This is a genomic window from Micromonospora siamensis (genome assembly GCF_900090305.1).
Classification (GTDB): Bacteria; Actinomycetota; Actinomycetes; order Mycobacteriales; family Micromonosporaceae; genus Micromonospora; species Micromonospora siamensis.
The window spans coordinates 850,524-961,153 of the sequence record NZ_LT607751.1; the positions used below are offsets into that span (position 1 = coordinate 850,524).

Genomic DNA, 110,630 nt, shown 5'->3' on the forward strand with positions numbered 1-110,630 from the left:
GGCCGGCCTGCTCGCCGCGGTCGCCGACCCGCTGCGCTGCCGCTGCGTACGCCGCCAGCAGGGCAGCGGCTTCGTGCTGCACCTCTTCGGCTTCGCCAGCGACCTGGAACGGGTCGACCTGCTCTTCACCTCACTGCTGGTGCAGGCGGCGCACGGGCTGGCCGGCACGCCCGTACCCGCCGGGGAACACCCGGGCGCCTTCCGCCGGTCCTGGCTGGCCGGCTTCGCCCAGGTGATCGGGGAACGGCTGCGGGAGTCGGAGGCGGACGCCGTCGCCGGCTCGGGTACCCCGTCCGTCGCCCTGGTGCTGGCCGACCGGTCCGGTCGGGTCGAGCGCCGGCTCGCCGAGGCGTACCCCCAGCTGCGCACCGCGGCGCCCCGCCGGCTGGCCGGTGGCGGATTCGGCTCGGGTGCGGCGGCCGGTCGACGCGCCGACCTGGGGGACCGGGGGGTCGCCCCGTCCGCCCGCCCCCGCCCACTGCCCCACTGACCACCACCCCTGGGGCGGTGGTGGGGCTCAGCCGGTGCGGGTCACCGAGGCGAGATAGCGGGACAGCAGCTCGTGCCAGCCGGCGGTGAGCGCCTGGCGGTAGCCCTCGGCGGCGGCGCCGTGCCGGTCGAAGTGCCGGTGCTCCACCGCGACCCGGGTGCGCCCGTCGCCCTCGGGTTCGAAGCGGACCTCGACCTCGCTGGCCAGCGCGGGATCGGGCAGCGGTGCGCGGTCCGGGCCGATCTGCCAGGTGAAGACGAGTCGTCGGGGCGGATCCCAGGTGAGCACCCGCCCCCAGTCGCTGCGGAACCCGTACGGGCCGATCTCGTAGAGCATGCCGCCGGCGCGCGGCTCCATCCCCAGCTCGGCCAGCGCCCGCGGCCCGGACCAGGTGTACTCGTGGACCCACCAGTCCCGCATCGCGCCGGTGAACACGGCGAACGCCCGCTCGGCGGGCGCTGGGGCCAGGAGGGTGGTCCGCAGCCAGAACCGATCGCAGTCCTGTCGGAGGTCGCCCGGCTCGGCCATCTCCTGTCCCATAGGCCCGGACCATACCGGCTCGTGCCCGCCTACGCAGCTTCGCGGCGCGACCGCTTCCGGACCGTGATCCGGCCACCTTTCCGACAGCCGTACGTCCGTCCGGCTGGACCGGGGGGTCGTGCCTGGTGAGCGCCTCGCGGTCGGTGGATGGTGAAGCGGAAAGCGGGTAACCGCCGCAGGGGTCCGTGGCGGACCCGGGATCGGCGGGGGTGAGCGGGGAGCGATGGGCGAGAGCGGAGCCGGACAGCGGGAGCCGGAGCGGACCGGACAACGGGCCGTCGGCCGGGACGTCGAACCGGACGTCCTGCTCGACATACCGGAGGTGTCGGTCGAGTCCATCCGGCTGGCGGTGGACCGCCTCGACGCCGACGTGTCGCTGCGGACCCGGCTGGCGAACCTGCTGCAACTCGACGCCGGGGTACGGGTGCACATCGAGGGCGTCGAGCTGGACATCACCGGGGTGCACGCGGAGGCGCTGCTCAAGGTGCGCCTGGAGAAGCTGGTGGACATCCTCGACCGGGCGCTGACCACGATCGACCGCAACCCGGAGATCATCCTGGCGTTGGCCCGCACCGCCGAGCTGGGCGTCACGGAGACCACCGGGGCGGCGACCCGGATCGCCGACGAGGCCGCCGCCGTGGTCGGCGAGCCGCTGGGAACTATCGAGGGGGCGGCCGACCAGGCCGGACGACAGCTCGGGTCGATCAACCGGGTGACCGACGAGGCGTTGCGTACCCAGGCCGACGTGGACGCCGGGCCGCGTTCGCCCGAGCCCCCGGGCGGCGTCCCGGCGACCGGACCGGCCGCGGGCCCCGAAGCGCCGGCCGGCCCCCGCTCGGTGCCACCGGCCGAGGGGCCAGCGGCATCAGCAGCGGAGCGGACCCGTCCCGCCGTGGGGAAGACCGGTGCCGAGCGGGCCGAGCCGGCGTTCCGGGAGTCGTCCGGTACCGGCGGACGGACTGAGCGCGGTCGGGCCGGGCGTCCGGGGGCTAGGACGGGCGGCCCCAGCGGGGTCACCGGAGGTCAGCTCACCTCCCAGGCCGGGGAGAGCCTGCGCCAGGCCGGGCGGAGCGTCTGGGAGGCGATCCAGGGCGGTATCGCCCAACGCCGCCAGGGCCAGCAGCGCCCCGACCGGTAGCGGCCTCCCGACGGTCAGGGGTGGCCCTGCCAGCCCAGGGGCTTAGCCAGCACGATGATCAGGGTGCCGACCGGCCCCCACAGGCTGGGCGCGAAGTACGGCCGATGGTCCAGGCCCTTACGGTCGACGAGCCACTGGTTCAGCCGGTAGAAGGCGAACAGCACCGCCAGGCAGACGAGGGGGACGAGGAACCTCTCCACCGGGTTCTCCTCAGCCGACCTCGTAGTCGAACCAGATGCGGTGGCTGCCGTCGGCGTCCACGGCCAGCCCGCCGGTGCCGGCGATGCCGGCGAGTTCGCCGGTGCCGCTCGACGGCACGATCGCGAAGAACTCGCCGCTGCGGTCGCTGCCGGACGTGGCCGCCGAGTGGACGAAGTTGAACGCCCCGCGCCGCCCGTTCAGCGAGCCCTCGAACGACTCCATGGCCACGTACGTGCCGACGCCCGCCACCTGGTCGTACGCGGCGGTGAACAGCGTCGCCGAACGACCCTCCACCCCTCCGGCGAAGTGCTTCTCCAGCTTGGAGACACCCACCGGCAGTCCGGTCGTCACGGCCGGCTCCGGGACCAGCTCGGTGGGGACGAACGCCGCGACGGTGAACGTGCCGTCTGCTCTCATGAGCGGGAGCGTACGGCAGGACGGCAAGAGCGGTGGGCCGGGAATTGACAGCGCTTGAATGATGGGTCGCATGAGTGTTGATGACCCCGATCCGGTGGCCCTCGCCCTGCGCCTCGTCGTCGTGGCCCTCGGTCTCGGCCTGGTCGTGCTCGGCGGGCGGGTGGCGGTGACGCGACGGTTTCCGGTGGCCTGGGCGCGGGTCGCCCACCTGACGGAGACCCAGCGGTCCGAACCGCTCCGCCGCGGCGGGTCGCTCGCCCTGATCGGGGCGAGCGTGCTCGTCCAGCAGTTGCCGTTCCTCGTGTCGGTGCCGCACGCGGTCGGACGCGCTCTGTTAGCGGTGGCGCTGCTGCTCGTGCTGGGCGCGGCGGCATGCTGGGCCCTGGTCCGGCGTTGAGGGGCGGGGCCGCGGAAAGACCGGCGGGGCCCCGGCAAAAGCAAGATCCCCACCTGCGTTTCCGCTGGTGGGGACCTCTGTAGCCCGGCGAAAGGCTATGTGGCCAGGGGCGGGGTCGAACCGCCGACCTTCCGATTTTCAGGCACGTGCATTTCCGCAGTTCAGAGCGCCGCACGGTGCCGCCGTGCGATCGTCGTGCGACTAGCTCCGCATCGTGATGTGCCGGGGCAACCGTGCGACATCCCCATGCGCGGCGAGTTCCGACAGCGCCTTTGCGATCTCGCGGTCACGCCCGTCAACGGCGTGCAGGTACCGGCGAGCGGCAGCCATAGACGAGTGCCCGAGTCGCTTCATCAGGTCAGCCAGGGTCGCACCAGTCTGCGCGGCGAGGGTCTGCCCGGTGTGCCGTAGGTCGTGGAAGGTCAGGCCATCAAGGCCCACTTGCTTCCGCGCCCGGACGAACGCCTGGTACAACGTGTTGCCGCGCAGCGGTGATCCGTCACGGCTCACGAACAGCCGGTCAGAGCCGGCGTACTCGTCCAAGTGCAGCCGGACCAGCGGCACGACGTGAGGCGGGATGGCGATGGTCCGCTTACCCGCATCCGACTTGGGATCCTTGTCGAACGCTCGGCCAGGAGCGTGCAGGGGTTCAACCCGAGCTTTCCGAACGGTGATCGTGTGCTCGGTCAGATCTACGTCGGAGACGCGCAGGCCGGCGATTTCACCGCGCCGGAGGCCGCACCAGGCGGCGATGAGAACAGCGGTGCGGTAGCGAGGGTTGATGGCATCGACCAGGGCGACGACCTGAGCGGGGGTGGCGACTGGCCGTTCACTGGCGCGGACAGTGCCGGCGCCGGGGATCTGGCACGGGCTACGGGCGATGATGCCCTCACGCACGGCGGTGTTCATGACCATGCGCAGGAAGCGGTACGACTGAGAGATAGAGGTGCGGCCACCGTTGCCACGCAGGGCGGCAGCATGCCACTCCCGAACCCGACTCGCCGTGAGGTCACGAAGCGGCACGTCGACCAGCGGCACCAAGTGCAGACGCAGGTTCCGTTCGCACGTCTCCCGCCACCGAATGCCGATCTTCGGGCTGTCCCGCAGGATGGCCCGCGCGTAGTTGCCAAACGTTTCCGATGCCGCACGGTCGTCCAACCAACTACCACGCGAGATGTCTGCCTCCACCAGCGTCAACCAGCGGTTGGCATCAGTCTTCGTCTTGAAGGTCTGCGGCGCGTTCTGCCGAGCACCACCATTAGGCGGCACGAACGAGGCATGGAAGCGACCCGAGGGGAGCTTACGGACGTACCCGAACTGACGACGCTTGCCCATCAGGCCACCGCCCTTCCATCCGACCATGCAACGGTGACCGGCTCCACCGTGCCGGCGGCGATGAACTCAGAGAGGGCAACCTCCGGGATGCGGACGTGGTGGCCGCCGAGCTTGACGTAGCGGATGCGCCGCTCAGCGATGAGCCGGCGGGGGAATCGCTCGGTGGTGCCAAGGCGAGCCGCGGCTTCCTTAACCGTCAGCAGCTTTTCCACTCGGTTGCCTCCTTCCCGGTCGGGTCCGTGGTGATGGTTGCCGAAACGTCGGGCGGGTCGGCGGCAGCACGTCTCGCGGCGTCGAGCTGGACGCGCCATTGGATGCGTTCGGAGATGGCCCGCAGCACTCGGTGCCCGAGCGGGGCGACGTCGGGGTCGGTGGGCTTGGCGAGTTCCCAGGCGTGCCGCTGTTCGCCGCCGGCCGGCGCGGTGACGGCGTCGGTGGTGACCCCAAGGAGGGCTTTGACCCAGTCGCGGCGGTCGGCCCGGTGGTCGGTGAGGGTCTTGCCGGACCACTGGCGGGAGATGAGGACGCGCCGCCCGCCGATGCCGAGGGTGTCCCGCTTGTGGACCTTGTTCTTGCAGTTGCCCGGCCGCAGCCCAGGCCGCGCCTTCTTTGGCTGGACGCCGTAGAGCAGCCAGTTGGCGCACCGCTCGGAGCACGGCGTGTGCCGCAGCTCTTGCCAGAGCCGTTCCAGGTGCGCCCGTTGCCGGCCGGAGGTCGCGTCGTGGCAGTCGGCGGCCTGCTTGGTGAGGTACTTGGTGATGTACCCGACGCACCGGTCAGCGTCCTTGCTCCCGGCGAGCACACCCTTGGCGTCGACCTGGACCCCGAAGCGGACCACGTGCACCGGGGTGGCGTCGGGGTCGGCGTCGACCAGGTCCAAGGCGTCATCCCACGACGGCAGCGACCGCCCGGTCTCCGGATCGGTGTAGCCGGCGGCGTCGGCGTCCCACGGCGGGCCCTGGCCCGGTTCGTAAACCCGCACGTCGACAGGCGGCCACCACACTTGGTGGTAGGTGGCTGCGGCGACCTGGCGGACGAGGGCGCGGGGGATGGTGCCCCGGATGGCGAAGTGCGCGTGCGGGGCCAGCCGGCGCTGTGGCTCGACGGCTCCGGCGTACTGGACGTTCCAGCCGACCGCGCGGCGCAGGTTCTGCCAGAACCGATCCAGCAGCCGAGGGAAGTGCACCGCGTCCCACGCCGCTCGGCGGTAGTCGTAGGCGTCGGGGTCGACGGGTGTGCCGTCGGAGTGGACACGGCCGTAGGAGCCGAGTGTGAGGGTGAGGAACATCGACGGCCGGAACAGCATGCCGTCACGTCCTTCGAAGGTCCGGCCGATGGTGCGGTTCTCCACCGGCAGACGGGGCAGGTCCGGCGCGTCCTGCCGCCGCTTGGTGGAGCGGACCCGCCGCTTGCCGTCGCCCTCCTGGTCGTCGTCGGTGGCGTGCGGCGGGGCGGGACGGCCGCGCATGCCTTCGGTGGTGATCTGGCCTTCCAGCTCCGCGATCGCGTCGTCTAGGTCCGCGACCTGGTCCCACTGCGAGGCCCGCGCGGCTTCGTCGCGGGCGAATTCCAGGTGAGCGCGGGCGACGATCAGCCCGCGTTGCGCGTCGGTGGCCGGCTCGGGGCCGGGGTCGGGTTCGTCGTCGCGGTGCCAGCCGTCCCGGATCTGCTGCTGGCGCAGCCGGCGGGCACGCTTCGCGCAGGCCGGGCACTTGGCTTCCTGGGTGGCACCGCAGGGCATGTCGATGACTTCGGTCTGCCCGGTGTCGAGGTCGGTGCGGCGCAGGGAGACGGGTCGGGTGCAGACGCCGTAGTCGGTGGCGAGGTCTTTGACGACGTCGACGGAGCGGGGCATGAGCATCCGGGCGGCCCGGGAGCCCGGCCTCGGCTCCACCACGGGGGCGGGGGCGGGGGCGAGGCCGGGCAGCGGGGTGACGGTCATCGGCCCACCCCGACAGTCGGGGTGAGGTCGCGGACCCGCAGGGCGGGGCGGGGGTCGGCGGTGGTGCTGGTGTGGTCGTCGCGCAGCGGGTCGAAGGCGACGACGCCGGCCCGGGTGGTCTTGGCCCGGTACATGGCGGCGTCGGCGTCGGCCAGGGCGGCGGCGAGACCGGCGGGGCTGGCGGGGGCGAGGCCGATGCTGGCGGTCACCGACACCGACACCCCGGACGGCAGAGCGACGGGGGCGGCGATGGCGGCGGCCATCTGGCGGGCAGCGGTGGCCGGGTTCGGGTCGAGGAGCAGGGCGGCGAACTCGTCCCCGCCGAGCCGGGCGGCCACACCGTGGATGGTGCGGAGCCGGGAGGCGACGGCGGTGAGGACCAGGTCCCCGGCGGCGTGGCCGTGGGTGTCGTTGACGGGCTTGAAGCCGTCCAGGTCGACCACCAGCACCCACGGCCGCAGCGCGGCGAGCTGCTCCCAGCCGGCGGCGAGGCCGGCACGGTTGGCGAGCCCGGTCAGCGGGTCGCGCAGGGTGGTCCGTTGCAGGGTGGCGAGTTCGTAGCGGGCGACGTAGAGCCGGTACTGATCCCAGGCGAAGAGGGCGAGGCAGGCGGCGAAGAGGACGCCGGAGAGCAGGTTTTCGGTCATCGGGTCACCTCTCCGATCAGCGGGACACCATTGCGGCGAGTGAAGGCAGCCGGCGACACCGGAGCCAGCGGAGCGACTGGAGCCGGGGCGACCGGGGCGGGACGGGCAGGCTCGACCGGGACCAGGGCGACCGGTTCCGGCGTAGGAACGGGCAGAGTCGGTTCGACCGCAGGGACGGGCGGGGTGATCGGGCGGGCGGGCGACGGCGCAGCCGGCGGAGCGGGTGCCGTAGTCGGGGCGGGTTCGTCGGCCGGGGCGGGGGCCGGGGCGGTGGCGAGGACGAGCTTGGACAGACCCATGAACGCCAACGCCGGGACGGCGGACAGCAGCCACCCGGACAGGCCGGGCTTGGCAACGGCGAGCTGCGCGGCCAGGGAAAGAGCGACGGCGGCGATGAGCAGGAACATCGGATACCGGATCGAGGCACCAGCGCGGCGACGGCGGCGGATGGTCAGCAAGGCGGCGACCGGGACGAGTTCGGAGATGACGGCGTTGGCCCAGCCGAACCACTCGCCCGTGCCGGCCGGGCTGTTGTCGAGGGTCCAGTCTTTGACGTGGGTGAAGGAGGCGGCCCCGGCGAAGCCGGCGACGAGCAGGAGGATGACGACGAGGACCAGGCCCTCGATCCGGTCGGCGCGGGTGGCGGTGGGGTGGGGCTTCATGCGGCACCTTCCAGGATCTCGCCGTCGATGACCCGCAGCCGGCCGTAGGTGTGTGCCATGTCGCGGATCTCGTCATCGGTGAGGTAGGAGAACCGGACCCGCATCGGCGTCGGGTCACCGTCGATCACGACGAACCCGACACCGGGCAGGCTCTGGGGGATGCGGTCACACAGCGCGCCCCGGTCCCGCATCCCTTCCCCGAGGACCAGGTCCACCTGAGCGGCTTCGGCCAGCCGGAGGCCGATGCGGGTCGGGAAGAGGTCGCGGAACGGCAGCACCTCTTTGCGTGGGTCCTGGATCGCGGCCAGGACGTGGACGCCGACCGCGCGGCCCTGGCTGAGCAGGATGGACAGGGCGGCCTTGATGCGGTCTTTGAGCTGCCGGTCGGTGAGGTAGGCGGTGAGGTTGGCCAGCTCGTCGATGACCAGGACGATCAGCGGCTCGTCCGGTGTCGGGGTGTGCTGGCGGGTACGGCCGTAGAGCTTGGCGGCTCGCCGCTTGGCCTCGGTGGCGGCTTCCTCGATCAGCTCGCACATCGCCGCGTAGTCCTTGCAGGCGAAGCGGGAGAACATCGGGGCGCCCATGCCGAGTTCCATGCCGCCCTTGGGATCGAGGCCCCAGATCTGCACGAGGCCGGAGGTGACGCCGTTGGCGAGGGAGCGGACGACGGACCAGATGACCGAGCCCTTCCCGGCTCCGGTGGCGCCCACGACGAGGACCTGTGTGCCGAACAGCCGCAGGTCGTAGCCGTCGCCGTCCTCGCGCTTCCCGACCGGCAGGGCGGTGAACTCCGGCACCGCCGGCACCGGAACCGGCCGGACCAGCTTGGCGAGAGGGTCGCCGCGGAATAGGTGCAGCAGCACCACATCGGGCCGGGGACCGGGTGCGGCTTTGACCTGCCGGACACCGAAGGTGTGGGCGAGGCGTTCCGCCACCTTGGCGAAGTCGTCGGGGATCTGCCCAGTCACCATCCGCACCGTCACCACGTCCACGCCCGAGGCGCACCGCACCTTCCGCAGCACGGGAAGGACGGTGTGCGAGTCGAAGGAGACGGCCAACTTGGCGGTGACCATGGCGGCGTGCCAGTTGCGGCGGTAGACCATGCGGCGGTAGCGGGACAGGACCGGCCACCAGCCGAACCGCAGCCACGACCCCCGATGCGCGAACGCCCACACCGTCGACACCAGCGCCACGGCTGTCACCACGGCGGTGGGGCCGAGCCACCCGAACCGGAGGTAGAGCCAGCCGAAGAAGACGGCCGGGGTGGTGACGTACCAGAAGCGGATGAGCACGAGGACCAGGCGGCCGAGGGCTTTGGCGGTCCACCAGGACAGGGCCAGCCACATCGGGATGCGGACGAACGGTGTACGGACGTTGATCGGAGCGCCCTCGATCCGGTCGCCTCGGATCACGTTGACCAGCGGCATGGCTCAGCCCTCCCGCATGGTCGCGGCGGTGGTGAACAGGGAGCCCTGCCCCGGGGTGCCGGCACGGCGGATCACCCGGCGGCGCACCGGTATCCGGGCCGGGGCGAGGGCGGTGAGGTTGACCGGGCCGGACTCCGGGGCGGGGACGTAGCGGGTCATGGTCGGCAGCCACCGGCCCCGGCCGAGGACCGCCCGCAGGTCGACGCGGTCGGCCACGTGCGGGGCGATCAGATCGGGGTCGAGGTGCCGCAGCTTCACCACCGTCCGAGCCAGAGCAGCGGCGGCGGCCGAGATCTCGACCAGGGCGGCGACGCGGACCGCGTCGGACGGGACGGTGGTGTAGACCTCGCGGACGGCCCGGATGCCGGGGCCGGCGAGGCGCATCACGGTGCGGCGGTGGGTGGTGCGGCGTGGGGCGGGGCGCGGGTTCCCGACGATGCGGGCAGCGTCAGCTAGCGTGGGCATCAGCCCAACTCCTTCCAGGGAGAACGGGTCAGGGCGCGGGGCGGGAATCGTCTTGGCGGAGGAGGCCCGCCCCGCGCGTGCAGTTCTGGTCAGGCCGCCTGCTTCGGCGCGGCGACGGTGGTGGGCTCGGTCATGGCGCCGGCGCGGATCGACCACGCCTGACGCGCCCGGCACTTCCCCGAGCCCTTGCACCGCTGCGAATCGACGTACGGGGTGAGGGTCACGTCGGTGAACTCCACCGCCGGCGGGTAACCCGGGATCTTCGACGCCGGCGGCACCGGCTGGACCGGCGCGGCGATCTTCACCTTCACTTCCTTCGACCCGCCGAACTTCCCGGCCTCCGGGTCCAGGTCCAGGACCTTGACCACCCACAGCCGCTCGCCGGTGTCCTTGTCGCGGGCCTGGTCGTCGCCCTGGCCGCGCTTGTCAAAGTCCGTCACCGGCTCCACCCCCAGGCACAGCGCACCCGCCGGGAAGACGTAGTCGAACGGAACCGGAACCTTGATCGAGTTGGGGACCATGCCCAGACCTCCTGTTGAGTCGGCCGGCCTTCCCGGCCCTTGACCGCTTCGCCGCCGGGCTTCCGGCGTAGTTCGATAATGCTCGCTGTCTGACGCATCGTCAAGCAATTGCGCGCAATTGCTCTAGACTTGGGTCTGCCAGGTTCCGTCACCCGCACCAACTCGCCCCGGTTGTGCAGTCAGCGACCGGGGCGATTGCGTGGAGATGCGCAGCAGTGCAGCATCGAGGTATCTGCGTCGCGGGGCGCAGCGATGGAAGGGGCCTGAGGATGCAGAACCTGGAGTTCCTGTGGAAGGACGTCAGCTCCGGCGGCGGCGGCTGCCCGGCGCTCTACAAGACCGAGGGCGGCTACGTCGTCCAGGGCATCAAGCTCGATGACGAGACTCGTGCGCAGCTCCGCCAGCTGGCGGACAACGAGGACGGCGTCTTCGTGCCGGCGAACGTTCTCGACCGCCTGCGCGAGATGGGCTGAACATGGGAGCACCGCTCACCGACGACGAGTTCGCCGACCAGCTCCGCACGTTCGATCACACCGCGTTCCGGTTGGAGCTCCAGCCGGCGTACCTGGAGCCCAGCGAGCACGACACGGTGGCGAGGTTCTTGGCAGGCGACCCGGAGCCCCCGACTGAGGTTCCCGGGCTTGCCGCCTGGTTCGGGCAGATCACCGAGTTGACGCAGCAGGGCAAGCGGATCGAACGCGTGCGGGTGCACGAGGACCCGCCGACCGACTACCAGCGGTGGGAACGTTGGATCGGCCGGTGGAACGTCGAAGCCGGCGAGGATATCCACTACCTGACGCGTGCGAGAGCCCATGAGATCGGCTTGCTACCCGCAGCCGGCGACGTCGACTGGTGGTTGCTGGATTCCAGCCGACTGATCATGATGCGGTTCGACAAGGTCGGCCACCGAATCGGCAACGAACTGGTGACTGACCCGACGGCCGTGGTGCAGGCGTGTGCGTGGCGGGACCTGGCAGTCCACTACGCCGCTCCGACCGACGCGCGGAGCACAGCCGCCTAGCACGAGGAAGTCATGCAATGAATCCGATCGAAGAGTGGCTGACCCAGCCCGAAGGACTGGCCGATCGCCTGCGTGCCCTGCGCACGCAGGCCGGCCTGTCCGGCAAGCAGCTCGCCGACGCGAACGGCTGGGCACCGTCGAAGGTTTCCCGACTGGAGAACGGCCGGCAGATGCCGGCGCCCGCCGATCTGTATGCGTGGGCACGCGCCTGCGGTGCCGATGAAACCGCCGCGCAGGGTCTGGTGCGGATGCTCGACGAGGTCCAGGCCGCGCACCGCAGCTTCCGCCGCCGGATGCGTCAGGGCCAAGCCGCCGTCCAGGACAGCTACAACCAGCTTGTCGCCGAATCGCGCCTGGTCCGGCACTTCGAGACCGTGTACGTACCCGGGCTACTCCAGACCGCCGACTACGCCCGCCGCGTGCTCACCGAGATGGTCGAGCTGCACAACCTCGACATCATCGACGTGGACGCCGCCGTAGCCACCCGCATGCAGCGCCAGCACCTCCTGTACGACACCAGCAAGCGGTTCGAGTTCCTACTAGCCGAGCCCGTGCTGCGGTGGCTGCTGTGCCCGCCCGACGTCATGCGCGGCCAGCTTGACCGCCTACAAACCGTCGTTGGCCTGCCCAACATCCGCTTCGGCGTACTGCCGTTCGGCGTCCAGCTCGCCACGACGCCGCAGAACTCATTCCAGATGTACGACGACGTAGCCATCGTTGAAACCTTCGTCGGCGAGACGACCCATCGAGATGACGAAGCCGCGGCGTACGCCAAGGCCATCGAACGACTCTGGAACGAGGCTGCCACCGGCGAAGACGCCCGGCGACTCATCGTTCGCGCAGCTCAAGAACTTGCGAACCAATGACGTCAGACCGAGCTGAACCCGATCGTTCAATAGGCCGCGCCTAACCTACCTGCGCCGGCCTCCAACCAGCTGAAGCACAGGCCTTGCGGGGGTGGCTTGTCCACCCCCTTCTAGCACGACTGGCACCAACCCGAAGACATGCTTGTTCAGTTCTGAGCTGTGAAGGTGCACTTCGTCCGCGAGCGAGGTGCGTCCCTTCTCCTGTCGCAATGCGGCGAAAACCTTGCTGAGTAGTTGTGAAGTCTCTCGGGAGATCCCGCCGATTTCGTTCTTCCGGTACCCCAGCTGCGATAGCTTCTGGGCCGCTACCTTGTATTTCCAATCGCTCAGCAGGCCAAGTTCGTGCAGGCGATAGGCAAAGGCAAAAGCCGAGACCTTCCATCGCCGCTTGGCGACAAGAATTTGATCGGGTGTTGATGCAATTGACTGAGCCAATAGCCCTGACCGTGGCATAAGTAAGGCGGAAGCAAATCTGTTCGCTTCGTCCTCGGCTTCTGTTCCATAGGCGGCTCTATCGCCGCCATGAAGTACAAGGTGACCCAACTCGTGAGCCGCATCAAACCGTCCGCGCTCACCAGATTTAGTGGTGTTAAGGAAGGCGAACGGCGTACCCCGTCGGAAGATCGAGAAGGCGTCCACGCTGATGCAGTCGGAGGCAAGCGAGAAGACGCGCACACCGTTCGCTTCGAGCAAATGAACCATGTTGGGTATTGGTTGTTCGCCTAGCCCCCACAGCCCTCGCAGCCTGCTCGCAGCTTGCTCGGGGTCGACCCCGGCGAGATTGGGGACCCTCATCTCGGGCAGCCTAAAGTTGCTCTCGATCCATGCATTGACGGTCATTGAAATCTGACCAGCAGCTATCGCCGACTCTCGGTCGATAGCGGTCATTTTCGACAGAGCCCGGAAGCTCACCGCCGGTAACGGGATGTCGTCAATCTGGTATTGCGAGAAAAAGCTCGTAGGGAAGTCAAGTGCCCTCGCGAGTGAATCCAGTGTCTCGATACTGGGCTGCTTATGGCCGTTCTCGAAGGCCGTAATGCTTCGTACCGAGACACCGGACACGGCGGCAAGATTGGCCAGTGTCATGCGACGCCTCCTACGACCAACCACAAGTCGTGACGGCGTCAACACTCCTGGCTCCCTTCTACATGGTTGGCTGCTCAGCCAGCGATTCTCTCAACATACACGTCCGGACCTTCGCCGTCTGGGCCGTCAGGGATGTCGAGGTCGACCTCGATCCCGCCGCCGCCCGACGGAGGAATTGGGCCGAAAACGATGTGCTCTTTCCAGCGGTTGACGGTCTTTCCGGCCATGTCGGTTGGCAACGACAGTTCGGAGACGATCCCGTCGATCGTCCACTTGTAAAGCAGGACCCAGGTGGGGATTAGCCCCGGCTCGGGTCCTTGCCCGATGTCGTCGAACAGCGGAAGCGGCACCGCGTTGCGGGGCCCGCCGAACACCGACCAGTTGTGCCGAACAAGCTGGGCAATTGCGGCACCTTTTGGGTTCTTGGTCTTCACTCCACGGCCGTGCGCGAGCCCGACGTCCCCGGTTCCACTCAGGGCGGTTACGGCGAAGGAGCCATCGGGGTGGATGGCGCGCAGCACGTTGTCTCGGTTGGTCCATGACCAGCCGCGGGGTATGACCTCCTCCCGGAGGTATCGGTTCGAGCGCGTCCAGAAGACGAAGCCCTTGGCTCCGGGCGAATCAAGATCGGTGCAGAGCAGCGCATCTGCGCTCGCCAAGTACAGGGCTTGTTCGATGTCTCGGCGCGTAAGTCCAAGGTCGGCAAGGCGGGCGTCCGCCGCTTCGCCCTCGTACCAGACCTCGCCCTCGTCAAGCTGGTGATCTTCCATGTATCCCTCCCTCAGGTTCCAAAAATCCTACCGCCAAGGAGGTCAGATTTTTGGAACCCACGCGGCGGGCGTGTCGGATTGCAAGATCTTAGAACGAGCGTTCGACGGACGCAAGCGGACCTCATGTCTCATCGCGAGGCGAGAGGCGGAGCGTGAAGACCGGCAGCAGCCTAACCGGCGTTGCCGAATTCCGCTCTATCAGATCAAGGCGGCCCGCAAGCGGGCCGCGCCGGCCGCGCTCGGCCTGCTGGCGGCGCAAGCGCCGGCATCGGCCGGCGCGCCGGCCGATAGGAGCTGTGCCTCCGGCGGGGGCCAGACGACTCCGAGATGGAGTTGCCGAACGGCTCCGGTGGGTGGGTGGTTGGGGAGCTGCCATCCCGTCTACCACCGACCCAGGCAAGCCGAGCAGGCCAGGGCCAGGGTGCCAAGGTCGTTCGTCCGGTAGGGCGCTCCACCTTGTCACCCTGGCCCTGGCCCGCTCCACGGAGTGTGGGTCGGCGGCAGACGAGATGGCACCTAGCAGGCGGGAGAAGGTCTACTTCTTCTTCAGCGCGTCATACGCTGCGGCTCCGAGCGCCCCTAGGACAATGCTGGACAGCATGGTGTACGGGACTTCTAGCATGTCTGCGACGTCTGGTCGTTCCGTCTTGAGCGTCACCCAGGCGTAGGAGACCAGGAACCAAACAAGGCCAACGGTTGACCATGCGACGACCGGCTGCCGTAGCCAAGCGCCGAACTCACGCAACGACTCTGCCCAGATCGATAGCAGAGCGACATCGGAGTTCATCTGCCGGTCGGTCTGCACGACAGCCTGTTCCAGGTCCTGCAAGGCGGTATCGATGGCCGTGGCATAAAGGCTCTGCGGGCTCGTCAGCGCGATCCGGTAGGTAGTGCTGGTGTCCAGGCTGCCCAGCACGGCGCGGAGTTGAGTCTGCTGTGCCTTTAGGAGCGCGTCAAAGCCTGTTGTGGGGATGCGGAACTGGAGCCGTTGTGCGGCGGCGATGTCCTTGAGCTGGGCGCCGATCCGGGTCTGCTGTGCCTTCAGGAGCGCGTCAAAGCCTGTTGTGGGGATGCGGAACTGGAGCCGTTGTGCGGCGGCGATGTCCTTGAGCTGGGCGCCGATCCGGGTCTGCTGTGCCTTCAGGAGCGCGTCAAAGCCTGTTGTGGGGATGCGGAACTGGAGCCGTTGTGCGGCGGCGATGTCCTTGAGCTGGGCGCCGATCCGGGTCTGCTGTGCCTTCAGGAGCGCGTCAAAGCCTGTTGTGGGGATGCGGAACTGGAGCCGTTGTGCGGCGGCGATGTCCTTGAGCTGGGCGCCGATCCGGGTCTGCTGTGCCTTCAGGAGCGCGTCAAAGCCTGTTGTAGGGATGCGGAACTGGAGCCGCTGACCGGCGAGGAAGTCCCAGGATGCGCCTTCGGACAAGTGCGCCGCTCCCCCCATCGAGATCTTGCTAGGCCTCGAACGATGCTACCGCTCCGCGCAGCACCCCAGCCGGCTGTGAGCTGGCCGGAGCAAGAGTCACTTGCTCGGCCGATGCCGAGGTCAGGCGATCATCCCCGCGATCACTAGCAGGAAGGCACCGACTAGAGCTGCTGCAAATGACTCCTGTACCCGGCGATGCTTGGTGCAGGCAATCTTGCTCATGACGACCAACTGCCGGCTGAGCATTGGCAGGGGGTCAAGATCCCGCAGCGCCTGCTCCAAGGGCTCTGGCGACCAGTGCTGAAGGTGGCCGAAGTAGATGAAGTTGGAAGGCCACTCGGTCGGGACGTTCTTGTTCCGAGTTCGTGGCATCACCACGAGCACGGAGAGGACCACTGAGACAGCCAGGAGACCTGCCCCGGCCCAAAAGATCAGGAGAGGCCATACGCCCGTGAGGTTGCCGAACCTAGAGCCTGAGTTCGACAGACCAACCGCTCCTGCCAGCACGGCCGACTCGATCGTCAGGGCAAACGAAGCCTTGGCGTCTACCTTGCCTGTCCAGTCAACGAGAGCGGCATGGATCTTCCAAGCAGTCTCGGCCGGATCAGTGGAGGTCACGGCTTCCACTGCCAGGACGAGCGGTAGACGGTGACCGACGCGCCGCCAGCATCTTGGCTGTAGGGGCCATCCCACATGATCTCCTGGTTTGGCTTCCCAGGATTCTTGTACTTCACCTCGTCCTTAAGGCGGCGGAACACGTCCGAAGTGATGTACGAGGCGTAGGGCCAAGCCCTCACGTCACTCAGCTTGGCTGCCACGTTCGGTGGGCGGCCGATTGAGACCAGGTCGTTGTCCTCGTTCCGTACCCCGCCACGCACGATCAGCGCGGTGCCGGATGCCACGCCGACGCAGTGTTGGAGCTCGAAGCCCTTGCTCTTGAGCGAGGTAAGCCTCGCTTCGAGGGCAGGCCTGACGATCTCCTTCACCACGTAGTTGATGTTCAAGGCGCACCGTGCAGCCTCGCTGTTCTTCGACCCGCCCATGAAGATCGCCATTACACGATCCCCGTCGAAGCTGCGGATCTGACCACCGCGGAACTTGATGACGCGGCATGTCGCGTCCAAGTACGCACGGATGACCTTTGCCGCTGTCCTCGGGGCAAAGTCTCTTGCAAGGCCTGAGGAGTTGGCCATATCCGCGTAGAGGTAGACCGCATCCACCTCCACGGCCCCGTTCTTCAGGGTCACCGTGTCTGTGGTCGGCACCACAGTGCCAGTGCGTACGTTCCAGTCAGCGTTGACGACCGCCCCCACAGCGGCGGTGATGTCGTCTGTCACGCCCATGCTGTCCTCAGTTCATGAAGTTGTGTGCGATCCACGTGCGATAGGGGCCGGCGCACGAGGGATCGCGAGGGGCAATCACGGTCATAGCCGACAAGATCAAGAGGCCCCCAGACAGCACAACGCCGACCGGCGTTTCCGCTGGTCGGCGTTGCTGTAGCCCGGCGAAAGGCTATGTGGCCAGGGGCGGGGTCGAACCGCCGACCTTCCGATTTTCAGTCGGACGCTCGTACCAACTGAGCTACCTGGCCGTACCGCTCGGAACATCGTACCCGCGAGGGTATCTGCTCCGATACGCAGAACGCCGCGCAAACCTCGCGCGGCGCAGCGCTTGCGGTCCTGACGGGACTTGAACCCGCGACCTCCGCCTTGACAGGGCGGCGAGCACTCCAACTGCTCCACAGGACCTTGCTCTGTTGCCTCCGGCCGAAGCCGGACCGTGCCCCCAACGGGATTCGAACCCGTGCTACCGCCTTGAAAGGGCGGCGTCCTGGGCCGCTAGACGATGAGGGCGGCCCCGCCATCATTGCACACTCGCAACTTCAAGCGGACTTGCTCCCATCCGGCCCCGCCGGAGGCATGGAAAGCATACGTGATGATCGGCTGGCCGACCAAATCGGTATGGCGCGGTGCACAGGCGGACGCATAATCGCAGGTCAGTAGGGGTTTAGCGGAGCCGGACCACGCCGTACCGGCGCTTCAGGTCGGGGATCAGGAAGCGGCAGGCGGCCATGGTCGAGGCGCGGTTTCCCCCGCCGTCGTGCATCAGGACGACCGCGCCGGGCCCGACCGTGGTGGTCACCCGCTTGGTGATCACCGGCGGTGTGGGCCTCGCCCAGTCCTGCGGGTCGACGCTCCAGTGCAGCGGCTTCATGCCCAACTGCCGGGCCACCGCGATCTCCTCGCCGGTCCAGCGGCCGCCGGGCTGCCGGAAGAAGGGCACCTTGGCGCCCGGCGCGGCGGCCTGGATGGCCCGGTTGGTGCGGACCAGGTCGGCCCGGACCTCGGCCAGCGGGCGGCGGCCGAGGTCCATGTCGTGCCGCCAGCTGTGGTTGCACAGCTGGTGACCCTCGCGGACGATCCGGGCCACCAGCTGGGGGTGCCGCTTCACCTGGACGCCCACCACGCAGAAGGTCGCGGTGACGTGCGCGGCCCGCAGCTGGTCGAGCAGCTGCGGCGTCCACGCCGGGCTGGGCCCGTCGTCGAAGGTGAGGGCCACCGCACGCACGCCGGTGCCGCGGCGCAGGCCCGCCGGGAGCTTCTTGGGCAGCGGCCGCAGCTTGGGCGGGGGCGGCGGGGTGCTCCGGACGGGGCGCGGGGGGCCGCTGGGCGTCGGCTCCGGCTTCGGCCTGGACGTCGGCTCCGGCCCGGCGGGGGCCGGTGTGCCGGAAGCCGGAGCGGCCGGGGCGGGGCCGCCGGCACCGCTGCCGACGCCGCGGCGGACGGGGTCCCCGCAGCCGCTCAGGGCGAGCAGCAGGCTGAGGCAGATCGCCGATACGGCGCGTGAAGTCATGTTCGCTCCGGAGGGGATCGGTGCGCGGACCGATCCGACGGTAATGGACGGAGCGTGACGTTTGGTAGATCCGTTCAGCCTGTCGTGGTCTGGTCCAGAGAATCCCTTACGGCCACGGCGAGCGACACCGCCTCGGCCAGGTCCACCGGCCGAACCACCCCGGCGGGCAGCATGTCGGCCCGCCAGCCGGGCCCGGCGGCCAGCACCAGCAGGGGCCGGCGCGGGGCGGCGAGCAGGGCGGCGAGCTGCCCCGGGTCGGCGGTGGCCCGGGTGTGCGACCAGACCACGACGGCCGCGGGACCGGTCCGGTCGACCGCGTCGACCAGAGCGGGAGTCGGCACCCGTGCGCCGAGCATCCGGTACGCGACGCCCACCTCGGCCAGCGCCGCGCCGAGCGCCTCCAGCGGCAGGGTGTGCTGTTCCTCGTCGGCGCAGGAGAGCAGGATCCGGGCCGGCCCGACGGCCGGGATCGACCGGGCTACCGTGGCGAACGCCTCGGAGACGCACCGGGACATCAGGTGCTCGACCTCGATCAGCCCGGCGGTGGCGGCGTGCCGCTCACCGATGCCGGTCAGCACCGGGCGGAGCAGCCCCTCCCAGGTGGCCACCACCCCGTCGGTGGCCAGCGCGTGCGCGATGGCCTCCCCGATGGCGGCCGAGTCGAGCCGCATGGCGGCCCGGGCCAGCCCGCGCGCGGCAGGCCCGGCCCGGCCCACCGGAATGGTCAGCCCACCGCCGTGCCGGGCCGGGCGCAGCCGACCGGACCCGGCCAGGTCGGCCGGGTCCACCGCGGGCGCCTGGCGGGCCCACCGGGCCGCCTCGGCCGGGGTCACCCCCTCCGCGGTGAGCTTGCGCATGATCTCCAGCCGAGCCAGGTCGGCGGGCGTGTAGCGCCGGTGGTGGCCGGGGACGTGCTGGCTGGGGCCGAGACCGTACCGCTGGTGCCAGGTGCGCAGCGTGGTGACCGCCACGCCCAGCCGCCGCGCGACGGCCCCCGCGCTCAGCGCGTCATCGGCCACCCGACCGCTCCTACGCCTCGTCGTGCGCGGAGGCGCCGACCGGCTTCGCGGCGCCGGTGCCGGTGCCGGTGCCGGTGCCGGCGGAGCGCAGCAGCCGGCTCACCACCCCACCCAGCCAGGGGGCGTGCGCGCGGGGGTCGGCGTCGATCTCCGACATCAGCCGAGCCGGGTCGACCCAGCGCAGCTCGGCCACCTCGTCGGGGTCGGGCCGTACGGTGACGTCGGCGGGCACGTCGGCGCGGAGCACGTGGTCGTACTCGAACTCCACCCGGCCGGTCGCCGGGTCCTCGGCGTAGTAGACGTACACCCCGACCTCGGTGAGGGCGACCGGCGCGGCGCCGAGCTCCTCGCCGAGGCGCCGGTTGGCGGCCTCGGCCAGCGCCTCGCCCGGCAGGGGGTGACCGCAGCACGAGTTGGCCCAGCGCAGCGGGAACCGGGTCTTCACCGCGGCCCGGCGTTGCAGCAGCACCCGCCCGTCCGGCGCGACCAGCAGCACCGAGAACGCCCGGTGCAGCCGGCCGGGTGGCCGGTGGGCGGCGGAGACGGTGGCCTCGCCGAGCGGCTGGCCGGCGTCGTCGACCAGCTCGACCAGGTGGGCCTCGCGGGCGGTCACCGGGTCACCCACGCCGCGACGGCGTTCATCGGCCCGCACCGGTGATCCGGTTGGCGGCCAGCTTGCCGGAGATCAGCACCATCGGCACGCCGACGCCCGGCTGGGTGCCGGAGCCGGTGAAGACCACGTTGTCGAAGCGACGGTGCAGGTTGGACGGGCGGAACGGCCCGGTCTGGAAGAGGCTGTGCGCGGCGGCGAACGGCGTGCCGGCGGCCATGCCCTGCTCCTCCCACTCGGCGGGGGTGATCGTGCGCAGCACCTCGACGCCGTCGCCGAAGCCGACGTAGCCGCGCTCCTCGAGGGTGCCGATCAGCTGGTCGGTGTAGCGGCGGCCGAGGTCGCCCCGCCAGTCGAACGGCGCCCGTTCGAGGTTGGGCACCGGCGCGAGCACGTAGTACGTGTGCCGGCCGGCCGGGGCGACCGAGGGGTCGGTCCGGCTCGGGTTGGTGACCAGCAGCGACGGGTCGGTCATCAGCTCGCCGCGGCGGATCACCTCGTCGAAGGTGCCCTTCCACTTGCGTCCGAAGTGGATGTTGTGGTGGGCGATCTTCTCATAGCCCTGCCTGGAGCCGACGTGCAGGACCACGCAGGAGGGCGAGTAGGTGAGCTTCCGGGCCCGCCCCTCGGGCAGCAGGTCCCGGTAGGCGACCGGCAGGTCCGGGTTGAGCACCACCACGTCCGCCGGGACGAACTCCCCGTCGGTGGTCACCACGCCGGTCGCGCGGCCGTTGGCGGTCTCCACCCGGTCGACCGTGGTGCCGTAGCGGATCTGCACGCCGTGCTTCTCGGCCGCGCCGGCCATGCCGCGGGAGACCGCGTGGATGCCGCCGCGCGGGAAGAACACCCCGGCGACCGAGTCGAGGTACGCGATGACGCTGTAGATGGCCAGCGCGTCGTGCGGCGCGAGGCCGGCGTACATGGCCTGGAAGGAGAAGATCCGCTGGGTACGCGGGTCGCGGAAGAACTGGTTGATCTTGGTTTGGAGTCGCCGGAACGCGCCGTTGGCCAGCAGCTTCACCAGGTTGGCGGTGATCAGGTCGGTCGGGGCGTCCAGGTTGCGGTCGATGAAGTCGGCCCGCTCCCACTCCCACAGGTTGCGCGCGTAGTCCACGAAGCGCAGGTAGCCGTCGGCCTCCCGCGGCCCGCAGACCCGGGAGATCTCGGCCGCCATCCGGGTCGTGTCGGTGAGCACGTCCAGCGTCGACCCGTCCGGGTAGTACGCCCGGTACGCCGGGTCGACCGGGGTAAGGTCGAGCCAGTCGTCCAGCTCCTCGCCGACCGCGCCGAGCGCCTCGGCGATCAGGTCCGGCATGGTCAGCACCGTCGGGCCGGTGTCGAACTCGTACCCGTCGACGCTGAGCCGGCCGGCCCGCCCACCGGGCACCGGCTCGCGTTCCAGGACGGTCACCTGCCGTCCGCTGCCGGCCAGGTGCAGCGCGCACGCCAGCCCACCGAGGCCCGCGCCTACGACCACCACCCGGTCCGTACGTCCGTTCACGGTCCGCACGTGACCACCTCCTTCGCAAAGTTGCCCATCATGCCCGTCGCTTGGTCGCGGCGGTGGCGAGACCGGTCAGCGCGGTGCGCGCCGTCTCGTCGATCGACGCGGACTCCAGCGCGGTCAGCGCCTCGGTCACCCGTTCGTCGATCATGCGGCCGATCCGGTGCACGGCACCGGTGTCGACCACCAGCTCGGCCAGCAGGTCCACGTCCCGGTCGGTGAGGGCGTCACCGACCCGGTCCAGGGACCGGCGCTGCGCCGGGGTGGCGAGCTGTCGGGCCACCATCAGCAGCGCGGTCGGCTTACCGGTACGCAGGTCGTCGCCGGCCGGCTTGCCGGTGGTCGCCGGGTCGCCGTACACGCCGAGGAGGTCGTCGCAGAGCTGGAACGCCTCGCCCACGGCGAGGCCGTAGCGGGTGTACGCAGCGATCAGTGGCGCGTCCGGGGCGACGCCGGCCAGGCAGGCGCCGAAGAGCAGCGGCCGCTGGACGGTGTAGCTGGCGGTCTTGTAGCGGGCCACCCGCAGCGCCCGGTCCACCGACCAGTTCGCCGCGTCGTGCTCGCCGAGCACGTCGAGGAACTGCCCGGCCACCGTCTCGACGCGCATCTGGTCGTAGCAGCGCCGCACGTCGAGCAGTCGGGCCGGGGGCAGGGCGGCGTGGCCGAGCAGCCGGTCGGCCCAGACCATGCAGAGGTCACCGATCAGCACGGCGACGGCCTCGCCGAACCGGTCCGGGTCGCCGGCGTGCCCGGCGGCGCGGTGCCGCTCGGCGGCGGCCCGGTGGGCGGTGGGCAGGCCCCGGCGGGTGTCGGAGGCGTCCATCACGTCGTCGTGGACCAGGGCGAAGGTGTGCAGCAGCTCCAGCGCGGCGAGCGCCGGCAGCACCGGTGGCAGCGGCTCGTCCCCGCCGACCACGCCCCGCCAGCCCCAGTACGCGAATGTCGGGCGGACCCGCTTGCCGCCGGCCAGCACACAGTCCCGCGCGGTTGCGGCGAATCCGCCCATCGCTGCGTCGATCTCGCCGAGCGAGGCGACCTCGGTGGCCAGGAACCCGGCGAGGGTCTCGTCGACGGCGGTGATCAGGTCCCTGGTGAACGCGGCCAGCACGCCGCGGACCGGATCGTCCCCGTCGCCGATGCCGGCCGTCGCGACACTCAGCGCATTACCCGCAACTGCGTCGTTGGCCATGTGGGCGAGCGTACCCTAGGGTTACGAGTTGCGTCGATTGGTGCGTCGATTTTTGAGGAGAGCCGGTGGAAAACGATCTCACCGCCGCCTATGACCGAAGCCGTGAGCTGCACAGACGCCACGGTCGCACCTACTATCTCGCCACCAGGCTGCTCCCCGCTTGGAAACGGCGTCATGTGCACGCTCTGTACGGTTTCACCCGGTTCGCCGACGAGATCGTCGACCGGACCGAGGACCTTCCGCCGGCCGAGCGCGCCGCCAAGCTCGACGAGTGGGCGTCCCGCTTCCTCGCCGGCCTGCACGGCGAACCGGTCGACGATCCGTTGCTCCCCGCCGTGCTGCATACCATCGCCGTCTTCGACCTGGACCGCGACGACTTCGCGTCGTTCCTGCGCAGCATGGCGATGGACCTGACGGTCACCTCGTACCGGACCTACGACGACCTGCTCGACTACATGGAGGGCTCGGCCGCGGTCATCGGCACGATGATGCTGCCGATCCTGGGCAGCCAGGACCCGGCCGCAGCCCGGGAACCGGCCCGGCAGCTCGGCTTCGCCTTCCAACTGACCAACTTCATCCGGGACGTCGCCGAGGACCTGGACCGGGGCCGGACGTACCTGCCGGACGAGGACCTGGCCAAGTTCAACGTCAGCCGCGACGACCTGCTCGCCGCCCGGGCCGCCGGCCGCACCACCGGAAAGATCCGCGAGCTGATCGAGTACGAGGTGACCCGCGCGCAGGCCCACTACGCCGCCGCCGCGCCGGGCATCCCGCTGCTCAGCCCCGCCTCGCAGGCCTGCATGCGGACCGCGTACGCGCTCTACGGCGGCATCCTCGACGAGGTGGCCGCCCAGGACTACGACGTCTTCGTCCGGCGGGCCCTGGTCCCGCAGCGGCGGCGGATGTCGGTGGCCGCCCGCGCCCTGCTCACCCGCACCGGCACGCCCGTGCTGGTCCCCGGGCCGGCCCCCGCCCCGTGAGCGGTCGTACGGCGGTCGTCCTCTTCACCCGCGACCTGCGGCTGCACGACCACCCGGCGCTCGCCACCAGCTGCGCGGCCTTCGACCGGGTGGTGCCGCTGTACGTCCTCGATCCCGCGCTGGCCGAGAAGTCCCCCAACCGCACCCGGTTCCTGCACCAGTGCCTCGCCGAGCTGCGCGACGCGCTCCGCGAGCGCGGTGGCGACCTGGTGATCCGGCGGGGTGACCCGGTGGCGGAGACGATCCGGCTGGCCGGTGAGGTGGGCGCCGAGGCGGTGGCGCTCTCCGCCGACGTCAGCCGGTACGCCGCGCGGCGCGAGCGCCGGCTGCGCGAGGAGTGCGAGCGGCACCGGCTGCACCTGAAGCTCTTCCCCGGCCTGACCGTCGTGGAGCCGGGGGCGGTACGCCCGACCGGTGGCGACCACTACCGGGTGTTCAGCCCGTACTTCCGGGTCTGGCAGGGGGTGGACCGGCGGGCGGAGCTGGCCGCCCCGAAGCGGGTCGAGCTGCCCGCCGGCGTCCAGGTCGGGCGGCTGCCGGCGCTGCCGAAGGGCGAGTCGCCGGACGCCGCGCCGGGCGGCGAGTCGCATGCCCGGCGCCGGCTGAAGCAGTGGCTGCCGACCTTGGCCCGGTACGACGACATCCACGACGACATGGCCGGCGACGAGACGTCCCGGCTCAGCCCGTACCTGCGGTTCGGCTGCGTCTCTCCGCTGGCGGTGGCGGAGCGGGCCGGCGACCGGTCCCACCCGTTCGTCCGGCAGCTCTGCTGGCGCGACTTCTACTACCAGGTCACCGCCGCCTTCCCGGAGATCTCGACGAAGGCGTACCGGCGGGGCGCGAGCGAGGACTGGCGGTACGACGACGAGGCGATGGCCGCCTGGACCGAGGGGCGGACCGGCATGCCCATCGTGGACGCCGGGATGCGGCAGATGCAGGCCGAGGGCTGGATGCACAACCGGGCCCGGCTGATCACCGCCGGCTACCTGACCAAGGTGCTCGGGCTGGACTGGCGGCCCGGGGTGGCGGTCTTCGCCCACTGGCTGCTCGACGGCGACGTGGCGAACAACTCCGGCAACTGGCAGTGGGTGGCCGGCACCGGCAACGACAGCCGCCCCTATCGCAGCCTCAACCCGGTCCGGCAGGCCGAACGGTACGACCCGGCCGGCGACTACGTCCGGCGCTGGGTGCCCGAGCTGGCCTCCGTCGCGGGCAAGGCGGTGCACCAGCCGTGGCGGCTGCCCCCGGAGGAACGCCGGACGCTGGACTACCCGGCCCCGCTGGAGGTCCCCGGCGCCGACCCGGTCTGGATGCGCTGATCCGCCCGCCGTCGCGCTGTCCGGCCAGGCTGTCCGGCCAGGCTGCCCGGCCGCGCTGCCCGGCCGGGGTGCCGGGCTGCGGTCGGGCTGGCCGCCTACGGCCGGGTTTGCCTGCTGAGTGTCACCGAGCGCGACGGCCGGCCGCCCCGCCGACCTGTCTTCACCCCCCTTTGCTCTGCTGCCACCCGCGCAACAGTCACCGAAAGTCACCCTGCAGTGGCGGTCGTGAGGTTCTCCGGACGGTTGAACCTCAGGTCAGCACCGTGTTGCGTCGATGGCAGCAGAGCAAAGCGGGGGAGGAGGGAACGTGGGCCCCGGCGGCTGGTGACGCCAAGTGATCGGCGGTGCCCGTCACGGAAGGTGAGGTGGGTGCGGGTGGGCGGCGACGCCCCGGGCCGCGGCGGAAAACTCGGGGACCGGGCCGCCGTCCTCGACGGGCTCGTCGCCGGCGACGGCGGGGCGACGGCGGGGCCGACGGCGGGGGCGACGGGCAACCCGCTCGGCTGAGGCGGCACCGGCAGGAAGCCCGTCACAGGCAGGAGTGCAGCGCCTCGACCAGGTCATCCACCCGGTTGTGGGCGGCCAGCCGGACCAGGTCGGGGGAGAGCAGGCGTACGCCGTCCAGGGTGCCGCCGGACAGCAGCCCGCCGTAGAGCCGGGCCAGCGCGGTGGCTGTCGCGTGCAGGTTCACCGCCGGGATCTCCCCGGCCCGCCACGCCACCCCGGACGGTAGGCGGTGAGGATCATTACGGGCGGGGGAATTCCGGGCGGGCACGGTGGCCGGCGGCCGGGCGGTACGCAATGCTGGCAAGGTGACGGAGCCGGAGATCGTGGACGTGGTCGTCGTCGGGCTCGGCGTGGGCGGCGAGGAGGTGGCCGGGCGACTCGCCGAGGCCGGCCTCGACGTCGTCGGCGTCGAACGGGACCTGGTCGGGGGCGAGTGCCCGTACTGGGGCTGCATCCCGAGCAAGATGATGATCCGGGCGGCGAACGCCCTGGCCGAGGCACACCGGGTCAACGAGCTGGCCGGCTCGGCGGAGGTCCGGCCGGACTGGGCCCCGGTGGCGAAGCGGATCCGCGAGGAGGCCACCGACACCTGGGACGACCAGGCGGCGGTGGACCGGTTCATCGGCAAGGGTGGCCGGTTCGTCCGCGGCGCCGGGCGGCTCGACGGCCCCGGCCGGGTACGCGTCGGTGACCAGGTGTTCCAGGCTCGGCACGCGGTCGTGCTGGGCACCGGCACCCGACCGTCGGTGCCGCCGATCGACGGGCTGGCCGACACGCCGTACTGGACCAACCACCAGGCGATCGAGGTCGAGAAGCTGCCGGCCACGCTGCTGGTGCTCGGCGGCGGCGCGATCGGGCTGGAGCTGGCGCAGGTGTTCGCCCGGTTCGGGGTGCGGGTGACGGTGATCGAGGCCGCCGACCGGGTGCTCGCCGTGGAGGAACCCGAGTCGTCGAAGGTGGCCGCGGCAGCGCTGCGCGCCGACGGCGTCACCGTCGAGACGGGCGTCAAGGCGGAACGGGTCAGCCACGACGGCTCGGCCTTCACCGTGCACGCGGGCGGCGGGTCGTACACCGGTGACCGGCTGCTGGTGGTCACCGGCCGTCGGGCCCACCTGGAGGAGCTGGGCCTGGACAGCGTCGGGGTGGACGCCAAGCAGCGCTACCTGCCGGTGGACAGCCGGATGCACGCCGCCGACGGGATCTGGGCGGTCGGCGACCTCACCGGCGAGGGCGCGTTCACCCACATCGCCATGTACCAGGCGGCGATCGTCGTGGCCGACGTGCTCGACCACGTGCGCCGTGCCCAGGGTGGGCCGGACGCCAGCGGCACCGCCAGCGTGGTCGGCGGCGCGGCCGGCGTGGTCAGCTCCGTCGGCGGGGCGATGAGCGCCGGCGGGTCGACCGTCGCGCCGGGCAGCGTCCCGGTCGCCGACTACCGGGCCCTGCCCCGGGTGACCTTCACCGACCCGGAGGTGGGCGCGGTGGGGCTCACCGAGCAGCAGGCCCGGGACCGGGGGATCAACGTGCAGATCGGCTTCGCCGAGCTGTCGTCGTCCACCCGCGGCTGGATCCACAAGACGCCCGGCGACGGCTTCATCAAGCTGGTCGCCGACGCCGACCAGGGCGTGCTGGTCGGGGCCACCTCGGTCGGTCCGGCCGGCGGCGAGGTGCTCTCCGGGCTGGTCGTGGCGGTGCACGCGTCCGTGCCGATCAGCCAGCTCCGGCACATGATCTACGCGTACCCGACGTTCCACCGGGCCATCGAGACGGCGCTGCGCGACCTCAGCTGAGCGGCGCGGGGTCGCCGTGGCGGCCGGCACCCGCGGCGAACCGGGCCGCGCCGGCCGCCGCGTCGGTGGCCAGCGAGCCCATCCCGTACGTCAGCTCGACGGCGAGCGCCTCCGGCTCCGGCCGGCCGGCGGTGGCGAGGACCGAGGCGCGGTCGTTGCGCAGGCAGGTCTGCGGGTGCCGGGCGATCTCGGCCGCGAGCCGTTCGGCCGCCGCCCGCGCCTCACCCGGCGCGACCAGCCGGTTCACCAACCCCATCGCGTACGCCTCGTCGGCGCCGACGGGCCGGCCGGTGAGGATCAGGTCCATCGCCCGGCTCTCGCCGATGAGTCTCGGCAGCCGGACCGTCCCGCCGTCGATCAGCGGCACCCCCCACCGCCGGCAGAACACCCCGAGCGTCGCGTCGGACTCGGCGACCCGCAGGTCGCACCAGAGCGCCAGCTCCAGGCCGCCGGCCACGGCGTACCCGGAGATCGCGGCGACGACCGGCTTGGACAGTGACATCCGGGTGGGTCCCATCGGGCCGTCGCCCTCCGGTTCGACCCGGTTGCCGCTGGGCGTACCGATGGCCTTGAGGTCGGCGCCCGCGCAGAACGTGCCGCCGGCCCCCCAGAGCACCGCGACCGCTGCCGTGGGGTCGGCCTCGAAGGCGCGGAACGCGTCGGCCAGCGCCCGCGCGGTCGGGCCGTCGACGGCGTTGCGGGCCGCCGGCCGGTCCAGGATCACCGTGGTCACCGGCCCGTCGCGTTCCACCCGTACACCCATCGGGACAGCATGCCCGGCGGGCGCGCCCGCCCGCCACGGCCCGATCGGACCGGGCCTGCCGGCCGGAGCGCGACCTCGGTCCGGGGCCGGCCGGGCCTGGCCCGGGTGTGCGCCGTGCCTACAGACTTGAGAGCGTGAACGACTCAGAGGCCGGGCGGAGCCGCCCGGTGCGGTTGAGTCGTCCGTGCTCTCAAGTCTGTAGCGCGGGCAGGAGGTGTCCCCGGTCCCGCCGAGCACGGGGGGACGAGCGGGCCCGGACGAGCCGGCCACCCGCTCAGAACGCCTCGTCGAGCGCCACCGTCCCCTCGACCGCCACCTGGTAGGCCGACACCCGCCGCTCGAAGAAGTTCGTCAGCTCCTGCACGTCCTGCAACTCCATGAACGGGAACGGGTTGCTCGACCCGTACGCCGGAGGAAGGCCGAGCCGGGCGAGCCGCGCGTCGGCGACGTACTCCAGGTAGCGGCGCATGTCGGTGGTGTTCATGCCCGGCAGGCCCTCCCCGCAGAGGTCGCGGGCGAACGCCAGCTCCGCCGCGACGGCCTCGTCGAGCATCCGCCGCACGTCCGCCTCCATCTCCGCGTCGAAGAGGGCCGGCTCCTCGGCGCGGACCGTGTCCACCACCGAGAAGGCGAACTCCATGTGCATCGACTCGTCGCGGAACACCCAGTTGGTGCCGGTGGCCAGCCCGGAGAGCAGGCCGCGCGAGCGCAGCCAGTAGACGTAGGCGAAGGCGCCGTAGAAGAACAGCCCCTCCACGCAGGCCGCGAAGCAGATCAGGTTGAGCAGGAACGCCCGCCGGTCGGCCCGGGTCTCCAGCCGGTGCAGGCTGCCGATCGAGTCGATCCAGCGGAAGCAGAACTCCGCCTTGTCCCGGATCGACGGGATGTGCTCGACCGCCGCGAACGCCTTCACCCGCTCCTCGTGGTCGGGCAGGTAGGTGTCCAGCAGGGTCAGGTAGAACTGGACGTGCACCGCCTCCTCGAAGAGCTGCCGCGACAGATAGAGGCGGGCCTCGGGGGCGTTGACGTGCTGATAGAGGTTGAGCACCAGGTTGTTCGCCACGATCGAGTCGCCGGTGGCGAAGAACGCCACCAGGCGGTGCACCAGGTGCCGCTCGCCGGGTGACAGCTTCGCCAGATCGGGTACGTCGGAGGCCAGGTCCACCTCCTCCACCGTCCAGGTGTTGCGGATGGCCGCCCGGAACCGCTCGTAGAACTCCGGGTAGCGCATCGGTCGCAGGGTCAGGTCCATGCCGGGATCCAGCAGCGTCGTCACTGGCAGGCCTCGCAGACGTCCGGGTTCTCCAGCGAGCAGGCGACGGCGTCGTCGTCGCTCGCCACGGGCAGGGTGAGCAGGGCCGGCCGGGACTGCGCCGGCACGGCGGCGGTCACCGTGGTCTGGGCGATCCGGGTGGCCGGGCGAGACCGCAGGTAGTAGGTCGTCTTCAGGCCGGCCCGCCAGGCGTACGCGTACATCGAGGAGAGGCGGCCGATGGTGGGGCTGGCCTGGAACAGGTTCAGCGACTGCGACTGGTCCACGTACGGCGCCCGGGCGGCGGCCAGGTCGATCAGCGCCTTCTGCGGCAGCTCCCACGCCGTACGGTGCAACGCCTTCAGCTCCGCCGGCAGGTCCAGCTCCTGCACCGACCCGTCGGCCCGCTTGATCGCCTCCCGGGTCGGCGCGTCCCACCGGCCCAGCCGCTTCAAGTCCGCCACCAGGTGCCGGTTGACCTGGAGGAACTCGCCGGAGAGCGTCTCCCGCTTGAACAGGTTCGACACCAGCGGCTCCACGCACTCGGCGCAGCCGGCGATCGACGCGATGGTCGCCGTCGGGGCGATCGCCACCAGCAGCGAGTTGCGCAGCCCGTGCCGGGCGACCTTCTCCCGCAGCACGGCCCACGCCTCCGGTCGGGTCGGTCGGGCGTCCGGCCAGTGGTCCGGGTGCAGCACCCCGCCCGCCGCCCGGGTCAGCGGGTACGCCGGGTGCGCCCCCAACGCCTCGGCCAGGTCGGCCGACGCGTCGTACGCGGCCAGGGCGATCTCCTCGGCGATCCGGGTGGACAGGGCCAGCGCCTCGGCCGAGTCGAACGGCAGCCGCAGCGCCGCGAACACGTCGGCCAGCCCCATCACGCCCAGCCCCAGCGGCCGCCAGCGCCGGTGCGCCGTCCCGGCCTCCTCGGTCGGGAACCAGTTCCGGTCGATCGCCCGGTCCAGCGCGCCCACCGCGATCCGCACCGTCTCGCCCAGCGTGGCGAAGTCGACCCCGCCGTCCACCAGGTGCGCGGCCAGGTTGATCGAGCCCAGGGTGCAGACCGCCGTCTCGTCGTCGCTGGTCACCTCCAGGATCTCGGTGCACAGGTTGGAGTGGTGCACCACCCCGCCGCCGTTGCCGACCTGGTTGCAGGTGCGGTTCGCCGCGTCGGAGAAGGTCATCCAGCCGTTGCCGGTCTGCGCCAGGGTGCGCATCATCCGGGCGTACAGGGTGCGGGCCGGCAGCGTGCGGACCGCCTTGCCGGCCGCCTCCGCCGCCCGGTACGCGGTGTCGAACTCCTCGCCCCACAGGTCGACCAGCTCCGGCACCTCCTTCGGGTCGAAGAGCGACCACTGCGCGTCCGCCTCGACCCGCCGCATGAACTCGTCCGGCACCCAGTTCGCCAGGTTCAGGTTGTGGGTCCGCCGGGCCTCGTCGCCGGTGTTGTCCTTGAGCTCCAGGAACTCCTCGACGTCGGCGTGCCAGGTGTCCAGGTAGACGCAGGCGGCACCCTTGCGCCGGCCGCCCTGGTTGACCGCGGCCACGCTGGCGTCCAGGGTCCGCAGCCACGGCACGATGCCGTTGGAGCGACCGTTGGTGCCCCGGATCAGCGACCCCCGCGAACGCACCCGGGACCAGGACACCCCGATCCCGCCGGCGAACTTCGACAGCCGGGCGATCTGCGTGTACCGCTGATAGATCGAGTCCAGCTCGTCGCGCGGCGAGTCGACCAGGAAGCAGGAGGAGAGCTGCTGGTGCCGGGCGCCCGCGTTGAACAGGGTCGGCGAGCTGGGCAGGTAGGCCAGCCGGGACATCCGCCGGTAGAGCGCGGCGGCCTCGGTGACGGTGTCCGACAGGCCGGTGGCGACCCGCAGCCAGAAGTGCTGCGGACGTTCCAGCACCGCCCGCGTGGTGGGATGCCGCAGCAGGTAGCGGTCGGTGAGCGTACGCAGGCCGAAGTATTCGAACGCGGCGTCGTGCGCGTGGTCGACCAAGCCGTCGAGGGCGTCGGCGTGCGCCGCGACGAAGCCGGCGAAGTCCGGGTCCAGCAGCCCCTCGGCGTACGCGACGGCGACGCTGTCGGAGAACCGCAGGATGCCCTGCTCCCGGGTCTCGTCGGCGGTCCGGGCGGCGAGCAGCCGGGCGGCCAGCTTCGTGTACGCGGGTTCCTCGGCGATCAGGCCGGCCGCCGCCGAGATGGCCAGCCCGGTCAGCTCCGCCGCGTCGGCCCGGGCGGTACGCCCCGACTCGACCAGGGCGAGGATCCGCTCCGGGTCGGTGTCGGGCAGGTCGTGCCGGTGCCGGTGCAGCAGTTCCCGCAGCGCGTCGACCGGGGGTGGGGCAAGGGTGGATGACGCCGTCACGTGCTCTCCTGGATGGTCGGTGTGGACCGTGGGGAGGGCACGACGGCACGCCGGAGCGCCGCCGGTCGGTGTGCCGGCGGTGTTCCGTTACGGCTCGACGGCCCTCCCACGAGGCCCCGAGGTGGTACGCGCACCCGGCGGGCACGCACTGCTGGCAGGTCTTCGGACTCGCGGGCGGGCGCGTTGGCGACGCGCTGGCCTACCGGCCGTCGCTTCCCGGGCCCCGTCGGGCCCAGTGCTCAGTTGACGGCTCTCGTTCCCGCTCACCGCTGCGGGGCAGCCCCGGATTCGCACCGGGTTCCCTGTTCGGCGCGACGCCTGGCAGGCGTCGACACCTGGCGGACCCGTCGGACGGGTCACACCAGCAACGAAAACGATCCTAGATGTAGTGGCTCGGAAAAAGCCAACACACCACATGCTGTGGGCGTGTCGGGCTCTAGAGTTTTCCGGGTTGGCATACAACCTGGACGGAGGCCGGGCCCGTCAGCGGGGTGGAATCACACACGAACGGGGTTGGGTGGATGCGGGCGGACCTGGAGCAGGAGTACGTCGAGTACGTCACCGCGCGGCTGCCGCTGCTGCGCCGGATCGCCAGCCAGCTCACCGGCGACCCGCACCGCGGTGACGACCTGGTCCAGACGGCGGTCACCCGGCTCTACGTCAACTGGCGGCGAGCCCGCGAGGCGCAGAACGTCGACGCGTACGTCCGGACGGTCCTGGTCCGGGTCTTCCTCGACGAGAAGCGCCGGCTCTGGTCCCGGGTACGCCTGACGGACGTCCCGCCGGAGCCGACGGCGAGGCCGCTCGGCGACGCGGTCGAGGACCGCGAACTGCTGCACGCCGCGCTGGCCCAGGTGCCGCCCCGGCAGCGGGCCGTGCTGGTGCTGCGCTTCCTGCACGACCGCCCGGTCGACGAGGTGGCCGCGACCCTCGGCTGCACCGCCGGCACCGTCAAGAGCCAGACCGCCCAGGGCCTGGCCCGCCTGCGCCGCCTGCTCGGTACCGCCGACTACGTGATCACGGGAGAGGCACGATGACTGACGGGAAGCTCCTCGAACCGCTGCGCGACTCACCGCTGCCCCCGTCCGGGGTGGACCTGCACCGGGCGGTACGCGACGGGCGGCGGCGGATCCGGCACCGCCGGATCGCCACCGCGGCCACCGCCGGACTCGCCGTCGTGGCGCTCGTCGCCACCGCGCCGACCCTGCTCGACCGCGGCGACCGGCCCGCGCCCCCACCCGTGGCCGCCGTGCCGACGGCGACCGGCACGCCGACCCCCGCCGCCCCGCTGCCCGACCGGGCGCCGGCCGCCTTCGACCCGGCCCGCCAGTACGCCGACCTCGGCTGGCTCCCCGCCGGTCTCACCGACCGGACCGTCGTCACCCGGTCCACGCAACTCACCCTGTACGCGGCGGCGCCCCAGCCCGGGGGGGAGGGGATGCGGCTCATGCTGCGGATGGTGCCCCGGGGCTCCGACATCGCCCTGGCCGACGACGACAACTTCGTCCGCCCCGCCGGGAGCGCCGGCACCTCCGGCCTGACCGCCGCCGAACCGGTCGCCGGCCGCCCCGCCTGGTGGAACCCGGTGGCCGTCGTCGGCCGGGGCGCCGCCCTGCGCTGGCAGTACGCCCCGGGCGCCTGGGCGGAGGTGGGCCTGATCAACGTGCCGGCGGGCACCGACCCGCAGGCCCTCGTCCGCCGGATCGCCCTCGACATCCGGTACGCCGTCGACCGCCCGATCCCCGTCCCGGTGGCCTTCCGCGCCCTGCCGTCCACACTGAAGCCGATGTCGTACCAGGTGACCACCCGACCCGGCGGCGGCTGGGACGCGCGCCTCGCCTACGGCACCGGCAAGCGCACGAAGTACGGCGACTGGCCGCTGACCGTGCAGCTGATGCCGCGTACCTCGGAGAAGGGTGACGGCTCGGTCCTCGCCGACCCCGACTCGACCATCGACGGTCACCCGGCCCGCCGCCGGACCTCTGGCGACGGCGGCGCCAGCCTCCAGGTCTACAACGTCCAGGGGCTGTACGTGGAGATCACCGCCAACGACGAGGCGACCCTGCGCGCCCTCGGCGGTGACCTGGACGGGCTGTTCCGTGGCACCACCTTCCGGCCCAGGATCAGCGACTGGCGGTGACACCCGATCGGGCGACGGATGCCCTCCGGTACCCGTCGCCCGGTTTGCGGTCGCTCCTGCCGGGAAGTCGGAGAAGGTGCGAGCGCTGATGAACAGGATCGAACAGAACTCATCCCTGGACCGGGTCGGTGACCGGCTCCAACGAGCCGTCCAGGCCACCCTGCGTCCGCAGCGGGTCCGCGACCTGCTGCACGGGGTGTGGCTGGGCCACCCGCTGCACCCGGCGATGGTGCAGGTGCCGGTCGGCGCCTGGATCAGCGCCGCGGTGGTCGACCTGCTGCCCGGCCAGCGGCGCGCGGCGACCACGCTGGTCGCCCTGGGCACCGTCAGCGCGGTGCCGGCGGCCGTGGCCGGCCTCAACGACTGGGCCGCCCTCTCCCGCGACCAGCGCCGGATCGGACTGGTGCACGCCGCCGCCAACTCCGTCGGGCTGGCGCTCTACGCCGGTTCGCTGGCCGCCCGGCTCAACGGCCGGCACGGCAGCGGGCGGGCGCTGGCGTACCTGGGGCTGAGCGCCGCCAGCCTGGGGGCGTACGTCGGCGGGCACCTGGCGTACAAGCAGGGCGCGCAGGTCAGCCAGAGCGTCTCCGAGCTGCACCGGATGAGCGACGAGTGGCAGGCCGTGGCCGACCTGGCCAGCCTGCCGCAGCGTGAACTGGTCACCCGCGAGGTGGACGACGTGTCGGTGATCCTCTACCGGCACGGCGACGAGGTCACGGTGATGCTGGAGCGGTGCCCGCACCAGAGCGGACCGCTCGGCGAGGGCGAGGTGCAGGAGATCGACGGGCACGCCTGCGTGGTCTGCCCCTGGCACGGCAGCGCCTTCCGGCTCAACGGGGGCGAGGTCGTGCAGGGTCCGGCGGCCACCGACCAGCAGCTCCTGCCGACCCGGGTGGTCGATGGCGTCCTCCAGACCCGCATCCCCTGACCGATCACGCGCCGCTCCCGGCCGGGTGATGGCACGTCTTGGGGCTTCCCGGCCGGGTGTTGGCGTGTCTTGCGGCATGCCGTGCTCCCGCCCCGAGGGCGCGGGGCAGGTCAGTCGCGGCGGTGCCGCCCGGAGATCAGTGCCCGGGCGGCCCGGACCGGGCGGCGACGCAGCCCGAGCACCGCGCCGATCTGTGCCCCGACGATGCTGGCGACGGCGAGCACCGCGCTGACGGCCAGCGGACGGTTCATCCCGTCGTCGTCGCTGGCCCGGGCCGCTCCGGCGGCCATCGCCGGTGGCGCCCCCGCCGGCTGCGCGGCCGGGGGCAGCGGCTGCTGGTTCGGCGCCGGCCGACCGGTGTTCCCGCCCTGGCTCGGGCCGGCCGCCCCACCGGGATTCGCAGGTCCGCCGGGGCCGGAGGTGTCCGGGCCGGCGTGGCCCTCGGGCGCGGGCGATCCGGGCGGGGTGGCCGCGGGTGGGTGCGGTGACGGGCGCCGGGGCGTCGAGCCGGCCTCCACCAGCCGGCCGGTGGCGTGCCGGCGGGCACCCGTGTCGTCCGCCCGCGCCGGGAGCTTGATCAGCTGCCCGGGCTGGATCCGGTCGGCGTCGGGCAGCCGGTTCAGCGCGGCCACCTCCCGGTAGCGCCCGAAGTCGTCCAGGTACCGTTCGGCCACCTCGCCCAGGTAGTCGCCCTCGGCGACCCGGTACACCGGGGTGCCGGCCGCCGGTTGCGCGCTCTGCGTCGACAGGGCAGCCGTCAGGTGCGTACCCGTCGAAGGGCCGGCGTGGGCGGTGACCGGCAGCGTCGCCACGGTCGGGTGCGGCGCGGACGCCACCGTGGCCGCGCTCGCGGCCGGGGCCGCCGCGAGGATCAACGCCACCGAACCGACCAGGGCGGCCGCCGCCCGCTGCTGGCGGCGCATCCCGGGCAGCCGGGGCGCCGGGCGGCGCAGGGTCTGCGCACCCAGTTCCACGAGTACGGAGAAGGCGAACGTGGCCCAGCCGAACCAGCCGAGCACCGCCAGCGCCCGCAGGAAGAGCTGGCCGTCGTCGCGGCTGGTCAGCGTGGTGCCGACCTCGGCGAGGGTGGGCAGGTGGTCGGGGAGCGGGTTGCCGGCGAAGGCCAGCAGCGCCACCGGCGCACCGGCGAGCACCGCGCAGAGCACGACCAGCGCGCCGAACCCGGTGAGGATCTGCCCGGCCCGCCGTACGGCGGAGCCACGGGATGCGGCCATGGCTGCCTTCCTTCCCTACGGTTCCTCGGTGATCGCCCGGGCGGTGGCCTCGCCCGAGACGGTGACGGTGTTGCCGAAGCCGAAGAGGCCGAGCAGGTAGCGGTCGTAGGTGACGGTCACCCGGACGCGGATCCGCTTCTCGCCGTCCACGACGGGGAACGTGACGGTGTGGCCGGCGACGTCGGCCGCGGCCAGGTAGCCGGCCACGGCGGCCCGGGCGGCGTCCTCGTCGATCTCCTTCGGCCCGCCCTCGATGGCCCGGGCGCGGTCGATGGCCTGCCCGCCGGAGCGGGCCGCCTCGGCGGCCAGGTTGTCGGCGCGCTGCATGGACCGCAGCTGGCCGGCGCCGTCGAACGCCAACCCGATCACCACCAGCACGCCGGTCATCGCCGCGGCCAGGAACAGGCTGACCCGGCCGGCGTCGCGGCGGCCCGGCCCGGTCATCCCCGGCTCCGGTAGCGGTCCAGCGGCGAGGTGAACCGCGCCGACACGGTGGTGCCGTCCGGCATGCCGGGGGCGGTCGACAGCTGGATGTCGGCGTACGAGACCACGCAGGTGACCCGGACCGAGACGGTGGCGACCTGCCCCGGTCCGCTGGCGAACGCCGCGTCGAAGCTGGTGGACACGCCGCCCACCGAGCCGCTGAAGCTGAGCTGCGGGGCGCCCTCGCAGTTGAGCCGCTGCCAGTCCAGTGACTCGGTCACCGCGTTCCCGGCGGCCTCCCGGGCGGCGCCGGCGGTACGCGAGATCGAGGCGGCCCGGGCCGCGTCGTGCGCCGCCGACCCGATCGCCTCCTGCGCGATCGCCGTCCGCCCCGCCACCCCGGCGAGCACCAGCAGCGCGATGAACGCCGGGGCGAGCACCGCCACCTCGACGGAGACCGAGCCCCGCTCGGCGCGCCCGGTCACGGCGCCGTCCACCGTTCGACCGTCCCGTGCGCCCGCTGCTCCACCGGGAAGCTCACGCCGGGGACGACGGAGAGGGACCTGCCGGTCACCGTGCAGGTCACGCCGCCCCCGTCGACCACGCAGGTCGGCCCCGGATCGTTCCAGCCCACCAGCCAGTCCCCGGCCGCGTTCAGGAAGGCGACCGCGCGGGCCTCGCCGGCCCCGGCCGGTGCGGCCTGGACCCGTTGCGCGGTGACCGCGCTCTGCGCCGCGTTCAGCGCGGTGGCCCGGGCGACGAACCAGGCGGCGACCTGGATCGAACCGAAGAGCAGCACGAACACCACCGGCATCACCACCGCCAACTCGACCGGGTTCGCCCCCCGGTCCCGCTGCCACCGGGGCACGGGCGCGCCGGTACGCCGGACGGCGGTGGCCGCCCGGCGGGGGCCGGCGGTGGCTGGACGGCGCATCGATCGTCCCTACGGGGCCGGGTCCGGAATGGCGTCCATCCAGCCCTGGGCCTTGGTCGCGACGATGCCGGTGACGATGACCGCCGCGGCCACCAGACCGAAGATGATCACGGCGGTGGGCACCGGGCTGTCGCCGCGTTCACCGTCGCGGCGCAACTCGGCCAGCCGCGTGCTCAACGCGGCGTGCAGGTAGGCGAAGAGGTGCATGGCGTGCTCCTTCTGTCGGGGTGTGTTCACAGGCGGGCCACGAACGGGTAGACGGCGAAGCCCAACAGGACGAAGACCAGCAGCGCGCCCGGGATGTCGAGCCGGCTGGTGACCCCCTCGGCGCGGGCCAGGTTGTCGGTGCGGATCTGATCCCGCAGCGCGTCGGCGCGGCTGCGCAACGTCTCGTGCACCTGGGCGCCCTCGCTGCCCGACGAGCGCATGATCGCGCCCACGTCGCCCAGCTCCGGGATGCCGATCCGGTCGGCCAGGTCCCGCAGCTCGTCCCAGGGGGAGTGCATCTGCATCTGGGCGATCCGCAGGGACTCCCGGATCCGGTCGAAGACCCAGCCGTCGCAGACGGTCGCCGCCCGCTCCAACGCCTGCACCGGCCCGTGCGCGGCGGACAGTTGCAGGGCCACCAGGTCCAGGTAGGTGCAGACCGCCTGGCGGAACTCGTCCCGGGCGGCGTCCGCGCGGGTCAGCACCGCCCGGTGGGCGAGCACGGCGGCGAGCACCGCCATCGCCAGGCTGCCCAGCACCGGCACGGCGACCGGAACACCGACGCCCATCAGGAACAGCCCGGCCGCGATCAGGGTCGGCGAGACCAGGCCGATCAGCGCGGAGAGCAGCAGCGAGAAGGTGTACTGCTCGGGGGTGCGGTCGATCAGGGCGAGTTGCCGGTGCGGCGGGCGCAGCCAGCGGGACAGCCCGCCCAGCCACTCCAGCCGGCGGCCGGCCGGGCCGGCGGGTGCGACACCCGGCGGCTGGTGCAGCCGGCGCAGCGCCGGACCGAGCGCCGGGGCGGCCGGGACCGCCTCCCGGACCAGCAGGAACAGGCCCAACCCGACCACCGCCCCGCCGACCACGGCGAGGGTGAGCTGCCAGTTGAGGATCATGTGCCCCGGCCTTCGGTCGGGGCGGCGGGACGCGCCGGCACGCCGTTCACGCGACGACCTCCTGCGGGTCGGGGGCCGGCAGGAAGCGGGCCGGTCGGGGCGGCTGACTCATCGACCGCACCCAGACCAGCAGGCTGATGAAGGCGACGCCGAGGAGCGTCATCACGAACTGCCCGACCGGCGTCCCGTACGGGCGGATGTACTCGGTGTTCACCAGCCCGTACGCCAGGGTGGCGAGGGTCATTCCGGTCAGGAACCGGACCGCGAACCGCGGCTGGGTGCGCTTGGCCTCGATCTCCCGCCTCGTGGTCACCTCGGCCGCGGCGGCGGAGGCGATCGACCCGAGCACGTCGCCGAGCCGCTCGCCCCGGTCGGTCAGGTGCAGGATCAGTGCGGCGACCACCTGGTCGCAGACCGGGTCCCCGATGTCGTCGGCGAACGCCAGCAGGGCGGAGCGGGCCAGCCAGCCGGCCTGGAGCCGGGCGGCGAGCAGGCGTACCTCCTCCTGGATCTCCTCCGGCACCGTGTTGATGGTGCCGACGATCGACTGCTGGAGGCCCTGCCCGGTGGCGGAGACGTCCTTGAGCCGGCGGGTCCACTCGCCGACCGCCTCGATCCGTTCGATGGCCCGCTGTTCGGCCTTGCCCACGCCGAGCAGCCACGGCGTGCCGGGCACCGCCACCGCCACCAGCAGGCCGACCACGGGCAGGCCGGTGACCAGGAAGGCGAGCGCGCCGGCCAGCAGCGCCCCGCCGAGCAGCAGCCGGCGGGACCGCTGCTCGTGCGGGCTGCCGCCGGTGAGCCCGAGGCGGTCCAGCGGGCTGCGGGCCCCGGGCCGGGGCCCGGCGGGCCGGCTGGTGCCGACCAGCGCCACCACCGCCAACACCAGCCCGGCCACGCAGGCCGCCCCGGAGACCATGGCGATCAGCTCGATGTCGCTGGTCATCGCGGGTTCCCCCGACCGGCGAGCCGGGTGTGCCGGGGCCGCCGCCAGGCACCCTGCCCGGCCTCGATGAACCGGGTCAGCAGCCGCGCGTCGTAGCCGACCCGCAGCAGCTGGTCGCGGACCCGTTCCGGCAGGTGCCGGGGTACGGCCCGACCGTCCGGCCCGGGACCGAAGACCGTGGTGGTGGTGATCCGGTTGCCCTCGCCGACCCCGATCACCTCCTCCACGTGGGAGACGAACCGGTGCTTGCGCCCGCCGATCGCGGTCTCGTCCTCCACCGTCACGTAGACGATCAGGTCGAGGGCGTTGCCGGCCATCCGGCGGGCCTGCTCGACCGTCATCTCCCGGCCGTGGGCCAGCGCCAGCTCGATGATCCGCTCGCTCACCCCGGCGGGCGTACGGGCGTGGATGGTGCACATCGACCCGCGGCTGGTGGTCATCGCCTGGAGCATCGGGACGATCTCCCGGGACCGGACCTCACCGACGATGATCCGCAGCACGCCCATCCGCAGCGACACCGGGATGAGGTCGGCGATGCTCACCTCCCCGGCGGGCCGGCCGTCGGCCCCGCGCTCGCCGTGCCCCTCCCGGGCCTCGAAGCTCATCACCGCCCGGTGCTTGATCCCGCGTCGGGTGGGCAGCAGCTCCCGGCTCTCCTCCAGCAGCACGTACGGCTCGTCGGCCGGGATCTCGTCCATCAGCGCCCGGATGACGGTGGTCTTTCCCGCCCCGGCCAGCCCGGCGACCATGATGTTCAGCCCGGCCCGCATCGCGGCGCGGAGGAAGTCCCGCAGCAGCGGGTCGATCATCTCGTCCAGGTCGGCCCGGGTGCCGCAGATGTCGTCCAGGCTCACGTCGAGGGTGTTGTGCTTGCGGATCACCGCGTACGGGCGGTGGGTGACCAGGAAGACCGCGGCGAGTCGGCTGCCGTCGGGCAGTTGCAGGTCCAGCGTCGGCTTGGAGGTGGAGAGCGAGCGTTCGGTGGCACCGGCCCGGCGGGCCGCCGCCTGGAGGATCTCCACCAGCTCGTCGTCGCTGTCGGCGATCGGCTCGGCCCAGTCGACGCCGCCGCCGTGCCGGGTGATGCGTACCTGGTCGCAGCCGAGGATGTGCACCTCCTCGATGCTCTCGTCGACCAGCAGCGTCTGGAGCCGGCCCAGGCCGACCAGTTCGGCGGTCACCTGGTCGAGCAGCAGCCGCTCCTCGCCGGCTGCCATCGGGGTGCCCGCCCGGCGCACCGAGTCCGCGTACGCCGAGACCACGGCGACCGCGAGCCGGGCCCGCTCGATGTCCTCCTCGTCCGGGTTGAACTCGCGGCCCCGCTGCCAGAGGGTGAGCCGTTCGGTCAGCTCCCGGCGCAGCTCGCGGACCACCGCGAAGTCCACCCGGGGGCGGGGCGCCTCGGGCGGGGCGGGCGGCAGCACCGCCACCGGCTGCCCGGGCATCGGCGCGGTGGCGTGCGGGTAGCGGCCGTTGACCGGCGGCACGATGGACGTGGCGCCCGGCTGCTCGCCGCGCGGGTCGTGGAAGACCGGCTCAAACCGCATCCGGCACCCCCTGGGCGACCGGCCAGCCCAGCCGCGCCCGGCGGCGTTCGAGCATCGCCCGGACCGGCACCTCCAGGGCGGCGGCCGCGCGGATCAGCGGCCGGCCGGCGCGTACGGTGCCGCCGAGGCTGAGCACCTGGGCGGTACGCGTGTCCTCCGGCAGCCGGGCGATCACCGGCACGCCGAGGGCCTTGCTGACCTCGCCGTTGCCGTGGCCGGGCCCGACCAGCAGCAGCCGCAGCGTGCCCGGCGGCACCCGGTGCTCGGCGAAGTCCCGCTCGATCGCCCGGATCATCGCCCGGGTGCCGGAGAGATCGGGCAGGTGGGCCCGGGTCACCAGCAGGACCACGGCGGCGGCGCGCAGCAGCGGCCACGGCGGGCCGGGCACCTGCAACCGCCCACAGTCGACCAGCACGTCGTACGGCGGGTGGCCCTTCTCCAGCTCGGCGAAGAAGTCGGTGAACCGCTGCCAGAGCGGGGTGACGCTGCCGGCCTGGACGGGGTCGACCACGCCGGGCAGCAGCAGCCGCTCCCGCTTCGGCGCGTCCAGGTCGACCAGCTGCGACCAGAACGCCTGCTCCAGGTTGCCGTCGCGCAGCTCGCCCACGGCCAGCTCGCCGATGCCCCGGGGCCCGTCGAGCGCTCCGCCCAGGTAGCCGGCGAGGATCGACCCGCCGGCCGGGTCGGCCTCGGCGAGCACCAGCCGGCGGTGCCAGCTCAGCGCGCAGGCCAGTGCCGAGGTGGTGACGCCCGGCGAGCCCTTGGCCGACACCAGCGCGATGATCGCCATGCTCAGGCCGCCTCGGTGAGCACGAGCGCGACCCGGTCCTGGGCGGCCAGCACCACCACGGCCGGTACGTCCCGCGTGGCCAGCGCCAGGTAGACCACGACGTCCCCGCTCTTCGGCGTGTACGTGTCGATGACGGTGGCCGTGAAGCGGGTGGTGGTGGCCGGTTTGTCGCTGCCGTCGTCGTTGCGGGCCGGGGTGCCGACCAGCTGCACCTTGTCGCCGGGATGCAGCTTGCGGGCGGGCACCCGGGCCGGGTCGAGCCCGAGCGACACCTGCTGCTGCCCGGGGCCGAGCAGCGGACCGTCGGTCAGCTGGCGCATGGTGAGCAGCGTCCCGGGGACCAGCGACACGGCGGCCCGCTTGCCGACCACGTCGGCGATCCGCTGCGCCGGCACGGGCGAGAGGCCCTGCCCGCCGGCGACCTGCACCGAGACCAGGTCGTCGGCGCCGAGGACCCGACCGACCTCGACCGGCCGGGCCACCGCGAGATAGCTGCCGGTGGCCCGGACGGAGGTGACGGCGAACGCCGCGCCCAGCCCGCCCAGGGCGATCAGCAGCACGGCCAGCCCGAGCAGCCCGGGCCGGGTACGCCGCTGGCGGACCACCTTCGGCGGGGCGACCGGCGCGTCGACCGGCCCGGGGTTGTTCTGGGTCACCAGGCTCATCGGGTCTTCTCCGTCCGCTCCGGGGCGCCGGTCATCCGGTCACCACCTGGAGTTCGTCGATCTCGATCGGCACCACGTTGCTGGTGCGGGTGAGCGGGAAGCTGTCGCTCTGCCCGCCGCCTTCCCAACTGACCGTCCAGTGGGTGGTGGCGCGGATCCGGTACGTCCTGGCCTGCGCGTAACCCTGGTCGTAGCCGCAGTCGGGCGAGGTCAGGCCGGCCCGCGGGCCGTCCACCACGTAGGGCGTGCCGGGGCCGGTGCAGGTGACGGTGTCCCCGTTGTCCATGTCCCAGACGATCCGGTCGACGGTGGCGCTGAGCGCGACGGTCAGGCCCCGGTCGGACGCGGAGGCGTGCAGCGGGCCGAAGTAGTTGGGGCCGGGACTGGCCCACATCCAGACCGGGAGGCCGACCAGGCCGGGGCCCTTGCCGCGCCGGGGGGCCACCTTCAGCCGGGGTGGCAGCAGCTCGATCGAGGCCAGCGCCTGCCGGGCCAGCTCGGCGGGGTCGGGTGGCGCCTCGAAGCCGCCCGGGGCGGCGTCCAGCAGCACCGTCTCCTGGGCGCCCAGGTCACCGCCGTTGCAGGTCTTGACGTACCACTGTTTGCCCTCGACCACGCTGGGCTGGGGCTCGGCCAGCTTGTAGTAGCAGCCGTCTGCGTTGTTGAACCAGCCGAGCAGGTCGTCGTGGCAGGGCAGCGCCCGGCCGTTCCACTGGCACTTCGCGGCGGGACCGTCGGTGGAGCCACCCCCGCCGGTGCTGCCGCCGGTGTCCCCACCGGTGCCGCCGCCGCCCGGCCCGCCGGGCAGTCCGGGATCGTCGTCCCAGATGCTGCAGTCGTTCTGGCCGGCGGGGCACTCGACGTCCGGGCCGCCGCGCAGCGCCGCCCCGGCCGGGCCGACCGCGCCGAGCACCAGCAGCAGGGCGAGCGCCGCCCCGGCCAGTCCACGCCGGGCCGCGGTCAACACGGCTGGTCCTGGTGGCTGGCGCTGGTGCTGATCAGCCAGCGGCCGTCGGGGTACCGGGTGGCGGTGGCGGTGGCCAGCCAGCGCCCACCCCGGGCACCGGGGACGGGGCGGTGGTCCTTGGCGTAGACCAGCCGCCAGCCGGTCGCGTCCAGGCAGTCCTGGATCTCGACCGTGGGTGGCGTCGACGCCAGGTCGACCGAGGTCACGGTGGGATCGGAGACCAGTTTTCCGGTACGCATCGCGCCGTGCTCCTTCGCCTCACGAATTGCCAGGCGGACTCGGGTGAGCAGGGGGTCGGCCGCATATCGGGCCAGTTCCGGATGGCGGGGATCGCCGCGCCGGCTCGCCGTTCCGGATGCCGCCAGATATCCGGAATACGCGGCCAGCGCCGCCTTTCCGGCCGCCTCCTCGGCGGCGGCGTCGGGGCGGGCCTCGGCGGCGGCCGGCGCGCCGGGAACCGGTTCCCCGCTGGGCTGCGCGGCGCCACCGCAGCCGGTGGGAATTCCGGCGGCGACGGTGACGACAAGGCATGTTGCCCAGCGGCGGGAATGCCGTACTCGCAACGCCGCGTCCTCCTCGCTGGCGGCCCGGCCACCGGTGCGGTCAGCGGCTTCCGGGCATGCGGAAGCGCGCCCGGAAGATGCCGGCCGGGCCGGAAAGGAACGCGTCCGCATTTACATCTGTGGAAGTTGTGCGTTATCGGTGAGTCGATGTCTCCTGTGGTCTCCGACGCCTGCTGTCGGGGGTTGCGTCGTACCCAAGGGGCGAGCATAGGCTGACGTCCGCCGATGCAACAGAGGCAATTCATTCGAACACGCAGAGTGATGTGAGGTGGTGGTGGTCGATGTCCAGGCTGTCCGGGGCATCCCTGCCGTTTCTCGCGCCATCCGGAACACTGCGGCGATCGTGAGGTTACTTTCCGTGTCCGCCTCGTTGGCTCCAGAGCCGCCCGTCGCCACCGCTCACCGGGGATCGGCCCTGCTCGCGGTGCTGGCCGTCGCGCCCGCCTGCCGCTACGCGGTCGCCCGGTACGCCGTACCCCAGGGCACCGCCGACCGGGCGGCGTGCGACGGCTGCGCCACCCCCATCCGGCTGGACCGGCCGTGGCCGGCGCTCGGCCCGACGGCCCGCTGCCCCGGCTGCCGCCGCCGGATCGGCGCACCACCCTGGACCGTCGAGACGGCCCTGCTGGCGGTGCTGCTGGTGGTCGCCCTCGCCGACCGCCCACCGGCCGAGGGGGGTGCGCTGGCCTGGTGGCTCGCCTGGGCGGTGCCCCTGGTCGGAGTCGACACCGCAGTGCACCGGCTGCCCGACCGGCTCACCTGGCCGGCCGCCGCGGGCACGCTGGCGCTGCTCGGGGTGGCGGCGTGGACCGGCCCCGGGAGCGGGGCATGGCTGCGCGCCGTCGCGGCGGCGGTCCTGCTCGCGCTCCTCTTCGCCGGCACCACCCTGCTGCTGGGGCGGCGCGGGTTCGGGCTCGGCGACGCCAAGCTGGCGCTGGGCGGCGGCGCGCTGCTCGGCTGGTACGGCTGGCCGCTGCTGCTGGTCGGGCCGGCGCTGGCCTGCGTGTTCTCCGCGGTGACCGGGCTGGTCCTACTGGCGGCCCGGCGGGTCCGCTGGTCCAGTCACCTGCCGTTCGGCCCGTTCCTGGTCCTCGGCACGCTGGCCGCGCTGGCCCTGACCTGGTGACCCCGCCCGGGTGGGTCAGGCCGTCGCCGTTGGGCCCGCCATCCGCTCCAGCACCGCCTCCAGATCCCCGAAGGCGTACGCCCAGTTGTGGCACTTGAAGCTGCGCAGGTCCTCCACCGGCGTGCGGCAGTCCACGCAGTACACCCCGGCGATGGCGTCCGGCACCTCGGTGTTGACGTACTTGCGGTCACCGAGGATCACGCGGGCGATCATCGCCGGGTCGTGCACCCCGGACAGGGCCGACGACACGATGTCGAGCCAGTTCACCCGCCGGCCGCACTTCGGGCAGTCCGGGGTGTCCCCGCTGACCCACAGCGGGGCGCCGATGCTGTGCGGGGGCATGTTCAGCAGCTTCTCGATCCGGCGTACGTCGTGCTCACAGGTGACCCAGCGGTGCGCGCCGGGCAGCGCGGCCGGTGAGTCGTACACGGCCTTGAACAGGACCGCGTCCACCTCCACGGTCTCCCGTTGACGGGTCATCGGCGTCCCTCCTCGACGATCGGTGCCCCCCACCGTGGGCCCGGCCGGCGACCGGTGCAGCCGGATCAACGACAGCGGACACCCGCACGGAACGGGACCGGTTCGTGACAGACGGGTCAGCGCGGCGACACGAGCGGTGCTAGACATTCAGGCGCCAGCAGTGCGGTGCCGGAGGGGAGTCGACGTGTCCAGTGAGCCGACGAGCGGGCCGGCGGATGCCGAGGTCCGGCCGAACGTGGCCCGGATGTACGACTACTACCTCGGTGGCTGCCACAACTTTGCCGCCGACCGGGCCGCCGCCGAGAAGGTCCTGGAGATCTTCCCGGACACCGGGGTGGCCGCCCAGACCAACCGGGCGTTCCTCCGCCGTGCCGTCCGGTACGCGGCGCAGCGGGGCGTCCGGCAGTTCCTCGACATCGGCGCCGGCCTGCCCACCCAGGGCAACGTGCACGAGGTGGTCCGCGCGGTGGCCCCCGACTCCCGCGTGGTCTACGTCGACTCCGACGAGGTGGCCGTCGCGTACGCCCGCCGGCTGCTGCCCGAGGACGGCCGTACGGTGGCCGTCCGGGGCGACCTGCGCCGGCCCGCGGAGATCCTGGCCGACCCGCAGGTACGCGGCCTGATCGACCTCGCCGAGCCGGTGGCGGTGCTGGTGGTCGCGGTGCTGCACTTCGTTCCCGACGCCGACGACCCGTACGCGGCGGTGGCCGGGCTGCGCGCCGCGACGGTGCCCGGCAGCCTGCTGGTGCTGTCGCACCTGACCATGGACGGCGCCCCGGCGACGGCGGCCCAACAGGGCCAGGCGGTCTACCGGCGCAGCAGCGCCCCCCTGGTGCCCCGCTCGTACGCCGAGGTCGAGCGCTTCTTCGACGGCTACGACCTGGTCGAGCCGGGGCTGGTCCGGTTGGCGCAGTGGCGGCCGGACGGGGAACCGCAGGCCGGGGTGTCGCACGGCTACGGTGCGGTCGGCGTGCGCCGCTGAGGCGGTGGCGCGGCGGTTCCGAGAAATTCCTCGACCGCGCATGTCGATCCGCGGGCACGGCGTGCGTCGTGATGTCGTACCGACAATGACCGGGACGACGGGAGACCGACCGTGAAGTACATGCTGTTGATCCAGAGCGCCGGCAACCCGGAGGAACTCGACGCCGCCACCGTGGCCGACGGGAGCACCTTCGAAGACTGGGTGAGCTTCGACAAGACGATCCGGGACTCCGGCGTCTACGTCTCCGGTGAGTCGCTGGCCGACCTGACCACCGCCACCACCGTCCGGGTCAGCCCGTCGGGGGAGCGGCTGATCACCGACGGCCCGTTCGCCGAGACCCGCGAGGTGCTCGGCGGCTACTACGTCATCGACGTACCCGACCTGGACGTCGCGCTGGACTGGGCGGCCCGCTGCCCGGGCTCGCGTGGCGGTGGCTCGGTCGTGGTGCGCCCGGTCGCGAACTTCGACGTGTGAGCGGCGAGGACGCCTCCACCGGCGTGGGCCCGACGTCGTCGGTCGCCTCGTCGGTGGAGGCCGTCTTCCGGGAGGAACGCGGCCTGCTGCTCGCCGCTCTGGTCCGCCGCTTCGGCGACCTCGACCTGGCCGAGGAGGTCACCTCGGAGGCGGTCGAGGCGGCGCTTCGGCACTGGCCGGTCGACGGCGTACCGGCCCGACCCGGGGCCTGGCTGCTGACCACCGCGCGGCGCCGGGCGGTGGACCGGCTGCGCCGGGACCGCAGCGCGGCGTTCCGCCTCGCCCTGCTCCAGGCCGAGGCGGAACGCGCGCCCGCCGTGCCGCCGCCGGACACCGCCGGTGACCTGCCCGACGAACGGCTGCAACTCTTCTTCACCTGCGCCCACCCGGCGCTGTCGGCCGAGGACCGTACCGCCCTGACGCTGCGCTGCCTGGCCGGCCTGGGCACGCCGGAGGTGGCCCGCGCGTTCCTCGTGCCACCGGCCACCATGGCGCAGCGGATCGTCCGCGCCAAGAAGAAGATCCGCGAGGCACGGATCCCCTTCCGGGTGCCCGACCCGGACGAGCTGCCTGATCGGTTGCCCGGCGTCCTCCAGGTCGTCTACTCCGTCTTCACCGAGGGCTACGCGGCCAGCGCCGGCCCCGACCTGCAACGTGCCGACCTCGCGGAGGAGGCGATCCGGCTGGCCCGGCTGCTGCGCCGGCTGCTCCCCGCGCAACGCGAGGTGGCCGGCCTGCTGGCGCTGCTGCTGCTGATCCACGCCCGGCGCGAGGCCCGCACCGGCCCGAACGGCGAGCTGGTCCTCCTCGACGACCAGGACCGCGGCCGGTGGGACCGCGCCATGATCGAGGAGGGCCGGGCCCTGGTGCGGGTCGCGCTGACCGGCGGTCCACCCGGGGTGTACGGGGTGCAGGCCGCGATCGCCGCCCTGCACGACGAGGCCGCCGACGTCGCCACCACCGACTGGCCGCAGGTGGTGGCCCTCTACGACGTGCTGTACGCGCTGACCCCGTCGCCGGTGGTGGCCCTGAACCGGGCGGTTGCGGTGGCCATGCGGGACGGCCCGGAAGCCGGGCTGCTCCTCCTCGACGAACTGGCCGGCGAGCCGCGGCTGCGCGGGCACCACCCGTACCACGTGGCCCGGGCGGAGCTGCTGCGTCGGGTGGGCCGGCTGCCGGAGGCCGCGCGGGCGTACCGGCGGGCGCTGGAGCTCGCCGGCACCGAGCCGGAGCGGGCCCACCTGCGTCGGGCGTTGGCGGCGTTGCCGTCCGACGTCGGCTGACTACCTCAGAGCGGTTCTTCGCGCTCACGCAGCAGGTTGTGGACCCGGTCGGGTACCCGCAGCCGGTCGTCGGCGCAGAGCCGACACAACTGCTCCGGACGCCGGTCGGGGTCCACGGTGAGCCGGGCCAGCTCGTCGAAGAGCGCCGCCCGTTCGTCGTCGACCGGCTCGTGTGGCCGGGGCATCGCACCCCATGCGTCCCAGGGCAGCAGCTCGGTCCCACCGAGGGCGGCGGCGTCCCGCATCAGATTGCCGGCGATCCACCACCAGCCGCCCTCACCCGCGGCGGCCAACCCGTACGCGTCCGGGTCGGCGCCGCCCGCGCGGCAGCGCAGCCACGCCTCACCGGCCACCACGAACCGGTCGCGCGGCACGTCGGTCACGTCGAAGTCGATCCCGAACAGGTCCCGCTGCCGCTCGTCGAGCTGGCCGTCGACCAGCGTCCACCGCTGTCGCCCGGCGTCCCAGCACTCGGCCACCCAGTGGTCCTCGTACCGTCCCTCGGCGAGGTAGTCGGCGAAGCCGCATCGCGCCCGAGCCGGCACGCCCCGGGCGCGCAGCACGCTGACCAGGAACAGGGTGAAGTGCCGGCAGACACCCGCCACCCGTCGCTGCGGCTCGCGTGGGACGTCCAGCGGTCGGTCGGAGCGTTCGACGATCCGGGCCAGCAGTTCGGCGACCGATCGCAGGTGGACGGTCTGCCGGTTGGTGTCCGACAGGTTCACCCCGTACCGCTGGGTGTGATGCTCGTGGATGAGTAGTCCGTGCCCGGCGCGCGCGATCCCCGCGAGGTCCGCGGGTAGCGCGTCGAGCAGCGGGGCGTACGCCCCGGCATCGGTGAAGCGGCCCGGCCGGTCGAAGTCCTCCATCGGTGCCTCCCTGGTTCGGTGGCCCGCTACGGGACGACGGGCCGCTGGGCGGGGTCGTTCAGGACGCCGTCGTCCGGTGCCTGGTGACAGCGGCGTCGGCGAGCTGGACGAGAAGTTCGTCGCCGCCGGGCTTGTTGCCCTCCTCCTGGATGGCCACCAGATCGGTGCCGACCCGGACGGGCAGGCAGTCCCACCGCATCGTGTCGGGGCCGGTCCCCGAGCTCTGGCGCCCGTGCACGCTCTCGTCGCCGAGCCGCGGTCCCGGGGCGATCGCGTAACGGGAGACGAAGCCACCGGCTCCGTCGGACACGAGGACGCTGGGGCAGCGGGCGACGAGGGTGCGCAGGTCGGCCACGGCGGTGGCCGAGCCCGTCGGAAGTGCCACGTCCGTCGCGGGGGTGGCCGAGGAACCGCAGGCGGCCACCACGACGACGGCCGCCACCGCGATCGAACGGCGTTGCACCAGATTGAGCATCGGCCGACTCCACGTCTCGGGCGTGAGGCGTCAGGCTAGCCAATATGCGGCCTCCGAGGTGTCCCTCGGTTGTGCGATCGGGGCGTCCCGACGGCCTGCTCATCGAACGAAACTTCCGAAAGTTTCGGAGACGCCGACGCTCCGCGTACTGCGGGCAATGGCCGGCCGAAGCCGGCCATATCGACATTGACCGATCACTGGCTCATCGGTATCGTCCGATGTCAGTTACCGGAACATCACCGAAAAGTTTCGGAGCCGTGGCCCGCAAGAGCGGGGCTTCGGGCCGCCCCTCAACGAGCGCAGAGGAGTGTCATGACACGTCTGACGAGACATGGCGGCCACCGGCTGGCGGTGGCCGCCGCCAGCGCCCTCGCCGTGGTCGCCGCGGCGCTGGTGGTGCCCAGCCTGGCGCAGGCGGCCAGCACGCTGGGCGCCGCCGCGGCGCAGTCCGGCCGGTACTTCGGCACCGCCATCGCCGGCGGGCGGCTGGGCGACTCGGCGTACACCACCATCGCCGCGCGCGAGTTCAACATGGTCACGGCCGAGAACGAGATGAAGCCGGACGCGACCGAGCCGCAGCAGAACGTCTTCAACTTCTCAGCCGGCGACCAGATCTACAACTGGGCCAACAGCCGCGGCATCAAGGTCCGCGGGCACACCCTCGCCTGGCACTCCCAGCAGCCGGGCTGGATGCAGAACATGTCCGGCAGCACGCTGCGCAACGCCATGATCAATCACATCAACGGCGTGATGGGCCACTACAAGGGCAAGCTCGCCGCGTGGGACGTGGTCAACGAGGCGTTCAACGAGGACGGCAGCCGCCGCCAGTCCAACCTCCAGGCCACCGGGAACGACTGGATCGAGGTGGCGTTCCGGACCGCCCGGGCCGCCGACCCCTCGGTCAAGCTCTGCTACAACGACTACAACATCGAGAACTGGAGCTACGGCAAGACGCAGGGCGTCTACCGCATGATCCAGGACTTCAAGTCCCGCGGTGTGCCCATCGACTGCGTCGGCCTCCAGACCCACTTCACCGGCGGCAGCTCGCTGCCCGGCAACTTCCAGACCACGCTGTCGAGCTTCGCCGCCCTCGGGGTCGACGTCGCGCTGACCGAGGTCGACGTCACCAACGCCTCCACCACCCAGTACGCCGGGCTCACCCAGGCCTGCGTGAACGTCCCGCGCTGCATCGGCATCACCGTCTGGGGCGTACGCGACAGCGACTCCTGGCGCTCCGGCGAGAGCCCGCTGCTCTTCGACGGCGGCGGCAACAAGAAGGCCGCGTACACCTCGGTCCTCAACGTCCTCAACGGCGCCGGTCCGGCACCCACCGGCACCGCGACGCCGACCGCGGGCCCGACCACGCCGCCGCCGAGCACCGGCGGCGCCAACAAGATCGTCGGTAGCCAGTCGGGTCGCTGCATCGACGTGCCCAACAGCTCGCGGACCAACGGCACCCGGGTCCAGCTGTACGACTGCCACGGCCAGACCAACCAGCAGTGGACCTGGACCGCCAGCAGGCAACTCACCGTGTACGGCAGCATGTGCCTCGACGCCGCCGGTTCCGGCAACAGCTCGGCGGTGCAGATCTACAGCTGCAACGGCCAGGCCAACCAGCAGTGGAACGTCAACGCCAACGGCACCATCACCGGCGTCCAGTCCGGCCGCTGCCTCGACGTCTGGGGCACCGGCAACGGACAGCAGGTCCAGATCTACGACTGCAACGGTCGGGCCAACCAGCAGTTCCGGCTCGTACCCGTCGGTTAGCGGCGGCGGCGAAGCGGAAACCGGCGGGCTCGGTGCGCAACCGGGGCCCGCCGGTTTGCCGACGGGAGCGGTCGGGCAGCAAGGGCCAGTGGCCGCCACCGATGAAACGTCCGCCGTCGTGTTCCGGTACTCGCCCCGCCGCTGGCTCGTCACCATGGGGGTGATCCTGCTCTGCGCGGTCCCCGTGGTCGTCGTCCTCAGCGCTCTGCAGGACAAGAGGTGGTGGGAGACCGTCCTGTTCTACGGTCCACTCGCCGTCGTGTCGGCGGTCATGACCCGCTGGTCCCGCAAGCGTCAGCTCCGACTGCCGCTGCGACTGACCGACACGGCGCTGGAGGTGGCCACCCCGGACGGCGGCACCCTGGCGATCGACTACTCCAACATCGCCCGGGTGCGGATGCACGGCTGGGTGGAACCGCGGCTGACCGTGGAACCGGTGGACCCCCAGCTGGTTCGGCCACCGCTCAAGGCGAACCACTGGTTCGGGCGCGGCCGGAACAAGCCGTACGACGTGATCGTCCCGCTGGACCGGGTGACCCCGGGTCGCGCCACCCTGCGCCGGGAGCTGGACCAGCGGATCTCTGTCGGAATGACGACGCCCCGACCTTCCTCGCCGCGATGAGGCGATCTTGCGCGCATATGGTGCTGTCGGCCACGTCTACAAGTTCCCGACCGACTACTGGCTGCCCGCCGGGTACGCGGCCTACGTGCACACCGGCAAGGGCACCAACGGCAACCGGCACTTCTACTGGGGCCGCTCCGCGTACGTCTGGAACAACACCGGCGACGCCGCGTACCTGCGCAACGCCTCGGGTGCGGCGATCGACTCCTGCTCGTGGGGGAGCAGCGGCAGCTACACGTACTGCTGAACCGGCTGACCATCGGCGCCGGCCTGCCCCCACGGGGTGGGCCGGCGCTCGGGTCGACGGGCGCGACAGAAATGGGCGCGCGAAGCTGATCTTCGATGGCCATACTGGTGCCCATGAAGCTCGCTGAGGCTCTGGCGCTGCGCGCGGACGCGGCCCGCCGCGCCGAACAACTCCGTGCCCGCATCACCGCCAGCGCCCGCTACCAGGAGGGCGAGGCGCCCGCCGAGGACGCGTCGGCCCTGCTCGTGGAGGCGGCCGAGGTGCTCGGTGAGCTGGAGTCGCTGATCCGGCGGATCAACCGCACCAACGCCGCCACCGAGGTGGCGGGGGCGGGCACCCTCACCGACGCGCTCGCCCGTCGGGACGTACTCCGGCTGCGGCACGGCGTGGTCACCGCCGCGGCCAATGCCGCCGCCGGTGAAGGTCAGCGCGGACACCGGCAGCTGCGCTCCGAGTTGAAGATGATCCCGGCGCTGCCGGTGGCCGAGCTGCGCCGGCAGGCCGACGACCTGGCCCGGCAGCTCCGGGAGGTCGACACGCTGATCCAGCGGTCCAACTGGGAGGTCGAGCTGCTGGACTGAGGGCTGCGGAGCAGGTAGCCGACGTGGAGGCGTGCACGACAGCGGGCCGGCTGTAATCCGGTCCAACCTCCTGGCGCGCCGAGGGCGGGCGTGGGGTTCGACTCCCCGATTCACAACGCATGCCCAGCACAGCACACAGGTGACGGCGCACGGGGCACGGCACACCACCAGGTGCAGATCCACGACGGTGAGGGCGGGACAGGGGACCTCCGCGACCCGCGTACGGTTCAGTAGCAACTCACTGCCGGCGATGTCGGATAGGCAGGCACGCCGGCTGGGCTAGGCGATCTGTCGGAGGTCGCTGCCGACCCGCTACCGCTGTACACGCCTCCCCGCCGAACCTCGGCTCGACGAAGGCCGCAGGAGTGATCGGGCCTCCGTGCCAAAGTCCCGGCGATCGGGTACGGGTAGAACCATGGTTTCTGCAAGTGGGCTGACTGCCGGCGGCACCTCGTGACGGCCGCGGGTACCTGGCCCCTCGTGCCCAGCGTGATCGCGTTGCTCGCCGCGCTGGTGGCGATTCTGTTCGCGGGTGGGGCGTTGGCCCGGACGGCAGACCAGCTGGCGGACCGGACCGGCATGGGGGAAGCGGTGGCCGGTGCGCTGCTGCTCGGCGCGGTGACCTCGCTGCCCGGCATCGCCACCACGATCATCGGTTCCGTGCGGCAGGACGCCGAGTTCGCCCTCGCCAACCCGATCGGTGGCATCGCGGTGCAGACGGTGTGGCTGGCGATCGCCGACCTGCTCTACCGCCGGTCCAACATCGAACACGCAGCGGCTTCCCTGGAGAATGTCCTGCAGGCGATCATCCTGGTGGCGTTGCTCTGCCTGCCCGTGGTGGCGTACGCGACGCCTGAACTCACCGTCCTCTGGGTGCACCCGGCGAGCCTGCTGATACCGGTGATCTATCTGTACGGTCTGGCACTGCTCCGCAGGCTCCGAAAGGAACCGATGTGGTTCGCGCGCCGCACCGCCGACACCCGTCAGGACGTGCCGGCCACGACCCCGTCTGAGGTGAGCCTCCGCCGGCTGTGGTTGCGGCTGGCCGCGCTGGCTGCCGTGGTGGCCGCCACCGGTTACCTGATCGGCCAGGGTGGGCTCGGCGTAGTCGCCGCCTCGGGCCTGCCCAGCGGTTTCGTGGGCTTCACGCTCACCACGGCGATCACCTCCCTACCGGAGTTGATCACCCTCATCGCGGCGATTCGCATCGGGGCGTTGACCCTCGGCATCGGCAACATCCTCGGTGGCAACGCCTTCGACGCCTTGATGATCTTCCTGGCCGACGCCGCATACCGGCCTGGATCGATCTATTCGGAAGCGAACCTGTCGGGTCTGCTGTTCACTGGAATGACCACTCTGATGACCGCCACGCTGGCCGCTGGGCTGATCATCCGGGAACGTCGGGGAATCGGCTTCGAAGGGGCCGCGATCCCGTTCATCTACCTGGCCACCGTGGTGCTACTGCTCATCCGACCCGGCTGAACGCCTCCGGCCGACCCGTGCCCCTCGGATCACCCGACCGGCAACTCCGCCACCATCCATGGCGATCCGCTGACGCTGCCTGCTCATGAGGCACGGACCTGGCTGCTGTCACGAACGGAGGGCAGGGCTCAACCGGCCACCCTACGGGCCGCTGGCGTGCGGAAAAGTGGGCCGCCAGGGACTCGAACCCTGAACCTATGGATTGCCGGCGAGCCGGCCTTCTGCGGTGTGGTTCGAGGTCATCCGGCCTGCTGACGTGCTTCTCGGCCGGGTTCGGCTCGCACGGTTGCTGTACTTCGCTGCTGTACTGCTGGCATCAGACCAGGCGCTGGATGCGGACTTTGGGGCGCTCGTTCCTGAGGTGGCCTTGCGTGTGCTGGCGGACCTGCTCGTCCCAGACCTCCTGGTCGTAGTCCGGGTCCGGCGGGATCCACTTGTGTGAGCCATCGCTGTAGTGGAACTTCTCGTCGCCGGGTCGCAGGATGCTCATCGGGTCCAGCCGAGGAATCGGTGGTGCAGGTGACCAGCGGGGACGTGGCCCAGGTCCTCGGCGGCGTCGACGAGCTGGGCTGCCAGGTAAAGGGCGAGTGACACCGGGGCGCGGTCGTACTCCGCTCGCAGCTCTCGACGGCGAGTGTGGCAGGGCCAGTCGGCACCGCAGCCGCCGCACGTCCAGCCCGGCGTGATCGGGAGGTGGGTCGTCATCTCGGCGCGTCCTGGCTCGGCCAGTGGCCGCGGTTGATCGGGATGGGATGACGGCTTCGGCAGGGCAGGTCGCGGCCGCAGCGGCATATGCGCCGCCAGTGCTGCCATGACCAGACGGGTCGGTGCCGGCGGGCGAGGGTCAGCGCCGCCGCCAGGACGTACTCGTCGTAAGACACGCGCCGCCGGCTGTTGTCCTGCCTCTGGTGGTAACCGGCACCCCGCACGCCACCTGCGGTCGAACCAGTTGCATCGTTCGGTCTGGTCATCACGCCTCCCGCCGACGCTGGGGATCCCGTGGGCACCCGGTCAGCCGTGTCCGGAGACAGGGCACCCACGGCAGGACGACCCGCCGCCAAGCTGGGTAGCCCCACGAGCAACTTAGGACGCAATGTGCGCAGGGTCAACAGCTACGACACATAGCGTTGTAAGTCGAGCCAGAGGTGTGGTCTGCTTGCACCAGCCGCCAAGCTGGGAGCACCACCTATGTCTGAAGCCGCCTACCTACAGGTAGCCCGGGATATCCGCGAGCAGGTCAGCTCCGGCCAGTTGAAGCCGGGCGACAAGCTGCCGTCGTTTGCCGCCCTTTGCGAGCACTACGAGGTCAGCAACACCGTGATCCGGGCCGCCATGCTGCTGCTCAAGGCCGAAGGGCTGATCGACGGCCGGCAAGGCAAGGGCGTCTACATCGCCAACCCGCTTCCCAGGTAAGCCCCGGTCGCTCTCTAAGGGCGCGACGTCTCGCTTACAAGCTCTGTGCACCGCGTCCGCGCTCGTCCGGGAACGGCCGCAAGCTCGGAGCCTCGTCGATGTCAGCCCACGTCAGCGTGCCACCGTCCGGCGCGGTTGCTGTCAGCGTTGCTGTCAACAGCCGCTCCGCCCGCCCCCGGGGGATGCGGACACAAGCTCCCGGCCGCTGCCAACTGATGGCAGCCGTCGTCAACGAGCAGGTGCCGGATGTCGTCGGTTCACGTTTCGCGTCGGCTCGCATCGAGGCTCGCGCTGCCTTCTTGCCGCCTCACTGCCTCACGACTCGGCCGTGGGATGCGCCGGCGCTCGACAGGCTCCTCCGGCTCGTCCCTCTGGTCACTGTGAGTAGAAGTGATGATGCGGCTGGCCTCCCGCAGAGCGCGCACGTTTCCCAGCACGTACCACAGCCGTTGGCGCTCAGGGTCGAGCGCTGTAGCAACCGGGACGTTCAACTCTTTGATGATCTGGGCCTTCCTCAGGCGCGTGCGACTGGAAAGCATCAGTCCGTGGACACACATGGCGTACTCCACCAGTAGCTGTCGGAGCGGGCCCCCGTAGACGGCGACGAACCGGCCCGAGTCGTCAAAGAGTTGCTGAACGATCAGGCGCAGACGCTCCTCTTGGCGCACCTGCTCAGCGCGGACACGGTCGCGCACCTCGCGGCTCATGTCCTTCGGCAGCTCTTCTGCGAGTACGCCAGCGGACAGCGACAACCCCACCATTCGGCTCATGAGCTCCCGCCGGGCTGCTCGGCGTTCTTTGTTGGCCTCCACGCGCGGCTTCACAACCTGCTCAACCACCGTCGCGGCCACCACGGAGGTTGCGACGGAAGCAGCGAAGGTCGTGGCATCGATTGGCATCGGGCTCCCCTCATGGGCGACTATCGGTCTTCATCTTGACCTTCGATGGCACACCGTCTGTCGAGCCCGGCACGGCGGGTCGCCGGACGCCGCCTTGCAAAGGCGGCTCCGGGTTGCGGTCGCGTGCCGATCGATGTCAGCGACTTGCGCTGGCGTCACGGACACGGCTGTCCTGCATCAGCTATTGGCGGCCGCAGCTTCGCATCTCGCTGACTTTCTGCTGACCGAGTCCCTGTCCTGGGTTCTCAGCCCGAACGGTTGGGCTGCCGGCGTGGTTGTGGCTCACAGCTGGTACCCGGGTCACGAGCATCAGCCCCCTCGGCTAAAGCCCCTCTCGCCACAGTGACTCTGGGTCAGGGACCAGCTCCCCGGGAGCGACATCCAGGGCTTGGGCGAGGGCCCGGACGGTCCTCATCCTCGGGGCCGTAACGCCGGCCTCAATCCTTGCAATCGTCGCGCGGCCCAGGCCGGAGCGCTCGGATAGGTCGTGCTGCGTCAGGAATCGCGCCAGCCGCATGGCTCGTAGGCGGCTAGCGAGCTGACGTCTTGCGTCCGGCATCAAGTTCTTGATGGCGGAATGATACATTAACGCGACGCGAATGATGCAGCGCGAGGGGGGCCGATGAGCCTAGCGTCCGCCGGTGCGGGGAACGTCAGTGCAGCCTGGGAGACTTCCGGCGATGACTGCTGACGTTGAGCCCTCGCGACTCCAGCCCCAGGTACTGCCGCTCTTTGCCGATCGGACCCCACGTGTTGTTGACTCGGACGAGGCCTTCGGCGACAAAGCAGCCGAGGTCCCGGGACCTGACACCGCTGGCCTACCTGCGCCCACCCAACGAGTGATCGTTGGCGACGCGCGCAAGATCGATCTGCCCGACGCTAGTGTCGATCTGATCGTCACCTCGCCGCCGTACTGGAAAAAGCGTGACTACGGTCATGCGGACCAGATTGGCCTTGAAGACACTCCCCAAGGCTTTGTCTCCTCAATCATGGACTGCTTCCAGGAATGGCGCCGGCTACTGCGGCCAACGGGTTCGATCTTCCTCAACGTCGGCGACACCTACTACAAGCGTTCGCTCATGGGTATCCCGGGTCGTATCGAGGCAGCAGCGATGGACAACGGTTGGTTAGTCCGGAATCGAATCATCTGGGCCAAGGAGAAGGGTCAGGGGATGCCGGAACCCGCCAAGAATCGCTTGGCGAACCGGCATGAGTACATCATTCATTTCAGCCCGCGCACGAACTATTACTACGACCTTTTTGGCTACTCTGCGGAGTACGGTAATGGTGCAAACCCGGGTGACGTCTGGACTATGGGACTTGATAGGAACATGGGCGCTCACCTTGCTCCCTATCCGCGAGAGTTGGTGCGCCGAGCCATCGTCCTAGCCTGCCCTCCGACGGTCTGCACGACCTGCGGCGTCCCGCCTGAGCGGGTCGTCGCAAGGACCGCGCGGCTCGACCCCAGTCGGCCTCAAGCCAAGCGAGCAATGCAGCTCGCGGTTGAGAAGGGTCTCACCGAAGCTCACATTGCAGCGATCCAGGCCACAGGAGTCTCGGATGCCGGCAAGGCACTTTCTTTTCAGACCGGCACTGGTCGCAATTCCAAGTCAGTCCAAACCCTCGCTAGGGAGGCAAAGGAAGCGCTCGGCGGGTATTTCCGAGAGTTCACGTTTGCCAAAAAGATCACGACCGGTTGGACTAGCTGCGGACACGAAGGGCGAACCCGGGGCGTAGTCCTCGACCCATTCATGGGAACCGGCACAACCCTGCAAGTTGCCTTGCAGACCGGGCGAGACGCGATCGGGGTCGATTTGAATCCAATCGCCCCTGAGGTCGGCTAATCTGAGGCGGCCGGGAAGAAGGACACCAAGCGAGGCAACAGAGCATCGTCAGATCGCAGCACAAGCCGAAAGACCTCGTTCCACTGAGGCCTTTCCATCAGCCCTTGGTGGGCCGCTTTATTGCGGTACCGGGAGCGCAGGTGGTCAAGGTCAGTAACGAGAGTCGCAAGACTTGAGAGATCCAGCCCTTCCCCGTCCATGTGTTGACGGAGCTGGCGAGCCACAATGCCATTGCCTCCGCCGAGGGCTTCCCGCAACCTCAACAGCATTGTGCCCAGGGTCCAGCGCTCGGCGTTGCAGCCAGGTTGCCCGCGAACTCCGGACAGTGCGGGCATGGCGAGCCGTTCTCGAAGCAGCCGCTCAATCGGGGCACACAGACCGAGGACCGGGCCGGCAAGATCAGCGCCGTCAGGAGCGGTGACGCCGAAATGGACGGCGGTTTTCACCATCCGCTGCACTTCCTCGCCGAGTTGGGGCCAAGCATCTTCGAGCAACGCCCGAAGGTGCGCAGACGTCGTTTCGAGTACGTGCGATGGAAACTGGCCCGCGAGGGTCTGAAGTTGGGCCACGGCCAGAGCTTGTGCTCGGGCGCCCGCCCGTTCGGCCGTGTCACCTTCCTCATCGTCATCCCTTGTGAGGACCTCCACCTGGTCCGCCGGCACACCAGTGGCCGCCACGACAAGCCGCGCGAGAACGTCAAAAGCACGGGCGCTGCCCTCAACATCACCTGGCTCGACGGCAATAACCTCGATCGTTCCAGCTCCATCGCCCAGGCCGGTCTGCAGGCGGTTGCGGTTGCCGTACGACCCAAAGCCCTTGGGTTCGTGGAAGATCAGACCACCAAGTCGTACGGGTCGCCCTGCATTCGCGAAGTAGCCCAGGAGCTTGTAGAGCTCCTGTCCGCGAGCGGTCCGCCGGCGCAGCTTCGCGTCGACCAGTATCACCTCGGCAGCGCTGTCGACGTGCCTGCACCGGATACCCAGGTCGGGGAAAGCGCGGAGCTGCCGACCTCCGGGCTGGTACCACCAACGGTTGTCAGCTTCTACAAGGACGGCGAGCGCGGGCTGAAAGAACAGCTCGACAGTATCCGCCCCGGCATCCCAGATGAAAAGCGGCGACCGCGTGTCACGCTGCAGCAAGTGGGGAGCGGCGTACCGAGGTGGACCGAGTAGTCGGCTGATCGCGGCCGTGAGCTGAGCCAGGCACCAGAGCTCAAACAACTTGTCATCAAATTGGGGCCCGTAGAACGCCGCGGCCAGCTCTCCTTCGGCTACCTCGGGCTCTCCGCTTATTGCCCTACGAACCCACGCAGCCAGCTGCTCGTAGCCTCCGGCACGGGTCACGTGGCCAGCCCGCAATCTTGCTTCCACCCTGTCAAGCAGCTCGCCAACCGTTTCCCGTTGAGCCGCTCTAGCGGCCTCGACAGCGGCTGCACGGAACGTAGGGTGCGTACCCAGCCTCACCAAATCAGCGCGAGTTTGCGCAGCTGCGCGTCCTTCCGGAGCACCAGCGGTCTGGCCGAGGAGGAGTAGGCATACATCGAGCTCGGCCACCAACCAGTGCAGTGCGAATGCTGCCAGGGTGTTCTCTGGCGTCACCCTGCTGCGCTGTAGGTCAACCACGGGGTAGTGGCGAGGTGAGCTGCGCCGTCCCCGTTGCTGCAAGTAACGGGGGACATCTAGCCGACCGTGCAAGTGGCCTACCTGTACATCACGGACCTGCTCATACCGGAAGTTGGCATTTCGGAGCACGACTACGAGAACTTCGATTAGCTGTCGCCCACTAACGAGAGCGGCGCGGAGCCGGAGAGCCGCTAGTACGGGGTCAACGGCTTGTCGGGTTTGGCCCGGCACGTTGACCGAGTGGGTGCCAACAACCGCCGCCGGCTGGAGCCGCAGCTGGTCACTTCGAACAAAGTAGGTCGCCACAAAGGGGAGGGCTGCGGACAGGGCTGCCAATCGGCTGCGGTCCGTGAAGTAACCGCTCCCCAGGTCCTCCGAGGCTTCCCCGTCCTCGTCGTCCCATGCTTCCTCTATGAGCGTCTCTGCGGGCGGCGCTCCGGTCATGCCGTAGCCGAGGTGTCGCGTAGGTGTTCCGCAGCTCGAATTGTGCGTGCCAATTCAACCGAATGCTCGGCGTGAAGCCACTCGATCAGGCCTTGAAGGACGACAGGCTTGGCCCCGCTCATCTGCGGGACGATCCGGTCGGCTAGCGCGGAGTCGAGCACCGGCATTAGGTCTCCGCTACTGTTGACGCGGAGGACAAGTCGGCGAAGTACGTCAGCGACCTGAGCAGTGCCTAGTGGCCAGCCTCCGCCCGTCGCCCCGGCTGCAGGGTAGCGGACACGAGCAATCACTTCCTTTAGCAGCCCGAGGGACCCTTGGATATCAGGGTTAGCCTGCCAGGCTTCGAGGAGTGCAACGTCATCACGGGTACCTGCCTGATCTGGGTACTCGGCGGCCAGCCAAGTCGCCGCATGTGCCAAGGCAGCGTCGACCTCGGAACCGATGTCATTCTGATGAGGAACACCCACGTAAACGAATTGGAACCGGCGGCTGAGGCCCTGTGAGAAGTCGTAGACAAAAGAGGCGTCAACGTCGTTCATCGTCGCGACGATGCGGAATCTTCGGGGAAATGGGACCACCTTTCGCCCGGGATCGCTCTCGAACCAGAGCTCCAGCGTCTGCTCACCGCTGCCGCCCAGCACGGTATAAAGGCCACCGATGGCCTTGTCGATTTGCGCACGGCTGAATTCGTCAATGATCAACCAATGTGCCTGGTTTGGCTCGTCCGCTGGGTCCTGCTCGTGAGCTCGTGCGGTCCGAGCGCAACGCAGTGCAGCACGGGGTACATGCCCCAGCCACGGGCGTAGAACCTCTTGATCTCCGTCCCCTACGCCGGGCTGGAGGCCGCCAATCACGTCGTAGGTGCTCCAGTCTGCGGTGGCAGTCTGCAACTCGCTGGTGCAATCGAAAGCCTCCGCGAGTGCACGGGCGAGTGTCGTCTTGCCGGTGCCGGGGGGGCCCTGTAGCACGAGGTGCCCGGTGAGCAGGGCAAGCACGCACTGCTCCATAAGGGAGGGATCAGGCATTAGTAGACCGCGGGCTTGCACCGCAGCTTCGACGCGACCGATCAGGGCGTCGACATCGGCACTTTCCAAAGGAAGCGTGGCATAGGCGCTGAGGCGTCGGTAGTCTTCCTCCTCGGCTTCAGGCTCGTCCCGCGGCGGCTCTAACTCAGGCATTGCTACTGGCGGCGGAGTCTTGGGAGCTGAGAGGAGTTCGGCGAGCTCTTCGGGCGGCCAAACTTCCCCCAACTCCGGGTCATCGTCCAGGAAGAGTGGCAGCTCGTCGAACACCAGCTCGGTCTCCTGGCCGGAAAGGTGGAGCTCCTCGGCCAGGGCGGCGAGCAGATCCTCCCTGTTCCCTACGTGACTAGGAACACCAAAGCGGTATCGCCAGATCGCAAGCTCCAGCGGCGGAATCCGCTTCTTGTGCGGGACAACCTTCTGCAAGGTGTTCAGATACTCCGGGCTCCGTCTCGGCTCGACAAAGAGAGCCTTCTCACCCTTGGCCGTTCTGCCCGGATCCAAGACTAGTAGGGATCTCAGTTTTTCGCTGGGCCGATTAAGTTGAGTCCAGACCGTACCTATGGGCCAGCCCCCGTTGGGTGCCCTGACATTCCAAGCCGACTGAAACGGGTCATACCACCGATACGGCTCGCTTCCTGGTACCGCGAAGAAGGCGTCACAGAACTGCACGGCAGTCGTGGTCGTCAGCTCGACCGGTTCCCCGTCGATACTCGCTCCTGCCCACTTAGCGGCAAGCCAGCGAATCACCGTTGAAGCGTCACGACCTAGCTTGACAGCGGCAAGAGCCTCCGCGGCCCGCCTGACCCGTTGCACCGACGGTTGCACTCAAGCTCCTCCGCTCGTGCTACGCGCATGGTTTCGCCGAGGTGCTGACGATATCGGAACCCATCATCGTCGAGGCGCCCCACATCGGCTACGCCATCCCTTTTGCCATCGACCCGCCCTCCTGGGGAGCGGGCCTCCACCCGGCCCGCCATGTCAAGACGGCCTTGACGCACGGTCGGGCGCTGGCGGGTCGGGTGGGGGTCTGCTCGGCTTGCCCGGGTCGATGGCAGGCGGGATGGCCTACCGCAACCACCCACGGACCGGGACCCGCCGGCGGAGCCCCGGCCATCCTGGAGCCGGAGCGCCCCCGCCGGAGGCGCAGTAGCCGCACCCCCGCGACCGCCGCCAGCTCGCCGACGCGGACGGCGTGCGCTCCCCTACGCCGCGCGGGCTCGTGGCCGCGCGGTCCGGCCGGCTGCCGGCCCACAACATTCCGGTCAACGGCCTGTCGTTCTGAGGCGGCCCCTTGGGCTCCCCGCTTCCGCGCCAGCCACCGGGCGTGTTGCGTGGCCGGAGTCGGAGCGCCAGCGGAGCGACGGACGCGCGCCCAGGCGGCGGCGCGTGCGGCCCGTAGCGGGCCGCCTTGATAGACGTACAGAGAGTCCTCCCACACCGGCCGGCAGCCGGCCGGCAGCCGGCCGTTCCACTCCGGCGCGAGGGGTCACGGCGGGTTGACGTGTCGGTACCCGGTGCTACTCTGGCGCTCGTCGAGGACGCCAGCGCGGCCTTCCTGCCGGATCGCTGGACTCGACGTCGGAGATGCCGAGCGGCCTTCCTGCCGCTGATGCGGGCCACGTCCCGCCGGCTCTCGATCGCACCGGCCGCTGTGCCGACTTCTCGAATCCGTTGAGCGGCCCAGCACGGTCTTCCCTGCCGTCCACGATGGCCCGGATTCACGCCTCTCCACGGGTGGGGGCAGCCTGCGGCAACCCGCCGGATGCCGATATCCCGGGCTCCCCACCCGTGCCGGCCTTCATCAACGAGTCCACGAGCGTGAAAGGACATGACCAATCGGCGGGACGTGGCGCGACCACGATTCCGCCCTCCGGCGTCAGCCGCCCTCTCGGCGGTGCCAGGAGACACGACGAACACCACCAGCGGACAGGCGTCCATGGCTGGTGGTGCTTCGTCTCCCGTCCCTGCCACCCCCTGATGAGGAGACAGTCGTGTCCACCACCCCGGCCCCGTGGCGACCCGCTCCCCGACGGTGGGGGAGTACGCCGGCTACTGGCTGCGCGAGGTCGTCAAGCCGAACCTCGCCCCGGGCAGCTACGTCACCTACGAGGTGGTGGTCCGGCTCTACCTCGTGCCGGGGCTCGGCCGGAAGCGACTCGACAAGCTCCGGGTCAGCGACGTCCAGACCTGGATCAACGAGGTCGGGCGGACCTGCCAGTGCTGCGCCCAGGGCAAGGACGAACGGCGCAAGCCCGCCCAGCAGCGCTGCTGTGCCCTCGGCCGCTGCTGCCGGGATCTGCCCTCGGCAACCAGCGTCGCCCACCTGCGGACCGTCCTCCGGACGCTGCTGTCCCAGGCGATCACCGAAGGACTGATCTCTCGCAACGTGGCGTCCCTGGTGAAGCTGCCCCCGGTTCGGAAGCGCAAACAGAAGGCGTGGACGAGCGACGAGGCGCGGCGCTTCCTGGAGTCGGCCCGCGCCGACGACGATCCGCTCTACGCCGCGTACGTCCTGGTCCTGGTGCTCGGTCTGCGCAAGGGCGAGATGTTGGGTCTCACCTGGGCTGACGTCGACCTCGACGCGGGGGAGTTGACCATCGACCGGCAGCTCCAACGGGTCGGTGCCGAACTGCTGCACCGGGAGACGAAGACGGCCGCCTCGGACGCCACCCTGCCGCTGCCCGACATCTGCACCGTGGCGCTCGGCCGCCGCCGCACCGCCCAGACCGCCGCCCGGGACGCCGCCGGCCCGGCCTGGCAGCCATCCGACCTGATCTTCACCACCCGCTACGGCCGGCCGGTCGAGCCGCGCAACTTCAACCGCTTCTGGGACCGCCGCTGCGACGCTGCCGGCGTCCGGCGGATCACCGTCAGGGACGCCCGGCGGACCTGCGCCTCGCTCCTGGCGGACCTGGACGTGCACCCCGGGTGGCGATGCAGATCCTCCGGCACGCGCAGTTCGCCATCACCATGGAGATCTACACGGTGGTCTCCTCGGCGGCCACCCGCGACGCCCTCAAGCGGCTCGGCAACGCACTGGACCGGTAAGGCGCTACTGCTGTACTTCGCTGCTGTACCGGCCCCGCTCACAAAGACAGCGGCCCCGTAGAGGGCCGCTGAGCTGGAACGGAGTGGGCCGCCAGGGACTCGAACCCTGAACCTATGGATTAAAAGTCCACAGCTCTGCCATTGAGCTAGCGGCCCGCCGCACCAGGCTACCGGACCGGGCCCCTCGGGGCCTTCCGGCTTCCCGTCGATGGATCGGCCGGGCCGACTCGACCCGTCGGGCCATGGCCAACAGCGCGGCGACCCGGTTGGCTGGAGCGCATGACTACCGTCGTGCTGGCCGCCGCCACCCTGGTCACCGGGTTGATGGGTGGACTCTTCTTCGCGTACGCCTGCTCGGTCATGCCGGGCCTGGCCGCCACCGACGACCGGACCTTCGTCGCGACCATGCGGTGGATCAACCGGCGGATCCTGAACGGGTGGTTCCTGTCGGCGTTCCTCGGCGCGGCGCCGCTCACCGGCCTGGCGGTGCTGCTGCACTGGGGCGGCGGCGGGCCGGTGCTGGCCTGGACGGTCGCCGCGCTGCTGCTCTACCTGGCCGCGCTGGCGGTCACCGTGCGGTGGAACGTGCCGCTCAACGACCGGCTCGACGCGGCCGGCGACCCCGACGCGGTCGCGGACCTGGCGGCGGTGCGGGCCGGCTTCGAGCGGTCCTGGGTGCGCGGGAACCTGGTGCGGACGCTGACCAGCGTCGCGTCCTTCGGCTGCCTGGTCGCCGCGCTGGCGGTCGACGCGAGCTGACCTAGGCCGTGACCGGTTCGGCGGTTGGGGTCCGGTTCAACGGGTACGACGACTGGCATGCGGATCGTGATCGTGGGGGCCAGCGGCAACGCGGGGACGGCGCTGCTGCGCCGGCTGCGCCAGGAGTCCGGGCTGGAGGTGGCCGGGGTGGTCCGCCGGCTGCCCGCCGAGGACGCCGGTGAGCCGTACGACCGGGTCCAGTGGCACTCCTGCGACATCGGCGCGCCGGGTGCGGCCGACAAGCTGGCGACGATCTTCGGCGGGGCGGCGGCGGTGGTGCACCTGGGCTGGCAGATCCAGCCCAGCCACGACCAGCGCACCCTGCACCGCACCAACGTCGGGGGCAGCCGGGCCGTCATCGACGCGGTGGTCCGCGCCGGGGTTCCGGCCCTGGTGTACGCCTCGTCGGTCGGCACGTACGCGCCCGGCCCGAAGGACCACCCGATCAGCGAGCGGTGGCCGGCGACCGGGGTGGCCGGCTCGTCGTACAGCCGGGACAAGGCGCAGGTCGAGGCGATGCTGGACTCGGTCGAGGCCGAGCACCCGTCGCTGCGGGTGGTACGCCTGCGCCCCGGCCTGATCTTCCAGCGGGACGCCGGCACCGAGATCGCCCGCTACTTCCTCGGCCCGCTCGCCCCGGTCCGGTTGCTGCGCTACGGCCGCATCCCGGTGGTCCCGGCCAACCGTCGGCTGCGGATGCAGGGCGTGCACGCCGACGACGTCGCCGACGCGTACGCCCGGGCGGTGCTGGGTGACGCGCGCGGCGCCTTCAACATCGCCGCGGACCCGGTGCTCACCCCGGAGCTGGTGGCCCGGCACTTCCACGGCTGGACGGTGCCGGTGGCCTCCCCGGTGCTGCGGGCAGCGGCGATGCTGACCTGGCGGGCCCGCCTGCAACCCGTCGACGCCGGCTGGGTGGAGCTGGGGCTCAACGCGCCACTGATGTCCAGCGACCGCGCCGAGACCGAGCTGGGCTGGCACCCGAGGGTGGACGCCCTGACCGCCCTCAAGGAACTCTTCGCCGGCATGGCCACCCGCGCCCACACCGACAGCCCACCCATGTCCGGCGACCCCGATCTGCCCGGTCGCCCCGCCGCCCTCCTCAAGGCCCGCCTCCCCGGCCACCCGAACCCCTACTGACCCCACCCCCACCCCCACCCCACCCTCCAGGCCCCGCCCCAGTCGCGTTGATCAAGAAGTTTTGGCCACGTCGAGGCCGGCGGTTTCTAGGCTTCAGTGCAACTGATCTTGGTTGGGCTGGAGGTGCTGGTGGCGAGGCCGGGTGTGTTGACGTTCGGGCATCGGCAGGTGTTGGAGCATCTGTGGGGGGTTGGTCGGACGATCTCGCAGATCGCGGGGGTTCTCGGGGTGCCGGTGTGCACGGTGTCGCGGGAGGTGGCGCGGAACAACAGTGCGCGGCACGGGACGAAGAACCCGCTGGGGCGGTCACTGCCGCATGGGCGGGGGCGCCGCCCGTATCGGTGGGGTTATCAGGCGCAGTGGGCGCAGCGGCGGGCTGACGCGGCCAGGCGGCGGCCGGCGAGGGCGAAGCTGGCGGTCGGTACGCGGCTGCGGCAGGTGGTGGCGGGGAAACTGGCCCGTAGGTGGTCTCCGAAGCAGATCGCCGCGTGGTTGCGGACCACGTTCGCCGACCGGCCGGAGTTGCAGGTGTCCCACGAGACGATCTACCAGGCGATCTACGTGCAGTCGCGAGGCAATCTGAGGGCCGAGTTGACCCGGCAGGTAGCGCTACGGTCGGGACGCACCCAGCGGCGTCCGCAGTCACGTGCCGCGGGCGCCGCTCGCCGTCGGCGGCCCTGGATCGCAGACCTGCACATCAGCACCCGGCCCGCGGAGGTCACCGACCGGGCGGTGCCCGGGCACTGGGAAGGTGACCTGGTCATCGGCAAGGCCGGCGCCTCAGCGATCGTGACCCTGGTGGAACGAGCCACCCGTTACGTGATGCTCGGCGCCCTACCCCACGGCCGCGACAGCGAAGCCGTCATCGGTGTGCTCACCAACCTGGCCACCCGCATGCCCACGCACCTGCGCCGGTCGCTGACCTGGGACCAAGGCGTGGAAATGGCCACCCACCCCGTGTTCACCGTCGCCACCGGCTGCCCGGTCTACTTCTGCGACCCCCACAGCCCCTGGCAACGCGGCACCAACGAAAACACCAACGGGCTGCTACGCCAGTACTTCCCCAAGAGCAGCTACGACTTCCGCACCATCGACCAGAACGGCTTGGACGAGGTCGCCCACGAACTCAACACCCGCCCCCGACAGACGCTGGACTGGAACACCCCAGCCCAGCGTCTGGCTCACCTCATCACCGCCTAACGATTGCACTCACCCCTTGACCCCGCCGCCCGATTTCTGACCAAAACTTCTTGATCAACGGGGAGAGCCGGGGAGAGCCGGGGAGGCTGCGGGGGGTCAGGAGATGGTGGGTGGGCGGGCGCCCAGGAAGAAGATGCCGGGGAGGCCCTTGGTTTCGAAGCCTTGGCTGGGGTTGTGGCGCAGGGTCGAGTTTTCGATGGTCAGGGTGCCGGTGCGGTCGTTGCTGACGAAGAAGATCGCGCCGCCGCCCTCGTTGGCCTCGTTGTCGCGGATGATCGAACCGGCGACGCGTACCCGGAAGGTGTTGCCGTCGCAGTAGATCGCGCCGCCGCTGCCACCGCCCGGCGTGCCGCCGCGGGCCGGGTTGGCGCCGGAGCCGATCGCCCTGTTGCCGGTGAAGACGCTGTTCAGCACCGTCCAGGAGACGCCGATGCTGCTCAGCGCCGAGCCGTTCGAGCAGACCCCGCCGGTGAAGGTGCTGCCCACGACGTACACGGGCCGGTTGTCGTACTGGCTGAGCGCCCGGATGGCCGCGCCACCCAGATCCGGGCCGGTACGGTCGCAGCGGTTGTCGACGAAGCGGGAGTTGACCACCTTCAGTCGCCCGCCGCGTACGAAGATCGCCCCGCCCCCGCCGCCCTCGGTCTTGTCGCCGGTGGAGTTGCCGCCGGTGAAGGTCAGGTTCTGCACGGTCAGCCGCGGGTGGTCCTGGTTCTGGCAGTGCGAGGTGGTCCAGCCCTGCGCGCCGTCGCAGGTGTTCATGTAGAGGATGCGCCGCGCGCCGCCCCCGGAGAGGGTGACCCTGCCGCCGCCGTCGAGCACAATCTCCGGACCGTTCGCGTTACGGATCTTGGCGGTGGCCTTCATGGTGATGGTGACCGGGTCGGGCCCGCAGTCGAAGGTGATGATCCCGCCCGCAGCGACGGCCTTCACCACCGCGTCCGAGGTGCAGCTCGCCGCCGTGCCCCGGCCGATCGTCCGGGTGGGCCGGGAGGTGTCCACCGCCCGGGCCTCGGCCGGGACCGCCGCGCCGCCGTCCGGGTTGCCGGCCCGCAGCGCCGGGGCGGTGGTGGTGGAACGGGACGGCTTCGGCGACGGGGAGGCGGAGCGGGACTTCGACGGCGGCGGGCTCGGCCGGGCCGACCTGCCCGGCGACGCGGACGCGGCCGGGGTGGCCGGGGCGGTCGGCGAGCCCGACGACCAGGCCGCCACCGGGGCGGCCGGGGAGCCGGCGGACGGCTCACCGCCCCCGCAGGCGGGCAGGGTGGCGGTGACGACACCGAGGACGAGCAGGGCGACAGCGGACTTCACACGCACTCCGCGATGCTAGGACCCCACCGGGCCCCGACACGAACCGTCACCGAACTCTTAACCCGCCGCTAAGCCGGCCGAGCCCGAGCCGGGCTACCGCCCGCGCCCGAGTCGCCGCCCGCGCCGAACCGACGCCCGGGCCGGCCGGGTGCGTCAGGCGTGGGAGAGGGCGAAGGCGGTCAGGAAGCCGGCCACCGTGATCAGCCCGACCAGCAGGTGGGCGTCCTCGAACGCCTCCGGGACCATGGTGTCGGTGATCATCGCCAGGATCGCCCCGGCGGCCAGCGCCGTGATGCTGGCCAGCACCTCCGGCGGCGCCCCGCCCAACAGCGTGTAGCCGGCCAGCGCCGCCAGGCCGCTGATCAGCGCGATGCCCGTCCAGAGCAGGAAGACGTACCGCTTCGTCCGGCCGGCGCGGCGCATGCCCGCCGCGCTCGACAACCCCTCCGGGACGTTGCTCAGGAAAACCGCCACGACGGTGACCAGGCTGACCGGACCGCCGGTCAGTAGGCTCGCCCCGATCACCACTGATTCGGGGATGCCGTCCAGCAGCGCACCCACCGCGATGGCCGACCCGGAGCCGGGCTGCTCCTGCTCGGAAGGCTGCTCCTCGCCGGACCGCTTGCGGTGCCGGGCGCCGTGCCGGGCCAGCAGCACGTTCGCCCCGGTGTACGCCACCGCGCCGACGGTCGCCCCGAGCGCGGTCGGCAGCAGGCCGCCCTGCTCGTGCGCCTCGGCGATCAGCTCGAACGAGACGGCGGAGAGCAGCACGCCCGCCCCGAACGCCATGATCGAGGCGATCATCCGGCCCGGCACCCGGGCGAAGAAACCCACCGCCGCGCCGACCAACAGGGCGGAGCCGGCCAGCAGACCCCAACCACCCGCTTGCAACCACTCAGGCATTACCGCTCGGTACCCCGGGTGTGTCGGGCCCAAAAGCGGGAAGCCCTTCGCGATCGAGGGGGCGGGAAAAATGGAAGCCAGATCCTTCGTGGTGGTCGGCGGGACGAGTGGACTCGGCCTGGCGGTGGCCCGGCTGCTCGTCGACGAGTACCGGGTCGCCGTGCTCAGCGACCAGGCCGACGAGGTCGCCACCGTCACCGACGAGCTGGGCTGCGACGGCAGCGTCTGCGACGTCTCCGACCACGGCCAGGTACGCGAGGCGTTCGCCGCGCTGGCCCAGCGGTGGGGCACCATCGACGGGGTGGCCGCCTGCGCCTCCATGTGGGCCGGCGGTGACCTCGAGGAACTCGCCCCGGAACGGATCCGCCGCGCCGTCGAGGTCAACGCCCTCGGCACCACGTACGTGCTGAAGGAGGCGCTGCACCACCTGCACCGGCAGGGCTACGGCAACGTGGTGTGGATCGGGGCGATGGCGGTGGCCAAGCCCCGGCCGGGCATCCCCGTCTACCGAGCCACCAAGAGCTACGGCGCCAGCCTGGTCGAGTCGCTGGCCGAGGCGCAGCACAGCAACCGGATCAAGGTGATGCAGGTGCACCCCGGGCCGATGCCCACCAAGCTGCAGGAACGCGTCGGCGACGAGTTCCTCGACGAGGTCTACGCCCTGCCCGAGCAGGTCGCCGCCGAGGTCGTACGCCTGCTCCTGCTGGCCCCCGACGACCTGTACGTCTCCGGCGAGCGCGTGCTCCGCGCGGACGGGCGGTTTTGACCGCCACCGGCGCCGGCGCCGAGCGGGCCGTCTCGGCGCTGGCCCCGCTGCGCACGGCCGCCTACCGCAGCCTCTGGCTGGCCCTGCTCGCCGCGAACATCGGCACCTGGATGCAGACCGTCGGCGCGCAGTGGCTGCTCATTCACCAGCCGAACGCCGCGACGCTGGTCGCCCTGGTGCAGACCGCCAGCCTGCTGCCGGTGCTGCTGCTGGCCCTGCCGGCCGGCGCGCTGGCCGACACCTTCGACCGGCGGCACCTGCTCATCTCGGTGCAGCTGTTCATGGTGGCGGTGGCCGCCGCGCTGACCCTGCTCACCGCCGCCGGCCGGATGCCACCGGCGCTGCTGCTCACCCTCACCTTCGCCTTCGGCGTCGGTCAGGCACTCACCCTGCCGGCCTGGGCTGCGATCATCCCCGAGCTGGTGCCGCGCGACCTGCTCCGCTCCGCCTCCGCGCTCGGCTCGATCAGCGTCAACGTGGCCCGGGCCGTCGGACCGGCGGTGGCCGGCGTGCTGATCGCCCGGGTCGGGGTGGCCCCGGTCTTCGCCCTCAACGCGGTCGCCTTCGCGGTCTTCGCGTTCGCGCTGATGCGGTGGCGGCCCGGCAACGCCCGTGCCGTCGAGGTGCCGGAGCGGTTCACCGCCGCCCTGCGCGCCGGCGGCCGGTACGTCCGGCACTCGCCGATCGTCCGGCGGCTGCTGCGCCGGGCCCTGGTCTTCGTCGTACCGGCCAGTGCCCTCTGGGCGCTGCTGCCGTTGGTGGCCAGCCGCCGCCTCGGCATGGACTCCAGCGGGTACGGCGTGCTGCTCGCCGCGCTCGGGGTGGGCGCCATCGCCGGCGGGCTGCTGCTGCCGTGGACCCGTACCCGGATCACCGCCAACCAGTTCCTGCTGCTCGCCGGGGTGGTCTACGGGGCGACCCTGATCGTCGTCGGCACCGTCCGGGTGGTGCCGGTGGTGCTGGTCGCCCTGCTCCCCGCCGGGGTGGCCTGGGTGACCGTGCTGGCCAACGTCAACGCCGAGATCCAGCTCTTCCTGCCCGGCTGGGTACGCGCCCGCGGCCTCGCCGTCTACCAGGTCGTGCAGGGCGGGGCGCAGGCCGTCGGCGCGTTCGCCTGGGGCCTGCTGGCCGACGTCAGCGGCCTGGTCGTCGCCTTCCTCGCCGCCGGTGCGCTGATGGTGGTCGGCGCGTTCACCTCGCAGATCTGGCCGCTGCCGGAGCTGCGCGGCGCGGGCCGGCACACCGAGACGTACCAGCCGAGGCTGAACCTGGCGCTGGAACCGGACCCCCGGGTCGGCCCGGTGCTGGTCACGGTGACCTACCGGGTGCGGGCGGAGCGGCGGGCCGCGTTCCTGACCGCGATGGAGGTGGTCCGGGGCGCGCGGCAGCGTACCGGCGCGATGCGCTGGGGAATCTTCCGCGAGGGCGAGGCCCCCGACCGGTACGTGGAGGTCTACCTCGTGCCGTCCTGGGACGAGCACCTGCGCCAGCACGGCGGCCGGCTCACCGGCGCCGACCAGGAGGCCGAGCAGCGCGCCCACGAACTCGCCGACGGGCCACCCGAGGTGCGGCACCTGATCCCGCCGGACGGCGGCGGGGAGCAGCCCGTCCCACCCACCCCCGCCGGGCCCGGCCTGCCCGGGTGAGCGGCCGGGTCCGCGGTCAGAAGTCGGCGAAGAGGTACGGCAGCGCGCGCGGGAAGATCCGGCGCAGCTCCGCCGCCGCGTCCGGCGGCACCCGGCCCAGCCCGCGTACGTCCACCTCGGCCGGGTCGAGCACCCCGTACGCGAGGGCGGAGAGCCCGGCCGCGGTCAGCGTCGCCGCCGGCGTACCCGCTCCGGCGGCCTCGCCGCACACCTCCAGGTGCCCGGTCGCCCCGTCCAGCAGGTACGTCCCGGCGAGCCACCGGTCACCGACCAGCTCCACCCGGACCCGGCCCGGACCGGCGGGCAGCCCGGCCAGCGCGTCCAGCGACAGCAGCCGGGCCATCGGGGCGGGCGAACCCGGGCCGGCCACCCGCGCCTCCACCCGGACCGCCAGGTCGGTCAGCCACAGCTCGGGCAGCTCGTCGGCGGGCACCGCGAAGCTGACCCGCTCCACCTGGTCGACGTGCCGGGCGAAGAACTGCAACAGCAGCGCCCGCGCGTACGGGTCGGTGGCGAGCAGGTCGTCGCCGACCAGCTCGCCGCCGTGGTCGTCGATCCGGTAGGTGATCGCCCCGACCGTCGTTCCGTCGACCCGGGCGGTCAGCAGCCAGCGGTCGTCGCGGTCCCGCAGCCCCACCGCCCGGAACTCGGGGAAGACCGCGAAGCCGTGCCGCTCGGCCAGGCACCGCTCGGTGAACGCCAGGTAGCCGTCCCAGCCGGCGGCGATCCGCTCCCAGCCCAGCTCGCCGGGGAGGTCGGCGCGGAGTAGCGCCCCGAGGTGCGCCGGGGAAACCGTCACCCGCCGGGGCGCGGGCAGCCCGACGTAGCCGAACCGCTCGTAGAACGACGCCCGGAACGGGTAGAGGGCGGTCAGCGCGTGCCCCTCGTCCCGCATCTCGTCGAGCAGTCGGTGCAGCAGCGCCCGTACGTGACCGCGCCGGCGAGCCAGCGGATGGGTCGCCACCCCGGCCACCCCCGCCATCGGCAGCACCCGGCCGCGCAGGTTCTGCCGCATCGGGACCGCCGACGCGGCGGCCACCGCCTGGCCGTCCTCCTCGGCGACCAGCGTCCGGTTTCCCGAGTTGTACGGCAGGTAGGCGCGGAACTCCTCCACCCGGGCCGCGGTCATCGGCGACGCCTCGAAGGCGTACCCCTGGATCGGGAAACTGTCGGTCAGGCGTTCCTCGGCGGCCAGGCGGCGGATGAGCATTCCCCCATCCCAACCCGCCCCGCTGGCCGGCGCAACCGCTATGCGCCGACGGCGCCCCCGCTCAGGCCTGCGTGACGTCGGAGACGACCACGGTGACGTTGTCCGGCGCGCCGGCCTGGTGGGCGAGCTTCACCAGCTGCTCGCCGCAGTGCTGCCGGTCGCCGTACGTGCCGAGGGTCTGCGCGATCACCTGGTCGTCGACATAGTCGGAGAGCCCGTCGGTGCAGAGCAGCAGCCGGTCGCCGACGAACGTGCTGAGCACGCCGATCGCCGGTGGCGCGTCCTGGCCCTGCACCGCCCGGGTCACCAGCGACCGCTGCGGGTGGTGGCGGGCCTGGTCGGGGGTGAGGGCGCCCTGGTCCACCAGGGCCTGGACGAAGGTGTCGTCCCGGGTGAGCTGGGTCAGCTCCCCGTCGCGGAGCAGATAGCAGCGGGAGTCGCCGACCTGGGCGAGGACCAGCTCCTGCCCGGCCAGCAGCGCGGCGGTCAGCGTGGTGCCCATGCCGTCCCGGGCCGGGTCGACCGTGATGGCGGCGCGGATGCGCTGGTTGGCCGTGCTCACCACGGCGCGCAGCGCGTCCCCGGCCTCGTCGGCGGTGGCCGGCGGGGTCAGCTCGTCCAGGATCCGGATGACGATCTCGCTCGCCACCTCACCCGCGGGCAGCCCGCCCATGCCGTCCGCCACCGCCACCAGGCGGTCACCGGCGAGGGCGGAGTCCTCGTTGTTGGTGCGGACCAGACCGACGTCGTTGAGGATGGCCGAGCGGAGGATCAGCGTCATGGGGTCAAGCTTGCCAAGAACACCCTGCATTCGTCTCTACGCACTAGTGCGTAGGGTGACAGAAATGATGCCGGTGTCGATGGTGGGCCGAGCCGGCGAGCTGGCGGAGCTCGACCGGGCGTGGTCGGCCGTGGCCCGGTCGCACCGGTCCGCGCCCGCCGTCACGGTGATCACCGGCACCGCCGGGGTGGGCAAGAGTCTGCTGGTGGCGGCGGCCCTGGAGGGGTTCGACCCGCGTCCGGCGGTGGTGCTCTCCGGCGCCGCCCGGGTGCACAGTCCCGCCCCGTACGACTGGTTGGCGGCGGTGCTCTGCGGTCGGGACACCGGCGGACTCGATCTTCCGGCGGACGCCCTGGCCTGGCTGGCTCAGCAGCCCGACACGCCGCGTGAGCGCTACGCCCCGGGCGCGCTGCTGCGGCTCGCCGTGCGGGTGGTCCGTGGCCTGGTCGGCGCCGGGCCGGCGGTGCTGGTGGTGGAGGACCTGCACGCCCTCGACCCGGCCAGCCTCAACCTGGTCGGCGAGCTGGCCGCCGCCGCGGACCTGCCGGCCCTGCTGGTGGTGGCGAGCCGGCCGCCCGCGGACGCGGTCGCGCCGGACCTCGCGGTCCGCGCGCTGGCCCGGCTCTGCGGGGTACGCGGCGCCGTCCGCCAGCACCTCGGCCCGCTCGCCGCCGGCCAGGTCGCCGAGGTGCTGACCCAGGTGTCCGGGGCCCGGCCCGCCGATCGGGTGGTGAACGCGGTGTGGCAGCGCACCGGCGGCAACCCGTACGCGCTGACCGAACTGCTCGCCGCGCACTCCGGGCAGGGCGTGGCGGCGCTGTTCCATTCGCGACCGGCGGTGCCCCGACCGGCCGCTCCGTCGGACGTCGAGCTGACCGGACGGGAGATCGAGGTGCTCGACTGCCTGGTCGCCGGGATGTCGAACAAGCAGGCCGCCCGGGCGCTCGGCATCTCCGTGCGTACGGTCACCGTGCACGTGTCGAACCTGCTGCGCAAGACCGGTTCGGCGTCCCGGACGGAGGCGGCGCTCTGGGCGGTGCGGCACCGCCGGCCGGTCTCCGCGCTCGGGATCGGGCAGCGGGAGGGGCATCGGCGCAGGTTACCGGCGGAGGATACTGACGTGCATGGGGAAAACGTACCCTCGGATCGACGGACGTCTCCGGGACTTCATCCTGACCCAGCCGATGTTCTTCACCGCGACGGCTCCGCTGAGCGGTGACGGCACGATCAACCTCTCGCCCAAGGGGCTGACCGGCTCGTTCGCCGTCCTGGACGAGTCGACGGTGGCCTACCTGGACTTCGCCGGCAGCAACGCCGAGACCATCGCGCACCTGCGGGAGAACGGCCGGATCACGTTGATGTGGTGCGCCTTCTCCGGGCCGCCGAACATCGTGCGGGTGCACGGCCGGGGCGAGCCGGTCTTCCGCGACGACCCGCGCTGGGCCGAGCTGGTCGGTCACTTCCCGGACATCGACACCAGCGTGCACGGGCTGCGGGCGATCGTCGTGGTGCGGGCCGAGCTGATCCGGGACACGTGCGGCTACGCGGTGCCGCTGATGACGTACGACCAGGACCGGGACCTGCACGCCAAGCGTTTCGCCCGGGAGGACGACGCGTCGTTGGACGCGTACTTCGCGAAGAAGGACCACGTGGCGACGAGCATCGACGGGCTGCCGGGGCTGCCCCTGCCGTTGCCCCCGACGCCGGCGGTGGCGCCGGCCGCCGGCTGACGTCTATTCCTCCGGCTGGAGGTCGGCGGCCGGGACGTCGAGGCGTACGGTGCCCTCGGTGACCGCGCCGATCTGCTCGGCCAGCACGTAGACCGCGCCGGTGCGGGCCAGGTCGCTGGAGACCTTGAGGTAGCCGCTGCGCAGCAGCCGGGCGGCCAGGTCGGCGGGGACGTCCGGTTCCTCCACGGCGGCGGACTCGATCAGCTCGTCCAGGCTGCCGCCCGGGTCGGCGGTGGGTGCCTGGACGGTCACCGCGTTCGGGTCGCCGCGCTGGACCAGGTCGACCGTGCCGACCTCCCGGCCGTTGGCGTCCACCACCAACATGCCGGTGGTCACGTGGGAGATGCCCGCCTGTGCTTCGGTGCCCTGCTGCTTCATCCTGGCGCGGTTCCCGGGCCGCCGCCGGGCTAAACGCGGGGTGGGTCGACGGGCGGGCGGGGGGAGAGCTCACGCCAGGAGTCCGGACCGTCGAGCAGTGCGCGGACGGTCTCCTCGGCCTCCTCGACACTGGAGTGCTCGTAGAACCGGGAGACCCCCTCGGCGCCGCCGGCCCGCTGCTCGACGTGCCACTGGTCGGCGTCCACCCGGAGGAAGACATCCCGCCGGGCCAGTCGTCCCCACTTGCCGTTCCACCAGTGCTTACGCTGCTCCATGGCGGCACTCTATCGAACATGTGTACGACACGCGTCCACCCCCACGGGATTCCCGTGCAGGTCGATGTGCGGGGTGCAGGTTGCCGCGATCCACGGCATCGGGGGGTGTGGTCGGGAGGTCTGGGGTGGCGGAGGGAGGCCCCTTTTTGTCGCTACGGACTTGAGAGCGCCAACGACTCACGGTGCCGGGCGTGCCGATGGGAAGTCGGGTGCGGGGCCGGGGGATCGGGCCGATCGAGGTGTGCCGGCTGGTAGGCCCGGGGCATGACCCGCGTCGCTGCCACCTTTTGGATCTCCCTGATCCACCTGCGCTCTCAAGTCTGTAGCGGCTCGCACCACCCTCCCCGGGCCGGGCCGAGGCTCAGCCCGGCCCGGTGCCGGTCGGCGCGGTGCGGGTCAGCGCGGCGCGGGCGGCTCCGTGCGGCGGCCGAGCACGTCGTCCAGTGCGCCCCGGTACTGACCGGGCACCGCCTCGCCGGGCCGGGACTGGCCGGCGGCGACCAGGGCGTCCCGGATCTCGGTGAGCAGCTTGACCTCCTCGCTCGGCGCGGCGGGCGGCGGCTCCTCGCCCCGCCGGCGCCGCTCGGCCAGCTTGTTCATCGGGAAGACGACCAGGAAGTAGAGCACCGCCGCGGTCAGCAGGAAGGTGACCAGCGCGTTGAGGAACTGGCCCCACTCGATGTAGTTCTTCTCGCCCAGCTTGATGTGCGCCCCGGGGCCAGTTGGGGTAGCGCCGACCATCTTGATCAGCGGCTGGAGGAACGAGCTGGTGAAGGCGGTGACCACGCCCGTGAACGCCGCGCCGATAACGACACCGACCGCCAGGTCGACGACGTTTCCGCGCATGATGAAGTCTTTGAAGCCCTTGAGCATCCGTACTCCCGTGCTGTCCGGTTTTCCGTCCGGGACAACCTATGCTGTTACCTCTCACTGCGCTTTGGTGAGCACCCGAGTGGTAGTCCCGCCTTGCGGTGGGACGGTTCCGGTCTGACCCGCTGGTGCGGTGCCGGGTTGACGCTTCACAGCCACCGGCCCGGCGAGCGGGGTCTTACGGTCGGCTCCACGTCCTGCCACCGGGCCACTCCCGGCGGTGTCGAACTGCGCCGCCAAGGCGGCCAGGTTGAGTGAGGCGTTGTGGTCCCGGTCGAGGGCCAGGCCGCACGCCTCGCAGAGGTATTCCCGATCGGAGAGGGTCAGCTTGGTTTTCACCGCACCGCAGCCCGAGCAGGTTTTCGAGGAGGGGTACCAGCGGTCGGCCACCAGCAACCGGCCACCGTTCCAGGTGGTTTTGTAGGCCAGTTGGCGGCGGATCTCGGCGAACCCGGCGTCGGCGACGTGCCGGGCCAGCTTGCGGTTGCGCAGCATCCCGGCGACGTTGAGGTCTTCGACCACGACCGTGCCGTGCTCGCGAGCGAGTCGGGTGGTGAGCTTGTGCAGCCCGTCGCGGCGCAGGTTCGCTACCCGGGCATGTACCCGGCTGAGCCGGGCTGCCGCCCGCTGCCACCGTTTCGACGCGTGTTGGCCGGTGCGTCGGTCCGGGCCGGTTTTGCGCGCCAGTGCCCGGCCCAGCGCCCGCATCCGCTGTTGTGCGGTCACCAGGTGCCGCGGGTTCGGGACCAGTTCACCGGTAGACAGCACCGCGAGGCGCTTCACGCCGAGGTCCACGCCGACGACCGACCCCGGCCGGCGGGGCCGGCAGTCGGCGCGTTGCACCTCGACGCAGAACGCGACGTGCCATCGGCTGCCGTCACGGCGCAGGGTGGCGGACATGATCCGGGCGGTGCCGTTGTCGAGTCGGCGGGCGAGCTTGCGGGCGGACTCGTGCAGCTTCAACCGGCCGAGCCGGGGCAGGACGACATGCTTGCGGTCCGGCTCGACGCGGATGGCGCCGGTGGTGAACCGCACCGACGGGGTGGTGCGGCGGCGGGACTTGAACCGGGGGAACCCCACGGGCCGCCCGGCGCGCTTGCCCGAGCGGCAGTCGGCCCAGTTCTTCAACGCGCGGGCGAGGGCGTCGAGGCCGGTGTTGAACGCCTCCTTCGAGCACTCCCGCCACCACGGCGCGACGTCAGCCTTGGCAGCGTTCCACGCCTTGCGCAGCGCCGGAAGTGACCACGGCAGCGACGGGGTCAGCAACTCCTCCGGCACACCGTAGGTGCGCTCCGCGGCGCGCTGGTCCATAACCGCCTTGACCCTGGCAAGCGCCCAGTTGTGGGCGACCCGAGCCGCCCCGGCGTGCGCCAGCACGCCACGTTCCTGCCCAGGAGTGAGGTCAAGGGCGAACCGATACGCCTGGATGGTCTTCACGCCGGGTCCTCCGTGGCGACCTCGACCGCACGGCGGGCGCGGTTCTCGGCGGCCTGGCGGCCGTACAGGCGGGAGCACAGTGACGTCAGGATCTCGGTGACGTCACGCACGAGGTCGTCGTCCACCCCGGCCGGGTCGACCACCAACAGACGGCGACCCTGCGCGGCGAGGGCGGCCTCGACGTACTCGGCACCAAAACGGGCGAACCGGTCCCGGTGCTCCACCACGATCGTCGTCACGGCCGGGTCGCGCAGCAGGGCGAGGAACTTCTTGCGGTGCCCGTCGAGCGCCGAACCGACCTCGGTCACCACCCGGTCCACGGCCAAACGCTGCCCCGTGGCCCAGACAGTGACCCGGGCGACCTGCCGGTCCAGATCCGGCTTCTGGTCGGCCGACGACCCACAGGCATACACCACGGTCTGCCCCGCCTCGGCGGTCACACCGGTCAACGGTTCACCGACCATAATCAGCCGGCCGAGCCGGTATGCGGGAACGGGCAGCGTCCCGGACTCGTACCGCCGCCGCGCGGTCGCATACGAGATACCGGTGGCCGCCGCCCACTCCTTCAAATTCACAACGCTAACTATAGCGAACCAATGAGCGCTACTGACGATCGAATGGCCACCGGTAGCCAGCCTTCGGAGCGGGCTCCAGAAAAGCGCCGGCTTCGATCGCCGCCCGGGCGGGATCCCCGTCGGCGATGGCGGTCACCAATCGGCTGTGGTCGACGTACCGCTCGGCGGTGAGCGCGTCCCCCATGGCCTGCGCGACCGTGCTGCGCAGCGCCGCGCCGACCGAGGCGTAGAGCTCGGCGAGCATGCCGTTGTGGGCCGCCGCGACCACCGCCGTGTGCAGGGCGGCGTCGGCCTCGACGAACTCGTCGACCCGGCCCGCGCGCCAGGCCGCCTCGCGGGCGGCGAGCGCGGCGTCGAGGGCGGCCAGGTCGGCGGGGGTACGCCTGCTGGCGGCCAGCCGGGCCGCCTCCACCTCGAAGGCCCGGCGCACCTCGACCACCTCGGTCATCCGGTCGTCGGTGAGCCGGCGGGCCACCACCGGGGCGAGTTCGTCGGTGGACACCACGTACGTGCCGGAGCCCTGCCGGGGTTCGAGCACCCCGGCGTGCACCAGGGCGCGGACCGCCTCCCGGACGGTGTTGCGCCCCACGCCCAGCGCGGCGACCAGTTGCGGCTCGGTGGGGATGCGCGTGCCGACCGGCCACTCGCCGCCGAGGATCCGCTCGCGGAGCTGGGCGATCGTCTGGCGCACCCGGTGGCCGCGCGGCGGCACGGCCGGGGAATCCACGGGTCGTGTCACCGGTTACACCTGCTGCCGAAATTCATCCCATGATTGTAGGTTCGAGGTCATGACCCCGCCAGCCACCTGCGCCGCCGAGCCCGCCACCGCCGAGCCCGCCACCGCCGAGCCCGCCACCGCCGACGTCACGCCCGGCCCGGCGCCGCAGGCGCTCCCCGCGCGCCGGATCCCACCGGTCACCGGTGGCGCGCTGGTGCTGGTCGGGATGCTGCTGGTCGCGCTGAACCTGCGGGCCGCCGTCACCAGCCTCGGGGCCCTGCTCGACGAGGTACGCACCGGCCTGGGGCTCTCCGGCACGATGGCCGGCGTCGTCACCACGCTGCCCACCGTCGCCTTCGCCGGCCTGGGGGCGCTCACCCCGTGGCTGGTCCGCCGGTTCGCCCCGGCCCGGCTGCTGGTGGCCGCCATGCTCGCCCTCGCCGTCGGGCAGGTGCTGCGGGTGCTCACCGACTCGGCCCCGGTCTTCCTGCTCACCAGCGCGCTGGCCCTGGCCGGCATCGCGGTGGCGAACATCCTGCTGCCGATGCTGGTCAAGCAGCACTTCCCGCACCGCACCGGGCTGGTCACCGGGGCGTACACTATGGCGTTGACCGCGGGCACCACGATCGCCGCCGCCTCCGCAGTGCCGATCGCGCACGCCTTCGGGTCCTGGCGGGCCGGGCTCGGCGTCTGGGCCGGGCTGGCCGCGGTGGCCGTACTCCCGTGGGTGCCGCTGGCGCTGCGGGCCCGCGCCGCCCGACGGGCCGCGCCCGCGACGGCGGCCCCGGCCGCCCGCACCCGGATTCGGCCGGCCCGCACCGGGCTCGGCTGGGCGATGGCGGTGTACTTCGGCGCCCAGTCGCTCAGCGGGTACGCGATCATGGGCTGGCTGGCCCAGCTGTTCCGCGACGCCGGCTACCAGCCGGAGAGCGCCGGGCTGCTGCTCGCCGGGGTGACCGCGCTGGGCGTACCGATCGCGCTGCTGATGCCGGCACTCGCCGGCCGGCTCCGCACGCTGCGGCCGCTGGTGCTGTCGCTGACCGCCGCGTCCACCGCCGCCTACCTCGGGTTGGCGCTCGCGCCCCAGGGCCCCGCGCTGCTCTGGGTGGCGCTGCTCGCCGTCGGCCAGGGCGCCTTCCCGCTGATCCTCACCACCATCGGCCTGCGCGCCCGCACCGCCGAGGGCACCGTGGCGCTGTCGGCCTTCGCGCAGAGCACCGGGTACGTCATCGCCGCGCTCGGACCGCTGCTCGTCGGTGTCCTCTACGAGGCGACCGGCGGCTGGGTGGCGCCGATCGGCTTCCTGCTCGGCGCGCTGGCCGTGCAGACGACCGCGGGCATGGTGATCGCCCGCCCCCGGTTCATCGAGGACGGGCGCTGAGCCGATCGGTCAGGAGGAGGCCGGTGTGGGGTCACCCGCGACGGCCTGCTCGACCGTCGGGTAGGTGTGCAGCACCTCGACGAGACCGCTCACCTCCAGGATGCGCAGCACGCCACGCTGCGGGGCGGCCAACCGCACCACGCCGCCGGCCTCGTCGCAGCTGTTCTTGGCGCGCACGAAGACGGACAACCCGGTCGAGTCACAGAACGACACGTCGGCCAGGTCGAACACCAGACGACTGCGCCCCCGGTCCAGCAGGTCCGTGATCTGGTCCTGCAGCTGAGGCGCGGTCGCCATGTCCAGCTCGCCCGCGACCGACACGACGACCACGTCGCCGCGTTGTTCCGTGTGCACCGTCAAGGACATTCGGGACCTCCTGTTATCGGTGGAACGGTAACCCACCGGGGGCGGGCTCCGCAGAACGGGAGCGGGTACCGGTGCCCGTTGTCATCCCGTTGCCACGTGGCAAGGAGTTGACAGATCTCCGGTGATAGAGTCCGGCCGGTCCAGCTCAAGGAGGAAACATGGCGCTGAGCGCGGAAGAGAGTGGTCGGCTCGCCGGTCTGCTCAGTGAGCACGGCGACCGGATCACGGCCCGGTGGACGGAATCGGTCGCGGCGTCGCTGCGCGGCCGGCTGAGCCAGGCCGAGCTGCGCCGCCAGCTCCAGGAGCTGCACGCTAGCATGATCGCCGCCGCCCAGGGCGGGCTGGCCGACCTTTCCGACGACCAGGCCGCCGAGCTGCGCGCCCTGCTCGCCGAGCTGTCCCGCGGCCGGGCCCGGCAGGGCTTCTCCGCCACCGAGACCGCGGTCAGCGTCTACGCCCTCAAGGGCGTCCTGCTGGACCTGGTCGACAGCGGCGACGCCGGCGCGCTGCGCGACTTCATCGCCTACTCCCGGCTGATCGACCAGATGGGGCTCTTCACCTTCGAGAGCTACGTCCGCACCCGGGAGAGCCTGATCGCCGACCAGGCCGAGCAGCTGCTCGAACTCTCCACCCCGGTGGTGAAGCTCTGGGAGGGCGTGGTCGCCGTGCCGCTGGTCGGCACGCTCGACTCCGCCCGCGCCCAGGTGGTGATGGAACGGCTGCTCCAGACGCTGGTCGACACCGGCTCGCCGTACGCGATCATCGACATCACCGGTGTGCCGGCGGTCGACACCCAGGTCGCCCAGCACATCCTCAAGACGGTGGTGGCCGCCCGGCTGATGGGCGCCGACTGCATCATCTCCGGCATCCGCCCGCAGATCGCCCAGACGATCGTCGCCCTCGGCATCGAGTTCGGCGACATCGCCACCAAGGCGAGCCTGGCCGACGCCCTGCGCCACGTACTGCGGCTCACCGGCGTGGAGACCGCCCGCCGGCACCCCCGCCGGGAGGCCTGATGGACCGCGTGCCGATCCTGAAGATCGGCGACGTGCTGCTGGTCTCCATCCAGGTCGACATGTCCGACCAGACCGCGCTCCAGCTCCAGGACGACCTGGCCGAGCGGATCGTGGCCACCGGCTGCCACGGCGTCATCATCGACATCACCGCGCTGGACATCGTCGACTCGTTCGTCGGCCGGATGCTCTCCACCATCGCCTCCATCTCCAAGGTGCTCGACGCCGAGACGGTGGTGGTCGGGATGCGACCCGCGGTCGCCATCACCCTGGTCGAGCTGGGCCTGTCGCTCAACGGCATCCGTACCGCGCTGAACGTCGAGCGCGGGATGGAACTGATCGCGGCGGCCCGGTACGACGAGGGCGGGTACGAGCCCGACGGCGACGACGCGGACGCCGAGACGACGGCCACGCCATGACCGCCGGCGTCGACCTGGGGACGCCGCAGACCCAGGCGATCCGCAGCGACGAGGACGTGGTGCGGGTCCGGCAGCTGGTGCGTACGGTGGCGGTCGCCGTGAAGCTGTCCCTGGTGGACCAGACCAAGCTGGTCACCGCGGCGAGCGAACTGGCCCGCAACACCCTGGTCTACGGCGGCGGGGGCACCGTCGAGGTGGCGACCGTGGACAACGGGCGGCGTCGGGGCGTACGCATCGTCTTCGCCGACTCCGGACCCGGCATCGCCGACCTGGACCTGGCCCTCACCGACGGCTACACCACCGGCGGTGGCCTGGGCCTCGGGCTCAGCGGCGCCCGCCGGCTCGTCGACGAGTTCGACATCCGGACCGGCGTGGGCGAGGGCACCACGATCACGGTCACCAAGTGGTCCCGATGAGCCGGGAGGTCGTCGCCGACGACGGTCTCTGGTTCCGGATCGAGGGCGGCAGCGCGGTCGGCGGGGTACGCCGGGCCGCCGAACGCCTCGGCATGCAGCTGGAACTGGGTGCCGAACACGTCGCCGACCTGGCCATCGTCGCGGCGGAACTCACCAGCAACCTGGTCAAGCACGCGCAGGAAGGCGCCATGCTGGTCCGGCCGGTACGCCGGGCCGGCCGGGCCGGGGTGGAACTGGTCGCCATCGACTCCGGACCCGGCATGGCCGACCTCACCCTCTCCTCCCGCGACGGCCACTCGACCACCGGCACGCTCGGCATCGGGCTCGGTGCGATCGCCCGCCAGGCGACCTGGTTCGACGGCTACTCCCGCCCCGGCCGGGGCACGGTCTTCGCCGTCCAGGTCTGGTCCGGGGAAGCGCCGCAACCGTCGTGGGCGGGCGCCCTGACCCGCCCGATCACCGGCGAGCAGGTCAGCGGGGACGGCTACGCCGTACGCGTCGCCGAGGGCCGGCGGCAGCTGCTCGCCTGCGACGGACTCGGCCACGGCCCGCTGGCCGCCTCCGCCACCGGCGCGGCGCTCGCCGCGTTCCGGGACGCGCCCGCCGGGCCGCCCGGCGTCGTGGTGCAGCACCTGCACCGCGCCATGTCGCACACCCGGGGGGCGGCGCTGGCCGTCGCCGAGATCGACCCGGAGGCGGGCGTGCTGCGCTACGCCGGGTTGGGCAACATCTCCGCCGCGGTGGTCGAGGAGGGCCAACGGCGGCGAGGGCTGGTGTCGCTGCCCGGCATCGCCGGGCACCAGCGGCCGACCGTCCGCGAGTACGACTACCCGTTCGGCCCGGACGCGACGCTGGTGATGCACAGCGACGGGGTGGTGGACCGCTGGGACCTGGCCGACTACCCGGGGCTGGCCGGACGGGCCCCGACGGTCGTCGCGGCCACCCTGCTGCGCGACGCGGGCACCCGCCGCGACGACGCCTGCGTACTGGTCGCGAGGTCCCGGCCGTGACGGGGGCCGCCGTGGAGCCGTTGCTGACGATGGCGCTGCGGGTGGAGCAGGACATCTTCCTGGTCCGCCAGCGGGGCCGGGAGGTCGCCGCCGCGGTCGGGCTGGAGCACCAGGACCAGGTCCGGCTGGCCACCGCGCTCAGCGAGGTCGCGCGGGACCTGCTGCACAGCACCGGCGGCGCGGACGTCGCCTTCGGCACCGTCTTCGCGACGGGCGACGGCCGCCACCACCTGCGGGCCGACCTGACGCCGGTACGGCCGCTGCCCCACGGCCGGTACGAGCCGCAGTCGGGTGCGGTGGCACGTCTGGTGGACACGCTGGGCGTGGTCGGCGTCGAGGGGGATACGGTCGTGAGGATGTCCCGACGGATCCCGGCCAACGCGCAGGCGCTGACCCCGGAGCGACTGGCCGAGCTCCGCGCCGAGCTCGGGCAGAGCGCCCCGGGCAGCGCCCTGGACGAGCTGGCGACGCAGAACGCCCAGCTGATCGCCGCGCTGGACGAGGTCCGCAGCCAACGGGACGAGCTGGCCGTGCTGAACGCGGAGCTGGAGGAGACCAACCGGGGCGTGATGGCCCTCTACGCCCAGCTCTCCGAGGAGCTGGAGGAGACCAACCGGGGCGTGGTGGCCCTCTACGCCGAGCTGGACGAGAAGTCGGCCCAGCTGCGGGCGGCCAGCGAGTCCAAGAGCCGGTTCCTGGCCAACGTCTCGCACGAGCTGCGCGCCCCGGTGACCGCGATCATCGGGTTGGGGCGGCTGCTGACCGACTCGGCCTCCGACCCGCTCACCGCGGCCCAGTCGGAGCAGATCGGGCTGATCCGGTCCTCGGCGACCGACCTGCTCACCCTCGTCAACGACCTGCTCGACCTGGCCAAGGCGGAGTCCGGCCGGATCGAGCCGGACTGGGCGGAGGTCGACCTGCGGGCCGTCTTCGGGCAGCTGCGGGGCACCCTGCGGGCGCTGAGCCCTCGGCCCGAGGTCGAGCTGGTGGTGGAGGAGCCGCCGGCCCCCGCGGCCGTCGTGTCGGACGAGGTGCTGCTCGCCCAGGTGCTGCGTAACCTGCTGCACAACGGGTTGAAGTTCACCGAACAGGGTGAGGTCCGGATGCGCGCGGAACGGCTCGGCGACCGCTGGCGGCTCACCGTGTCGGACACCGGCGTCGGCATCCCGGCCGAGCTCCAGGAGCGGATCTTCGAGGAGTTCTACCAGGTTCCGGGGAACACCCGGGTGCGCGGCACCGGCCTCGGCCTGCCGTACGCGCGGCGGCTGGTCACCCTGCTCGGCGGGACGCTGGAGCTGACCAGCGAGCCCGGCCGGGGCAGCACCTTCACCGTCACCCTTCCCGTGGAACGGGCATGACCGCGCCGCTCCCGGGCCCGACCGTCCTGGTCGTCGACGACAGCCGGACCAAGCGCTACCTGCTGGTCAGCTGGCTCACCCGGGCCGGCTTCGACGTGATCGAGGCGGAGAGCGGCGGGGCGGCGCTGGAGCGGGTCGCCCAGCAGGCCGTCGACCTGGTGGTGCTCGACGTCCGGCTGCCCGACCTGAGCGGCTTCGAGGTGTGCGAACGGATCAAGGAGGCGCACCCGGCCATCCCGGTCGTCCACGTCTCCGCGCACGCGGTGGACGTGAACGACCGGGCCCAGGGGCTGACCCGGGGTGCGGACGCGTACCTCGCCGAGCCGATCGAGCCGGAGGAGCTGATCGCCACCGCGCACGCGGTGCTCCGCTACTACCAGGCGCGACAGCGGGCCGAGCTGCTCGCCGAGCGGCTGACCGGGCTCGCCGACACCACCGTCGCGGTGCACGCCGCGCCGAACTTCGCCCGGCTGCTGGAGGCCGCGGCGGTCGGCGCCGCGCAGATCTTCAAGGGCCCGGCGGCGGTGGTCGCGGAGACCTTCGACGGTGACTGCATCGCCGGTGTGTCCGCCGGCCCCGGCGACGAGGGGCGGATCGTCCCGTGGGTCGTCGACGACACCGGCGTACCCACCGGTTCCACCGTGCGGTCGGACGACCCGGCCAACTGGGCGCTGGTCGACTGGCCGGCCGGCGACGCGGTCACCGTGGCCGCCGCGAAGCTGCGGGAGGACCGCGCCCCGCTCTACGTGGTGGTCCCCTCGCACACCCAGACCGCCCGGACCCCGGTGCTGGTGCAGCTCGCCCAGGCCGTCGCCGCGGCGGTGGAGGCGCAGCGCTCCTTCGACGAGGAGCACCGGATCGCGGTGACCCTGCAACGCAGCCTGCTGCCCCGGCGGATCCCGGAGATCGCCGGGCTGGACCTCGCCGTGCGCTACGAGCCGGCCAGCGCGCAGACCGAGGTCGGTGGCGACTTCTACGAGCTGGTGATGCTCGACGGGCACCTGCTGATGGCGATCGGCGACGTCGCCGGCCACTCGCTGCACGCGGCGACGGTGATGGCCGAACTGCGGCACGCCGTCCGGGCGTACGCGGTGGAGGGGCACCAGCCCGGGGCGATCCTGGAACGGGTCAACGAGCTGATGCGTACGCTGCTCCCCAACGAGCTGGCCACCATCTGCCTGCTGCTGCTGCACCCGCCGTCGGGGCGGGTCCGGTTGGCCAGCGCCGGTCACCTGCCGGCGTTGATCAGTCGCGCCGGCCGGACGGAGTACGTGCAGCACTCCGCCCCGCTGCTCGGGGTCCGCGCGCCCCGGCCGGCGGACCTCGAGTTCGTGCTGCCGGCCGGCGCCACGCTGGTGCTCTACACCGACGGGCTGATCGAGCGGCGGGACGCCACCATCGACGAGGGGTTGTCGGCGCTGGCCGCCTGCGCCGAGCGGGTCGACGACGACCTGGACCGGTTCTGCGAGCGGCTGCTGGTGGAGCTGGCCCCCGACGAGATCCACGACGACGTGGCCGTGGTGGCCCTGCGTCGCCGCTGAGCCCGCGCGGGGTCAGCCCAGCGAGCGGGCGTACGCGGCGGGGGAGACGCCGGTGACGGCGCTGAACTCGCGGACCAGGTGGGCCTGGTCGGCGTAGCCCAGGTCGGCGGCGAGGGCCGCCCAGTCGAGCGGCCCACCGGCGGCCCGCTCGATCGCCTCCTGGAGCCGGTACCGGCGGATCACCCACTTCGGACCGATCCCCACGTGGTCCAGGAAGAGCCGTTGCAGCCGTCGGGTGGTCAGGCCGTGCCGGCGGGCGAAGTCGTCCACCCGCAGCACCCCGCGGTCGACGCGGATCTCCTCGGCCAGCGCGACGACCTCGGTGGTGACCGGGTCGGGCTCCGGTGACCAGCCGGTGAGCAGGGCGTCCAGGCGTCGGCAGCGCTCGTCGTCGGTGCCGACGCCGAGCCGGCCGGCGGGGATCGGCAGGCCCAGCCCGGCCAGTGGCTGCCGGCGCCCGGTCAGCTCGGCGACCGGCCGCCGCCAGAACGGGCGGAAGCCGCCCGGACGGAACTGCGCCCCGCTGGCCCGGCCGGTGCCGTGCAGCGTGATCGAGAAGAGCCGGGTGTCCACGCCGGCCAGTTCGGCGGTCTCCGGCCCGTCGTCGTTGCCGTGGAGGACCACGTTGACCGCCGGGTGCGGAACCAGCCGCTGCTCGTACGGCTCCGGCAGCGTCCAGTCGATCAGCCAGTAGTGCTCGACGTACGGCCGCAGCGCGGGCGCGGGCAGCCGGCGCCGGAACCGGACCTGACGCCGTAGCCGCCGCGGGTCGAGGATGCCCCGGTCGTCGCCGCGGGCTCGCTGTCGCATTTCTTCAAGACCGTCCTCGTACGCTGCCCCTATGAGCACGAAGACTAGTGAGCTGCTGGCCGGGACGGCGCCTGCGACGGTGGCGGTGGTCCGGGGTGTCGCCGACGATCAGCTGGACCTGCCCACCCCGTGCCTCGAGTTCCGGGTGCGTGATCTGCTCAACCACCTGTTCGACGTGGTGGTCAACTTCCAAACGTTGGCCCGCCGCGAGGCGGTGGACTGGGCGGCCAAGGAGGACCGGCTCACCGCGGGTTGGCGGGACCGGTTCGCGGTCGAGGTGGAGCGGACGGTCGAGGCCTGGTCGGATCCGGCCGCGGTGGAGGGGGAGTCGGCGGGGATGGGGTTGCCGCAGGCCACCGTCGGGGACATGCTGCTGACCGACCTGACCGTGCACGGCTGGGACCTGGCCCGGGCCACCGGGCAGCCGATGGCGGCCCCACCGGACGCGTTGACCGCGCTGCACGGCTTCCTGGACCGGATGGGCACGATGGGGCAGCAGACGGGCGCCTTCGGCCCGCCGGTCAAGGTCGCGTCGGGGGCGACCGAGCTGGACCGGCTGGTCGCCCGTACCGGCCGCGACCCGCGCTGGGCCCCGGCCGTCTGAGTTCGGCCGCCGCGCCGCCGTCGTGGCAGGTCACGGCGGCGGCGACGGGGGTACGCGGATCGCCCGAAGCCGGACGTAACGCGGCGGATCGCCGGGACGCTGTTGCCTGCGGAAGGCCCGCCCACGGGCCCGCGTCCGGGGCGGAGCCCGCCCCGCCGAATGCGTCAGCGGGAGTTCACCAGATGCAGAACCAGCCGGGCGGCGAGCCGCCGGTGTTCGTCGATCGGACCGGCCGGCGTCGCCGGCTCACCATGGTGGCCGGGACCGTCATGGGCCTCGGTCTGCTCACCAGCGTCGGGCTGATCGCCGCCGGGCTCTTCTCCGACTCGTCCGTGTCGCTGCCCGGCTGGTCGGAGCAGGGCCGGCGGCAGGCGCCGATCGAGGCCGGCGTGCGCCAGGAGAGCCTCGACGAGGCCGGCCAGCCGGCCAGCCGGCAGCGCCCCCGCCCGACCACGGCGACCAGCACCGCCGCCCCGCTGCCGACCCGGACCGCGACCACCGGGGCCACGCCGGCCACCACGACGACCACGGCGACGGCCACGAGCGGCCCGACCGCCACCACCACGGCGACGCCCACCACCCAGCCCACCCCGTCCACCAGCCCGCCCGGACAGGGCGACGTGCGGCGGAGCACCGCCAAGCCGAGCAGGTCCCCGGGTAAGCCCTGACGATGGCCCTGCACGTAGCCCGCCGTGATCCCCGGGCGCACTGGCTCCTGCTCCTGCTCGGCCTGGCCGTCCTGCTGGCGGCGCTCAGCCTGCACGCCGTGGTGACCGGCATGGCCGGGGGTTCGGGCCCGTCCGCCGTGTACTCCTCACCCGCGCCGTCGGAGGCCACCGCCGGTGGTCCGGTCCTGCGGCTGGACCAGGCGAAGCCGGTCAGCCGCCGGCTGCCCGCCCGGACGATCGCGCTGACCTTCGACGACGGGCCGGACCCGCGCTGGACCCCGCAGGTGCTCGACGTGCTGCGCCGGCACCACGCGCACGCGACCTTCTTCGTGGTCGGCGCCCGGGTCAACGCGCACCCGGAGCTGGTCCGGCGGATCCTCGCCGAGGGTCACGAGCTCGGCTCGCACTCCTTCACCCACGCCGACCTGGGGGAGACGCCGCCCTGGCGGGCCGAGTTGGAGCTGTCGCTGACCCGCAAGGCGATCGCGGCGGCCACCGGCCGGGAGGTCACCCTGTTCCGGCCGCCGTTCTCCTCGACCGTGCCGGCGATGACCGGCCTCCAGTACGACGTGCTGCGCGCCGCCGCGCGTACCGGTCACGTGGCGGTCCTCGCCGACCTGGACAGCGACGACTGGCAGCGCCCCGGCACCCCGGCGATCGTCGAGGCGGCCACCCCGCAGGGCGGCCGGGGCGCGGTGGTGCTGATGCACGACGGCGGTGGGGACCGGAGCCAGACCGTGGCCGCGCTGGACCGGCTGCTGCCCCGGCTGACCGGCCAGGGCTACCGGTTCACCACCGTGTCGAAGGGCATCGGCGCTCCCGACTCGACCGTCGAGGCGGGGCCCGCCACCCGGTTCAGCGGTACGGCGCTGCGCCTGGCGCAGGACGGGGCGGCCGGGCTGGCCGCCGCGATGAACACCCTGCTCGCGGTGGCCCTGGTGCTCGGCCTGGCCCGGTTGGCCGTGCAGGTGCTCTGCGCCCAGTTGCACGTGCGGCGGGTCCGCCGGCCGAAGCGCCGACCACCACCGGTGGGCGTCCCGGTGTCGGTGATCGTGCCGGCGTACAACGAGGCCGCGAACATCGCCGCGACGGTGCGGTCGCTGGTCGCCAGCGCGTACCCGGCGCTGGAGGTGATCGTGGTGGACGACGGGTCCAGCGACGGCACCGCCGACATCGTGGAGCGGATGCGGCTGCGCGGGGTGCGGGTGATCCGGCAGGCCAACGCGGGCAAGCCGGCCGCCCTGAACACCGGCATCCGGGCCGCCCGAGCCGACCTGCTGGTGCTGGTGGACGGCGACACGGTGTTCCAGCCGGACACCGTCGGCCGGCTGGTGCAGGGCTTCGCCGACCCGTCGGTGGGCGCGATCTCCGGCAACACCAAGGTGGCCAACCGCCGTCGGCTGCTCGGCCGCTGGCAGCACCTGGAGTACGTGATCGGCTTCAACCTGGACCGGCGGATGTACGACGTCCTCCGGTGCATGCCGACCATCCCCGGCGCGATCGGCGCGTTCCGCCGGCAGGTGCTGATCGGCGTCGGCGGGGTCCCGTCGGACACCCTCGCCGAGGACACCGACCTGACCATGAAGGTGCTCCGGGCCGGCTGGCGGGTGACGTACGAGGAGTCGGCGATCGCCTGGACCGAGGCGCCCTCGTCGCTGCGGCAGCTCTGGCGGCAGCGGTACCGCTGGTGCTACGGCACGCTCCAGGCGATGTGGAAGCACCGCGGGTCGCTGCGCGAGTCGGGCGCCGGTGGCAGGCTGGGCCGTCGCGGCCTGCCGTACCTGACGGTGTTCCAGATCGTGTTGCCGCTGACCGCGCCGGCGGTGGACGTGTTCGCCCTCTACGGCCTGGTCTTCCTGCCCTGGACGAAGCTGGCGGTGGCCTGGCTGGGGCTGCTCCTGCTCCAGGGCTTCACCGCCGCGTACGCCCTGCGCCTGGACCGGGAGCGGCTCGGTCCGCTCTGGACGCTGCCGTTCCAGCAGCTGGTCTACCGGCAGGTGATGTACCTGGTGGTGGTGCAGTCGGTGGTGACCGCGGTGGTCGGCAACCGGCTGCGCTGGCAGCGGATGGTCCGCACCGGAGAGGCCGCCGCCCTGGTCCGGACGTGAGCGGAGGCGGTCAGCCCGCGCCGAGGAGGCCGGCCCGCCAGGAGACCACCAGGCCGATCGCCGCGGAACAGCAGCAGACCAGCAGGGCGGCGGCGACCAGCGCGAGGATCACCCAGGTGGGCCCGCGCCGGGCCGCCCCCGGTTCCGCTTCTGCCTCGGGTACGCCGTCCTCGTCCACCCGCGCAGTCTAGGTGCCGAAAATGGGGGCAGCCGCCGATCCGGGCGCGCCTACGATCGTCGGATGCTCCGCCCGACGTACCCGATCCGCACCGCCCGGCTCACCCTCCGCCCGGTCACCCCGGACGACCTCGACGACGTGCACGCGTACCAGCGCCGGCCGGACGTGGTCCGCTGGATGCTCGGCGCCGAGCCGCGTACCCGGGAGCAGTCCCGGTCCTCGGTGGCCGCCATGGCGGGTGAGGACGCGTGGCGCGCGGAGGGTGACTGCCTGACCCTGGCCGTGGCGACCGACGCCGGGGTGATCGGGGTGGTCGAGCTGGTCTGGCGCAGTGAGCGCGACCGCACCGCGGAGGTCGGGTACGTCTTCCACCCCGACCACGGCGGGCGCGGGCTGGCCACCGAGGCGGTGACCGCCCTGGTGGACTGGGGGTTCACCGGATTCAGGCTGCACCGGGTCTACGGTCGGTGCCACGGCCGCAACGAGGCGTCGGCCCGGCTGATGGCCCGGCTCGGCATGCGTCGGGAGGCGCACCACCTGCGCAGCTACCGATTCCGGGGCGAGTGGGCCGACCAACTGGTCTTCGCCGTCCTGGCCGAGGAGTGGTGGGCCCGCCGCGCCGGCGGCGGGCCCACGCAGGCCTAGGCGCGGCCGAGGCGGTCCAGGGTCCAGGCGTTGACGAACGCCTCCTCCCGCCAGGCGTCGTACCGGCCACTGGGGCCGCCGTGCCCGGCGCCCATCTCGGTCTTGAGCAGGTAGTCGCCCCGCGGCGCCACCTCCCGCAGCCGGGCGACCCACTTGGCCGGCTCGTGGTAGAGCACCCGGGTGTCGTTGAGGCTGGTCACCGCCAGGATGGCCGGGTAGTCCACCGCCGACACGTTCTCGTACGGGGTGTAGCCCTTCATGTAGGCGTACACCTCCGGGTCGTCGAGCGGGTTGCCCCACTCCTCCCACTCGGTGACGGTCAGTGGCAGCGACGGGTCGAGGATGGAGGTGAGCGCGTCCACGAAGGGCACCTGCGCGACGATGCCGGCGAACGCGTCCGGGGCGAGGTTGGCCACCGCGCCCATCAGCAGACCACCGGCCGAGGCGCCCCGGGCGACCAGCCGGTCGCTCGCCGTCCAGCCGGACTTGACCAGGTGCCGGGCGCAGGCCACGAAGTCGGTGAAGGTGTTCTTCTTGGCCAGCAGCTTGCCCTCGTCGTACCAGCGGCGGCCCAGTTCGCCGCCACCGCGGATGTGCGCGATGGCGAAGATGACGCCCCGGTCGAGCAGGGAGAGCCGGGCCACCGAGAACCACGGGTCCATGCTGGCCTCGTACGAGCCGTAGCCGTAGATGACGGCCGGGGCGGAGCCGTCGCGCGGGGTGCCGGCGCGGCAGACCAGCGAGATCGGCACCCGGGTGCCGTCGTCGGCCAGGGCCCAGTCGCGGTGCTGCTCGTAGTCGGCCGGGTCGTACGGCCGCCCGTCCGGCCCGGGTCGGACCGGCTTGCGCCGGCGCAGCACCATCTCCCGGGTGACCAGGTCGTAGTCGTAGACCGAGTCGGGCGTGACCAGGGAGGTGTAGCGCATCCGGACGGCGGTGGTGCGGTATTCCGGGTTGGCGTCCAGGCCGACGCTGTAGATCGGCTCGGGGAAGTCGATGTCGTGCGGGTCGCCGCCGCCGACCGGGAGCACCCGCAGGCCGGTGAGGCCGCCGGTGCGCAGCGAGACGACGAGGTGGTTCTCGAAGGCGTCGACGGCCTCCAGCCGGGTGCCGGGGGTGTGGTCGATCAGCGGCACCCAGTCGCCGGGGTTGTCGGCCGAGGTCCAGGCGAGTGCGAAGTCCTCGGCGCCGTCGTTGTGCAGGATGAGGAAGCGGTGGCCGTGGTGTTCGACGGCGTACTCGACGCCCTGCCGGCGGGGGGCGATGACCGCCGGTTCGCCGGTGGGGTTGGCGGCCGGGACGACCCGGACCTCGCTGGTGATCTTGCTGTGGATGTCGACGACGACGAACCGCTCGGAGCGGGTCAGTTCGACGCCGACCCAGAACCGCTCGTCGTCCTCGGCGTGGACGACCACGTCCTCGCTCGACGGGGTCCCGACGGTGTGCCGCCACACCCGGTCGGGGCGCCACGCGTCGTCCACGGTGACGTAGAAGAGCACGGTGGCGTCGGCGGACCAGGCCGTGCCGTAGAAGGTGTCGGGCACCTCGTCGGCGAGCACCTCGCCGGTCTCCAGGTCCTTGATCCGCAGGGTGAACCGCTCGTCGCCGGCGAAGTCCGTCGAGTACGCCAGCCAGCGCCCGTCGGGGCTGACGTCGAACGCGCCGAGGGCGAAGAAGTCGTGCCCCTCGGCGAGCAGGTTGCCGTCGAGCAGCACCTCCTCCCCGTCGAGCGGGGTGCCGTCCTCGCTGACCGGCGGGACGGTCTCGCCGTCGCGGACGGCGCGACGGCAGTGCACGCCGTACTGCTGGCCCTCCACGGTGCGGGTGTAGTACCAGTGGCCGCCCTTGCGGGTGGGCACCGACAGGTCGGTCTCCTGGGTGCGCCGGCGGGTCTCCTCGAACAGTTCCCCGCGCAGCTTCTCCAGGTGCGCGGTGCGGGCCTCGGTGTACGCGTTCTCCGCGGTGAGGTGGGCGATCGTCTCCGGGTCGTCCTTGGCGGCGAGCCAGGCGTACTCGTCGACGAACGTGTCGCCGTGGTGGGTCCGCTCGGTGGGGACGCGCTTGGCGACGGGCGCCGGGGTCTCGGTGGTCACGCCGGTCAGGTTACCGGCCGGGGGGCCGCGGACCCGGCCATCGCGCCGCCGGGCGAACGATCACCACAGGCTTTCGAACATGTGTACGATAGCCGGCATGGCGGCAGCGAGTTCGACCGGCGCGACGGAGATCACCCGCAAGCTGACCGGGATCTGTGGCCCGCCGTTCGCCCGGTTCGCCGGGGCCGCCGACGAGGTGGCCGGTCGCTCCGCCCGCTGGGTGGCGGTGCCGGGTGGGCCCGAGGCCGCGGCCGAGGTGCTGCGGCTGGCCGCCCGGCACGACCTGACCGTGGTGCCCCGGGGCGCGGGCACGAAGATCGACTGGGGTGCCGCGCCGGCGCGGGTGGACATCCTGCTCGACACCGGCCGGCTCGCCGGGATCGGTCACCAGGCCACCGGATCGCCGGTGGCCGAGGTCGGCGCCGGTACGCCGCTGCGCGCGGTGCAGGCCACCCTGGAGCGGACCGGCCGGCGGCTCCCGCTCGACCCGCCGTCCCCGGGGGCCACCCTCGGTGGGGTGCTCGCGGCGGACGAGGCCGGCCCGTTGCGGCTGCGGCACGGCACCGCGTGTGAGCAGCTGGTCGGGTTGCGCTGGTTGCGGGCCGACGGTGAGCTGCTCAGCGCCGGGATCGGCGCGGCCGACCGGGCCACGACCAATCCGCCGGTGGGGCTGGACCTGGGCCGGCTGCTCTGCGGGTCGCAGGGTGGGTTGGGTGTGCTGGTCTCGGCCACGCTGCGCGCCCAGGCGTTGCCGGCCAGCCGGGTGTGGATCTCCCGGCCGGTGTGGACGCCGCTGGAGGTGCATGACCTGATCCGGGCCGTGCTCGCCGCCCGCCTCGACCCGGCCGCGATCGAGCTGGACCTCCCGGCGGCCGGCTCCCGGGCCCGGCGGCCGATCAGCCCGGCCCGCGCCGCGGCGCTGGCCAACCACCCCTCGATGGCCGGCCGGCGGCTCGATCCGACCGCCTCCCGGGACGGCGCCGGCACACTCGCCGTGCTCCTGGAGGGTGGCCCGGCCGAGGTGACCGAGCGCGCCGACCGGTTGGTGGCGTTGGTGGCCGGCGACGCCACCGTGGACCATTCCCCGCCGGAGTGGTGGCGGCGCTACCCGTTCGCCCCGGGCGACACCGCGCTGCGGGTGGAGGTGCCGATCAGTGACCTGCACGCCGCCGTGTACGCGCTCCGCGACGCCGCCGGCACCCCCGTCCCGGTCCGCGGCTCCGCCGGCCTGGGCGTGGTGCACGCCGCGCTGCCCGGCGCGCTGCCCGCCGAGCGGGTGGCCTCGATCCTCGCCGCCGTCCGGGGCGTGCTGCTGGCCCGGCGGGGCCGCTGCGTGGTGCTCTCCGCGCCGCCGGCGGTCCGGCAGGCCGTCGACGTCTGGGGCGAGCCGGCGGTGATCCCCCGGCTGCGCGCGGCCAAGGAGCACCTCGACCCGCACCGGCGACTCGCCCCGGGTCGCCTCCCCGGCGGCCTGTAGTCGGCGTCGCCTCCCTGCCGCCCGCCCGCCCGCCGCCCGCCGTCCGCCGTCCGCCGTCCGCCGTCCGCCGTCCGCCGCCCGCCGTCCGCCGTCCGTCCGTCGCCGCCCGCCGCCCGTCCGCCGGTCGGCGGGCGGGCGGATGGCGTTTGGAGCCCCTACAGACTTGAGAGCACAGACGACTCAACGTGATCCCGGCGGCTCGAACCGACGGGCGGTGCGAGCCCGGTCGGTAGGCATCGATGCGAGTAAGAGCAGAGGGCGGGCGGACGTCCCTGGCGCGCTTCCCGGTGAGTCGTTGACGCTCTCAAGTCTGTAGGCGGTCAGGCACGCACCTCCGGGCCGCCAGCCGTCTCAGCCCGGCGGGCCGGTCACCCACGTCAGCCAGGTGGGTCGGTCACCCACCGGGCTGCCAGGTGGGTCGGTCACCTACCTCAGCCCGGCGGGGCCGGAGCAAGCGGTCAGTCCGCCAGCCAGCGGTTCACCGGCTCCAGCAGCGGGCTGAGCCGCAGCGCGGTGAGCGTCACGGTCGCGAAGAGGGCGGCCAGCAGAAGGGACCGTCGGCCGGCCGTCAGCCGCTCCCAGTGCCTGGCCAGCACGACGACCGTCCAGGTCGCGACCACCGGCCCGAGGAACGCGGCGAAGAGATAGACCAGCAGCACCACCAGACAGAGCCAGCCGATCGGGTTGGCCCAGGTGATGCCGAACGGAACCACGTCCTTCGGGTCGTAGCCACCGGCGGCCAGCTCGTCGGGGCCGACCCCCTCGCCGGCCATCCGGGCGACCCACGCGCCGAGGATCAGCGCGAACACGGCGACGAGCAGGAGGTTCGCGGCGGTGACGAGGCGGAGCCGGGGGGCGGCCGGCGTCGCGGCGGCGCTGTCGCTCGACATACCGGCACGCTAGCGAGTCGAGGGGCGCCGCGCTGCCCCGCGCGGCTCAGAGCGCGTCGTTGCGGAGCACCAGTACGGCGATGTCGTCCCGGGGCGCCTCCACCGAGAAGTTGATCGCGGTGGCCCGGAGGCGGGCGGCCACCACGTCGGCCGAGTACCCGGCCAGCGGGGCGGCGGCGTCGCGCAGCCGTTCGGTGCCGAAGAGTTCCCGGCCGCGACGCCGCTCGGTCACGCCGTCGGTGTAGAAGATGAGCGAGTCCCCCGGGTCGAGCGGGATCTCGGCGGTCGGCGTGGTGATCGAGTCGAGCAGGCCGAGGGCGGTGCCACCGGTGCCGGTGAACGACGCTCCGCCCCCGCCGCGCAGCAGCACCGGCCGGTCGTGGCCAGCGAGGTGCAGGGAGACGTCGAGCTGGTTGCCGTCCCCGGGGCCGACCGCCGCCAGCGCGAGCGTGCAGTAGCGCCCGCCACCCCGTTCGACGAGCGTCTCGTTGAGCCGGTTGAGCACCTCCGGCAGTGGCTTGCCGTCCCCGGCGAGCACCCGGATCACGTCCCGGACCAGCCCGGTGACGGCCGCCGCCTGCACCCCCTTGCCGGAGACGTCGCCGATCACCATCAGCCAGCGCCCGTCCGGCATCGGCAGCACGTCGTAGAAGTCGCCGCCCACCTCCGCGTCGTCGCCGGTCGGGACGTACTCGGCGGCGAAGCCGATGCCCTCGATCACCGGCAGCACCGGGGGCAGCAGGGACTGCTGGAGGGTCTGCGCCACCCGCCGCCGTTCGGCGTGGATCCGGGCGTTCTCGATCGCCAGGGCGGCCCGGCGGGCCACGTCCTCCAGCACGGAGACCTCGTCCGGGTCGTGCCGGTGCCGTTGGTGCCGACCCACCGCCAGGGTGCCGAGGCGCTGGCCACGGGCGATCAGCGGCACCGCGAAGCCCTCCATCGGGGCACCCAACGGCACCTGGGCGGCGCTGCGCGAGGCTTCCCGGAGCCGCGCGTGCACCGAGTCGGGGCCGGTGGCCAGGAGCGTCTTGTGCAGCTGGGGCAGCACCGACTCGTCGGCGTGGGTGGCGGCGGCGAGCTTCAACCGCCCCCACTCGTCGGTGGTGTGCACCGCGCACCACTGACCGAGCCGGGGCACCACCAGCTGCGGGATCAACGCCATGGTCAGTTCGACGTCCAGCGACTGGGCGAGCAGCTCGCTCGCCTCGGCCAGGAAGGTCAGCCACGCCTGCCGCCGGGTGTCCGTCCGGCGCAGCCGGTCGTTCTCCAGGTGCAGGGAGAGCCGCTCCGCGGCCAGCACCGCCAGCGGCCGGGCGTACGCGCTGGGCGCCGCGTCCAGCTCCAGCTCCCCGGCGTACGGGCGGTGCACGGCGAGCGGCACCCGGAGCAGCTCGTTGTCGGGGCGGGGTTGCCGGCCGTACCGGGCGAGCACCTGGGGGCCCGGACCGTCGCCCCGGTCCAGCCGGACCACCCCGCCGGCCGCGCCCACCATCTCGGCGACCCGGGTGAGCAGGTCGGTGGCGAACTCGGGCAGCGGGTCGTCCGCGTACGGGTCGGGGGTGGTCTGCATCAGCTCGCTCATCGCGGCGGCGCTGGGCATCGAGCTCTCCACCTGCCCGCCGTTCCCGCTGGCGGCCGGGAGATGCCCGACCGGCCCGTCCGGGTCGGCGTCGTGCCGGTCGAGCCGGAACCACACCCCCTTGCCGCTGGGCTGGTACGTGGTGCCCCAGCGGCTGGCGAAGTGGTCGACCAGGAGCAGTCCGCGCCCCCGCTCGGCCACCTCGCCGATCTCGGAGGAGTCGTTGCGTACGCCGACGACCAGCTCGTCCGCGGGCCCGCCGGCGAAGTCGGTGACCGTGACGGTCAACCCGACCGTGTCCGCGAGGACCTCGATGTCCAGTTCGGTCTGCGCGTGTTCGACGGCGTTGGTGGAGAGTTCGGTGGTGAGCAGCAGGGCCTCGTTGAGCAGTTCCTCCAGCTCGGCCTCGGCGAGCACGGAGCGGACCAGCGCGCGCGCCGCCGCTGGCGTACGCCGGTCTGCGGGGAGGCGGACGCGCCGCACGTGCTCCTGCGGGCCGTCGCTCGTCGCGGGCCCCGTCTCCGCTGACACCCCGACATCCTCCACCGTTCGGCCCCGGGTGCCAACCCGGCCGGGGCGTCGCGCGGCACCGGAGTGTGCCGCCGAGCTGGGCGGACGGCGACGCGCCGGGCGCGGCGGCGGCCGGGCGGCGCGGCCTCGACGGGGGCGCGGGCACAATGATGGGATGGCCGGCAGGTCGCCACGAGCCGGAGGCCCCCGAGCTGAGTGAGGGAATGATGACGACGGCTGAAAACCCGGTTGCCGCGGATTCGTCCGCTCCCGACCACGAGGCGATGCTCGCGGAGTTGGCGCAGGCCCTGCGCCGGGTGCGTGGCGGCGACCTGAAGGTCCGGTTGCCGCGGCGGGCCGGTGCGGCCGGCGAGGTGGCCGACGCCTTCAACGACGTGGTGGCGCTCCAGGAGCGGCAGCACCTGGACCTGCGCCGGATCAGCCGGATCGTGGGCCGGGACGGCCGGCTCACCGAGCGGCTCGACGAGGAGGGCCTGGAGGGCTCGTGGGCGGAGGGTCAGCGGGCGATCAACTCGCTGATCGACGACCTGGGCCGCCCGACCACGGAGATCGCCCGGGTGATCGTGGCGGTGGCTGACGGGGACCTGTCGCAGCACATGGCCCTGGAGATCGACGGCCGCCCGCTGCGGGGCGAGTACCTGCGTATCGGCCGCACAGTGAACACCATGGTCGGCCAGCTGTCGTCGTTCTCCAACGAGGTGACCCGGGTGGCCCGCGAGGTGGGCACCGAGGGCAAGCTGGGCGGTCAGGCGGACGTCCGGGGAGTCGCCGGCACCTGGAAGGACCTCACCGACTCGGTGAACACCATGGCCTCGAACCTGACCGGCCAGGTGCGCTCGATCTCCCAGGTGGCGACGGCGGTCGCCCGGGGTGACCTGTCGCAGAAGATCACCGTCGGGGCGCGGGGCGAGGTCGCCGAGCTGGCGCACACGATGAACTCCCTCACCGACACCCTGCGGCTCTTCGCCGAGCAGGTGACCCGGGTGGCCCGCGAGGTCGGCACCGAGGGGAAGCTCGGTGGCCAGGCGGAGGTGCCGAACGTCGCCGGCACGTGGAAGGACCTGACCGACAGCGTCAACTCGATGGCGTCGAACCTGACCGCCCAGGTGCGGAACATCGCGCAGGTCTCCACCGCGGTGGCCCGGGGCGACCTGTCGCAGAAGATCACCGTGGCGGCGCAGGGCGAGATCCTGGAGCTCAAGGACACCGTCAACACGATGGTGGATCAGCTGTCGTCGTTCGCCGACGAGGTGACCCGGGTGGCCCGCGAGGTCGGCATCGAGGGCAAGCTCGGTGGCCAGGCCCAGGTGCGCGGCGTCTCCGGCACCTGGCGGGACCTGACGGAGAACGTCAACCAGCTCGCCGGCAACCTGACCAGCCAGGTCCGCAACATCTCCCAGGTCTCCACCGCCGTGGCGAAGGGCGACCTGTCGCAGAAGATCACGGTGGACGCGCAGGGCGAGATCCTGGAGCTGAAGAACACCGTCAACACGATGGTGGACCAGTTGTCGTCGTTCGCCGACGAGGTGACCCGGGTGGCCCGCGAGGTGGGGACCGAGGGCAAGCTGGGTGGTCAGGCGCAGGTCAAGGGCGTCTCGGGTACGTGGCGGGACCTGACCGACAACGTGAACTCGATGGCGTCGAACCTGACCAGCCAGGTGCGGAACATCGCCTCGGTCACCACGGCGGTGGCGAAGGGTGACCTGTCGCAGAAGATCACCGTCGACGCCCGGGGCGAGATCCTGGAGCTGAAGTCGACGGTGAACACGATGGTGGACCAGCTCAGTTCGTTCGCCGACGAGGTGACCCGGGTGGCCCGCGAGGTGGGTACCGAGGGCAAGCTCGGCGGCCAGGCCCAGGTGCGCGGCGTCGCCGGCACCTGGCGGGACCTGACCGACAACGTGAACTCGATGGCGTCGAACCTGACCGCCCAGGTGCGGAACATCGCCCAGGTCTCCACGGCCGTGGCGAAGGGTGACCTGTCGCAGAAGATCACCGTCGACGCGCAGGGCGAGATCCTGGAACTGAAGTCGACGGTGAACACGATGGTGGACCAGCTCAGTTCGTTCGCCGACGAGGTGACCCGGGTGGCCCGCGAGGTGGGTACCGAGGGCAAGCTCGGTGGTCAGGCGCAGGTCAAGGGCGTCTCGGGTACGTGGCGGGACCTGACCGACAACGTGAACTCGATGGCGTCGAACCTGACCAGCCAGGTGCGGAACATCGCCTCGGTCACCACGGCGGTGGCCAAGGGCGACCTCGGCCAGAAGATCACGGTGGACGCGCAGGGCGAGATCCTGGAGCTGAAGAACACCGTCAACACGATGGTCGACCAGCTCAGCTCGTTCGCCGACGAGGTGACCCGGGTGGCCCGCGAGGTCGGCATCGAGGGCAAGCTCGGCGGTCAGGCCCAGGTCAAGGGCGTGTCCGGGACCTGGCGGGACCTCACCGAGAACGTCAACCAGCTCGCCTCGACGCTCACCACGCAGCTGCGGGCGATCGCGCAGGTCTCCACCTCGGTGACCCGCGGCGACCTGACCCAGCGGATCGCCGTCAAGGCGCAGGGCGAGGTCGCCGAGCTGAAGGACAACATCAACCAGATGATCGTCACCCTGCGGGAGACGACGAAGAAGAACGCCGAGCAGGGCTGGCTGGACTCCAACCTGGCCCGCATCGGCGGTCTGCTCCAGGGCCAGCGGGACCTGGGCGAGGTCTGCCGCATGATCATGATGGAGGTGACCCCGCTGGTGGACGCGCAGCTCGGCGCGTTCTTCCTGGCGGACAGCTCCGACGGCAGCGTACGACTGCGGCTGACCGCCTCCTACGGGTACGTGGCCCGCGGCCACGACGTCACCTTCGGCCCCGGGGAGGGGCTGGTCGGACAGGCGGCGCTGTCCCGCCGGACGATCCGGGTCAACGCGCAGCCCGACGGGCGGCTCGTGCTCCGCTCCGGGCTGGCCGAGACCCCGCCGGCCGATCTGGTGGTGCTGCCGGTGCTCTTCGAGGGCGAACTGCTCGGGGTGATCGAGTTCGCCGGGGTCGCCACCTTCTCCGACCTGCACCTGTCGTTCCTGGAGCGGCTGGTGCTCACCATCGGCCTGGCGGTCAACACCATCCAGGCCAACCGGCGTACGGAGGAGCTGCTGGCGCAGTCGCAGCGGCTCGCCCACGAACTCCAGGAACAGTCGGCCGAGTTGCAGCGCACCAACGCCGAGCTGGAGGACAAGGCGCAGCTGCTCTCCGAGCAGAAGGCCAACATCGAGACCCAGAACCGGGAGATCGAGCTGGCCCGGCTGGGGCTGGAGGACAAGGCGCAGCAGCTCACCCGGGCGTCGGCGTACAAGTCGGAGTTCCTGGCCAACATGAGCCACGAGCTGCGTACGCCGCTGAACTCGCTGCTGCTGCTGGCCCGGCTGCTGGCCGAGAACTCGGAGCAGAACCTGAGCCGCAAGCAGATCGAGTTCGCCCGGACCATCCACAGCGCCGGCTCGGACCTGCTCTCGCTGATCGACGACATCCTCGACCTGTCCAAGATCGAGGCGGGTCGGATGGACGTGGAGCCGACCGAGGTGCGGTTCGACGAGATCCGCAGCTACGTCGAGCAGGCGTTCGCCCCGCAGGCCGAGGAGAAGGGCCTGGACTTCCAGGTACGGGTGGCCAGCACGCTGCCGCCCGCGCTGGTCACCGACGCCCAGCGGTTGCAGCAGATCCTGCGCAACCTGCTCTCCAATGCGGTGAAGTTCACCGACAACGGGGCGGTCACCCTGCGGATCGGGCCGGCGCCCGAGCACGCGGTCTTCGATGTGCCGGCGCTGACCAACGCGCAGCAGGTGATCGCGTTCACCGTGATCGACACCGGCATCGGTGTGTCGGACGACAAGCTTTCGCTGATCTTCGAGGCGTTCCAGCAGGCCGACGGCACCACCAGCCGCCGGTACGGCGGGACGGGGCTGGGGCTGTCCATCAGCCGCGACCTGGCCCGGCTGCTCGGCGGTTCGATCACGGTCAGCTCGGCGCCCGGCCAGGGCTCGACGTTCACTCTCTTCGTACCCGATGTGCTGGCGCCGGACGCGGTGGTCGCGCCGGCGCCGCCGTCTCCGCAGCGGGCCGGCCTGCCCTCGTCGCTGCTGATGCCGCCGATGGAGCTGCTGCCCCAGCCGGCGACGGCGCCGGCCACCCGGCAGCTCGACGGCGCGACCGTGTTGATCGTGGACGACGACGTCCGGAACGTGTTCGCGCTGACCTCCGCGTTGGAACTGCACGGCATGACCGTGTTGTACTCGGACAACGGGGCGGACGGCGTCCGCCTGCTGGCCGAGCATCCGGAGGTGGACATCGTGCTGATGGACGCGATGATGCCCGACCAGGACGGCTACGAGACCACCCGGCAGATCCGGCGCAACCACCGCTTCGCCGACCTGCCGATCGTCTTCCTCACCGCGAAGGCGATGCCGGGTGACCGGGAGTCCGCGCTGGCGGCCGGTGGCAGCGACTACATCACCAAGCCGGTGGACCTGGACGAGCTGATCGAGCTGATGGCGTCCTGGATCAACGGCAGCCGAGGCGAGGAGCATTCGTGACGCAGACGGCGAAGGCGCTGCTGGTGGACGACCGCCGGGAGAACCTGATGGCCCTGGAGGCGATCCTCCAGGGACTCCAGGTGCAGTCGGTGGCCGTGGAGAGCGGCGAGGCGGCGCTGAAGCAGCTGCTGGTCGACGACTTCGCGGTGATCCTGCTGGACGCCCAGATGCCCGACATGGACGGCTTCGAGACCGCCAGCCACATCAAGCGGCGGGAACGGACCCGGCACGTCCCGATCATCTTCCTCACCGCCGCCGACAAGGACGCCCAGCTGGCCCTGCGCGGGTACGCGGTGGGTGCGGTCGACTACCTCACCAAGCCGTTCGACCCGTGGGTGCTGCGGGCCAAGGTCTCGGTCTTCGTGGAGCTGTGGGTGAAGACCCGGCAGCTTGCCATGCAGTCGGACGTGGTGCGGGAGCGGGAGACCCAGTGGCGCAACCTGACCGACGCGGTGGACGAGGCTACGGCGCTGCTGCGGTCGGATTCCGCTGACGGGGTCGAGCGGGCGGTCGAGTTGTTGGAGCAGGCTCGTTGGGGGGCTTCTTCCTAGGTTTCGTCGGTAGGTGGGTGGGGCCGACCGTGCCCGGCTCCGGGCGGTCAGGCTTGATCCCTCCGCCGGGCACGGTCGGCCCCACCTCGTCGTGGGCCTGGTGATCCCGCCCCTGCCGGATGTGTGGTGGCTTGGCGGCGGGCCTGGTGTCGCGGGCCCTGCCGGATGGCTGCTCCTTCCCGGTGGCTGTTGGTCTGACGGCGCGGACGAGTTGCCGGGGCCTGGCGGGATGCGGCTGCGGGTCGGGGCGATGCCGCCTCTGTTGGCTACGGACTTGAGAGCGTGAACGACTCACCGGGGGTCTGGACCGGGTCGGACGGGTCCTGGTGGAGGGGCGTGCGGCGGAGCCCGAATGTCGGGACCTGATGCTCACGCCGCTCAGGCCACAATGTCAGGGATGTCGTGGCCTTGCGCGGGGTCGGAGCCGACAAGATCGGGGATGTCGCGGCCTTGCGCGGGTCGGAGCCGACAACGTCAGGGATGTCGTGGCCTTGCGCGGGGTCGGAGCCGACAAGATCGGGGATGTCGCGGCCTTGGGCGGGCCGGAGCCGACAACATCGGGGATGTTGCGGCCTCCAACCGGTCGGAGGCGACGATGGCGGGGATGTTCTGGTTTCGGACGGGGCCGTGCCGACTTCGTCGTGGATGACAGGTGGCCCGCTGCGGGACGGGCCGGCCGCCGGGGGTGAGTCGTTGGTGCTCTCAAGTCTGTAGGCACCCGAAGGGCAACCCTCGGCGTCCGGGATAAGGGCGGGCGGCCGCCGCGCTCGGCCGCCGTGGCCTGGTGATGGTCCTTGTTGTCGTGTACCCGTCGGCGGGGCCGGGGCGGTCAGGGGTGGCGGGCGGCGCGGCGGGCGCGCCAGCGTTCGCCGAGGGTGTCGATCTCCTCCTGTACGAAGAGGAAGAAGTCCCGCATCTCGGTGACCCGTTCGCCGGCGGGGGTGGCCCGGCCGTCCAGGGCGTCCACGCCGCCGTTGGCGATGTCGATGAAGGTCTTGTAGAGGCCGGTCTTGGTGACCGTGGCCTCGTACCAGGGGTTGTCGGGCATCCGGTAGCGGTCTCGGCGGGAGCCCTTGACGGGCTCGCGGACCAGCATGCCGAACTGGGTGAGGTAGCGGACCGCGCCGGAGACGGCGGCGGCGCTGACGTCCAGCCGTTCGCCGATCTCGGCGGCGGTGAGCGGATCGTCGGCGCTCATCACGGCGAAGAGGACCCGGGCGGCCATCCGGGGGAAGCCGACGTCGGCGAACGCCATCGCCATCCGCTCGACGAAGAGGTGGACCTCCTCCTCGTCGCGGGTCGGGCGGGCCTCGTCTGTCATCGGTGTCGTCTCCCTGGTCGCGGTCGGGAACCCGATCGTGCCTCAGGTCTCACGGTCTTCACAAGTTTGTGAAACAAGCGTAGCTTCCAAAACATGGAAACTCCCATTGAGGTGTCCGGCCTGGTGAAGACCTTCGGCCGGGTCAGGGCGCTCGACGGACTCGACCTCACCGTCCGCCCCGGGGAGGTGCACGGCTTCCTGGGCCCCAACGGCTCCGGCAAGTCCACCACCATCCGGGTGCTGCTCGGCCTGCTGCGGGCGGACGCGGGGGCCGTCCGACTGCTCGGCGGCGACCCGTGGCGGGACGCCGTCGCGCTGCACCGCCGGCTCGCGTACGTGCCGGGCGACGTCACCCTCTGGCCGAACCTCACCGGCGGCGAGGTGATCGACCTGCTCGGCCGGATGCGCGGCGGCCTCGACCCGCAGCGTCGCGCCGAGCTGCTGCACGACTTCGAGCTGGACCCGCGCAAGAAGGGCCGCACCTACTCCAAGGGCAACCGGCAGAAGGTCGGCCTGGTCGCCGCGCTCGCCTCCGACGTCGAGCTGCTGATCCTCGACGAACCCACCTCCGGGCTGGACCCGCTGATGGAGGAGGTCTTCCAGCGGTGGGTCGGCCGGGCCAAGCGGGACGGCCGGACGGTGCTGCTCTCCAGCCACATCCTGGCCGAGGTCGAGGCGCTCTGCGACCGGGTCACCATCATCCGCGCCGGCCGGGCCGTGGAGAGCGGCACCCTGACCGAGCTGCGGCACCTGCACCGCACCGCGATCGACGCCGAGATCACCGGCGCGGTCGACGGGCTGGGCCAGCTGCCAGGGGTGCACGACCTGCGGGTCGACGGGCAGCGGGTGCGCTTCGACGTGGACACAGCCGCGCTGGACGTCGCGCTGCGCCGCCTCACCGAGCTGGGCGTACGCAGCCTGGTGAGCCAGCCGCCGACGCTGGAGGAGCTGTTCCTGCGGCACTACGAGACGGCCGAGGGCGCGGAGGACACCGGGTCGCCGGCCGGGGTGACCCGATGAGCACCCTCACCGGAACCCGACACCTGGTCCGGCTGATCCTGCGCCGGGACCGGATCATCCTGCCGCTCTGGGTGCTGCCGCTCGCGGTGCTGCCGATGACGTACGCGACCAGCTTCTTCGAGCTCTTCCCGACCGCCGCCGACCGGGCCGCGTACGCCGCCGGCACCGCCCGCAACCCGTCGATCGTCGCGCTGCTCGGCCCGGTGTACGGCGAGAGCGTCGGCGCGCTCACCGCTCAGCGCGGCGGCTTCCTGCTGGTGATCGTCGCGCTGGCCACCCTGCTCACCGCCGTCCGGCACACCCGTACCGAGGAGGAGGCGGGCCGGCACGAGCTGCTCGCCGGTGGCGTCCTCGGCCGGTACGCGGCGCTCACCGCGGCGCTGGTCGTGACGTACGCGGCCAGCCTGCTGCTCGGCCTGCTCACCGCCGCCGGCCTGGTCGCCACCGGGCTGCCGGCCGCCGGCTCCCTCGCGTACGGGCTGGGCGTCGCGCTCACCGGCGCCGTCTTCGCCACCGTGGGCGGGCTCGCCGCCCAGCTCACCGAGAGCGCGGGCGGCGCCCGGGGGATCGGCATCGCCGTGCTCGGGCTCGCCTTTGCGCTCCGGCTGGCCGGTGACGCCGGCCGGCACGAGTGGCTGAGCTGGCTCTCCCCGCTCGGCTGGGCGCCGCGGGTCCGGGCGTACGAGGGGGACCGCTGGTGGGTGCTGCTCCTGCCGCTGGTCGCCGCGGTGGCCCTCGCCGCGGTCGCGTACCCGCTGTCGGTCCGTCGGGACCTGGGCGCGGGGCTGCTGCCGCCGCGACTCGGCCCGGTCGGGGCCGGTCGGGCGCTGGCCGGGCCGTTCGGGCTGGCCTGGCGGCTGCACCGGGGGCAGCTCCTCTGGTGGTCGGTCGGCTTCGGCCTGCTCGGGCTGATCCTCGGCGGGGCCGCGAAGGCGGCCGGTCGGTCGGTCGAGGGGAACCCGCAGCTGGAGGAGATCCTGGCCCGGATGGGCGGTACGGCGGCGCTCGCCGAGGCGTACCTCGGGGCGACGTTGAGCCTGGCCGGCCTCGCGGCGGCCGGGTACGCCGTGCAGGCCGCGCTGCGGATGCGGTCGGAGGAGGCCGCGGGCCGGGCCGAGCCGCTGCTGGCCACCGGCACCCACCGGTCGGCGTGGCTCGGCTCGCACCTGCTGTTCGCGCTGCTCGGACCGGTGGTGGTGCTGGCGGTGACCGGTTTCGCCACCGGCCTGACCTACGGGCTGAGCGTGCGGGACGTGCCCGGCGAGCTGCCCCGGCTGGTCGGCGCCGGCCTGGCGCAGGTCCCGGCGGCCTGGGTGCTGGCCGGTCTGGCGGTGCTCCTCTACGGCCTGCTGCCCCGGCTGGCCCCGCTGGCCTGGGCGGCGCTGGCGGTCTGTGTGCTGCTCGGCCAGCTGGGTCCGGTGCTGAAGCTGGACCAGCGGCTGCTGGACGTCTCCCCGTTCACCCACACCCCGCAGGTGCTGCGTCCGGCCTGGGACGCCACCGGGCTCTGGGCGCTCACCGTCCTGGCGGTGGCCCTGGCGGCGGTGGGGCTGAGCGGCTTCCGCCGCCGCGACCTGCCCGTGGTCTAGGGCAGGTCGCGGCGGCCGGACCGGGCAGGGCCGGTCACTTCGGGCTGAGCAGGCAGAACTCGTTGCCCTCCGGGTCGGTGAGGACCGTCCAGTGGATCCCGTCCAGCTCGACGGGGGTGGCGCCGAGGGCCCGCAGCCGGGCCACCTCGGCCTGCGGGTCGTCGCCCGGGTAGGGCCGGACGTCGAGGTGCACGCGGTTCCACCCGGTCTTCACGTCGGGCGTGCGGTGGAACCGCAGGTACGGGCCGACGCCCGTGGCGGAGCGCAGCACGGCTTCCTGGTCGGTCACCTCGCGCACGGTCCAGTCCATCGACTCGCCCCAGAAGCGGGCCATGGCGCGCGGGTCGGCGCAGTCGACCACCACGGCGGCGATCGGGCCGGTGTCGCGGTGGTCCGGGCGCGGGTCCAGCACGCAGAACTCGTTGCCCTCCGGGTCGGCCATGACCGTCCACGCGACGTCGCCCTGGCCCACGTCGGTAGGGGTCGCGCCGAGCGCGGTCAGGCGCTCGACCAGCTCCGCCCGGTGAGCCGCCGAGGTGGTGGCGAGGTCGACGTGCACCCGGTTCTTTCCCACCTTGGGGTCCGGGTAGCGGACGAGGTCGATGAAGAGGAAGGCCGGGTCGGGATAGTCGACGCCCGGGGGTTCGAGGTTGGTCACGCCGGGTGCCTCGATGGACGTCTCCCAGCCGAGGACCTTCGCCCAGAACCCGCCCAGCGCGGAGTCGTCGTGGGCCTTCATGTTGATCTGCACGAGCCGGGTAGCCATGCCGGCGATGCTAGGGCCTGCGCCGAACCGGCGGGTGCCGTGGCGGGCTCGGGCCTAGGGGGCGGTCTCGTTGCGGATCATCAGGGCGCTGCGCAGGCCGGTGATGTCCAGGACGCGGAGCAGGAAGTCGCCCACGTTGCTGAGGACCAGCAGGCACTGGGCGTGGCTGGCCTTGCGGCTGAGCACGACCAGGGTGCCGAGGCCCTGCGAGTCGCAGAAGGTGACCCCGCCCAGGTCGAGCACGATCCGCGGGGGCGGATCCGTCAACACTTCGTTGACGACGGTGCTGAGTTGGGCGGCCGTGAGCATGTCGATCTCACCGCTCAGGCGAAGCACCACTTCATCGCCTGTCCGGTGTACGGTGATGGACAGTTCGGCACGATCCACCCGGTCAGCCTATCGCGATCTCGCCCGACGAGCCCGTCGAGACGTTGGGCACCTTGATCGTGGGCGGCGAGGCGGGCGCGTGAGCCCGGTAACCCGCTGCCGGGGTGGCTGCCGCTCCGCCGTCCGGCGCTGACACAATGGCGGCATCGTGACCGATACCTTTTCCGCCGGATCCGGCCGTTACCCGGCCGACGCGCCGGCCTCCGAGGCCCTGTTCGACCGCGCCAAGGCCATCGTGCCGGGCGGGGTGAACTCCCCCGTGCGCGCGTTCCGTGCCGTCGGCGGCACCCCGCGCTTCATGGTCCGGGGGGAGGGTCCGTGGCTCTTCGACGCCGACGACCGGCGCTACGTCGACCTGGTCTGCTCCTGGGGGCCGCTGATCCTGGGCCACGCCCACCCCGAGGTGGTCGAGGCGATCCGGGACGCCGCCGGCCTGGGCACCAGCTTCGGCACCCCCACCCCGGGTGAGGTGGAGCTGGCCGCCGAGATCGTCGCGCGTACCCCGGTGGAGCAGGTCCGGCTGGTCAACTCGGGCACCGAGGCGACCATGTCGGCGATCCGGCTGGCCCGCGGCTTCACCGGCCGAACCAAGATCATCAAGTTCTCCGGCTGCTACCACGGGCACTCCGACGCCCTGCTCGCCGCCGCAGGCTCCGGCGTCGCCACCCTCGGCCTGCCCGACTCGCCCGGCGTGACCGGCGCGGCGGCCGGCGACACCATCGTGCTGCCGTACAACGACATCACCGCGGTCGAGGCGGCCTTCGCGGCCGAGGGCCCGCACATCGCCGCGATCATCACCGAGGCCGCCGCCGGCAACATGGGCGTGGTGGCCCCCCGCGACGGCTTCAACCAGCAGCTCGCGGCGATCGCCCACGCCCACGGGGCGCTGCTCATCGTCGATGAGGTGATGACCGGGTTCCGGGTCTCCCGCGCCGGCTGGCACGGCCTCGACGCCTCCGACGCCGACCTGTGGACGTACGGGAAGGTCATGGGGGGTGGGCTGCCCGCCGCGGCCTTCGGCGGGCGCGCGGAGATCATGGCGCGGCTGGCCCCGGCCGGCCCGGTCTACCAGGCCGGCACGCTCTCCGGTAACCCGTTGGCCTGCGCCGCCGGCCTGGCCACGCTGCGGCTCGCCGACGACGCGCTCTACCGCAGGCTCGACGAGACGGCCGCCGTCGTGGGCAAGCTGGCCGGCGACGCGCTGGCCGCCGC

112 protein-coding genes, 4 tRNA genes, 1 pseudogene and 1 riboswitch (2 of these 118 cut by a window edge) are annotated in these 110,630 nt (G+C 72.0%); of the genes and pseudogenes, 50 read left to right on the forward strand and 67 right to left on the reverse strand.

The genetic code is table 11. The features are described 5' to 3' along the window. On the forward strand, positions 1-490 hold the 3' portion of the coding sequence (locus tag GA0074704_RS03910; RefSeq protein ID WP_088969227.1) for a DUF2786 domain-containing protein. Its footprint begins 215 nt before the window's first position; only the last 490 of its 705 coding nucleotides appear in the window; its start codon lies beyond the left edge, outside the window; the stop codon is at positions 488-490. Between the two features lie 27 nt (positions 491-517). Here GA0074704_RS03910 and GA0074704_RS03915 read toward each other — a convergent pair whose 3' ends face one another. Beyond that, positions 518-1,030: an SRPBCC family protein gene (locus GA0074704_RS03915; RefSeq protein WP_088969228.1), complete on the reverse strand. Its 513-nt coding sequence runs from the start codon at positions 1,028-1,030 to the stop codon at positions 518-520. 223 nt (positions 1,031-1,253) lie between these two features. Here GA0074704_RS03915 and GA0074704_RS03920 point away from each other — a divergent pair, with 223 nt between their 5' ends. Then, positions 1,254-2,168, forward strand: coding sequence for a hypothetical protein (locus GA0074704_RS03920; RefSeq protein WP_088969229.1), 915 nt, complete (start codon positions 1,254-1,256; stop codon positions 2,166-2,168). 14 nt (positions 2,169-2,182) lie between these two features. Here GA0074704_RS03920 and GA0074704_RS03925 read toward each other — a convergent pair whose 3' ends face one another. Continuing rightward, on the reverse strand, positions 2,183-2,368 hold the full coding sequence (locus GA0074704_RS03925) for a hypothetical protein (protein ID WP_088969230.1): 186 nt from the start codon (positions 2,366-2,368) through the stop codon (positions 2,183-2,185). Positions 2,369-2,378: 10 nt separating this feature from the next. Continuing rightward, a complete protein-coding gene (locus tag GA0074704_RS03930; RefSeq protein WP_088969231.1) occupies positions 2,379-2,786 on the reverse strand; it encodes a DUF3224 domain-containing protein in 408 nt (135 codons plus the stop codon). 70 nt (positions 2,787-2,856) lie between these two features. On the opposite strand from GA0074704_RS03930, the gene GA0074704_RS03935 reads away from it, so the two are divergent. After that, on the forward strand, positions 2,857-3,183 hold the full coding sequence (locus GA0074704_RS03935; RefSeq protein WP_157743588.1) for a hypothetical protein: 327 nt from the start codon (positions 2,857-2,859) through the stop codon (positions 3,181-3,183). Positions 3,184-3,384: 201 nt separating this feature from the next. Here GA0074704_RS03935 and GA0074704_RS03940 read toward each other — a convergent pair whose 3' ends face one another. The 8 genes from GA0074704_RS03940 to GA0074704_RS03975 form a co-directional block, all read right to left on the reverse strand. After that, positions 3,385-4,518 (reverse strand): tyrosine-type recombinase/integrase, encoded by a 1,134-nt coding sequence (locus tag GA0074704_RS03940; protein WP_088969233.1) that lies wholly within the window; start codon positions 4,516-4,518, stop codon positions 3,385-3,387. Next, on the reverse strand, positions 4,518-4,730 hold the full coding sequence (locus GA0074704_RS03945; RefSeq protein ID WP_231926753.1) for an excisionase family DNA-binding protein: 213 nt from the start codon (positions 4,728-4,730) through the stop codon (positions 4,518-4,520). Before GA0074704_RS03945 ends, GA0074704_RS03940 begins: the two co-directional genes overlap by 1 nt. Then, complete coding sequence (locus GA0074704_RS03950) at positions 4,715-6,460, reverse strand: replication initiator (protein WP_157743589.1); 1,746 nt, start codon at positions 6,458-6,460, stop codon at positions 4,715-4,717. Before GA0074704_RS03950 ends, GA0074704_RS03945 begins: the two co-directional genes overlap by 16 nt. Continuing rightward, positions 6,457-7,107 (reverse strand): GGDEF domain-containing protein, encoded by a 651-nt coding sequence (locus GA0074704_RS03955; RefSeq protein ID WP_088969235.1) that lies wholly within the window; start codon positions 7,105-7,107, stop codon positions 6,457-6,459. The genes GA0074704_RS03950 and GA0074704_RS03955 overlap by 4 nt, the downstream gene beginning before the upstream one ends. Then, entirely contained in the window at positions 7,104-7,769 is a 666-nt protein-coding gene (locus tag GA0074704_RS03960; protein ID WP_088969236.1) for a DUF2637 domain-containing protein, read from the reverse strand. The genes GA0074704_RS03955 and GA0074704_RS03960 overlap by 4 nt, the downstream gene beginning before the upstream one ends. Beyond that, a complete protein-coding gene (locus GA0074704_RS03965) occupies positions 7,766-9,196 on the reverse strand; it encodes an FtsK/SpoIIIE domain-containing protein (RefSeq protein ID WP_088969237.1) in 1,431 nt (476 codons plus the stop codon). Before GA0074704_RS03965 ends, GA0074704_RS03960 begins: the two co-directional genes overlap by 4 nt. 3 nt (positions 9,197-9,199) lie before the next feature. Then, the gene (locus GA0074704_RS03970) at positions 9,200-9,661 is read right to left on the reverse strand and encodes a hypothetical protein (protein ID WP_157743590.1); all 462 of its coding nucleotides are present in this window, start codon (positions 9,659-9,661) and stop codon (positions 9,200-9,202) included. 89 nt (positions 9,662-9,750) lie between these two features. Beyond that, a complete protein-coding gene (locus GA0074704_RS03975) occupies positions 9,751-10,182 on the reverse strand; it encodes a hypothetical protein (protein WP_088969239.1) in 432 nt (143 codons plus the stop codon). Positions 10,183-10,451: 269 nt separating this feature from the next. Between GA0074704_RS03975 and GA0074704_RS03980 the strand changes: the two genes are divergently transcribed. From GA0074704_RS03980 to GA0074704_RS03990, 3 genes are read left to right on the forward strand one after another with little or no spacing between them, the layout of a single operon-like run. Next, positions 10,452-10,655, forward strand: coding sequence for a lipid A biosynthesis lauroyl acyltransferase (locus GA0074704_RS03980; RefSeq protein WP_088969240.1), 204 nt, complete (start codon positions 10,452-10,454; stop codon positions 10,653-10,655). A gap of 2 nt (positions 10,656-10,657) precedes the next feature. Next, positions 10,658-11,203, forward strand: a complete 546-nt coding sequence (locus GA0074704_RS03985; RefSeq protein ID WP_088969241.1) for a DUF6879 family protein — start codon at positions 10,658-10,660, stop codon at positions 11,201-11,203. Between the two features lie 17 nt (positions 11,204-11,220). Beyond that, the gene (locus GA0074704_RS03990; protein WP_088969242.1) at positions 11,221-12,069 is read left to right on the forward strand and encodes a helix-turn-helix domain-containing protein; all 849 of its coding nucleotides are present in this window, start codon (positions 11,221-11,223) and stop codon (positions 12,067-12,069) included. Positions 12,070-12,114: 45 nt separating this feature from the next. Here GA0074704_RS03990 and GA0074704_RS03995 read toward each other — a convergent pair whose 3' ends face one another. The 13 genes from GA0074704_RS03995 to GA0074704_RS04055 form a co-directional block, all read right to left on the reverse strand. Next, positions 12,115-13,200 carry a helix-turn-helix domain-containing protein gene (locus tag GA0074704_RS03995; RefSeq protein WP_088969243.1) on the reverse strand — a complete coding sequence of 362 codons (1,086 nt, stop codon included), beginning with the start codon at positions 13,198-13,200 and terminating at the stop codon, positions 12,115-12,117. A 29-nt stretch (positions 13,201-13,229) separates the two neighbouring features. Next, positions 13,230-13,925 (reverse strand): hypothetical protein, encoded by a 696-nt coding sequence (locus GA0074704_RS04000; RefSeq protein WP_088969244.1) that lies wholly within the window; start codon positions 13,923-13,925, stop codon positions 13,230-13,232. A gap of 535 nt (positions 13,926-14,460) precedes the next feature. Then, complete coding sequence (locus GA0074704_RS04005) at positions 14,461-15,366, reverse strand: hypothetical protein (protein ID WP_088969245.1); 906 nt, start codon at positions 15,364-15,366, stop codon at positions 14,461-14,463. Positions 15,367-15,468: 102 nt separating this feature from the next. Next, complete coding sequence (locus tag GA0074704_RS04010) at positions 15,469-15,966, reverse strand: Pycsar system effector family protein (protein ID WP_088973430.1); 498 nt, start codon at positions 15,964-15,966, stop codon at positions 15,469-15,471. Next, positions 15,963-16,685: an adenylate/guanylate cyclase domain-containing protein gene (locus GA0074704_RS04015; RefSeq protein WP_197697591.1), complete on the reverse strand. Its 723-nt coding sequence runs from the start codon at positions 16,683-16,685 to the stop codon at positions 15,963-15,965. The genes GA0074704_RS04010 and GA0074704_RS04015 overlap by 4 nt, the downstream gene beginning before the upstream one ends. A gap of 180 nt (positions 16,686-16,865) precedes the next feature. After that, a tRNA-Phe gene (locus tag GA0074704_RS04020) sits at positions 16,866-16,939 on the reverse strand. An 83-nt stretch (positions 16,940-17,022) separates the two neighbouring features. After that, a tRNA-Asp gene (locus GA0074704_RS04025) sits at positions 17,023-17,096 on the reverse strand. Between the two features lie 32 nt (positions 17,097-17,128). Further along, positions 17,129-17,201, reverse strand: a tRNA-Glu gene (locus GA0074704_RS04030). Between the two features lie 154 nt (positions 17,202-17,355). Continuing rightward, complete coding sequence (locus tag GA0074704_RS04035; protein WP_088969247.1) at positions 17,356-18,201, reverse strand: polysaccharide deacetylase family protein; 846 nt, start codon at positions 18,199-18,201, stop codon at positions 17,356-17,358. Between the two features lie 74 nt (positions 18,202-18,275). Continuing rightward, complete coding sequence (locus GA0074704_RS04040) at positions 18,276-19,220, reverse strand: MerR family transcriptional regulator (RefSeq protein ID WP_088969248.1); 945 nt, start codon at positions 19,218-19,220, stop codon at positions 18,276-18,278. A gap of 10 nt (positions 19,221-19,230) precedes the next feature. Then, the gene (gene idi, locus GA0074704_RS04045) at positions 19,231-19,833 is read right to left on the reverse strand and encodes an isopentenyl-diphosphate Delta-isomerase (RefSeq protein ID WP_088973431.1); all 603 of its coding nucleotides are present in this window, start codon (positions 19,831-19,833) and stop codon (positions 19,231-19,233) included. 25 nt (positions 19,834-19,858) lie between these two features. After that, a complete protein-coding gene (crtI, locus tag GA0074704_RS04050) occupies positions 19,859-21,340 on the reverse strand; it encodes a phytoene desaturase family protein (RefSeq protein ID WP_088969249.1) in 1,482 nt (493 codons plus the stop codon). Between the two features lie 28 nt (positions 21,341-21,368). Beyond that, on the reverse strand, positions 21,369-22,523 hold the full coding sequence (locus GA0074704_RS04055; RefSeq protein WP_088969250.1) for a polyprenyl synthetase family protein: 1,155 nt from the start codon (positions 22,521-22,523) through the stop codon (positions 21,369-21,371). 65 nt (positions 22,524-22,588) lie between these two features. On the opposite strand from GA0074704_RS04055, the gene GA0074704_RS04060 reads away from it, so the two are divergent. From GA0074704_RS04060 to GA0074704_RS29635, 3 genes are all read left to right on the forward strand, one after another. Then, complete coding sequence (locus tag GA0074704_RS04060) at positions 22,589-23,503, forward strand: phytoene/squalene synthase family protein (RefSeq protein WP_088969251.1); 915 nt, start codon at positions 22,589-22,591, stop codon at positions 23,501-23,503. Continuing rightward, positions 23,500-24,822, forward strand: coding sequence for a cryptochrome/photolyase family protein (locus tag GA0074704_RS04065; protein WP_088969252.1), 1,323 nt, complete (start codon positions 23,500-23,502; stop codon positions 24,820-24,822). Before GA0074704_RS04060 ends, GA0074704_RS04065 begins: the two co-directional genes overlap by 4 nt. A gap of 375 nt (positions 24,823-25,197) precedes the next feature. Then, entirely contained in the window at positions 25,198-25,329 is a 132-nt protein-coding gene (locus GA0074704_RS29635; RefSeq protein WP_269458913.1) for a hypothetical protein, read from the forward strand. 22 nt (positions 25,330-25,351) lie between these two features. Here the strand turns inward: GA0074704_RS29635 and GA0074704_RS04070 are convergent, their stop codons facing one another. Then, positions 25,352-25,543 carry a hypothetical protein gene (locus GA0074704_RS04070; RefSeq protein ID WP_231926971.1) on the reverse strand — a complete coding sequence of 64 codons (192 nt, stop codon included), beginning with the start codon at positions 25,541-25,543 and terminating at the stop codon, positions 25,352-25,354. A gap of 91 nt (positions 25,544-25,634) precedes the next feature. On the opposite strand from GA0074704_RS04070, the gene GA0074704_RS04075 reads away from it, so the two are divergent. After that, the gene (locus GA0074704_RS04075) at positions 25,635-27,119 is read left to right on the forward strand and encodes a dihydrolipoyl dehydrogenase family protein (protein WP_088973432.1); all 1,485 of its coding nucleotides are present in this window, start codon (positions 25,635-25,637) and stop codon (positions 27,117-27,119) included. On the opposite strand, the gene GA0074704_RS04080 is transcribed toward GA0074704_RS04075, so the two are convergent. The 3 genes from GA0074704_RS04080 to GA0074704_RS04090 form a co-directional block, all read right to left on the reverse strand. Next, positions 27,112-27,882 (reverse strand): crotonase/enoyl-CoA hydratase family protein, encoded by a 771-nt coding sequence (locus GA0074704_RS04080; protein WP_088969253.1) that lies wholly within the window; start codon positions 27,880-27,882, stop codon positions 27,112-27,114. The genes GA0074704_RS04075 and GA0074704_RS04080 overlap by 8 nt on opposite strands. 274 nt (positions 27,883-28,156) lie before the next feature. Next, positions 28,157-29,134 (reverse strand): ribonucleotide-diphosphate reductase subunit beta, encoded by a 978-nt coding sequence (locus tag GA0074704_RS04085; RefSeq protein ID WP_088973433.1) that lies wholly within the window; start codon positions 29,132-29,134, stop codon positions 28,157-28,159. A gap of 20 nt (positions 29,135-29,154) precedes the next feature. Then, on the reverse strand, positions 29,155-31,497 hold the full coding sequence (locus GA0074704_RS04090; protein WP_197697592.1) for a ribonucleoside-diphosphate reductase subunit alpha: 2,343 nt from the start codon (positions 31,495-31,497) through the stop codon (positions 29,155-29,157). Positions 31,498-31,633: 136 nt separating this feature from the next. After that, positions 31,634-31,834: riboswitch (cobalamin riboswitch) on the reverse strand. 184 nt (positions 31,835-32,018) lie between these two features. Between GA0074704_RS04090 and GA0074704_RS04095 the strand changes: the two genes are divergently transcribed. The 3 genes from GA0074704_RS04095 (at position 32,019) to GA0074704_RS04105 (ending at position 34,565) form a co-directional block, all read left to right on the forward strand. Further along, positions 32,019-32,534, forward strand: coding sequence for a SigE family RNA polymerase sigma factor (locus GA0074704_RS04095; protein ID WP_088969254.1), 516 nt, complete (start codon positions 32,019-32,021; stop codon positions 32,532-32,534). After that, positions 32,531-33,637, forward strand: coding sequence for a hypothetical protein (locus tag GA0074704_RS04100; protein WP_088969255.1), 1,107 nt, complete (start codon positions 32,531-32,533; stop codon positions 33,635-33,637). The genes GA0074704_RS04095 and GA0074704_RS04100 overlap by 4 nt, the downstream gene beginning before the upstream one ends. Before the next feature lie 88 nt (positions 33,638-33,725). Next, a complete protein-coding gene (locus tag GA0074704_RS04105) occupies positions 33,726-34,565 on the forward strand; it encodes a Rieske 2Fe-2S domain-containing protein (protein WP_231926754.1) in 840 nt (279 codons plus the stop codon). Positions 34,566-34,675: 110 nt separating this feature from the next. On the opposite strand, the gene GA0074704_RS04110 is transcribed toward GA0074704_RS04105, so the two are convergent. Genes GA0074704_RS04110 through GA0074704_RS04165 form a run of 12 tightly spaced genes read right to left on the reverse strand, consistent with a single transcriptional unit; the run spans position 34,676 to position 43,738 of the window. Further along, positions 34,676-35,800 carry a LysM peptidoglycan-binding domain-containing protein gene (locus GA0074704_RS04110; protein WP_088969257.1) on the reverse strand — a complete coding sequence of 375 codons (1,125 nt, stop codon included), beginning with the start codon at positions 35,798-35,800 and terminating at the stop codon, positions 34,676-34,678. A gap of 15 nt (positions 35,801-35,815) precedes the next feature. Continuing rightward, complete coding sequence (locus tag GA0074704_RS04115; RefSeq protein WP_088969258.1) at positions 35,816-36,244, reverse strand: pilus assembly protein TadG-related protein; 429 nt, start codon at positions 36,242-36,244, stop codon at positions 35,816-35,818. Beyond that, positions 36,241-36,720, reverse strand: a complete 480-nt coding sequence (locus tag GA0074704_RS04120) for a TadE/TadG family type IV pilus assembly protein (protein ID WP_088969259.1) — start codon at positions 36,718-36,720, stop codon at positions 36,241-36,243. Before GA0074704_RS04120 ends, GA0074704_RS04115 begins: the two co-directional genes overlap by 4 nt. After that, complete coding sequence (locus GA0074704_RS04125; protein WP_088969260.1) at positions 36,705-37,157, reverse strand: TadE/TadG family type IV pilus assembly protein; 453 nt, start codon at positions 37,155-37,157, stop codon at positions 36,705-36,707. Before GA0074704_RS04125 ends, GA0074704_RS04120 begins: the two co-directional genes overlap by 16 nt. A gap of 9 nt (positions 37,158-37,166) precedes the next feature. Beyond that, positions 37,167-37,364, reverse strand: a complete 198-nt coding sequence (locus GA0074704_RS04130; protein WP_088973435.1) for a hypothetical protein — start codon at positions 37,362-37,364, stop codon at positions 37,167-37,169. Between the two features lie 26 nt (positions 37,365-37,390). Next, positions 37,391-38,257: a type II secretion system F family protein gene (locus GA0074704_RS04135; RefSeq protein ID WP_088973436.1), complete on the reverse strand. Its 867-nt coding sequence runs from the start codon at positions 38,255-38,257 to the stop codon at positions 37,391-37,393. A 49-nt stretch (positions 38,258-38,306) separates the two neighbouring features. Continuing rightward, on the reverse strand, positions 38,307-39,254 hold the full coding sequence (locus GA0074704_RS04140; protein WP_377471434.1) for a type II secretion system F family protein: 948 nt from the start codon (positions 39,252-39,254) through the stop codon (positions 38,307-38,309). Then, the gene (locus GA0074704_RS04145) at positions 39,203-40,753 is read right to left on the reverse strand and encodes a CpaF family protein (protein ID WP_088969262.1); all 1,551 of its coding nucleotides are present in this window, start codon (positions 40,751-40,753) and stop codon (positions 39,203-39,205) included. The genes GA0074704_RS04140 and GA0074704_RS04145 overlap by 52 nt, the downstream gene beginning before the upstream one ends. Beyond that, entirely contained in the window at positions 40,743-41,543 is an 801-nt protein-coding gene (locus GA0074704_RS04150; protein ID WP_088969263.1) for a P-loop NTPase family protein, read from the reverse strand. Before GA0074704_RS04150 ends, GA0074704_RS04145 begins: the two co-directional genes overlap by 11 nt. A 2-nt stretch (positions 41,544-41,545) precedes the next feature. After that, positions 41,546-42,208 (reverse strand): SAF domain-containing protein, encoded by a 663-nt coding sequence (locus GA0074704_RS04155; RefSeq protein ID WP_088969264.1) that lies wholly within the window; start codon positions 42,206-42,208, stop codon positions 41,546-41,548. Positions 42,209-42,239: 31 nt separating this feature from the next. Then, complete coding sequence (locus GA0074704_RS04160; RefSeq protein WP_172880403.1) at positions 42,240-43,175, reverse strand: hypothetical protein; 936 nt, start codon at positions 43,173-43,175, stop codon at positions 42,240-42,242. Beyond that, a complete protein-coding gene (locus GA0074704_RS04165; RefSeq protein WP_088969266.1) occupies positions 43,169-43,738 on the reverse strand; it encodes a hypothetical protein in 570 nt (189 codons plus the stop codon). Before GA0074704_RS04165 ends, GA0074704_RS04160 begins: the two co-directional genes overlap by 7 nt. Before the next feature lie 358 nt (positions 43,739-44,096). On the opposite strand from GA0074704_RS04165, the gene GA0074704_RS04170 reads away from it, so the two are divergent. Next, positions 44,097-44,864, forward strand: coding sequence for a prepilin peptidase (locus GA0074704_RS04170; RefSeq protein ID WP_231926755.1), 768 nt, complete (start codon positions 44,097-44,099; stop codon positions 44,862-44,864). 15 nt (positions 44,865-44,879) lie between these two features. Here the strand turns inward: GA0074704_RS04170 and GA0074704_RS04175 are convergent, their stop codons facing one another. Then, the gene (locus tag GA0074704_RS04175) at positions 44,880-45,344 is read right to left on the reverse strand and encodes a hypothetical protein (RefSeq protein WP_088969267.1); all 465 of its coding nucleotides are present in this window, start codon (positions 45,342-45,344) and stop codon (positions 44,880-44,882) included. A 184-nt stretch (positions 45,345-45,528) separates the two neighbouring features. Between GA0074704_RS04175 and GA0074704_RS04180 the strand changes: the two genes are divergently transcribed. The 3 genes from GA0074704_RS04180 (at position 45,529) to GA0074704_RS04190 (ending at position 48,083) form a co-directional block, all read left to right on the forward strand. Further along, positions 45,529-46,326 (forward strand): SAM-dependent methyltransferase, encoded by a 798-nt coding sequence (locus GA0074704_RS04180; protein ID WP_331716644.1) that lies wholly within the window; start codon positions 45,529-45,531, stop codon positions 46,324-46,326. Positions 46,327-46,446: 120 nt separating this feature from the next. Next, positions 46,447-46,800, forward strand: coding sequence for a YciI family protein (locus tag GA0074704_RS04185; protein WP_088973439.1), 354 nt, complete (start codon positions 46,447-46,449; stop codon positions 46,798-46,800). Beyond that, on the forward strand, positions 46,797-48,083 hold the full coding sequence (locus GA0074704_RS04190; RefSeq protein ID WP_377471428.1) for an RNA polymerase sigma factor: 1,287 nt from the start codon (positions 46,797-46,799) through the stop codon (positions 48,081-48,083). The genes GA0074704_RS04185 and GA0074704_RS04190 overlap by 4 nt, the downstream gene beginning before the upstream one ends. A gap of 5 nt (positions 48,084-48,088) precedes the next feature. Here the strand turns inward: GA0074704_RS04190 and GA0074704_RS04195 are convergent, their stop codons facing one another. Together GA0074704_RS04195 and GA0074704_RS04200 are read right to left on the reverse strand one after the other, a co-directional pair. Next, on the reverse strand, positions 48,089-48,952 hold the full coding sequence (locus GA0074704_RS04195; protein WP_088969268.1) for a transglutaminase-like domain-containing protein: 864 nt from the start codon (positions 48,950-48,952) through the stop codon (positions 48,089-48,091). A gap of 58 nt (positions 48,953-49,010) precedes the next feature. Then, a complete protein-coding gene (locus tag GA0074704_RS04200) occupies positions 49,011-49,427 on the reverse strand; it encodes a hypothetical protein (RefSeq protein ID WP_088969269.1) in 417 nt (138 codons plus the stop codon). A gap of 312 nt (positions 49,428-49,739) precedes the next feature. On the opposite strand from GA0074704_RS04200, the gene GA0074704_RS04205 reads away from it, so the two are divergent. From GA0074704_RS04205 to GA0074704_RS04225, 5 genes are all read left to right on the forward strand, one after another. Then, on the forward strand, positions 49,740-51,194 hold the full coding sequence (locus tag GA0074704_RS04205) for an endo-1,4-beta-xylanase (RefSeq protein ID WP_088969270.1): 1,455 nt from the start codon (positions 49,740-49,742) through the stop codon (positions 51,192-51,194). A gap of 118 nt (positions 51,195-51,312) precedes the next feature. Then, on the forward strand, positions 51,313-51,816 hold the full coding sequence (locus tag GA0074704_RS04210) for a hypothetical protein (RefSeq protein ID WP_157743592.1): 504 nt from the start codon (positions 51,313-51,315) through the stop codon (positions 51,814-51,816). A 7-nt stretch (positions 51,817-51,823) separates the two neighbouring features. Beyond that, positions 51,824-52,063, forward strand: coding sequence for a lamin tail domain-containing protein (locus tag GA0074704_RS04215; protein ID WP_231926756.1), 240 nt, complete (start codon positions 51,824-51,826; stop codon positions 52,061-52,063). A 113-nt stretch (positions 52,064-52,176) separates the two neighbouring features. Then, positions 52,177-52,644 carry a DIP1984 family protein gene (locus tag GA0074704_RS04220; protein WP_088969273.1) on the forward strand — a complete coding sequence of 156 codons (468 nt, stop codon included), beginning with the start codon at positions 52,177-52,179 and terminating at the stop codon, positions 52,642-52,644. A gap of 489 nt (positions 52,645-53,133) precedes the next feature. After that, entirely contained in the window at positions 53,134-54,126 is a 993-nt protein-coding gene (locus GA0074704_RS04225) for a sodium:calcium antiporter (protein WP_231926871.1), read from the forward strand. A gap of 316 nt (positions 54,127-54,442) precedes the next feature. On the opposite strand, the gene GA0074704_RS29010 is transcribed toward GA0074704_RS04225, so the two are convergent. Next, positions 54,443-54,616: a hypothetical protein gene (locus GA0074704_RS29010; RefSeq protein ID WP_172880408.1), complete on the reverse strand. Its 174-nt coding sequence runs from the start codon at positions 54,614-54,616 to the stop codon at positions 54,443-54,445. A 698-nt stretch (positions 54,617-55,314) separates the two neighbouring features. Here GA0074704_RS29010 and GA0074704_RS04240 point away from each other — a divergent pair. Next, complete coding sequence (locus tag GA0074704_RS04240; RefSeq protein ID WP_088969277.1) at positions 55,315-55,539, forward strand: winged helix-turn-helix domain-containing protein; 225 nt, start codon at positions 55,315-55,317, stop codon at positions 55,537-55,539. A 257-nt stretch (positions 55,540-55,796) separates the two neighbouring features. Here GA0074704_RS04240 and GA0074704_RS04245 read toward each other — a convergent pair whose 3' ends face one another. Together GA0074704_RS04245 and GA0074704_RS29840 are read right to left on the reverse strand one after the other, a co-directional pair. Beyond that, a complete protein-coding gene (locus tag GA0074704_RS04245) occupies positions 55,797-56,438 on the reverse strand; it encodes a hypothetical protein (protein ID WP_088969278.1) in 642 nt (213 codons plus the stop codon). A gap of 322 nt (positions 56,439-56,760) precedes the next feature. Then, positions 56,761-57,024, reverse strand: coding sequence for a helix-turn-helix domain-containing protein (locus GA0074704_RS29840; protein ID WP_088969279.1), 264 nt, complete (start codon positions 57,022-57,024; stop codon positions 56,761-56,763). A 94-nt stretch (positions 57,025-57,118) separates the two neighbouring features. Here GA0074704_RS29840 and GA0074704_RS04255 point away from each other — a divergent pair, with 94 nt between their 5' ends. Both GA0074704_RS04255 and GA0074704_RS04260 read left to right on the forward strand, forming a co-directional pair. Then, the gene (locus GA0074704_RS04255) at positions 57,119-58,282 is read left to right on the forward strand and encodes a DNA-methyltransferase (protein ID WP_088969280.1); all 1,164 of its coding nucleotides are present in this window, start codon (positions 57,119-57,121) and stop codon (positions 58,280-58,282) included. A gap of 203 nt (positions 58,283-58,485) precedes the next feature. Next, positions 58,486-59,454 carry a hypothetical protein gene (locus GA0074704_RS04260; RefSeq protein ID WP_157743594.1) on the forward strand — a complete coding sequence of 323 codons (969 nt, stop codon included), beginning with the start codon at positions 58,486-58,488 and terminating at the stop codon, positions 59,452-59,454. Between the two features lie 890 nt (positions 59,455-60,344). Here the strand turns inward: GA0074704_RS04260 and GA0074704_RS04265 are convergent. Continuing rightward, on the reverse strand, positions 60,345-61,874 hold the full coding sequence (locus GA0074704_RS04265) for an AAA family ATPase (protein WP_197697594.1): 1,530 nt from the start codon (positions 61,872-61,874) through the stop codon (positions 60,345-60,347). 1,504 nt (positions 61,875-63,378) lie between these two features. Between GA0074704_RS04265 and GA0074704_RS04270 the strand changes: the two are divergent. Beyond that, positions 63,379-64,421: pseudogene (locus GA0074704_RS04270) on the forward strand (tyrosine-type recombinase/integrase); the annotation flags it as partial. Positions 64,422-64,505: 84 nt separating this feature from the next. Here GA0074704_RS04270 and GA0074704_RS04275 read toward each other — a convergent pair. Continuing rightward, positions 64,506-64,577 (reverse strand) — tRNA-Lys (locus tag GA0074704_RS04275). A 123-nt stretch (positions 64,578-64,700) separates the two neighbouring features. On the opposite strand from GA0074704_RS04275, the gene GA0074704_RS04280 reads away from it, so the two are divergent. The 3 genes from GA0074704_RS04280 to GA0074704_RS04290 all read left to right on the forward strand — a co-directional run bounded on the left by GA0074704_RS04280 (position 64,701) and on the right by GA0074704_RS04290 (position 67,520). Next, complete coding sequence (locus GA0074704_RS04280) at positions 64,701-65,180, forward strand: anthrone oxygenase family protein (RefSeq protein ID WP_088969282.1); 480 nt, start codon at positions 64,701-64,703, stop codon at positions 65,178-65,180. Positions 65,181-65,237: 57 nt separating this feature from the next. Then, positions 65,238-66,320 (forward strand): NAD-dependent epimerase/dehydratase family protein, encoded by a 1,083-nt coding sequence (locus tag GA0074704_RS04285; protein WP_088969283.1) that lies wholly within the window; start codon positions 65,238-65,240, stop codon positions 66,318-66,320. A 96-nt stretch (positions 66,321-66,416) separates the two neighbouring features. Next, positions 66,417-67,520 (forward strand): IS30 family transposase, encoded by a 1,104-nt coding sequence (locus tag GA0074704_RS04290; protein WP_088968606.1) that lies wholly within the window; start codon positions 66,417-66,419, stop codon positions 67,518-67,520. Positions 67,521-67,616: 96 nt separating this feature from the next. Here the strand turns inward: GA0074704_RS04290 and GA0074704_RS04295 are convergent, their stop codons facing one another. Beyond that, positions 67,617-68,837 carry a hypothetical protein gene (locus tag GA0074704_RS04295; RefSeq protein ID WP_172880410.1) on the reverse strand — a complete coding sequence of 407 codons (1,221 nt, stop codon included), beginning with the start codon at positions 68,835-68,837 and terminating at the stop codon, positions 67,617-67,619. Positions 68,838-68,984: 147 nt separating this feature from the next. Next, entirely contained in the window at positions 68,985-69,734 is a 750-nt protein-coding gene (locus GA0074704_RS04300) for a ZIP family metal transporter (protein ID WP_088969285.1), read from the reverse strand. 70 nt (positions 69,735-69,804) lie between these two features. Between GA0074704_RS04300 and GA0074704_RS04305 the strand changes: the two genes are divergently transcribed. Further along, positions 69,805-70,500, forward strand: a complete 696-nt coding sequence (locus GA0074704_RS04305; protein WP_088969286.1) for an SDR family NAD(P)-dependent oxidoreductase — start codon at positions 69,805-69,807, stop codon at positions 70,498-70,500. After that, positions 70,497-72,146, forward strand: coding sequence for an MFS transporter (locus GA0074704_RS04310; protein WP_088969287.1), 1,650 nt, complete (start codon positions 70,497-70,499; stop codon positions 72,144-72,146). Before GA0074704_RS04305 ends, GA0074704_RS04310 begins: the two co-directional genes overlap by 4 nt. A 16-nt stretch (positions 72,147-72,162) precedes the next feature. Here GA0074704_RS04310 and GA0074704_RS04315 read toward each other — a convergent pair whose 3' ends face one another. Both GA0074704_RS04315 and GA0074704_RS04320 read right to left on the reverse strand, forming a co-directional pair. Continuing rightward, positions 72,163-73,356 (reverse strand): GNAT family N-acetyltransferase, encoded by a 1,194-nt coding sequence (locus tag GA0074704_RS04315; protein WP_088969288.1) that lies wholly within the window; start codon positions 73,354-73,356, stop codon positions 72,163-72,165. 61 nt (positions 73,357-73,417) lie between these two features. Then, positions 73,418-74,137 carry a PP2C family protein-serine/threonine phosphatase gene (locus GA0074704_RS04320; RefSeq protein ID WP_088969289.1) on the reverse strand — a complete coding sequence of 240 codons (720 nt, stop codon included), beginning with the start codon at positions 74,135-74,137 and terminating at the stop codon, positions 73,418-73,420. 64 nt (positions 74,138-74,201) lie between these two features. Here GA0074704_RS04320 and GA0074704_RS04325 point away from each other — a divergent pair, with 64 nt between their 5' ends. Beyond that, complete coding sequence (locus GA0074704_RS04325) at positions 74,202-75,356, forward strand: AAA family ATPase (RefSeq protein WP_088969290.1); 1,155 nt, start codon at positions 74,202-74,204, stop codon at positions 75,354-75,356. Beyond that, on the forward strand, positions 75,262-75,867 hold the full coding sequence (locus tag GA0074704_RS04330; protein ID WP_088969291.1) for a pyridoxamine 5'-phosphate oxidase family protein: 606 nt from the start codon (positions 75,262-75,264) through the stop codon (positions 75,865-75,867). The genes GA0074704_RS04325 and GA0074704_RS04330 overlap by 95 nt, the downstream gene beginning before the upstream one ends. A gap of 3 nt (positions 75,868-75,870) precedes the next feature. Here the strand turns inward: GA0074704_RS04330 and GA0074704_RS04335 are convergent, their stop codons facing one another. The 6 genes from GA0074704_RS04335 to GA0074704_RS04360 form a co-directional block, all read right to left on the reverse strand. Then, positions 75,871-76,245 carry a hypothetical protein gene (locus GA0074704_RS04335; RefSeq protein WP_088969292.1) on the reverse strand — a complete coding sequence of 125 codons (375 nt, stop codon included), beginning with the start codon at positions 76,243-76,245 and terminating at the stop codon, positions 75,871-75,873. A 29-nt stretch (positions 76,246-76,274) separates the two neighbouring features. Then, positions 76,275-76,520 (reverse strand): hypothetical protein, encoded by a 246-nt coding sequence (locus tag GA0074704_RS04340; protein ID WP_088969293.1) that lies wholly within the window; start codon positions 76,518-76,520, stop codon positions 76,275-76,277. Between the two features lie 396 nt (positions 76,521-76,916). Then, entirely contained in the window at positions 76,917-77,393 is a 477-nt protein-coding gene (gene mscL / locus GA0074704_RS04345) for a large conductance mechanosensitive channel protein MscL (protein WP_088969294.1), read from the reverse strand. Positions 77,394-77,447: 54 nt separating this feature from the next. After that, positions 77,448-78,827: an IS607 family element RNA-guided endonuclease TnpB gene (gene tnpB / locus GA0074704_RS04350; RefSeq protein ID WP_088969295.1), complete on the reverse strand. Its 1,380-nt coding sequence runs from the start codon at positions 78,825-78,827 to the stop codon at positions 77,448-77,450. Further along, the gene (locus tag GA0074704_RS04355) at positions 78,824-79,402 is read right to left on the reverse strand and encodes an IS607 family transposase (protein WP_088969296.1); all 579 of its coding nucleotides are present in this window, start codon (positions 79,400-79,402) and stop codon (positions 78,824-78,826) included. The genes tnpB and GA0074704_RS04355 overlap by 4 nt, the downstream gene beginning before the upstream one ends. Before the next feature lie 28 nt (positions 79,403-79,430). Further along, positions 79,431-80,141 (reverse strand): FadR/GntR family transcriptional regulator, encoded by a 711-nt coding sequence (locus tag GA0074704_RS04360; RefSeq protein WP_088969297.1) that lies wholly within the window; start codon positions 80,139-80,141, stop codon positions 79,431-79,433. A 205-nt stretch (positions 80,142-80,346) separates the two neighbouring features. Here GA0074704_RS04360 and GA0074704_RS04365 point away from each other — a divergent pair, with 205 nt between their 5' ends. Next, positions 80,347-81,501, forward strand: a complete 1,155-nt coding sequence (locus GA0074704_RS04365) for an MFS transporter (RefSeq protein WP_231926872.1) — start codon at positions 80,347-80,349, stop codon at positions 81,499-81,501. 9 nt (positions 81,502-81,510) lie between these two features. Here the strand turns inward: GA0074704_RS04365 and GA0074704_RS04370 are convergent, their stop codons facing one another. Further along, complete coding sequence (locus GA0074704_RS04370; protein WP_088969299.1) at positions 81,511-81,867, reverse strand: STAS domain-containing protein; 357 nt, start codon at positions 81,865-81,867, stop codon at positions 81,511-81,513. A 158-nt stretch (positions 81,868-82,025) separates the two neighbouring features. Between GA0074704_RS04370 and GA0074704_RS04375 the strand changes: the two genes are divergently transcribed. Genes GA0074704_RS04375 through GA0074704_RS04400 form a run of 6 tightly spaced genes read left to right on the forward strand, consistent with a single transcriptional unit; the run spans position 82,026 to position 87,624 of the window. Further along, positions 82,026-82,883 (forward strand): STAS domain-containing protein, encoded by an 858-nt coding sequence (locus GA0074704_RS04375; RefSeq protein WP_088969300.1) that lies wholly within the window; start codon positions 82,026-82,028, stop codon positions 82,881-82,883. Beyond that, entirely contained in the window at positions 82,883-83,299 is a 417-nt protein-coding gene (locus GA0074704_RS04380; RefSeq protein WP_088969301.1) for an STAS domain-containing protein, read from the forward strand. Before GA0074704_RS04375 ends, GA0074704_RS04380 begins: the two co-directional genes overlap by 1 nt. Then, positions 83,296-83,715 carry an ATP-binding protein gene (locus GA0074704_RS04385; protein WP_088969302.1) on the forward strand — a complete coding sequence of 140 codons (420 nt, stop codon included), beginning with the start codon at positions 83,296-83,298 and terminating at the stop codon, positions 83,713-83,715. The genes GA0074704_RS04380 and GA0074704_RS04385 overlap by 4 nt, the downstream gene beginning before the upstream one ends. Beyond that, positions 83,712-84,725, forward strand: a complete 1,014-nt coding sequence (locus tag GA0074704_RS04390; protein WP_088973442.1) for a SpoIIE family protein phosphatase — start codon at positions 83,712-83,714, stop codon at positions 84,723-84,725. Before GA0074704_RS04385 ends, GA0074704_RS04390 begins: the two co-directional genes overlap by 4 nt. 29 nt (positions 84,726-84,754) lie before the next feature. Next, positions 84,755-86,083 carry an ATP-binding protein gene (locus GA0074704_RS04395; protein WP_088973443.1) on the forward strand — a complete coding sequence of 443 codons (1,329 nt, stop codon included), beginning with the start codon at positions 84,755-84,757 and terminating at the stop codon, positions 86,081-86,083. Next, positions 86,080-87,624, forward strand: coding sequence for a SpoIIE family protein phosphatase (locus GA0074704_RS04400; protein WP_088969303.1), 1,545 nt, complete (start codon positions 86,080-86,082; stop codon positions 87,622-87,624). Before GA0074704_RS04395 ends, GA0074704_RS04400 begins: the two co-directional genes overlap by 4 nt. Before the next feature lie 12 nt (positions 87,625-87,636). Here GA0074704_RS04400 and GA0074704_RS04405 read toward each other — a convergent pair whose 3' ends face one another. Beyond that, entirely contained in the window at positions 87,637-88,434 is a 798-nt protein-coding gene (locus tag GA0074704_RS04405; RefSeq protein WP_088969304.1) for a helix-turn-helix domain-containing protein, read from the reverse strand. Positions 88,435-88,465: 31 nt separating this feature from the next. Between GA0074704_RS04405 and GA0074704_RS04410 the strand changes: the two genes are divergently transcribed. From GA0074704_RS04410 to GA0074704_RS04420, 3 genes are all read left to right on the forward strand, one after another. Next, the gene (locus GA0074704_RS04410) at positions 88,466-89,038 is read left to right on the forward strand and encodes a TIGR03086 family metal-binding protein (RefSeq protein WP_088969305.1); all 573 of its coding nucleotides are present in this window, start codon (positions 88,466-88,468) and stop codon (positions 89,036-89,038) included. A gap of 182 nt (positions 89,039-89,220) precedes the next feature. After that, positions 89,221-89,706: a hypothetical protein gene (locus GA0074704_RS04415; protein WP_088969306.1), complete on the forward strand. Its 486-nt coding sequence runs from the start codon at positions 89,221-89,223 to the stop codon at positions 89,704-89,706. Between the two features lie 2 nt (positions 89,707-89,708). Further along, positions 89,709-91,814, forward strand: coding sequence for a bifunctional polysaccharide deacetylase/glycosyltransferase family 2 protein (locus tag GA0074704_RS04420; RefSeq protein ID WP_088969307.1), 2,106 nt, complete (start codon positions 89,709-89,711; stop codon positions 91,812-91,814). Between the two features lie 10 nt (positions 91,815-91,824). Here GA0074704_RS04420 and GA0074704_RS28680 read toward each other — a convergent pair whose 3' ends face one another. Beyond that, complete coding sequence (locus GA0074704_RS28680) at positions 91,825-91,992, reverse strand: hypothetical protein (RefSeq protein ID WP_157743595.1); 168 nt, start codon at positions 91,990-91,992, stop codon at positions 91,825-91,827. 63 nt (positions 91,993-92,055) lie between these two features. Here GA0074704_RS28680 and GA0074704_RS04425 point away from each other — a divergent pair, with 63 nt between their 5' ends. After that, positions 92,056-92,637 (forward strand): GNAT family N-acetyltransferase, encoded by a 582-nt coding sequence (locus tag GA0074704_RS04425; RefSeq protein ID WP_088969308.1) that lies wholly within the window; start codon positions 92,056-92,058, stop codon positions 92,635-92,637. Here GA0074704_RS04425 and GA0074704_RS04430 read toward each other — a convergent pair. Then, entirely contained in the window at positions 92,634-94,730 is a 2,097-nt protein-coding gene (locus GA0074704_RS04430; protein ID WP_088969309.1) for a S9 family peptidase, read from the reverse strand. The genes GA0074704_RS04425 and GA0074704_RS04430 overlap by 4 nt on opposite strands. Positions 94,731-94,827: 97 nt before the next feature. On the opposite strand from GA0074704_RS04430, the gene GA0074704_RS04435 reads away from it, so the two are divergent. Continuing rightward, positions 94,828-96,207, forward strand: coding sequence for an FAD-binding oxidoreductase (locus tag GA0074704_RS04435; protein ID WP_088969310.1), 1,380 nt, complete (start codon positions 94,828-94,830; stop codon positions 96,205-96,207). Between the two features lie 458 nt (positions 96,208-96,665). Here the strand turns inward: GA0074704_RS04435 and GA0074704_RS04440 are convergent, their stop codons facing one another. Then, positions 96,666-97,097 (reverse strand): hypothetical protein, encoded by a 432-nt coding sequence (locus GA0074704_RS04440; protein WP_088969311.1) that lies wholly within the window; start codon positions 97,095-97,097, stop codon positions 96,666-96,668. A gap of 46 nt (positions 97,098-97,143) precedes the next feature. Beyond that, complete coding sequence (locus GA0074704_RS04445) at positions 97,144-99,207, reverse strand: SpoIIE family protein phosphatase (protein ID WP_088969312.1); 2,064 nt, start codon at positions 99,205-99,207, stop codon at positions 97,144-97,146. Positions 99,208-99,410: 203 nt separating this feature from the next. On the opposite strand from GA0074704_RS04445, the gene GA0074704_RS04450 reads away from it, so the two are divergent. Together GA0074704_RS04450 and GA0074704_RS04455 are read left to right on the forward strand one after the other, a co-directional pair. Further along, positions 99,411-103,784, forward strand: a complete 4,374-nt coding sequence (locus GA0074704_RS04450) for a hybrid sensor histidine kinase/response regulator (protein WP_408632006.1) — start codon at positions 99,411-99,413, stop codon at positions 103,782-103,784. Further along, complete coding sequence (locus tag GA0074704_RS04455) at positions 103,781-104,335, forward strand: response regulator (protein ID WP_088969313.1); 555 nt, start codon at positions 103,781-103,783, stop codon at positions 104,333-104,335. The genes GA0074704_RS04450 and GA0074704_RS04455 overlap by 4 nt, the downstream gene beginning before the upstream one ends. 829 nt (positions 104,336-105,164) lie before the next feature. Here GA0074704_RS04455 and GA0074704_RS04460 read toward each other — a convergent pair. Further along, positions 105,165-105,656, reverse strand: coding sequence for a GbsR/MarR family transcriptional regulator (locus tag GA0074704_RS04460; RefSeq protein WP_088969314.1), 492 nt, complete (start codon positions 105,654-105,656; stop codon positions 105,165-105,167). Positions 105,657-105,749: 93 nt separating this feature from the next. On the opposite strand from GA0074704_RS04460, the gene GA0074704_RS04465 reads away from it, so the two are divergent. Together GA0074704_RS04465 and GA0074704_RS04470 are read left to right on the forward strand one after the other, a co-directional pair. Further along, positions 105,750-106,676, forward strand: a complete 927-nt coding sequence (locus tag GA0074704_RS04465) for an ABC transporter ATP-binding protein (protein WP_088969315.1) — start codon at positions 105,750-105,752, stop codon at positions 106,674-106,676. Beyond that, the gene (locus GA0074704_RS04470; RefSeq protein ID WP_088969316.1) at positions 106,673-108,265 is read left to right on the forward strand and encodes an ABC transporter permease; all 1,593 of its coding nucleotides are present in this window, start codon (positions 106,673-106,675) and stop codon (positions 108,263-108,265) included. The genes GA0074704_RS04465 and GA0074704_RS04470 overlap by 4 nt, the downstream gene beginning before the upstream one ends. Before the next feature lie 34 nt (positions 108,266-108,299). On the opposite strand, the gene GA0074704_RS04475 is transcribed toward GA0074704_RS04470, so the two are convergent. Further along, the gene (locus GA0074704_RS04475; protein WP_088969317.1) at positions 108,300-109,031 is read right to left on the reverse strand and encodes a VOC family protein; all 732 of its coding nucleotides are present in this window, start codon (positions 109,029-109,031) and stop codon (positions 108,300-108,302) included. Positions 109,032-109,085: 54 nt separating this feature from the next. After that, complete coding sequence (locus tag GA0074704_RS04480; protein WP_088969318.1) at positions 109,086-109,418, reverse strand: STAS domain-containing protein; 333 nt, start codon at positions 109,416-109,418, stop codon at positions 109,086-109,088. 148 nt (positions 109,419-109,566) lie between these two features. Between GA0074704_RS04480 and hemL the strand changes: the two genes are divergently transcribed. Next, a protein-coding gene (gene hemL / locus GA0074704_RS04485) for a glutamate-1-semialdehyde 2,1-aminomutase (protein ID WP_088969319.1) crosses the window boundary here: on the forward strand, positions 109,567-110,630 show its 5' portion. It continues 274 nt past the right edge of the window; 1,064 of the gene's 1,338 nt are visible here — the first part of the coding sequence; the start codon lies at positions 109,567-109,569; the stop codon falls past the right edge of the window.

What these genes read in the sequence shown, in the direction of transcription:
- GA0074704_RS03915 (WP_088969228.1), bottom strand. Translation starts at nt 1,030, where the DNA reads ATGGGACAGGAGATGGCCGAGCCGGGCGACCTCCGACAGGACTGCGAT.
- GA0074704_RS03920 (WP_088969229.1), top strand. Translation starts at nt 1,254, where the DNA reads ATGGGCGAGAGCGGAGCCGGACAGCGGGAGCCGGAGCGGACCGGACAA.
- GA0074704_RS03930 (WP_088969231.1), bottom strand. Translation starts at nt 2,786, where the DNA reads ATGAGAGCAGACGGCACGTTCACCGTCGCGGCGTTCGTCCCCACCGAG.
- GA0074704_RS03935 (WP_157743588.1), top strand. Translation starts at nt 2,857, where the DNA reads ATGAGTGTTGATGACCCCGATCCGGTGGCCCTCGCCCTGCGCCTCGTC.
- GA0074704_RS03940 (WP_088969233.1), bottom strand. Translation starts at nt 4,518, where the DNA reads ATGGGCAAGCGTCGTCAGTTCGGGTACGTCCGTAAGCTCCCCTCGGGT.
- GA0074704_RS03950 (WP_157743589.1), bottom strand. Translation starts at nt 6,460, where the DNA reads ATGACCGTCACCCCGCTGCCCGGCCTCGCCCCCGCCCCCGCCCCCGTG.
- GA0074704_RS03955 (WP_088969235.1), bottom strand. Translation starts at nt 7,107, where the DNA reads ATGACCGAAAACCTGCTCTCCGGCGTCCTCTTCGCCGCCTGCCTCGCC.
- GA0074704_RS03960 (WP_088969236.1), bottom strand. Translation starts at nt 7,769, where the DNA reads ATGAAGCCCCACCCCACCGCCACCCGCGCCGACCGGATCGAGGGCCTG.
- GA0074704_RS03965 (WP_088969237.1), bottom strand. Translation starts at nt 9,196, where the DNA reads ATGCCGCTGGTCAACGTGATCCGAGGCGACCGGATCGAGGGCGCTCCG.
- GA0074704_RS03970 (WP_157743590.1), bottom strand. Translation starts at nt 9,661, where the DNA reads ATGCCCACGCTAGCTGACGCTGCCCGCATCGTCGGGAACCCGCGCCCC.
- GA0074704_RS03975 (WP_088969239.1), bottom strand. Translation starts at nt 10,182, where the DNA reads ATGGTCCCCAACTCGATCAAGGTTCCGGTTCCGTTCGACTACGTCTTC.
- GA0074704_RS03980 (WP_088969240.1), top strand. Translation starts at nt 10,452, where the DNA reads ATGCAGAACCTGGAGTTCCTGTGGAAGGACGTCAGCTCCGGCGGCGGC.
- GA0074704_RS03985 (WP_088969241.1), top strand. Translation starts at nt 10,658, where the DNA reads ATGGGAGCACCGCTCACCGACGACGAGTTCGCCGACCAGCTCCGCACG.
- GA0074704_RS03990 (WP_088969242.1), top strand. Translation starts at nt 11,221, where the DNA reads ATGAATCCGATCGAAGAGTGGCTGACCCAGCCCGAAGGACTGGCCGAT.
- GA0074704_RS04000 (WP_088969244.1), bottom strand. Translation starts at nt 13,925, where the DNA reads ATGGAAGATCACCAGCTTGACGAGGGCGAGGTCTGGTACGAGGGCGAA.
- GA0074704_RS04005 (WP_088969245.1), bottom strand. Translation starts at nt 15,366, where the DNA reads ATGGGGGGAGCGGCGCACTTGTCCGAAGGCGCATCCTGGGACTTCCTC.
- GA0074704_RS04035 (WP_088969247.1), bottom strand. Translation starts at nt 18,201, where the DNA reads ATGACTTCACGCGCCGTATCGGCGATCTGCCTCAGCCTGCTGCTCGCC.
- GA0074704_RS04055 (WP_088969250.1), bottom strand. Translation starts at nt 22,523, where the DNA reads ATGGCCAACGACGCAGTTGCGGGTAATGCGCTGAGTGTCGCGACGGCC.
- GA0074704_RS04080 (WP_088969253.1), bottom strand. Translation starts at nt 27,882, where the DNA reads ATGGGTGTACGGGTGGAACGCGACGGGCCGGTGACCACGGTGATCCTG.
- GA0074704_RS04085 (WP_088973433.1), bottom strand. Translation starts at nt 29,134, where the DNA reads ATGGACCTGACCCTGCGACCGATGCGCTACCCGGAGTTCTACGAGCGG.
- GA0074704_RS04095 (WP_088969254.1), top strand. Translation starts at nt 32,019, where the DNA reads ATGCGGGCGGACCTGGAGCAGGAGTACGTCGAGTACGTCACCGCGCGG.
- GA0074704_RS04100 (WP_088969255.1), top strand. Translation starts at nt 32,531, where the DNA reads ATGACTGACGGGAAGCTCCTCGAACCGCTGCGCGACTCACCGCTGCCC.
- GA0074704_RS04105 (WP_231926754.1), top strand. Translation starts at nt 33,726, where the DNA reads ATGAACAGGATCGAACAGAACTCATCCCTGGACCGGGTCGGTGACCGG.
- GA0074704_RS04110 (WP_088969257.1), bottom strand. Translation starts at nt 35,800, where the DNA reads ATGGCCGCATCCCGTGGCTCCGCCGTACGGCGGGCCGGGCAGATCCTC.
- GA0074704_RS04115 (WP_088969258.1), bottom strand. Translation starts at nt 36,244, where the DNA reads ATGACCGGGCCGGGCCGCCGCGACGCCGGCCGGGTCAGCCTGTTCCTG.
- GA0074704_RS04125 (WP_088969260.1), bottom strand. Translation starts at nt 37,157, where the DNA reads ATGCGCCGTCCAGCCACCGCCGGCCCCCGCCGGGCGGCCACCGCCGTC.
- GA0074704_RS04130 (WP_088973435.1), bottom strand. Translation starts at nt 37,364, where the DNA reads ATGCACCTCTTCGCCTACCTGCACGCCGCGTTGAGCACGCGGCTGGCC.
- GA0074704_RS04145 (WP_088969262.1), bottom strand. Translation starts at nt 40,753, where the DNA reads ATGCGGTTTGAGCCGGTCTTCCACGACCCGCGCGGCGAGCAGCCGGGC.
- GA0074704_RS04150 (WP_088969263.1), bottom strand. Translation starts at nt 41,543, where the DNA reads ATGGCGATCATCGCGCTGGTGTCGGCCAAGGGCTCGCCGGGCGTCACC.
- GA0074704_RS04155 (WP_088969264.1), bottom strand. Translation starts at nt 42,208, where the DNA reads ATGAGCCTGGTGACCCAGAACAACCCCGGGCCGGTCGACGCGCCGGTC.
- GA0074704_RS04175 (WP_088969267.1), bottom strand. Translation starts at nt 45,344, where the DNA reads ATGACCCGTCAACGGGAGACCGTGGAGGTGGACGCGGTCCTGTTCAAG.
- GA0074704_RS04185 (WP_088973439.1), top strand. Translation starts at nt 46,447, where the DNA reads ATGCTGTTGATCCAGAGCGCCGGCAACCCGGAGGAACTCGACGCCGCC.
- GA0074704_RS04195 (WP_088969268.1), bottom strand. Translation starts at nt 48,952, where the DNA reads ATGGAGGACTTCGACCGGCCGGGCCGCTTCACCGATGCCGGGGCGTAC.
- GA0074704_RS04200 (WP_088969269.1), bottom strand. Translation starts at nt 49,427, where the DNA reads ATGCTCAATCTGGTGCAACGCCGTTCGATCGCGGTGGCGGCCGTCGTC.
- GA0074704_RS04205 (WP_088969270.1), top strand. Translation starts at nt 49,740, where the DNA reads ATGACACGTCTGACGAGACATGGCGGCCACCGGCTGGCGGTGGCCGCC.
- GA0074704_RS04220 (WP_088969273.1), top strand. Translation starts at nt 52,177, where the DNA reads ATGAAGCTCGCTGAGGCTCTGGCGCTGCGCGCGGACGCGGCCCGCCGC.
- GA0074704_RS29010 (WP_172880408.1), bottom strand. Translation starts at nt 54,616, where the DNA reads ATGAGCATCCTGCGACCCGGCGACGAGAAGTTCCACTACAGCGATGGC.
- GA0074704_RS04240 (WP_088969277.1), top strand. Translation starts at nt 55,315, where the DNA reads ATGTCTGAAGCCGCCTACCTACAGGTAGCCCGGGATATCCGCGAGCAG.
- GA0074704_RS04245 (WP_088969278.1), bottom strand. Translation starts at nt 56,438, where the DNA reads ATGCCAATCGATGCCACGACCTTCGCTGCTTCCGTCGCAACCTCCGTG.
- GA0074704_RS29840 (WP_088969279.1), bottom strand. Translation starts at nt 57,024, where the DNA reads ATGTATCATTCCGCCATCAAGAACTTGATGCCGGACGCAAGACGTCAG.
- GA0074704_RS04255 (WP_088969280.1), top strand. Translation starts at nt 57,119, where the DNA reads ATGACTGCTGACGTTGAGCCCTCGCGACTCCAGCCCCAGGTACTGCCG.
- GA0074704_RS04280 (WP_088969282.1), top strand. Translation starts at nt 64,701, where the DNA reads ATGACTACCGTCGTGCTGGCCGCCGCCACCCTGGTCACCGGGTTGATG.
- GA0074704_RS04285 (WP_088969283.1), top strand. Translation starts at nt 65,238, where the DNA reads ATGCGGATCGTGATCGTGGGGGCCAGCGGCAACGCGGGGACGGCGCTG.
- GA0074704_RS04300 (WP_088969285.1), bottom strand. Translation starts at nt 69,734, where the DNA reads ATGCCTGAGTGGTTGCAAGCGGGTGGTTGGGGTCTGCTGGCCGGCTCC.
- GA0074704_RS04305 (WP_088969286.1), top strand. Translation starts at nt 69,805, where the DNA reads ATGGAAGCCAGATCCTTCGTGGTGGTCGGCGGGACGAGTGGACTCGGC.
- GA0074704_RS04315 (WP_088969288.1), bottom strand. Translation starts at nt 73,356, where the DNA reads ATGCTCATCCGCCGCCTGGCCGCCGAGGAACGCCTGACCGACAGTTTC.
- GA0074704_RS04320 (WP_088969289.1), bottom strand. Translation starts at nt 74,137, where the DNA reads ATGACGCTGATCCTCCGCTCGGCCATCCTCAACGACGTCGGTCTGGTC.
- GA0074704_RS04325 (WP_088969290.1), top strand. Translation starts at nt 74,202, where the DNA reads ATGATGCCGGTGTCGATGGTGGGCCGAGCCGGCGAGCTGGCGGAGCTC.
- GA0074704_RS04330 (WP_088969291.1), top strand. Translation starts at nt 75,262, where the DNA reads ATGGGGAAAACGTACCCTCGGATCGACGGACGTCTCCGGGACTTCATC.
- GA0074704_RS04335 (WP_088969292.1), bottom strand. Translation starts at nt 76,245, where the DNA reads ATGAAGCAGCAGGGCACCGAAGCACAGGCGGGCATCTCCCACGTGACC.
- GA0074704_RS04340 (WP_088969293.1), bottom strand. Translation starts at nt 76,520, where the DNA reads ATGGAGCAGCGTAAGCACTGGTGGAACGGCAAGTGGGGACGACTGGCC.
- mscL (WP_088969294.1), bottom strand. Translation starts at nt 77,393, where the DNA reads ATGCTCAAGGGCTTCAAAGACTTCATCATGCGCGGAAACGTCGTCGAC.
- GA0074704_RS04365 (WP_231926872.1), top strand. Translation starts at nt 80,347, where the DNA reads ATGCTGCTGGTCGCGCTGAACCTGCGGGCCGCCGTCACCAGCCTCGGG.
- GA0074704_RS04370 (WP_088969299.1), bottom strand. Translation starts at nt 81,867, where the DNA reads ATGTCCTTGACGGTGCACACGGAACAACGCGGCGACGTGGTCGTCGTG.
- GA0074704_RS04375 (WP_088969300.1), top strand. Translation starts at nt 82,026, where the DNA reads ATGGCGCTGAGCGCGGAAGAGAGTGGTCGGCTCGCCGGTCTGCTCAGT.
- GA0074704_RS04380 (WP_088969301.1), top strand. Translation starts at nt 82,883, where the DNA reads ATGGACCGCGTGCCGATCCTGAAGATCGGCGACGTGCTGCTGGTCTCC.
- GA0074704_RS04385 (WP_088969302.1), top strand. Translation starts at nt 83,296, where the DNA reads ATGACCGCCGGCGTCGACCTGGGGACGCCGCAGACCCAGGCGATCCGC.
- GA0074704_RS04390 (WP_088973442.1), top strand. Translation starts at nt 83,712, where the DNA reads ATGAGCCGGGAGGTCGTCGCCGACGACGGTCTCTGGTTCCGGATCGAG.
- GA0074704_RS04395 (WP_088973443.1), top strand. Translation starts at nt 84,755, where the DNA reads ATGGCGCTGCGGGTGGAGCAGGACATCTTCCTGGTCCGCCAGCGGGGC.
- GA0074704_RS04400 (WP_088969303.1), top strand. Translation starts at nt 86,080, where the DNA reads ATGACCGCGCCGCTCCCGGGCCCGACCGTCCTGGTCGTCGACGACAGC.
- GA0074704_RS04405 (WP_088969304.1), bottom strand. Translation starts at nt 88,434, where the DNA reads ATGCGACAGCGAGCCCGCGGCGACGACCGGGGCATCCTCGACCCGCGG.
- GA0074704_RS04410 (WP_088969305.1), top strand. Translation starts at nt 88,466, where the DNA reads ATGAGCACGAAGACTAGTGAGCTGCTGGCCGGGACGGCGCCTGCGACG.
- GA0074704_RS04415 (WP_088969306.1), top strand. Translation starts at nt 89,221, where the DNA reads ATGCAGAACCAGCCGGGCGGCGAGCCGCCGGTGTTCGTCGATCGGACC.
- GA0074704_RS04420 (WP_088969307.1), top strand. Translation starts at nt 89,709, where the DNA reads ATGGCCCTGCACGTAGCCCGCCGTGATCCCCGGGCGCACTGGCTCCTG.
- GA0074704_RS04425 (WP_088969308.1), top strand. Translation starts at nt 92,056, where the DNA reads ATGCTCCGCCCGACGTACCCGATCCGCACCGCCCGGCTCACCCTCCGC.
- GA0074704_RS04435 (WP_088969310.1), top strand. Translation starts at nt 94,828, where the DNA reads ATGGCGGCAGCGAGTTCGACCGGCGCGACGGAGATCACCCGCAAGCTG.
- GA0074704_RS04440 (WP_088969311.1), bottom strand. Translation starts at nt 97,097, where the DNA reads ATGTCGAGCGACAGCGCCGCCGCGACGCCGGCCGCCCCCCGGCTCCGC.
- GA0074704_RS04450 (WP_408632006.1), top strand. Translation starts at nt 99,411, where the DNA reads ATGATGACGACGGCTGAAAACCCGGTTGCCGCGGATTCGTCCGCTCCC.
- GA0074704_RS04460 (WP_088969314.1), bottom strand. Translation starts at nt 105,656, where the DNA reads ATGACAGACGAGGCCCGCCCGACCCGCGACGAGGAGGAGGTCCACCTC.
- GA0074704_RS04465 (WP_088969315.1), top strand. Translation starts at nt 105,750, where the DNA reads ATGGAAACTCCCATTGAGGTGTCCGGCCTGGTGAAGACCTTCGGCCGG.
- GA0074704_RS04470 (WP_088969316.1), top strand. Translation starts at nt 106,673, where the DNA reads ATGAGCACCCTCACCGGAACCCGACACCTGGTCCGGCTGATCCTGCGC.
- GA0074704_RS04475 (WP_088969317.1), bottom strand. Translation starts at nt 109,031, where the DNA reads ATGGCTACCCGGCTCGTGCAGATCAACATGAAGGCCCACGACGACTCC.